This is a genomic window from Palleniella intestinalis (genome assembly GCF_013166595.1).
In the GTDB taxonomy this organism is placed as follows: Bacteria; Bacteroidota; Bacteroidia; order Bacteroidales; family Bacteroidaceae; genus Prevotella; species Prevotella intestinalis.
Genome location: NZ_JABKKG010000001.1, coordinates 230,686 through 346,028 on the forward strand (window position 1 = coordinate 230,686; position 115,343 = coordinate 346,028).

General features: G+C 45.0%; 94 protein-coding genes and 1 pseudogene (2 of these 95 only partly in view). 55 read left to right on the forward strand and 40 right to left on the reverse strand.

Translation table 11 applies throughout. From position 1 onward, the window contains the following. From HPS57_RS01015 to HPS57_RS01050, 8 genes are all read right to left on the reverse strand, one after another. On the reverse strand, positions 1-928 hold the beginning of the coding sequence (locus HPS57_RS01015; protein ID WP_172179323.1) for a BatD family protein. 1,631 nt of this gene lie to the left of the window's left edge; the window shows 928 of its 2,559 coding nt (coding positions 1-928); the start codon lies at positions 926-928; the stop codon falls past the left edge of the window. A 4-nt stretch (positions 929-932) separates the two neighbouring features. Then, positions 933-2,639, reverse strand: a complete 1,707-nt coding sequence (locus HPS57_RS01020) for a VWA domain-containing protein (protein ID WP_216653356.1) — start codon at positions 2,637-2,639, stop codon at positions 933-935. Next, entirely contained in the window at positions 2,639-3,637 is a 999-nt protein-coding gene (locus HPS57_RS01025) for a vWA domain-containing protein (RefSeq protein ID WP_172179325.1), read from the reverse strand. Before HPS57_RS01025 ends, HPS57_RS01020 begins: the two co-directional genes overlap by 1 nt. 4 nt (positions 3,638-3,641) lie before the next feature. After that, positions 3,642-4,736 (reverse strand): BatD family protein, encoded by a 1,095-nt coding sequence (locus HPS57_RS01030; RefSeq protein WP_253946419.1) that lies wholly within the window; start codon positions 4,734-4,736, stop codon positions 3,642-3,644. Positions 4,737-4,765: 29 nt separating this feature from the next. Further along, the gene (locus HPS57_RS01035) at positions 4,766-5,635 is read right to left on the reverse strand and encodes a DUF58 domain-containing protein (RefSeq protein WP_172179327.1); all 870 of its coding nucleotides are present in this window, start codon (positions 5,633-5,635) and stop codon (positions 4,766-4,768) included. Then, positions 5,635-6,618, reverse strand: a complete 984-nt coding sequence (locus HPS57_RS01040) for an AAA family ATPase (protein ID WP_135938694.1) — start codon at positions 6,616-6,618, stop codon at positions 5,635-5,637. Before HPS57_RS01040 ends, HPS57_RS01035 begins: the two co-directional genes overlap by 1 nt. A gap of 81 nt (positions 6,619-6,699) precedes the next feature. Further along, on the reverse strand, positions 6,700-8,148 hold the full coding sequence (locus tag HPS57_RS01045) for a trypsin-like peptidase domain-containing protein (protein ID WP_172179329.1): 1,449 nt from the start codon (positions 8,146-8,148) through the stop codon (positions 6,700-6,702). A 589-nt stretch (positions 8,149-8,737) separates the two neighbouring features. After that, positions 8,738-9,421 carry a 4Fe-4S binding protein gene (locus HPS57_RS01050; RefSeq protein WP_172179331.1) on the reverse strand — a complete coding sequence of 228 codons (684 nt, stop codon included), beginning with the start codon at positions 9,419-9,421 and terminating at the stop codon, positions 8,738-8,740. A 125-nt stretch (positions 9,422-9,546) separates the two neighbouring features. On the opposite strand from HPS57_RS01050, the gene HPS57_RS01055 reads away from it, so the two are divergent. The 3 genes from HPS57_RS01055 to HPS57_RS01065 are packed head-to-tail and all read left to right on the forward strand — an operon-like array spanning position 9,547 to position 11,677. Continuing rightward, on the forward strand, positions 9,547-10,473 hold the full coding sequence (locus tag HPS57_RS01055; RefSeq protein ID WP_172179333.1) for a LysR substrate-binding domain-containing protein: 927 nt from the start codon (positions 9,547-9,549) through the stop codon (positions 10,471-10,473). A 5-nt stretch (positions 10,474-10,478) separates the two neighbouring features. Continuing rightward, a complete protein-coding gene (locus tag HPS57_RS01060) occupies positions 10,479-11,090 on the forward strand; it encodes an HAD family hydrolase (RefSeq protein WP_172179335.1) in 612 nt (203 codons plus the stop codon). 56 nt (positions 11,091-11,146) lie between these two features. Then, positions 11,147-11,677, forward strand: coding sequence for a GNAT family N-acetyltransferase (locus HPS57_RS01065; RefSeq protein WP_253946420.1), 531 nt, complete (start codon positions 11,147-11,149; stop codon positions 11,675-11,677). 17 nt (positions 11,678-11,694) lie between these two features. Here the strand turns inward: HPS57_RS01065 and HPS57_RS01070 are convergent, their stop codons facing one another. Together HPS57_RS01070 and rlmH are read right to left on the reverse strand one after the other, a co-directional pair. Beyond that, positions 11,695-12,234 carry a PH domain-containing protein gene (locus tag HPS57_RS01070; protein WP_172179337.1) on the reverse strand — a complete coding sequence of 180 codons (540 nt, stop codon included), beginning with the start codon at positions 12,232-12,234 and terminating at the stop codon, positions 11,695-11,697. A gap of 18 nt (positions 12,235-12,252) precedes the next feature. After that, positions 12,253-12,723: a 23S rRNA (pseudouridine(1915)-N(3))-methyltransferase RlmH gene (gene rlmH / locus HPS57_RS01075; protein WP_172179339.1), complete on the reverse strand. Its 471-nt coding sequence runs from the start codon at positions 12,721-12,723 to the stop codon at positions 12,253-12,255. Between the two features lie 211 nt (positions 12,724-12,934). On the opposite strand from rlmH, the gene HPS57_RS01080 reads away from it, so the two are divergent. The 3 genes from HPS57_RS01080 to HPS57_RS01090 are packed head-to-tail and all read left to right on the forward strand — an operon-like array spanning position 12,935 to position 16,006. Continuing rightward, entirely contained in the window at positions 12,935-14,677 is a 1,743-nt protein-coding gene (locus tag HPS57_RS01080) for a phospho-sugar mutase (RefSeq protein ID WP_172179341.1), read from the forward strand. A gap of 9 nt (positions 14,678-14,686) precedes the next feature. Then, complete coding sequence (locus tag HPS57_RS01085; RefSeq protein ID WP_172179343.1) at positions 14,687-15,235, forward strand: hypothetical protein; 549 nt, start codon at positions 14,687-14,689, stop codon at positions 15,233-15,235. Between the two features lie 27 nt (positions 15,236-15,262). Then, positions 15,263-16,006 (forward strand): amidohydrolase, encoded by a 744-nt coding sequence (locus HPS57_RS01090; RefSeq protein ID WP_172179345.1) that lies wholly within the window; start codon positions 15,263-15,265, stop codon positions 16,004-16,006. A 14-nt stretch (positions 16,007-16,020) separates the two neighbouring features. Here the strand turns inward: HPS57_RS01090 and HPS57_RS01095 are convergent, their stop codons facing one another. From HPS57_RS01095 to HPS57_RS01105, 3 genes are read right to left on the reverse strand one after another with little or no spacing between them, the layout of a single operon-like run. After that, entirely contained in the window at positions 16,021-16,845 is an 825-nt protein-coding gene (locus HPS57_RS01095) for an RNA methyltransferase (protein WP_172179347.1), read from the reverse strand. Positions 16,846-16,854: 9 nt separating this feature from the next. Beyond that, on the reverse strand, positions 16,855-19,020 hold the full coding sequence (locus tag HPS57_RS01100; protein WP_172179349.1) for an ATP-dependent Clp protease ATP-binding subunit: 2,166 nt from the start codon (positions 19,018-19,020) through the stop codon (positions 16,855-16,857). Between the two features lie 15 nt (positions 19,021-19,035). Further along, a complete protein-coding gene (locus tag HPS57_RS01105) occupies positions 19,036-23,160 on the reverse strand; it encodes a translocation/assembly module TamB domain-containing protein (protein ID WP_172179351.1) in 4,125 nt (1,374 codons plus the stop codon). Between the two features lie 399 nt (positions 23,161-23,559). On the opposite strand from HPS57_RS01105, the gene HPS57_RS01110 reads away from it, so the two are divergent. The 17 genes from HPS57_RS01110 (at position 23,560) to HPS57_RS01190 (ending at position 38,380) form a co-directional block, all read left to right on the forward strand. Further along, entirely contained in the window at positions 23,560-24,906 is a 1,347-nt protein-coding gene (locus HPS57_RS01110) for a Na(+)-translocating NADH-quinone reductase subunit A (protein ID WP_172179353.1), read from the forward strand. Then, a complete protein-coding gene (locus HPS57_RS01115; protein WP_172179355.1) occupies positions 24,906-26,072 on the forward strand; it encodes an NADH:ubiquinone reductase (Na(+)-transporting) subunit B in 1,167 nt (388 codons plus the stop codon). Before HPS57_RS01110 ends, HPS57_RS01115 begins: the two co-directional genes overlap by 1 nt. A gap of 13 nt (positions 26,073-26,085) precedes the next feature. After that, complete coding sequence (locus HPS57_RS01120) at positions 26,086-26,733, forward strand: FMN-binding protein (RefSeq protein WP_172179357.1); 648 nt, start codon at positions 26,086-26,088, stop codon at positions 26,731-26,733. A gap of 15 nt (positions 26,734-26,748) precedes the next feature. Next, positions 26,749-27,375, forward strand: coding sequence for an NADH:ubiquinone reductase (Na(+)-transporting) subunit D (locus tag HPS57_RS01125; protein ID WP_172179359.1), 627 nt, complete (start codon positions 26,749-26,751; stop codon positions 27,373-27,375). A 2-nt stretch (positions 27,376-27,377) separates the two neighbouring features. After that, the gene (gene nqrE / locus HPS57_RS01130) at positions 27,378-28,001 is read left to right on the forward strand and encodes an NADH:ubiquinone reductase (Na(+)-transporting) subunit E (protein ID WP_172179361.1); all 624 of its coding nucleotides are present in this window, start codon (positions 27,378-27,380) and stop codon (positions 27,999-28,001) included. A 20-nt stretch (positions 28,002-28,021) separates the two neighbouring features. Continuing rightward, a complete protein-coding gene (gene nqrF / locus HPS57_RS01135; protein WP_172179363.1) occupies positions 28,022-29,293 on the forward strand; it encodes an NADH:ubiquinone reductase (Na(+)-transporting) subunit F in 1,272 nt (423 codons plus the stop codon). A 172-nt stretch (positions 29,294-29,465) separates the two neighbouring features. Continuing rightward, a complete protein-coding gene (locus HPS57_RS01140; RefSeq protein ID WP_172179365.1) occupies positions 29,466-29,708 on the forward strand; it encodes a hypothetical protein in 243 nt (80 codons plus the stop codon). Positions 29,709-29,710: 2 nt separating this feature from the next. Further along, positions 29,711-29,905 carry a hypothetical protein gene (locus HPS57_RS01145; RefSeq protein WP_172179367.1) on the forward strand — a complete coding sequence of 65 codons (195 nt, stop codon included), beginning with the start codon at positions 29,711-29,713 and terminating at the stop codon, positions 29,903-29,905. Between the two features lie 45 nt (positions 29,906-29,950). Further along, positions 29,951-32,140 carry an outer membrane beta-barrel family protein gene (locus HPS57_RS01150; protein WP_172179369.1) on the forward strand — a complete coding sequence of 730 codons (2,190 nt, stop codon included), beginning with the start codon at positions 29,951-29,953 and terminating at the stop codon, positions 32,138-32,140. A gap of 12 nt (positions 32,141-32,152) precedes the next feature. After that, a complete protein-coding gene (locus HPS57_RS01155; RefSeq protein WP_172179371.1) occupies positions 32,153-33,157 on the forward strand; it encodes a sensor histidine kinase in 1,005 nt (334 codons plus the stop codon). Beyond that, complete coding sequence (locus HPS57_RS01160; protein ID WP_172179373.1) at positions 33,154-33,864, forward strand: LytR/AlgR family response regulator transcription factor; 711 nt, start codon at positions 33,154-33,156, stop codon at positions 33,862-33,864. Before HPS57_RS01155 ends, HPS57_RS01160 begins: the two co-directional genes overlap by 4 nt. A gap of 129 nt (positions 33,865-33,993) precedes the next feature. Further along, positions 33,994-34,551 carry an NUDIX hydrolase gene (locus HPS57_RS01165; protein WP_172179375.1) on the forward strand — a complete coding sequence of 186 codons (558 nt, stop codon included), beginning with the start codon at positions 33,994-33,996 and terminating at the stop codon, positions 34,549-34,551. A gap of 27 nt (positions 34,552-34,578) precedes the next feature. Beyond that, positions 34,579-35,478, forward strand: coding sequence for a cation diffusion facilitator family transporter (locus HPS57_RS01170; RefSeq protein ID WP_172179377.1), 900 nt, complete (start codon positions 34,579-34,581; stop codon positions 35,476-35,478). 10 nt (positions 35,479-35,488) lie between these two features. Further along, entirely contained in the window at positions 35,489-36,109 is a 621-nt protein-coding gene (locus tag HPS57_RS01175) for a flavodoxin family protein (RefSeq protein WP_172179379.1), read from the forward strand. A gap of 148 nt (positions 36,110-36,257) precedes the next feature. After that, positions 36,258-36,983 (forward strand): DNA-3-methyladenine glycosylase family protein, encoded by a 726-nt coding sequence (locus HPS57_RS01180; protein WP_172179381.1) that lies wholly within the window; start codon positions 36,258-36,260, stop codon positions 36,981-36,983. Between the two features lie 16 nt (positions 36,984-36,999). Further along, a complete protein-coding gene (locus HPS57_RS01185) occupies positions 37,000-37,515 on the forward strand; it encodes a methylated-DNA--[protein]-cysteine S-methyltransferase (protein ID WP_253946421.1) in 516 nt (171 codons plus the stop codon). A 13-nt stretch (positions 37,516-37,528) separates the two neighbouring features. Further along, positions 37,529-38,380 (forward strand): methylated-DNA--[protein]-cysteine S-methyltransferase, encoded by an 852-nt coding sequence (locus tag HPS57_RS01190; protein WP_172179383.1) that lies wholly within the window; start codon positions 37,529-37,531, stop codon positions 38,378-38,380. Between the two features lie 404 nt (positions 38,381-38,784). On the opposite strand, the gene rplT is transcribed toward HPS57_RS01190, so the two are convergent. From rplT to HPS57_RS01230, 8 genes are all read right to left on the reverse strand, one after another. Then, complete coding sequence (gene rplT / locus HPS57_RS01195; protein WP_135940910.1) at positions 38,785-39,129, reverse strand: 50S ribosomal protein L20; 345 nt, start codon at positions 39,127-39,129, stop codon at positions 38,785-38,787. A 34-nt stretch (positions 39,130-39,163) separates the two neighbouring features. Then, positions 39,164-39,361 (reverse strand): 50S ribosomal protein L35, encoded by a 198-nt coding sequence (rpmI, locus tag HPS57_RS01200; RefSeq protein ID WP_172179385.1) that lies wholly within the window; start codon positions 39,359-39,361, stop codon positions 39,164-39,166. Between the two features lie 87 nt (positions 39,362-39,448). Next, positions 39,449-40,135, reverse strand: coding sequence for a translation initiation factor IF-3 (infC, locus tag HPS57_RS01205; RefSeq protein ID WP_172179387.1), 687 nt, complete (start codon positions 40,133-40,135; stop codon positions 39,449-39,451). Positions 40,136-40,273: 138 nt separating this feature from the next. Beyond that, positions 40,274-42,244 carry a threonine--tRNA ligase gene (gene thrS / locus HPS57_RS01210; RefSeq protein WP_172179389.1) on the reverse strand — a complete coding sequence of 657 codons (1,971 nt, stop codon included), beginning with the start codon at positions 42,242-42,244 and terminating at the stop codon, positions 40,274-40,276. A 126-nt stretch (positions 42,245-42,370) separates the two neighbouring features. Then, the gene (locus tag HPS57_RS01215) at positions 42,371-43,900 is read right to left on the reverse strand and encodes a tetratricopeptide repeat protein (protein ID WP_172179845.1); all 1,530 of its coding nucleotides are present in this window, start codon (positions 43,898-43,900) and stop codon (positions 42,371-42,373) included. A 76-nt stretch (positions 43,901-43,976) separates the two neighbouring features. Continuing rightward, the gene (gene def, locus HPS57_RS01220; protein ID WP_172179391.1) at positions 43,977-44,540 is read right to left on the reverse strand and encodes a peptide deformylase; all 564 of its coding nucleotides are present in this window, start codon (positions 44,538-44,540) and stop codon (positions 43,977-43,979) included. Positions 44,541-44,556: 16 nt separating this feature from the next. Continuing rightward, on the reverse strand, positions 44,557-44,973 hold the full coding sequence (gene ruvX / locus HPS57_RS01225) for a Holliday junction resolvase RuvX (protein ID WP_172179393.1): 417 nt from the start codon (positions 44,971-44,973) through the stop codon (positions 44,557-44,559). Positions 44,974-45,006: 33 nt separating this feature from the next. Then, positions 45,007-45,480 carry an SPOR domain-containing protein gene (locus HPS57_RS01230; protein ID WP_172179395.1) on the reverse strand — a complete coding sequence of 158 codons (474 nt, stop codon included), beginning with the start codon at positions 45,478-45,480 and terminating at the stop codon, positions 45,007-45,009. 225 nt (positions 45,481-45,705) lie between these two features. Here HPS57_RS01230 and HPS57_RS01235 point away from each other — a divergent pair, with 225 nt between their 5' ends. The 7 genes from HPS57_RS01235 (at position 45,706) to HPS57_RS01265 (ending at position 51,142) form a co-directional block, all read left to right on the forward strand. Beyond that, the gene (locus tag HPS57_RS01235) at positions 45,706-45,915 is read left to right on the forward strand and encodes a YtxH domain-containing protein (RefSeq protein WP_135940903.1); all 210 of its coding nucleotides are present in this window, start codon (positions 45,706-45,708) and stop codon (positions 45,913-45,915) included. Positions 45,916-45,917: 2 nt separating this feature from the next. Beyond that, positions 45,918-46,265 carry a phage holin family protein gene (locus HPS57_RS01240; RefSeq protein ID WP_172179397.1) on the forward strand — a complete coding sequence of 116 codons (348 nt, stop codon included), beginning with the start codon at positions 45,918-45,920 and terminating at the stop codon, positions 46,263-46,265. Positions 46,266-46,274: 9 nt separating this feature from the next. Further along, complete coding sequence (locus HPS57_RS01245) at positions 46,275-46,502, forward strand: hypothetical protein (RefSeq protein ID WP_172179399.1); 228 nt, start codon at positions 46,275-46,277, stop codon at positions 46,500-46,502. Positions 46,503-47,314: 812 nt separating this feature from the next. After that, entirely contained in the window at positions 47,315-47,581 is a 267-nt protein-coding gene (locus HPS57_RS01250) for a helix-turn-helix domain-containing protein (protein WP_253946423.1), read from the forward strand. 718 nt (positions 47,582-48,299) lie between these two features. Next, positions 48,300-48,476, forward strand: coding sequence for a hypothetical protein (locus HPS57_RS01255; protein ID WP_172179401.1), 177 nt, complete (start codon positions 48,300-48,302; stop codon positions 48,474-48,476). A gap of 238 nt (positions 48,477-48,714) precedes the next feature. Then, positions 48,715-49,062 carry a hypothetical protein gene (locus tag HPS57_RS01260; protein ID WP_172179403.1) on the forward strand — a complete coding sequence of 116 codons (348 nt, stop codon included), beginning with the start codon at positions 48,715-48,717 and terminating at the stop codon, positions 49,060-49,062. Beyond that, positions 49,046-51,142 carry a leucine-rich repeat domain-containing protein gene (locus tag HPS57_RS01265; protein ID WP_172179405.1) on the forward strand — a complete coding sequence of 699 codons (2,097 nt, stop codon included), beginning with the start codon at positions 49,046-49,048 and terminating at the stop codon, positions 51,140-51,142. Before HPS57_RS01260 ends, HPS57_RS01265 begins: the two co-directional genes overlap by 17 nt. 171 nt (positions 51,143-51,313) lie before the next feature. On the opposite strand, the gene HPS57_RS01270 is transcribed toward HPS57_RS01265, so the two are convergent. The 7 genes from HPS57_RS01270 to HPS57_RS01300 form a co-directional block, all read right to left on the reverse strand. After that, positions 51,314-52,426, reverse strand: coding sequence for a DUF6057 family protein (locus HPS57_RS01270; RefSeq protein ID WP_172179407.1), 1,113 nt, complete (start codon positions 52,424-52,426; stop codon positions 51,314-51,316). Positions 52,427-52,488: 62 nt separating this feature from the next. Continuing rightward, positions 52,489-54,561, reverse strand: coding sequence for an alpha amylase C-terminal domain-containing protein (locus HPS57_RS01275; RefSeq protein WP_172179409.1), 2,073 nt, complete (start codon positions 54,559-54,561; stop codon positions 52,489-52,491). A 42-nt stretch (positions 54,562-54,603) separates the two neighbouring features. Then, a complete protein-coding gene (locus tag HPS57_RS01280) occupies positions 54,604-55,047 on the reverse strand; it encodes a NanQ anomerase/TabA/YiaL family protein (protein ID WP_135940487.1) in 444 nt (147 codons plus the stop codon). Positions 55,048-55,102: 55 nt separating this feature from the next. Further along, a complete protein-coding gene (locus HPS57_RS01285; protein WP_369811416.1) occupies positions 55,103-56,173 on the reverse strand; it encodes an MORN repeat-containing protein in 1,071 nt (356 codons plus the stop codon). Between the two features lie 131 nt (positions 56,174-56,304). Then, entirely contained in the window at positions 56,305-56,805 is a 501-nt protein-coding gene (locus HPS57_RS01290; protein WP_172179411.1) for a C-GCAxxG-C-C family protein, read from the reverse strand. Positions 56,806-56,885: 80 nt separating this feature from the next. Next, entirely contained in the window at positions 56,886-57,650 is a 765-nt protein-coding gene (gene kdsB / locus HPS57_RS01295) for a 3-deoxy-manno-octulosonate cytidylyltransferase (RefSeq protein WP_172179413.1), read from the reverse strand. A gap of 97 nt (positions 57,651-57,747) precedes the next feature. After that, a complete protein-coding gene (locus HPS57_RS01300; RefSeq protein WP_216653357.1) occupies positions 57,748-59,094 on the reverse strand; it encodes a nucleotide sugar dehydrogenase in 1,347 nt (448 codons plus the stop codon). A 188-nt stretch (positions 59,095-59,282) separates the two neighbouring features. On the opposite strand from HPS57_RS01300, the gene HPS57_RS01305 reads away from it, so the two are divergent. Further along, positions 59,283-60,416 (forward strand): SGNH/GDSL hydrolase family protein, encoded by a 1,134-nt coding sequence (locus HPS57_RS01305; RefSeq protein ID WP_172179415.1) that lies wholly within the window; start codon positions 59,283-59,285, stop codon positions 60,414-60,416. A 286-nt stretch (positions 60,417-60,702) separates the two neighbouring features. On the opposite strand, the gene HPS57_RS01310 is transcribed toward HPS57_RS01305, so the two are convergent. Continuing rightward, positions 60,703-60,846 (reverse strand): LbetaH domain-containing protein, encoded by a 144-nt coding sequence (locus tag HPS57_RS01310; protein ID WP_172179417.1) that lies wholly within the window; start codon positions 60,844-60,846, stop codon positions 60,703-60,705. Between the two features lie 228 nt (positions 60,847-61,074). On the opposite strand from HPS57_RS01310, the gene HPS57_RS01315 reads away from it, so the two are divergent. The 5 genes from HPS57_RS01315 to queF all read left to right on the forward strand — a co-directional run bounded on the left by HPS57_RS01315 (position 61,075) and on the right by queF (position 63,826). Further along, positions 61,075-61,470, forward strand: a complete 396-nt coding sequence (locus HPS57_RS01315; RefSeq protein WP_172179419.1) for a SprT-like domain-containing protein — start codon at positions 61,075-61,077, stop codon at positions 61,468-61,470. Between the two features lie 8 nt (positions 61,471-61,478). Next, positions 61,479-62,162 (forward strand): phosphoribosylglycinamide formyltransferase, encoded by a 684-nt coding sequence (purN, locus tag HPS57_RS01320; protein ID WP_172179421.1) that lies wholly within the window; start codon positions 61,479-61,481, stop codon positions 62,160-62,162. Between the two features lie 69 nt (positions 62,163-62,231). Beyond that, complete coding sequence (locus HPS57_RS01325) at positions 62,232-62,966, forward strand: YczE/YyaS/YitT family protein (protein WP_172179423.1); 735 nt, start codon at positions 62,232-62,234, stop codon at positions 62,964-62,966. 32 nt (positions 62,967-62,998) lie between these two features. Further along, complete coding sequence (locus tag HPS57_RS01330) at positions 62,999-63,328, forward strand: cupin domain-containing protein (protein ID WP_172179425.1); 330 nt, start codon at positions 62,999-63,001, stop codon at positions 63,326-63,328. A gap of 24 nt (positions 63,329-63,352) precedes the next feature. Continuing rightward, the gene (gene queF, locus HPS57_RS01335) at positions 63,353-63,826 is read left to right on the forward strand and encodes a preQ(1) synthase (protein WP_172179427.1); all 474 of its coding nucleotides are present in this window, start codon (positions 63,353-63,355) and stop codon (positions 63,824-63,826) included. A gap of 78 nt (positions 63,827-63,904) precedes the next feature. Here the strand turns inward: queF and HPS57_RS01340 are convergent, their stop codons facing one another. From HPS57_RS01340 to proS, 3 genes are read right to left on the reverse strand one after another with little or no spacing between them, the layout of a single operon-like run. Continuing rightward, the gene (locus tag HPS57_RS01340) at positions 63,905-65,140 is read right to left on the reverse strand and encodes a M64 family metallopeptidase (protein WP_172179853.1); all 1,236 of its coding nucleotides are present in this window, start codon (positions 65,138-65,140) and stop codon (positions 63,905-63,907) included. After that, positions 65,140-65,475 carry a 2-amino-4-hydroxy-6-hydroxymethyldihydropteridine diphosphokinase gene (locus HPS57_RS01345; protein ID WP_172179429.1) on the reverse strand — a complete coding sequence of 112 codons (336 nt, stop codon included), beginning with the start codon at positions 65,473-65,475 and terminating at the stop codon, positions 65,140-65,142. Before HPS57_RS01345 ends, HPS57_RS01340 begins: the two co-directional genes overlap by 1 nt. Before the next feature lie 30 nt (positions 65,476-65,505). Then, positions 65,506-66,987 (reverse strand): proline--tRNA ligase, encoded by a 1,482-nt coding sequence (gene proS / locus HPS57_RS01350; protein ID WP_172179431.1) that lies wholly within the window; start codon positions 66,985-66,987, stop codon positions 65,506-65,508. Positions 66,988-67,800: 813 nt separating this feature from the next. On the opposite strand from proS, the gene HPS57_RS01355 reads away from it, so the two are divergent. From HPS57_RS01355 to rpiB, 8 genes are all read left to right on the forward strand, one after another. Next, on the forward strand, positions 67,801-68,976 hold the full coding sequence (locus HPS57_RS01355) for an aldose epimerase family protein (RefSeq protein ID WP_172179433.1): 1,176 nt from the start codon (positions 67,801-67,803) through the stop codon (positions 68,974-68,976). 48 nt (positions 68,977-69,024) lie between these two features. After that, positions 69,025-71,007, forward strand: coding sequence for a sodium:solute symporter family transporter (locus tag HPS57_RS01360; RefSeq protein WP_172179435.1), 1,983 nt, complete (start codon positions 69,025-69,027; stop codon positions 71,005-71,007). Positions 71,008-71,097: 90 nt separating this feature from the next. Further along, positions 71,098-71,763: an NUDIX hydrolase gene (locus tag HPS57_RS01365; protein ID WP_172179437.1), complete on the forward strand. Its 666-nt coding sequence runs from the start codon at positions 71,098-71,100 to the stop codon at positions 71,761-71,763. A gap of 33 nt (positions 71,764-71,796) precedes the next feature. Beyond that, entirely contained in the window at positions 71,797-72,495 is a 699-nt protein-coding gene (locus HPS57_RS01370; RefSeq protein ID WP_172179439.1) for an L-ribulose-5-phosphate 4-epimerase, read from the forward strand. Positions 72,496-72,627: 132 nt separating this feature from the next. Next, positions 72,628-74,175: an L-arabinose isomerase gene (gene araA / locus HPS57_RS01375; RefSeq protein WP_172179441.1), complete on the forward strand. Its 1,548-nt coding sequence runs from the start codon at positions 72,628-72,630 to the stop codon at positions 74,173-74,175. Between the two features lie 32 nt (positions 74,176-74,207). Beyond that, a complete protein-coding gene (locus tag HPS57_RS01380; RefSeq protein ID WP_172179443.1) occupies positions 74,208-75,797 on the forward strand; it encodes a xylulokinase in 1,590 nt (529 codons plus the stop codon). Between the two features lie 26 nt (positions 75,798-75,823). After that, positions 75,824-77,848: a transketolase family protein gene (locus HPS57_RS01385; protein WP_172179445.1), complete on the forward strand. Its 2,025-nt coding sequence runs from the start codon at positions 75,824-75,826 to the stop codon at positions 77,846-77,848. 76 nt (positions 77,849-77,924) lie between these two features. Next, a complete protein-coding gene (rpiB, locus tag HPS57_RS01390) occupies positions 77,925-78,386 on the forward strand; it encodes a ribose 5-phosphate isomerase B (protein ID WP_172179447.1) in 462 nt (153 codons plus the stop codon). A gap of 338 nt (positions 78,387-78,724) precedes the next feature. On the opposite strand, the gene HPS57_RS01395 is transcribed toward rpiB, so the two are convergent. The 3 genes from HPS57_RS01395 to HPS57_RS01405 form a co-directional block, all read right to left on the reverse strand. Next, a complete protein-coding gene (locus HPS57_RS01395) occupies positions 78,725-79,738 on the reverse strand; it encodes a sensor histidine kinase (protein WP_172179449.1) in 1,014 nt (337 codons plus the stop codon). Between the two features lie 3 nt (positions 79,739-79,741). Next, the gene (locus tag HPS57_RS14495; protein WP_369811420.1) at positions 79,742-81,394 is read right to left on the reverse strand and encodes a DUF6268 family outer membrane beta-barrel protein; all 1,653 of its coding nucleotides are present in this window, start codon (positions 81,392-81,394) and stop codon (positions 79,742-79,744) included. A 159-nt stretch (positions 81,395-81,553) separates the two neighbouring features. Further along, positions 81,554-82,366, reverse strand: coding sequence for an ATPase (locus HPS57_RS01405; RefSeq protein ID WP_172179451.1), 813 nt, complete (start codon positions 82,364-82,366; stop codon positions 81,554-81,556). Between the two features lie 180 nt (positions 82,367-82,546). On the opposite strand from HPS57_RS01405, the gene HPS57_RS01410 reads away from it, so the two are divergent. The 6 genes from HPS57_RS01410 (at position 82,547) to HPS57_RS01435 (ending at position 91,383) form a co-directional block, all read left to right on the forward strand. Next, a complete protein-coding gene (locus tag HPS57_RS01410; protein ID WP_172179453.1) occupies positions 82,547-84,913 on the forward strand; it encodes a mechanosensitive ion channel family protein in 2,367 nt (788 codons plus the stop codon). After that, on the forward strand, positions 84,910-86,169 hold the full coding sequence (locus HPS57_RS01415) for a phospholipase D-like domain-containing protein (protein WP_172179455.1): 1,260 nt from the start codon (positions 84,910-84,912) through the stop codon (positions 86,167-86,169). The genes HPS57_RS01410 and HPS57_RS01415 overlap by 4 nt, the downstream gene beginning before the upstream one ends. A gap of 14 nt (positions 86,170-86,183) precedes the next feature. Further along, positions 86,184-86,594: a tRNA (adenosine(37)-N6)-threonylcarbamoyltransferase complex ATPase subunit type 1 TsaE gene (gene tsaE, locus HPS57_RS01420; RefSeq protein WP_135940464.1), complete on the forward strand. Its 411-nt coding sequence runs from the start codon at positions 86,184-86,186 to the stop codon at positions 86,592-86,594. Between the two features lie 71 nt (positions 86,595-86,665). Next, entirely contained in the window at positions 86,666-87,421 is a 756-nt protein-coding gene (locus HPS57_RS01425) for a biotin--[acetyl-CoA-carboxylase] ligase (protein ID WP_172179457.1), read from the forward strand. A gap of 160 nt (positions 87,422-87,581) precedes the next feature. Further along, positions 87,582-88,292, forward strand: a complete 711-nt coding sequence (gene pyrH, locus HPS57_RS01430; protein WP_172179459.1) for a UMP kinase — start codon at positions 87,582-87,584, stop codon at positions 88,290-88,292. A 547-nt stretch (positions 88,293-88,839) separates the two neighbouring features. Then, positions 88,840-91,383 carry a M6 family metalloprotease domain-containing protein gene (locus HPS57_RS01435; RefSeq protein WP_172179461.1) on the forward strand — a complete coding sequence of 848 codons (2,544 nt, stop codon included), beginning with the start codon at positions 88,840-88,842 and terminating at the stop codon, positions 91,381-91,383. A gap of 543 nt (positions 91,384-91,926) precedes the next feature. Here HPS57_RS01435 and HPS57_RS01440 read toward each other — a convergent pair. After that, positions 91,927-93,264: a BACON domain-containing protein gene (locus HPS57_RS01440; RefSeq protein WP_172179463.1), complete on the reverse strand. Its 1,338-nt coding sequence runs from the start codon at positions 93,262-93,264 to the stop codon at positions 91,927-91,929. Between the two features lie 113 nt (positions 93,265-93,377). After that, entirely contained in the window at positions 93,378-96,647 is a 3,270-nt protein-coding gene (locus HPS57_RS01445) for a TonB-dependent receptor (RefSeq protein WP_172179465.1), read from the reverse strand. A 367-nt stretch (positions 96,648-97,014) separates the two neighbouring features. On the opposite strand from HPS57_RS01445, the gene ettA reads away from it, so the two are divergent. Continuing rightward, complete coding sequence (ettA, locus tag HPS57_RS01450) at positions 97,015-98,712, forward strand: energy-dependent translational throttle protein EttA (protein WP_172179467.1); 1,698 nt, start codon at positions 97,015-97,017, stop codon at positions 98,710-98,712. A gap of 153 nt (positions 98,713-98,865) precedes the next feature. Beyond that, positions 98,866-100,218: a glucose-6-phosphate isomerase gene (locus HPS57_RS01455; RefSeq protein ID WP_172179469.1), complete on the forward strand. Its 1,353-nt coding sequence runs from the start codon at positions 98,866-98,868 to the stop codon at positions 100,216-100,218. Positions 100,219-100,755: 537 nt separating this feature from the next. On the opposite strand, the pseudogene HPS57_RS01460 reads toward HPS57_RS01455, so the two are convergent. The 3 genes and pseudogenes from HPS57_RS01460 to HPS57_RS01470 form a co-directional block, all read right to left on the reverse strand. Then, positions 100,756-102,828: pseudogene (locus HPS57_RS01460) on the reverse strand (ATP-dependent Clp protease ATP-binding subunit); the annotation flags it as partial. Between the two features lie 222 nt (positions 102,829-103,050). Continuing rightward, positions 103,051-103,731, reverse strand: a complete 681-nt coding sequence (locus HPS57_RS01465) for a polysaccharide deacetylase family protein (RefSeq protein WP_172179471.1) — start codon at positions 103,729-103,731, stop codon at positions 103,051-103,053. Between the two features lie 3 nt (positions 103,732-103,734). Next, on the reverse strand, positions 103,735-107,061 hold the full coding sequence (locus HPS57_RS01470; protein WP_172179473.1) for a glycosyltransferase family 117 protein: 3,327 nt from the start codon (positions 107,059-107,061) through the stop codon (positions 103,735-103,737). An 868-nt stretch (positions 107,062-107,929) separates the two neighbouring features. Between HPS57_RS01470 and HPS57_RS01475 the strand changes: the two genes are divergently transcribed. The 3 genes from HPS57_RS01475 to HPS57_RS01485 all read left to right on the forward strand — a co-directional run. After that, complete coding sequence (locus tag HPS57_RS01475; RefSeq protein ID WP_172179475.1) at positions 107,930-109,129, forward strand: hypothetical protein; 1,200 nt, start codon at positions 107,930-107,932, stop codon at positions 109,127-109,129. 4 nt (positions 109,130-109,133) lie between these two features. Continuing rightward, positions 109,134-109,352, forward strand: coding sequence for a hypothetical protein (locus HPS57_RS01480; protein ID WP_172179477.1), 219 nt, complete (start codon positions 109,134-109,136; stop codon positions 109,350-109,352). Positions 109,353-110,023: 671 nt separating this feature from the next. Beyond that, positions 110,024-115,343: the 5' portion of an RHS repeat domain-containing protein gene (locus tag HPS57_RS01485; RefSeq protein WP_172179479.1), read on the forward strand. Its footprint extends 89 nt past the window's final position; the window shows 5,320 of its 5,409 coding nt (coding positions 1-5,320); the start codon lies at positions 110,024-110,026; its stop codon lies off the right edge, out of view.

Here is a 115,343-nt window from a genome sequence, read left to right on the forward strand (position 1 = left end):
TCAATGAACTGGAAATGGAGAATGTTCCGACTCCTCCTGAGAATCCTGCAGGACGAGTCGGCAAAGGTAATACATTGACATTGACAGAAGGAGCCACAATATTCCTTTTTACCTCTATGTATCCGGAGCCACCATTGAAAAAAGCTTCAAACGGATCCACATTTGTATTCTCCTGTACGACAATGCCCTTGAACGTTATTGACGGAATTTCTAACTTTCCTGTCATCTGAGGATACATCACATACTGACTCCATGTGACACACCTATAAGGGCGTCCATCTACATTCTCAATATGGAAAGATTTCTGCTGTGGCAGAGCTATTTCCTGAGTATGGAATCCTGTCAAATCAGGCATTTTGCCTTCAAGTTGTGTCAGTTCTACTTGTGTATAGACCTTATATGTCAATAATATCGGTTCCTGCTCATGGACCGTCTTTTTGTTGGCAGTCACCTTTATAAACAAGTCATTTCCAGATATTCTCGAACCTGCCTGACGAATCTGTGCACCATGTTGTTGCTGCATCCTTCCACCATTATTCGTTGCTTGGGCTTGTCCACTGACCTTTATCTTCACAGCCTTTGACACAACATCCTTTCCTGACACCTTCGCATGCGCTGCACCAATCGTATATGTACCCGCCTTTTCAGCTGACAATATGTAAGTATAGGTTATGGAAGAAGAACTGCTTGTATGACCGTTAACCATTTGGAAACTTGACTGCGTACTTGTAGAAGGCCCCATCAGTACATCTATTCCATCAGGAACATTGCCACCACGGAACCCTTTCACATCCTTCGTCTGTATGGTATACATCAATTTGAACTGTTCACCGACAGCAACATGTTGTGGCACAGTCACATTTATAGTCTGCGCAGCTGCATGAGCTATGCAGATTATCAGTATAAAAAAAGAGTATAGTCGTTTCATAAAATTACCAGTTCTTTTGATGACGGGAGCGACGTGGCTGCGTCTGTTCTTTCTTCAACCGTTGCTGGGTAGCCTGCTCCTGCTGCATCGCAGCATTCAAGAGTTGTTCAGCATTCTCCTTACTCATTTTGTCTTGTGGAGTCTGCTGCTGATTGTCTTTTTCTTTATTTTTGTCCTTATCTTTACTCTTGTCTTTATTCTCGCTATTATCCTTGTTCTTATCTTTGTTGTTTTTTTCTTTATTTTTATCTTTATTCTTTTTGTTCTTGTCGTTATCCTTCTTTTGCTTCATGCACAATGCCAGATTATAACGTGTCTCATTGTCTTTCGGATTCATGCGCAATGATTCCTTATATGCCTCTATAGCCTCAGACCATTGCTTATGTTGCTGGAAGATAACACCAATATTATGATAGACCTGTGCACGGCGCAACTTGTTAGGCTGCAGTTCTCCTGCTCTTTGGAAACATTTGATTGCCATGGAATCCTTCTGTTGTGCCATCAATACACATCCAAGGTTATACTGAGCCTCAGGATTGTTTGGCTTTACGGCAACCGCTTTTCTGAATGTTGCCTCTGCTTTTTCATACTGCTGAGAATGGAATTGGCGGTTTCCTTGACGAATCAACATGCGGTCATTCTGCGCCATAGAGGCGGCCGGGGCAAGTACCAACATAGCAACCATGACAAGATGCTTCTTTTTGAACAGATTCATGGCTTTTTGATATGATGGTTTCGCTTCAAATACAAGGACTTCAAGCACCAAAAGCAATATGGCGATTAATCCAACAACCTGAAACTGCTCCTCATACTCACTATATATTACAGAACTGACCTCACTCTTCTGCATCTTTGCCAATTCAGAGTTCAATCTTTCCTGCGCTTCATTAGTGTTGTCTACATGGATGTATGTACCACTTCCTGCTGACGCTATGTCGCGACACATCTGTTCATTCAAACGTGTCATGACTACATTGCCTGAATTATCTGTCATATATCCACCTTCACCATTTGGGATTGGTGCACCGCTACCGGAACCAACGCCAAGAATAAATACTTTTATTCCAGCCTTCTTTGCTGCTTTTGCAGCCTCCATGGCTCTGCCTTCATGGTCTTCACCGTCAGTGATAACGATTATTGCCCTTCCTATATTCCGCTGTTTCGTGAAACTGTTTTGTGCCAATTCAATAGCCTTTGCAATGTCTGTACCTTGTTCCTCTATGAGTGAAGGTGTTATGCTCTGAAGAAACATCTTTGCAGAGACATAATCTGCTGTTATCGGCAACTGAGTAAATGCATCACCGGCAAAGACGACAAGACCGATTTTGTCATTTACAAAATGTTCCACCATATTCTCAACAAGCATCTTAGATTTGTCAAGCCTTGACGGTTGAACATCCTCACAAAGCATAGAGTTGGATATATCCATACATATTATTGCTTCTATGCCATTGCGCTTCTCATTGCTAACCTTTGTACCTATCTGTGGGCGGGCAATCATGACTATCATAAGAGCCAAAGCCACCATAAGCAGGCAGAACTTTATCATAGGACGATGTCGTGATACATCAGGCATCTGTCGCAATGTCAACTCCTTGCCGCCCCAGCGTCGTAATGCTTTGCTGCGCAGCCAAAGCATCCAGAACCTCAATGCAAAAAGCACCGGGATAACAAATAATAATATAAGATATGTAGAATCTTCGAATCTCATTATGGAATCCTTCTGAAATATGTTAATCGTAAAAGAACCTCAAGCAGCAATGAAAGTATAGCCGCAATGACAAAAGGCTGAAAAGCCTCATACCGCTTAGAGAATTTCTTTACACTGAGCTTTGAACGTTCAAGTTTGTCTATATCTTGATAGATTTGATTCAGTTCCTTGTTGTTTGTCGCACGATAAAAATTGCCGTCCGTTTTCTTCGCTATATCCTCAAGAGTCTTTGTGTCAATCTCAACGGGTAAGTTGACATACTGCACACTACCTGCAACAATCGTAGGATAAGGCGCAACTTTATTTGTTCCGACACCAATGGTATAGACACGTATACCCAGGCTCTTGGCTATCTCTGCTGCTGTCATCGGTGAAATCTCGCCACGGTTATTGGAACCGTCTGTAAGAAGTATGACAACACGTGACTTTGCCTTGGAATCCTTAAGCCTCGTCACTGCATTTGCCAGTCCCATACCGACAGCTGTACCATCCTCTATCAGTCCACGTGCCGCAATGTCTGTCTGCACATTCTTCAGCAGATTAAGCAGGGCCGCGTGGTCTGTCGTCATAGGACATTGCGTGAAAGCCTCACTGGCAAATATTGTCAATCCGATGTTGTCGTTCTGCCTGTCTGAGATGAATGCCGATGCAACATTCTTTGCTGCTTCTATACGGTTAGGCTTCAGATCCTCAGCAAGCATTGATGTCGACACATCCATTGCAAGCATGATGTCTATACCTTCCACTGTCTTTTCGTCCCACGCATTATGTGTTTGTGGTCTGCATAACGCACATACAATCAGCACAAGCGTAAGGCATCTCAATGCCATTGGGAGCCATGACAGACGCTGGCGCAATGTCTTGGGAGCATCTTTCAATACCCATGTATCACTGAGTGTCATTGTTGCTTCTGTATGCTTGCGGAAACGCACATACCATATCAGGTACGGTATCAGCAACAGCAGCAGGAGCATATATTCTTTATTCGCAAATTCCATGTGTCTATTCTATAAGTAATACTACCTGCCAAAGGATATAGGCAAGCAATGCAATGACAACAACCACAGAGAGATATACAGTATATTTCAATACTGTGAAAGAAATATTCTTGCGCTTTTCATCCTCTGTCAATGCTGTTTCTTCACGTTGCTCCGTAACCACCTCTTCAGTCTTTGTAGAGTTTATGAAATCTATTGCAGAGACAAGGTTGCGGTCATTCTCATTTATAAGGGTTGAGTATTTGGCAAACTTTACAAGGTCGGCTGTCTCAAACAGCTCACGCAGCTCGGCAACCTTCATCGGGTCTTCCTTTGACAAGCGCGTTATTATTTCCGCTGTCGTCATCTCCATGGCAGAGAAGCCGAATCTTTCTTCAAGATATTTACGCAGAGTGTCAGTGAGGCGGGTATAATATTCTTTCTGATTGTCAGATGCCACCATGCGTTCCTGCTTCAGTTCGTCGATGGCCGTGATTGCCTTGACATGTGCCGGCACACGCTTCACTATCCTGAAAGAGATATGTATCGGTTTGTTGCTTTTCTTCAACAGATAGGAAAGCATTCCCAACACTGCCATAAAGGACGCTATTCCATAAAGGATAATCAGCGGAATCCATTCATCTAAAAGGAACGGGTTGGTCTGTACATCCTTTGGAGGAAAGAACTGCTCCATTTTTGTTGTGTCGACAGGCACATCCAGCACTTTCAATGCAAGTTTGTTGCCGACATACTTCTTGCCGTCAACAATGACACTCAGTGGAGCTATATAATGCAATTTCGGCTCAAACGATGTTATTGTGTATTCATAAGTGGTACGTGCCCATCCGTCATCAAGCATTACAGAATCCACCATTGCCTGCTCCAAGACTTCTATGCCCGGCATAAGTTGCCGTGAATTGGTAAAGTCCGGAATCATCAGAATGGATTTGTCCTTTGCCGTTACAGTAAGATACAAGTGACACTGGTCACCGAGAAGAATCTCCATACTGTCAATCCTTTCCTCTACCTGTACTTTCTGAGCATGGACACCCCCTGCGATACCTACGCCAAACAGCATAGGCATGAGAATCATTAGTATTTTGTACAGTCTGTCTGTCATAGTTTTCTTAAATATCGCCTGACATTCGTCTAACTGCGTCTCTTGAACAACATCATCAGACTTCTCACATAATCATCAGCAGTAGAGACAGATACATAGTCTACTCCGGAGTGTGAGAATGTCTCTTTTATCTTTGCCTGTCTCTCCAGCCACTTTGCCTTATATGCCGTACGGACAGCTTTGGAAGATGTGTCAAGATATTGCTCGTATCCGGTCTCAGCATCCCTTACTCTCATTAATCCTACATCAGGCAACTCATTGTCACGATGGTCATAGACCTGTATCGCCACAACATCATGCTTTCTGTTGCAGACTTGCAGTTCCTTTTTGAAAGACTTCTGCTGATAGAAGTCCGACAACAGGAATGCTGTGCAGCGGCGTTTCTGCATGCGTGTAAGAGTCTCTATAGCCCCGGCAATATCCGTACGGTTGCTCTCCGGTTTGAAATCAAGCAATGTGCGTATAATATAAAGAATGTGTTTCTTGCCCTTCTTAGGTGGAATATACTTCTCAACATGGTCGGAAAAGAACACAACACCAATCTTATCATTGTTTTGGATGGCAGAGAACGCCAATGTAGCGGCTATCTCGGTAACCATTTCGCTCTTTGACTGATGCTGTGAACCAAAAGAAAGGGAACCTGAAACATCAATCATAAGCATCACCGTAAGTTCACGTTCCTCTTCAAAAACTTTGACATAAGGACGGTGGAAACGGGCCGTCACATTCCAGTCTATATCACGGATATCATCGCCAAACTGATACTCCCTCACCTCAGAGAATGCCATACCACGTCCCTTGAAAGCACTATGGTACTGACCCGCAAAGATATTGCTGCTCAATCCTCGGGTCTTGATTTCTATTTTTCGAACTCGTGAGAGTATCTCGTTGGTATTCATTATGGAACTTGTATCTTATTGATAATCTGTGACACAATCTCTTCCGCTGTCACGTTGGTTGCCTCTGCCTCATAAGAGAGTCCTATACGGTGGCGCAGGACATCATAAGCCACGGCACGTACATCCTCAGGCACCACATATCCGCGACGCTTGATAAAGGCATACGCACGTGCTGCCTTGGCAAGAGAGATCGAAGCACGTGGCGAACCGCCAAACGAAATGAGTGATTTCAATTCGTCAAGACCATATTGTGCCGGGAAACGTGTAGCAAAAACAATATCAGCAATGTACTGTTCTATCTTCTCATCGATATATACCTCACGGACAATCTCACGCGCACGCTCTATCTCCTGTGTCGTTGTGACCGGAGAAACCTCCGGAAGTTTACCCGCGAGATTCTCACGGATGATGAGTTTCTCTTCCTCAAACTGAGGATAGTCAATGACAACCTTCAGCATGAAACGGTCCATCTGGGCTTCAGGCAACGGATAAGTGCCTTCCTGCTCTATCGGGTTCTGAGTTGCCATAACAAGGAACGGCGACGGCAGGCGGAACGATGTGTCGCCGATTGTCACCTGATGCTCCTGCATAGCCTCAAGGAGTGCCGATTGTACCTTTGCCGGTGCACGGTTGATTTCGTCAGCAAGCACGAAGTTTGCGAATACCGGTCCCTGTTTCACTTGGAATTTCTCTTCCTTCTGTGAGTAGATCATCGTACCTATGACATCTGCAGGAAGGAGGTCGGGAGTGAACTGGATACGGCTGAAATCTGCCTGCACAAGTTTCGCCAAAGTATTGATTGCAAGTGTTTTCGCCAAGCCCGGAACACCTTCAAGCAGTATATGACCGTCGGAAAGGAGCGAAATCAGCAGGCAATCGACAAGATGCTTCTGCCCGATAATCACCTTGTCCATGCCATTCACTATGTTCTGGACAAATCCGGACTCCTGTTCTATTCTTATGTTTAATTCTCTGATATCCATTTTGTTTTACGTTTTTATTATAGTGAAAGTGTGCATCCCCCACCTTTGGAGGAATGCACATCCTTTATGCTCTTATTCATATCAGTCCTCCAAAGGTACTGCAAAATACCCCTTCTTTCCTGTCGGATAGATACCTTGTATGTACAGTACAGGAGATTTGGATTTTCCTGACTCCTTGACAATTCGGTTAAGATCCTCGATTGTCTTAACACTCTCATCGTTAACCTTCTGTATGATGAAGCCCATAGGCACACCAGCTTCCTTGAACTTGCCGGAGTTCACCTTTCCTACTTTCAAGCCGTAAGTGATGTCGAGTTCCTTCTTCTCATTCTCGTTGACAGAGCGGAAGTTTGCACCGAGGATATCAAGGTCTTTGTCCTTAACAACCTTTGTGTTGCCCTGCTCATTCTTCAATGTGAGGGTTGCAGTCTTCTTTGCTTTCTTGCGTACGTAGGTCACAACGACTTTGTCTCCCGGACGCTTCTTTGCAAGATACTCCTGCAGTTCCGCCATCTTTGTTATCTTATGACCATCGATAGAGGTAAGGACATCACCCTCCTGTATGCCGGCATCGGCACTTGCGCCGTCCTCCTGTACTTTGGCAATGTAGATACCCTCGTTTGTGCCAAGGTCAACTTCCTTGCCTTCCTCTTTCTGCATGTCAATGTAGCTGCGCACATCCTGTCCGCTTACTCCAATCAGGCCACGCTGCACATTACCGTACTGCTTCAGGTCGGCAACAACCTTATTCATGATAGTTGTCGGTATGGCAAAGCCATAACCGATATTTGTACCTGTAGGAGATGTCAGCATGGCATTGATACCGATAAGTTCTCCCCTTGCATTGACAAGTGCGCCACCGGAGTTACCCTGATTGATTGCAGCATCTGTCTGTATGAATGCCTCCACACCATTTGCACCAAGGCTACGTGCCTTTGCAGAGACGATGCCGGCTGTAACTGTCGCACGGAGATTAAGAGGATGACCGATGGCAAGAACCCACTCTCCTATCTTTATGTCATCGGAAGAAATCACAGTTATCGCAGGGAGATTGGAAGCATTTATTTTTATCAGTGCCAAATCCGTAGCCTTGTCAGTACCGATTATACGTGCTGAGAACTCGCGGTTGTCGGAAAGTGTGACTGTAAGTTCGTCGGCTCCGTCAACCACATGGTTGTTGGTGACAATGTAGCCGTCCTTGCTGATAATCACTCCTGAGCCCGCTCCCTCACGTTTAGGAGTCTGCACCTTGCGTTTCTGCCCTTGCTGTCTGCCACCGAAAAATCCAAATGGGTCAAACATATCTCCAAAAGGGTCACTTTGAACCTCTACCTCACGGACTTTGGAATTCTGAAGGTACTTGATGTGCACCACGCAAGGCAATGCCTTTTCGGCAGCTACTGTCAAATCAACAGCCTGCCCTGCAACAGGGATAGTTGGGAGTACCGGTGCACTTGGAGTATTTGCATTCACGCTGACAGACATTGTCGCAGCGATGAGACATGCACTTAAAACAAATTTCTTATTCATCTTATGTATATGGTTTTATGTCTTTCTAACCAAGGAACACAGTTTAGTGGACAAGTGTTCGTGTATAATTTTACCGATGCATTATTGTTTATCTCTATTAACATTTTATCATTCGGCTAATGCAAAGGTAAGGCAGAAGACGGTAAACTCCAAACATCCACTAACATATTTGTCCGATTTTAACAATTAACCATGCCCCTTAAATACTCCTTTACAACTATGACCATTAAATTTGGACAAAATTAATATAAAATGTTCACAAAGATATGCAAGAACCAGAAAAGAACCGACACAAAAGCTTCCCCATTGATTGTAAAAATAGGATTTATCGGAATAAAAAGCCAAGAATCACGACTGACATAATGAAAGATAACCTTTTACAATGTGAAAGGTAACACTTGACAGTGCAAAGTCTTACCTTTCGCAAAGTCAAGTGTCACCTTTTGCCACACACGTAGCGTTTTAACATTTACCGCATTATCAGTTTTCAGAAACCATTGGTTTTACTGTCGTTCTGTCACCATTCACACCATTTTGTTCGCATTTTGACACAAGCAGGGTTCTGACACAATTCCTGAAACAAGAAACGTCACTCAGCCTCCAAGTTCATGATTTTTATAGGGCAAGCCTGCACACATTTACCACACTTGATGCAGTCAGGGTGCAGATAGCCTTGTTCCTGCCCGCGACTGTCATACGGAGTGAGCTGCATAGGGCACACACGCGCACAGCTCTTACATTTCATTTGGCATGAACTGCTCACATGTATGCTTTTGTAACCAGAAGGGAGCTTATCCCCCTTAGGTGCCACCCATGAAGAAAGTGTTCCCATAGGACAGAATGAACACCATGTGCGTGGCGCATATATGAAAGAAAGCACAATGCCAACAATTGTCGTAACAAAAATGATGTTCCAAAACACTCTGCCCATCGCCGACCAGTTGCCCCAAGCAAAATACATCTGCACACCAAACATTGTGAAGATTACAAACAGCATGAACACTCGCCACCCTTTTGAACGAAGGAATGCCGGTATAGGTTTATGGGGAGAGTACTTCGAAAGCACGCGGTCATAGAAATTCCCACGCGGACAAGCATTGCCACACCACCATCGTCCACGGCGTAAGCTGAACGCAATCGGAGCTATCATGCAGACAAGTGCCAGCAGACCAATGATTGGATAGAACGCACCAATGATAAGATAAACTATAAGAATCCAATAGAGCGAAATCCCCTTTGTCGGGAAATGACGATGAAACTGTTTTGCAGCCATATTACTTTTCAATTGATAAATATTATATTTTTGGGTTTGTTGATGCAAAATTACAATAATAACCATAGACAAACGAATGTTTTTTATTATTTTTGCATTGAAAAAATCTATCATAAGCATTGTTTATGACACTTCAGCAATTAAAATACATCATTGCAATCGACAAATACAAGAACTTTGCAAATGCTGCCAAGGCACTTGATGTCACGCAACCGACAATCAGCGGAATGCTCATCAAACTGGAGGAAGAACTCGATGTGCGTATCTTTGAGCGTACAAACAAGACGGTCAGCACTACTGCAATCGGAAGGACAATCATCCGCCAGGCAGAGAAAGTGCTGATGGAAACGGAACGTATAAACGAGCTTGTCCATGAGGAAAAAGGCAAAATCAGTGGAAAACTCTTGCTGGCTATCGGTCCGACGATAGCCCCATACATCTTGCCAAAATTCATCAGACACTATCGGGAAAACTATCCACAGGTGAACATCGGCATATCGGAGATGAAAGCCGAAGACATGCTGAAGGCTTTGGAGCAAGGAAAGATAGAGGCCGGCATTGCCATAAGCGGCAATGCACGGAGTGGAATAATGGAAATACCGCTTTATACGGAACGGTTCTTTGTATATCTTGCAGAAAGCTGCTGGCGCAAATTGCCTGTCTTCAAACCGGAGAACCTGGAACATGAGAGCATGTGGATAATGAAAGAAGCCCAATGCCTGCGGAACAGTGCCTTCAGTTTCTGCAAAGCCCGCACAAAAGGACACCATATTTACGAAGCAGGAAGCATCGAGACACTGACACGCATTGTTGATGAGAACGGAGGTTTCACCATCATACCGGAAATGCATCTCCCCTTTCTTTCCGAGAAACAACGAAAGAACGTACGCCCCATTGACGGTGACCACTTGTCACAACGTTGCATCTCACTTTATATAAAAGAAGATTTTATCCGCCAGGGAATCCTGAACACCATTACGCAGACTCTCATCCGGTTTATGCCCAAAGGCATGCTGGAGGAGCGGATAATAAAATATGGAATAAAACTATAAACATTATGATAAAGAATCTTATATTCGATTTTGGCAAAGTTCTTGTAGACTACGACTTTGAGATGTTTTTCCACAAATACATTCACGATGAGGAAAGATACCAAGAATTCCTGCCCATACTCTGCAATGAAGAGGTTCAGGAACTGCTTGACAGAGAGGAAAAGCCTTTCGATGAGATTATGGAGGACATAATCCAAGACAACAGAAAGTTTGAGAATGAAATACGTATCTTCTGTAACAAGTATCCGGAATTGGTCACAAATGAAGTAGAAGGAATGAAAAACTTGTTGCTACATTTGAAGGACGAAGGGTTCAAACTGTACGGTCTGAGCAACTGGTGCAGCAAAGTATATCATACTATGAATCAGTTTGATATATTCCGACTGCTGGACGGTTACGTTATCTCCTCCGAAGAACATATTGTCAAACCGGAACCTGAAATCTATCGGCAACTGTTCGACAAATTCAATCTAAAGCCGGAAGAGTGTGTCTTTACCGATGACCTGGAAATGAACATCATAGGGGCAAGGCAACTTGGTATGGCCGGTATTGTGTTCCATGATTCCGCACAATACGAAACACAACTCCGTAAGATTTTGAAAGATACAAACCCATAATTCAACCTATTTGAGAACGACATGACACAGATTGAATGGGAAATAAACTGAAAAAAATGAATATCAAAAATATCCTCCACAACAGTTGCACAAAAGACACTGTTTCAATACGCAAGGCATGTCCTAATGATATCCCACGGCTCATGGAGATATTCTCCATTGCGCGCAAATTCATGAAAGACACAGGAAATCCCTGCCAATGGCCAGAGGATTATCCCGGCAAGGACTTGCTTCTTGCCGACATCTGTCATGGCGACAGTTATGTATGCACATCAGGAGAAGAGATTGTGGCAACATTTGTGTTGCGTGATGGAAAGGATCCAACATACAATATTATATATAATGGTGCATGGACTAACGACAACCCCTACGCGACAATCCATAGGATTGCAAGTAGCGGAAAAACAAAAGGCATTTTCCTTCATGTCATGCAATACGCAGTCCGACATCACGACACTATCAGGATAGACACTCACCGTGACAACAAACCTATGCAGCATGTCATCAATAAGGCAGGATTCCGATACTGTGGAATCATCCATTGCTGGAATGGTGATGAACGGTTGGCATATCAATATGACAAATGATAATGCAAATTGATAAGTTAGTACGCTGTTGTTCCTTCTGCAACCAAATCCTGCTTTCCGGCATTCACCTCTTTCATATATGTAGTTATGAGATTACGTACTTTGAGAGGGTTCTGCACAAAACTGACCTTATGGTTTGTTCCGCCACTGCCTACAAGCTCTATCGAACCGGTATTTACAATACGTTCCATGAACGACTGCTCAAAGTTCACAGTCTCTATCTTGAACAAAGGAATCTCTGTCAGTCTTATGTTAAAGATTCCGTCTTTCTGTATAAAGCGTGAGTCGGTAATGGCAAACTCTGTCTTCACTCTTAGGAAATAACCGAAGAAGACAGAAGCTAATCCTGATACGCACGCAATAATCCCCACTCCTACAAGAAGATTGACAGTTGCAGGCTCAAGGACATTCCCTGCGGCATAAGCAAGGCAGAACAGTCCCACAGCAACCAACAGTATACTCCATAGTGTATAGCGGAAATTAAAATACCAATGCAAGCGCCCTTTGTACATGATGCGCTCACCTTGTTCGAGTGTCTTTTCAATGAACTTTGCCATATTTATTATTGCTTTGATTTATTCGTGGTGATAAGGCTCTCCTTTTATTATTGTGCATGCTCTGTACAGCTGTTCACAGAATATAAGGCGGACCATTTGGTGGGAGAAAGTCATTTTTGAAAGAGAAATCTTGGCATCTGCCCTGTCATATACGGAACGGGCAAAGCCATAAGGTCCTCCTATGACAAAGACCAACCGGCGTGCAGTGTGCTGTTGGCGTTCAAGCCATGAAGCAAACTCTACAGAGCGAAACATTGTCCCTTGCTCGTCCAAGAGAACTACAACGTCTGAAGATTGTACGGCTCTGAGAATCATTTCCGCCTCCTTCTCCTTCTGTTGTTCCTCACTGAGTGATTTGGTGTTCTTCAACTCAGGAATGGTAGTAATCACAAAAGGCATATAGTGCCCTATGCGCTCGGCATAATCCCCGATGCCTGCAATGAAATTCTTATTGACGGTCTTTCCCACCTGAATAAGTTCTGCTTTCATATATCTTTTTATCTGTAAATTCGTGAACCAATCCGCATAAACAGCATTGCCTATAACAAATCGCCGATACGGTTTATCTGCTGCAAAATTAATAAATAATTGGGGAATCTCAGAACTTTTCCCATGAAAATTTGCTCATTCCAAAAGAAATAATTAATTTTGTAGCAATATAAAAGTAATATTTCATTAATTAATATAAAACCTAAAAACTATGGCAAACAACACAGAACTTGTAGCCCAGTGCCGTCAGAGAGCACAAGAATGGCTGTCACCATCATTTGACGAGCAAACACGCGCTGAGGTTCAGGCACTGCTTGACGCAGAAGACCCGACAGCGCTCATCGATGCATTCTACCAGTCTTTGGAATTCGGAACAGGTGGACTTCGTGGCATCATGGGGGTAGGAACCAACCGCATGAACAAGTACATCGTCGGTATGGCGACACAGGGATTTGCAAATTATGTACTGAAGGCTTTCCCGGGACGTACTGACCTTGCGGCTGTTGTAGGACATGACTGTCGTAACAACGGACGTGAATATGCTGAGACTGTCGCTGCAATATTCTCTGCTAACGGCATAAAGGTTTATCTCTTTGAAAGCCTGCGCCCTACTCCTGAAATTTCTTTCGCTATCCGTCAGCTTGGCGCACAGTGCGGTGTAAATGTAACAGCTTCCCACAATCCGAAAGAATACAACGGATACAAGGCTTACTGGGAAGACGGTGCACAGGTTCTCTCACCACATGACACAGGTATCATCGAAGAGGTGAACAAAGTAAAGATTGAGGATGTCAAGTTTGAAGCTAATCCAGACCTCATCAAAATCATCGGTGGCGAGATGGATTTCGACTATATGACAGCCGTCAAGGAAGGTATGGTCGACCAGGATGTTATCCTTCGTAACAAAGACCTCAACATCGTCTATTCAGCAATGCATGGTACAGGACGCGTACTTGTTCCGCTATGTCTGCGCTCTTGGGGATTCCAGAACATCAATGTCGTGCCGGAGCAGATGGTTATCGACGGCAATTTCCCTACTGTCGTATCACCAAACCCTGAGAATGCCGAGGCTATGACTCTTGGCATGAAGCTCGGTACAAAGCTCAATGCCGACCTCGTTGTTGCAACAGACCCTGATGCTGACCGTCTCGCAATAGTATGCCGCAACGGACAGGGCGAATGGCAGATTCTCAACGGCAACCAAACAGCGTGCATGTTCTACTGGTACACTATCAAGAACAAGAAGGCTCTCGGACAGCTTAAGGATTCAGACTTCATGGTCAAGACTATTGTGACATCTGAGCTTATCGCCAAGATTGCAAAGAAGAATGGCGTGGAGTGCTTCGATGAGTACACTGGTTTCAAGTGGATTGCATACCGCATACGCGAACTCGAAGGAAAGCGCAAGTACATTGGTGGCGGTGAGGAATCATTCGGTTATCTGCCTTACGACAAAGTGCGTGACAAGGACGCTCCTGCATCAATCTGCCTCATCTGTGAGATTGCAGCTTGGGCAAAGGATCAGGGCAAGACTCTCTTCGACTTGCTTCTTGACATCTACAAGGAATATGGTTTCCAGAAAGAGACTACAATCAATGTAGTTAAGCCTGGAAAATCTGGTGCTGACGAAATCAAACAGATGATGGAGAATTTCCGTCAGACTCCTCCAACAGAGATTGCAGGTTCAAAGGTTATTCTTACAAAGGACTACAAGACATTGAAGATGAACGACAATGGTGTGGAGAAGGATTTCGAAATGCCAGCGACATCCAATGTTCTTCAGTGGTTCACAGAAGATGGTCTGAAAGTTTCCGTACGCCCTTCAGGCACAGAGCCAAAGATTAAGTTCTACTGTGAGGTTCCTGTTCCGGGTGAATTTGACGGCGACTACAATGCTGCAACAGCAAAGGCTGACGCTCGTGTTGAGGAAATAAAGAAAGCTCTCGGCCTTTAACCCTGCGGAATGGAAAACAAAGAATATTTAGATAAATTTGAAGAGGGTATACACAAGGCTGTATACCTTCTTCTTTTAAGAGGAAATCTCATTGATGAACGCATGCCGGACATGCCGGACATCGACAGCCAATGGGAAAGTATCGCCACAGAATATCTGCCTGATGGCATACGTGAATTTCAGAATTATCCTTTGGTCTCTCTTGGCTGGATGATGTATGTAGGCATGGCTGTCGCACATCTTTGGGACAAGGATTGGGTAAAAGCTCTCGGCGCAGGTAATCTGTACACTTACATGCGCTCACTACGAGGTTATGACCTCATGGATGAGGCTATACGTGAAAAAGTTCTCAATCTGAAAGGAGAAAAATACAACGCTGTAGAAAAGATTGTCGGCAACTGCTCGCAAACAGCATTGGACATCCTAAGGAAAGAAAACATTGAGCCGGGAACACCGATGGCTTTCCATGCATACCTTCGCACACTGAAGGAAATGTATCGTCTTGGTGCTGCCACAGAACTGTTCCGCCTGGGCTACAGAATGAGATTAATGTCATAGGATTAACGTTCAAAAACCCATAACAAGATGAAAGTTACACTGATACAAATGGACATAAAATGGGCTGATTCTGCTGCCAATCAAAAAGCAGCAGAACAAGCCATACTTAATGCTCCAAAATCCGATATATACATACTTCCGGAAATGTGGAGTACTGGTTTTGCAACACACCCTGAAAACATAGCCGAGTCTGATGGCAAGTCTTTAGCATGGATGAATAAAATGTCAAAAGAACTTGATGCTGCCGTCTGCGGAAGCATTGCTGTATACGAAAACGGGCATTTCTATAATAGGTTCTACTTCGTTACACCAGACAATGAGCCACGACATTACGACAAACACCATCTGTTCACATACGGGAATGAACACCATTCCTATACATCTGGCGACAAACGTGTTATTGTCACATGGAGAGGTGTCCGCTTCCTGCTACAAATATGCTATGACCTACGCTTTCCTTGTTTCTCAAGGAATAAGAATGACTATGATGCTATTATATACGTTGCTTCATGGCCTGAAAGCCGAATACATGTATGGAATACTCTCCTTTGTGCTCGCGCCATTGAAAACCAATGCTATGTGATAGGCGTGAATCGCATTGGCAATGATCCAACATGCAAATACAACGGCTGTTCTAAAGCTTATGATGCCTACGGACGCATCATGGTTTCCTGTGATGATAACTGTGCTACAACAATGACTTTTGACATAGATATGGAGAAACTGAATTCTTTCAGAAAGAAATTTCCTGTACTTCATGACAGAGATTAAATACATCTTGTTCCTTATCTCCTTAGAGCAAAACAAGTTATAGCGGTTGCTATAGCAACATTGAGCGAGTCGGCAGTCTCCCTACCCTTTGGATAATTCGGTATTAATAGTTTATGGCTCACTCTTGCAGCTATGTCAGGAGAAATGCCATTACCTTCATTGCCCATAATGACCAGACCGTGGTTTTCCAACGGTTGTGTCGTTATATCTTTTCCATCAAGCAATGTTCCATAAACAGGAAAACGTTTGCCGGAGGACGAGAGCGAAGAGTTGTAGGACTCTATCTCATCAAGCAAATCATGAAGATTGCAATAACTGATTTTCACCCGTGCTATGCTTCCCATTGTAGCCTGAACCACTTTCGGATTCCAAGCATCGACAGTATCGGACGAACAGTATATGCGCTCTATGCCAAACCAGTCTGCTATACGGATTATAGTTCCCAGATTGCCAGGATCTTGTACAGAATCAAGCGCAATGGCAAGGCTGTTGCTCCCCTCCAACTGCAAAGCCGGCAGCAATGCACCGCCATTGCATAGGCAGTCACCATAATTTGAAAGATTCCTGTTGAAGACAGCCAATACCTGCTGAGGATGTTGCAGGAAAGAGACTTTTGCCAGCTCCTCCTGACACACCGGAATAATTTCGATGCCCTTATTCTCAAGCACATCTCCTTGTTCCCCAAGCCATTGGTCTGTGGCAACAATGATTTTCGGGGATGCGACTTTCATCAAATCCCCTACAACCTTTGGACCTTCTGCCACAAAAAGCCCCTCTTCCTTTCTGGCTTTCTTATGCTCTAAAGCGCGTATGAATTTTATTTTTGCTTTGCTAATCATCAAATGAAACTATTTGGAGGATAAGTTACTTACACTGAAAACCAATTTTTCCGAGTTTTTCGGCTTACCGACTTTTATGACATCCCCTTGTTGCAGAGTGCCGTCAAGCAAGAGGTTACACAGTTCATCTTCAACATACTGCTGCACAGCACGTTTCAATGGACGTGCACCATACTGCACATCGTAGCCTTTCTCTGCCACAAACTCCTTTGCCTTATCCGACATTTTGAGTTTGTATCCCAATTCCGCGACACGTGCATAAAGGCTTTTCATCTCTATGTCGATAATCTGCTTTATAGAGTCAAGGGACAATTGCTCAAACATAACTATCTCGTCAAGACGGTTAAGGAATTCCGGAGCAAACTGTTTTTTCAATGCCTTCTCAATGATTGAGCGTGCATAGTCGCTATTGATATTCCCGTCAGATACTACAGCACCGAATCCTATTCCACGTGAGAATTCCTTCAGCTGACGCGTGCCGGCATTTGAGGTCATGATAACTATGGTATTGCGGAAATCAATCAACCGTCCGTTGCCATCAGTCAGTCTGCCTTCATCAAGCACCTGAAGAAGAAGATTGAAAATATTCTGGTGAGCTTTCTCAATCTCGTCAAGAAGGACAACGGAATACGGATGTCGCCATACACGTTCTGTCAACTGACCGCCTTCGTCATATCCGACATATCCGGGAGGAGCTCCAACAAGCCGAGAGGTGTTGAATGACTCATTGAATTCCGACATATCAACACGTATAAGAGAATCTGCGGATCCAAACACTTCTCTCGCCAACTGTTGGGCAAGGTATGTCTTACCTACTCCTGTAGGTCCAAGGAATAGGAATGCACCTATCGGACGATTGTGGGAACGCAATCCGAGACTATTACGGCGAATAGCACGCACACAGGTTTCCACTGCCTTATCCTGACCGATGACACTGCCTTTAAGAATATCTCCTAATCTACGTAACCGAACATTGTCTCCTTCACTTATCTGAGACACAGGAACACCGGATATCAACGATACGACCTCACAGACATCTTTCTCCGTCACAGTTACATAATTCGTGGCATCATCATCACCGTAAGTCTGTAACAGAAGAAGCCGGCGCTCTAACTCTTCCTGTCTGTCGCGCAAGGCTGCGGCAAGTTCAAAGTTCTGCTGCACAACAGCAGACTTCTTCTTCTGACGCACCTCTGCAAGTTCATTCTCAAGGTTTCTCTGCTTTGGCGATATGACAGCTGTACGGAGATGTACACGTGAACCGACCTCGTCAAGAGCATCAATAGCTTTGTCCGGAAACACGCGGTCAGTAATGTAGCGTTGTGTCTGCACAACACAAGCACGTACCACTTCCTGTGGATATATCACATGGTGATACTGTTGATAACGTGCTTTGATATTCTCCAATATTTCAATTGTTTCTTCCTCTGAAGTGGGATTGACAATAATCTTCTGAAAACGACGCTCTAAAGCACCATCTTTCTCTATGGATTTTCTGTATTCATCAAGCGTCGTAGCGCCAATGCACTGCACCGTACCTCTTGCAAGAGCCGGCTTCAGAATATTTGCCGCATCCATTGTTCCTGAAGCCGAACCGGCTCCCATCAATGTATGTATTTCATCAATGAAAACAATAACATCAGGACTCTGTTCCAATTCGGAAATAATTCCCTTCATACGTTTCTCAAAATCACCACGGTACTGTGTCCCGGCAACCACACTTGTAAGGTCAAGGGAAAGTATCCTTTTACCACGCAGCACCGGAGAGGATGTCCCGTCTGCTATCTGCTGTGCAAGTCCCTCAACAATAGCACTCTTACCAACACCAGGGTCACCAATCAGGACAGGATTGTTCTTTTTTCTTCTACCCAAGATTTCAACAAGACGATATACTTCCTTGTCCCTACCGACAACAGGGTCAAGTTTATGCTCTGCTGCCGATTTGGTCAGGTCATGACTGTACTTATCAAGAAATGGTGTCTTGGTATTACCGGGACGTCCTATCATCAAAGATTCATCTGCACGTTCACGACGTGCAGCATTTGCAAAAGAATTATGAAGTGCACGTGATGCTTGTTGGAACATCTCACGCATCTCTCTTGCCATTTCCTCTGCAGGGTCTTTTCCGTCATCATTACGGTCATCATCTATAGGGTCAAACTCTTGTTCTATCATATTCTCTAATTCTATTTATTTCAAAATACTTTTTTTCTTCTTTCGCAAAAATCCGGGAATGAAAGAGTTGAAATCATGTTTGAACTCTATTCCAAGACCTTGAGTATTGAGGCTTGATTTTGTGAAATACCTATCGGTTGTCTGATTATATACACGCACAGACAGATTACCATTTGGGAAGAGCAGATAACGGACATCAAAATCACCAATGAATGATGTTGTAGCATTCTTGTTGTCACGATATCCGAACTGACCATTAATCTGCAGACGGTTATTAAACATCCTACCTGAGATAAGCCCCTCATACTCGGCATTATTCATGCCTTCATCTCCTGGAGATATGTTTGCACCGAAATTCCAATCACTGTTTTTCAGCACCATGTCTGAGATAATATTGTTTATCTGCTGTGAAACCGTACCGGACAGGAAAGACTGCATAGCCAATGAACCTTGAGACATGGATGCAGGGTCAGACGATGCATTTGTATTGTCAGAGTAGAACCTGCCTATCGAGAGAAGGTAGATAACCTGCTGATTACGTTCCTGTTCAGAATCAATAATTGATGTTATCATTTGTTGTATGTCAGCACTTGCCTGTGGAAGATTCATATCAAAATCCACCATTGGATGCTCTGCTGTGCCTGTAATGTTCATAAGACAGTTGACGCGGACAGAGTTATTCTTAAACGAATTTCCAATATTCAAATCTGACAAGGGCACGGAAGGAACTATGTATTGTGCTTTCAGATTGACCAATGCCTGGAATGGTTCTCCTCCAAAAGAGATAGAACCACCTGGAAGAAAAGTAAAATTCTTTGACAGCACTTTTTGTATTGTCATCTTGTATTCTCCATCCTCAACATTATAGTTTCCAAAAATCTGCAATCCACCCTTATTGAAATATGTTGCACGCAAATCCCCTGAACCTTTAAGTTTGATGTAATCGCCTGTGCGCTGGTCCATAAGCAGTTGAATTGTGGTTGCCGGCGTGATATGAACCAAGAAATTCATGCGGATGTTTGTAGACAATTGATGCTTCTGCTCTATATTAGCAGACAATGTGCTATCCTGTTGCATGGTATTGCCTTTTTCTTCCTTGGATTTCCAAGTTATGAATGACTGGTTCTGCAACGCATCAGGTGACGAGACATTATATGTGAATTCCGATGTCTCTTCCGGATAAGCATCAATGTCAAACACTATCTCTCCGGCCCGTCCTGTTATCTTACAGTTACCGGTTCCTACAACACGCCCACAGAATGTTGAGCCATCCAGTGTTGGAAAATCATAGCATAACAAATGCTCTGCCTTAACATCCAAATCGAATGTCATCTTTCCCAAATTCCTATGATGTAAACCACCGGATATTGTTCCCCGATTTCCATACTTGTCATAGAAAACACAATTTGCGAACCTAATGTCGTTAGGAACGAAACGAACAGTATCATTTTTGAGTGTGTATTCTGTATTCAAAGGTGTTATTACAGTAGAACCATTGACAACGGCATCCCCTGTCAGATTGATTTTATTTAGCGGACCATACAAACGTATGTCTCCTGTCCCATAAACCTTCACATCCTTCATAAACGATTCACAGAATGACTGCAAGAACTCAAAGCGTGTGTTCTCAGCCTTCATCCCAAGGTCTATATAGTTGTTCTTTATGGATATGTATCCATCGATGTCAAGTCTTCCGTCAACCTCAGGAGTAACATTGTCATCATTGCAAACAGCATCGATATTTATCTGTCCAAGTTCGTTGTCCCAATTGGCATGACAAGTCAAGACACCCATCCTGCCATATTGGAAACGGAAATCTTGGACATCTATATCGGAATATGCCACAGGAGTAGAGAACAATGATTTGGCAACAGCCTTGCCTGTCACCAATCCATCAAACTCAACACTATGGAAATCAAGCAGATTCATTATATACGCCACATCGACATCCTGCATATCCACAACCAGAGAATCCTCCATGGAACGTGTCGCCGCACCGTCTATCTTGATACTTTGCTGCCCATGCTCCAGCACAAAATTGTCAACACTCAAATTATAGGCAGTGTACACAATATCAGAGCTACGGAGATACCAAAGAGAATCACCCATCATTATCTCAGACGGCAACACACTGACATTCACAACTGGCTTTCCGTCAGAACCTCTGAAAAACCAGCTGTTAGTGTTTAAGCTGCCAGACATTCTGCGTTCACGTCCATTGTCAAAATCTATCGCTGTCTGCAACCTGTTGTCGGAAGCTTTGCCTTGCAATGACACGGAGAATTTTGCGCCATCGGATCCCACACGTGATGTTCCTCCATTTATATATAATGTATCATAAACAGAATAGATATGCAACTTCGTGTCGGCAAGCATTCTGCCGGAGAACCCTAACTGTGGAGCACTAATACTTATGTCTGCACTTTGCATAGGCTCATTGACATGTCCAACAACAGCCAATGGTTCTTGTGACTCCAAATTCACTCCAAGAATCTCTCCCAAACGTCCCATGTCTGTAACATTGGCATCCAATTCTATCCTGTTACCTGTCTCCTTATACATAGGCATACCGGGAAGAGTGGGAAGGCGTTGTGCCACAAGATTGGTGAAAGTCTGCTGAATGGTGAACGGGTCAAACTCTCCTTCAGCCATGCCATTTGCGAAATCTGACTCAAACCTGATTGAGGCATGTCCATACCCAATTTTATCAGCTGCAGCCTGTACAGTGAATGACAAAGGTGTATGGGAAATTGTGTCAGCCTTCAATATACCTAACGCATAAGGATTGAGATGTGCAATATCTGCTGTTATTCCTATATTGCGAAGTTCTCTTGCCTGTCCCTTGAGCAAGCTTGAAAAGTTAGATGCCACAAGTGTTATATTGCCATTAGCATTCATGTCAGCGATACCAAGGAACAACTCTGCCATGTCATCTTGAACCTTAGAGTCCAGCTTTATGTTGCGATACTCATAACCGTTTGCTACAATGTACGGAATGTCCACTTTGGCATCTATTGTACGCAATGCCGTCTTTCCGGTTTTAGAATCTTTTGTAATGGCAGCATCTGCATATATTTTTGCTTTCACATCTCCCAACACTTTCGTATTCAGGAGATAACCAAGACGCAAATCTTTTATAGTACTTATATCCGCAGTGACGAGTTTGTCTGCATAAGAAAGCTTATGTCGCAAAGTCCCGACACCGGTGGAAAGGTCACCCGTCAGAATATATTTGCCATAACGCCCCTCGGCTGCCGCTGTATAGTCTATTGTTCCTAACCTGCTAACAACAGGGCTACGAACTCCAAACGCAGAGAGAATGTCTGTAATGAATCCACTGTTTGTATGAAGATTAGAATGGAGATTGAACGTCAATGCCTCCGGTTTTGAGAAAGCCTTAAAGACAGATGTCTTCGAAGTAATGCCCCCATAAAGATTCAGCATGAAATCTTTATTCCAAGATTTCAAGTCTAATTTCCGAATATTCAGAGAATTATCATTACCTTCAATATTAATGTCAAACGCTATTTTGCTGTCTATCTTAGATAGTGCTTGTTCAAAGCAGGCAATATCTCTCAGCCCTACATGAGAGTTTTTGCTTACTACATTGAATGCATTCAGTTTGTTGTCTTTGTAATTGGCTGTAGCATCAAGTGTTATATCACTTTCGGCTGTACGCAAATTGAAATCATTGAGAGAACAATGCTGTTTGTTTGCATCCGCCGAAAAAGACATGTTCTTTAACGAAAACTTTGAATACAATTCGTCAAAAGACAGTTTTTTCAATTTGACAGATATACTATCATCTGTCAATGTGTAAAGCATGATATGTCCTGAGATTTTGTCAAGAGCGACATGATTCGCATCGAATCCCTTCTTGTAAACCATATCCTTACGGTCATAATTCATGGAAGAATTACGGATGACAAGTGAGGCTATATGCAAATCCAAAGGGGTATGCTTTGTAGTATCTTTGGATGCCAATGAATCAATGACAAACTGACAGTTCAGCGGAAAATTTCCGTTTTGGCGATACAAATTCAAGCGCATACCGAATATCTGTGCCGATGATATGCTGATTTTGCCTTTCAGCAATGGCAAAACATCTATTTTTGCAGAAATACGATGACATGCCAGCATTTCTTTTTTATTCCGGTCCTCAATCAACACATTATCAATAATAACACGGTTCAGAAAACACAGGTTCAGATTTTCCACCTTTACCTGAGTGCCCAGTTTCTCGGACAGGGCTTTTGAGAATTCCGACGCAGAAAAACGTTGCACTGTCGGAATATGTAACAGCACAACAATTACAGCATAGATTCCTACCACGGTCCATACTGTATAAGCAAATATGTGTCTTAGATGCTTGATATATTTTAATTTTTGTTGCAAATTTACAAGAAATTTGTCTTATACAGAAATAATCAATATGTTTTTTCTACGGTTTTACCGATTTTTTTGTTAATTTTGCAAAGGTCTTATGGATAATAGATGAACAATCATTATATCTCTAATAATATTTTAAAATCGAACTAAATGGTTAACGTTATCAAGTTACGCAAAGGCCTCGACATCAAACTCCGAGGAACCGCAGAACTGAAGGATGTTGCTGTTCAGAGAGGGAATGATTTCGCTCTTTGTCCTGATGATTATCAGGGAGTAACACCCAAAGTTGTGGTAAAGGAGGGAGACAAGGTCTTGGCGGGCGATGCGCTTTTCGTGAACAAGCTGTACCAGGAAGTGAAATTCGCTTCCCCTGTCAGCGGAACAGTCACAGCCATAGTACGTGGCGAGCGTCGCAAAGTACTATCTATCAAGGTTAACGCTGATGCTGAGACCCAATACAGGGAGTTCGGCAAAAAGGATGTCAAATCCCTCAGTGGCAGCCAAGTGAAAGAAGCATTGCTTGAGGCAGGTCTTTTTGGTTACATCAATCAGTTGCCTTATGCAGTAAGTACAAATCCGCAGACTGAGCCAAAAGCTATTTTTGTGTCCGCATTCCGTGACATGCCACTCTCTGCAAATTTCCTATATGAACTTGCTGGTAACGAAAACGCATTCCAAGCCGGCATCACTGCATTGTCAAAAATACAGACGACCTTCGTCGGCATCAACCCTCACCAGACAGACAAACTCGGCAATCTTTGTGATTGTGAGCTCACTGTGTTTGACGGAAAATGTCCGGCCGGCAATGTAGGAGTCCAGATAAACAATATCAGCCCTATCAATAAAGGTGAAGTCGTTTGGACAGTGTCACCGACAACCGTGATATTCATTGGCAGGCTGTTCCTTACAGGCAAGGTTGACCTCCGCCATAAAGTTGCACTTGCAGGTGAAGAAATTGCAAATCCGGCATATTCAGAAGTGTTGGTCGGACAAAGAATAGGAACTCTTACAGAAGGAAGAATCAAAGGAAGCAATGTCCGTATCATCAATGGCAATCCGCTTACAGGTAAAAAGGCGTGTCCAAAATGCTACATGGGACCTCATATAAGCGAAGTCACTGTCATTCCGGAAGGAGACAATGCCGACGAGATGCTTGGCTGGATTCTTCCACGCCCTAACCAGTTCTCTTTCAGCCGTACATACTTCTCATGGCTTATGCCCAAGAACAAGGAATACAAATGTGACGCAAGAATCAAGGGTGGTGAACGCCACATGATTATGTCAGGAGAATATGACAAAGTGCTCCCAATGGATATTTATGGCGAGTATCTGATTAAGGCAATAATCACCGGTGACATTGACCGTCAGGAAGCCCTCGGCATTTATGAGGTATCTCCGGAAGACTTTGCCGTCGCCGAGTTTGTCGATTCTTCAAAACTTGAATTACAGAAGATTGTCCGCGAAGGACTTGACATTCTGAGAAAGGAGAACACATAATGAATCCATTAAAGAAATATCTTGACTCTGTCAAACCTCATTTCGAACAGGGCGGAAAGTTTCAAGCTTTCGGCAGTGTGTTTGAAGGTTTCGAGTCTTTTTTGTTTGTACCTAACACAACATCAAACAGCGGAACACACATCCACGATGCTGTAGACTCAAAGCGCATTATCAGTTTTGTAATAATCGCCCTTATTCCTGCCCTTCTTTTCGGCATGTACAACATCGGCTACCAGAATGCGCTGTATGCCAACGGAGGAACACTGCCTGCAGATGCATGCCATTTCAGCATGTTCCTATACGGCTTCCTGCAAATGCTCCCTAAGATTCTTGTAAGCTACATTGTAGGACTTGCCATTGAGTTTGCATGGGCACAATGGAAGCACGAGGAAATACAAGAGGGCTATCTTGCAACAGGTATCCTTATCCCTATGGTGATTCCTGTAAACTGCCCACTGTGGTGCCTTGCTATTGCATGCGCTTTCTCTGTGATATTCTGCAAAGAAATCTTCGGAGGAACAGGCATGAACTTCGTCAATCCGGCTCTTGCCGCACGTGCATTCCTCTTCTTCTCCTACCCTACCGTGATGTCCGGTGACAACTGCTGGGTGGCTAAAGACCAAGTCTTCGGTTTGGGTTACCAAGTTGCCGATGCGACAACAGCAGCGACACCACTCGGACTTGTCGTACAAGACCCGGGCTACTCCGTTGATACAATGAATGCTGTCATCGGACTTATCCCTGGTTCTATGGGAGAGACATCAGTCATTGCCATAGCCCTTGGCGCTCTGTTCCTGCTCTTCACAGGCGTAGCCTCTTGGAGAATAATCCTCTCCGTCTTTGTTGGAGGAGGACTGACAGCATGTATGTTCAACAGTCTGGGAATGTCAACAATGACATGGTATGACCAACTTGTGCTTGGAGGCTTTGCTTTCGGTGCAGTGTTCATGGCGACAGACCCTGTGACAGCAGCACGTACAGAATGCGGCAAATGGGTATATGGTCTTCTCATAGGCTTTGTAGCTGTGGTTGTACGCGTCATGAACCCGGGTTACCCTGAAGGAATGATGCTCGCAATCCTGCTCATGAATGTGTGCGCTCCTCTCATCGACTGGTGCGTTGTTCAGCGCAACATTTCTCGCCGTGCTAACCGTCTAAAGAAATAGGAGAACAATCATTATGGCAAAGAAACTTAATACTAACAGCAACTCGTACATTATAATATATAGTATTGTACTTGTAGTGATTGTTGCTTTCTGCCTTGCTTTCGTGTATTCTTCATTGAAAGAGCAGCAAGACAAGAACGTGGCACTCGATGTCAAGAAGCAGGTACTTGCCACACTTGACATCCGCGAGTTTGCCGACGACGCTGACGCAGAAAGGCAATACAAGGACATCGTCATCATGACAGACACCGTAGACGCAGAGACAAAGTCAATCATCTACACCTGCAAACTCAATGGTGAGTACAAATACATCCTCTCTGTAAAAGGTATGGGACTTTGGGGACCTATCTGGGGCTATGTAGCACTCAATGCAGACAAGCAGACTGTTTATGGCGCATATTTCAATCATGAATCCGAAACAGCCGGTCTTGGTGCGGAAATCAAAGACTCAAAGAAATGGCAGGACCAGTTCAAAGGAAAGAAAGCCATTATCGACGGAGAAGTCAAGCTGGGGGTGAAGAAGCCTACAGACATAAAGCCTGACGAAAAGGACTTCACAGTCGACGGAGTGACAGGCGCAACCCTCACCTGCAACGGTGTCGACCTCATGTTCAAAGAGGGACTCAAGAAATACAGCGATTTCTTAAATCTTAAAAATTAAAAGGAGAACCAAGACATGTCTAAATTATTTTCAAAAGAGAACCAGGATGTCTTCATGGCTCCGCTCAACGGCAACAACCCTGTCCTCGTACAGGTGTTGGGCATCTGCTCGGCTCTCGCCGTGACATCACAGCTGAAGCCGGCTATCGTCATGGGACTTGCCGTGACCGTCATCACAGCATTCTCAAACGTAATCATCTCTCTCATCCGAAAGACCATACCTTCACGCATCCGCATCATCGTACAGCTGGTTGTCGTGGCTGCTTTGGTGACAATCGTCAATCAGGTACTTAAAGCGTTTGTATATGATGTCAGTGTGGAGCTGTCTGTATACGTGGGACTTATCATCACCAACTGCATACTCATGGGACGACTTGAGGCATTCGCTTCTATAAACACACCATGGCCGTCATTCCTTGACGGCATAGGCAACGGACTTGGCTATGCCTACATCCTTGTCGCTGTCGGTGCTGTCCGCGAATTCTTCGGCAGAGGTTCGCTCCTCGGCTTCCAGATCATTCCGGAAAGCGCCTATGATTTCGGCTATATCAACAACGGAATGATGACAATGCCGGCAATGGCACTCATCCTCTGCGGTGTGGTCATCTGGGTTCATCGTGCATATTTCTATAAGGAGGCATAACCATGGAACATATAATTTCACTTTTCTTCCGCAGCATCTTTGTTGACAACATGATTTTCGCGTTCTTCCTCGGCATGTGCTCTTACCTTGCCGTGTCAAAGAGCGTGAAGACATCCTTCGGACTCGGCTGCGCTGTAACCTTCGTGCTTCTCATCACAGTGCCTGTCGACTACTTGTTGCAGACAAAGGTGCTTGCTGCCGACGGCATACTCGGCGTAGACCTTTCCTATCTTTCCCTCATCCTGTTCATCGCCGTCATTGCAGGTATCGTGCAACTCGTGGAGATGGTTGTGGAGCGTTTCTCCCCGTCACTCTACGCCGCTCTCGGCATCTTCCTTCCGCTGATAGCCGTCAACTGTGCAATCATGGGCGCGTCGCTCTTCATGCAGCAGCGCATCAACCTCGACCCGTCCAACTCGCAATACATCGGCGGCATAGCTGACGCGATAGCATTCGCCATAGGCTCAGGCATCGGCTGGACACTCGCAATATGCCTTCTCGGCGCAATCCGCGAGAAACTTGCCTACTCTGATGTACCAAAGCCTTTGCGCGGACTTGGCATAACATTCATAGCTGTGGGTCTGATGGCAATGGCATTCATGTGTTTCTCTGGTCTTAAAATCTAAAAACAGGAAAGGAATAAACAATGGACATTAATTTTATTTTAGCGAGCATTAGTGTATTCCTGGTGGTCATCATCATGTTGGTCATCATCCTGCTCGTTGCAAAAAACTACTTGTCACCGAGTGGCAATGTCAAGATAACAATAAACGACAAAGTACTTGATGTGCCACAGGGAGAGTCTGTAATGGCAACCCTTAATGACAACGGCATCTACCTCCCTTCCGCTTGTGGCGGCAAAGCGTCCTGCGGACAGTGCAAAGTGCAGATCCTTGAAGGCGGAGGCGAAATCCTCGACTCCGAGAAGTCACACTTCACACGCAAGGAAATCAAGGAGGGATGGCGACTCGGCTGCCAATGCAAGGTAAAGAGCGACATGAAGCTCCACGTCGACGAATCCGTCATGGGCGTGAAAGAATGGGAATGCACCGTGATCGGCAACCGCAACGTCGCAACATTCATCAAGGAATACAAAGTGGCACTGCCACCGGGAGAGCACATGGACTTCGAACCGGGCTCCTACGCGCAGATACGCATCCCGGCATTCGAAATGGACTATGACAAGGACATCGACAAGAGTCTCATAGGCGACACCTACCTGCCGGCATGGGAGAAATTCGGACTCTTCAACCTCAAGTGCAGCAATCCCGCACCTACAATCCGCGCCTACTCCATGGCAAACTATCCGGATGAGGGCGACATCATCACCCTCAACGTGCGCATCGCCACCCCTCCGTTCAAGCCGAAAGAGCAGGGACCGGGCTTCATGGACGTCAATCCGGGCATAGCATCCTCATACATCTTCTCACTCAAGCCGGGCGACAAGGTCATCATGTCAGGACCTTACGGCGAGTTCCGCCCACAGTACGGCACAGGACGCGAGATGATATGGGTGGGCGGTGGCGCCGGTATGGCTCCGCTCCGCGCGCAAATCATGCACATGCTCAAGACACTCAACACACGCGACCGCGAGATGCACTACTTCTACGGAGCGCGCGCCCTGGAGGAAATACCGTTCCTCGACGACTTCCTGCAGCTGGAAAAGGACTACGACAACTTCCACTTCCACCTCGCACTCGACCGTCCTGACCCTAAGGCGGACGCGGCAGGCATAAAGTACACTCCGGGATTCGTGGCACCTGTCATGGGCGACACCTATCTCAAGCAGCACGAAAACCCTGAGGACTGCGAGTACTACCTCTGCGGCCCGCCTATGATGGCAAAGACTGTCCTCGATCTTCTCCACTCCCTCGGCGTGGAAGACGAGATGATTCGATTCGACAACTTCGGAGGATAAAACCTCGCTCTATAAGCAAAAAACTCAATCCCGAAAGCAGCAAAACGTTGGCTTTCGGGATTTTTTGCAGGCAATCCGTCCGATTGTGCGTTGCAAGGACTGAAAATAATTTCATTTTTATTTTGTAAATCTCCCACTTCTTTGTACCTTTGCGAACATAAATAATTTTGTTATGGCTACAAACAATATGACATTACAGGAAGAACAGCTCGATTTGATAAAAAGCATACTGAATCTGACCGATATAGACATCGTGCGCAAGATGAAATCTTATCTTGTCAAAGTCAACACAACAGATACAGATGCACTTTACAGTCCTGAGAACATGAAAGTTCTTGAAGAAGCCCTTGACGAACTGAATGCAGGCAAGGGACACCGCTATGCCATCAATGATTTGCGGGCAAAATATCTTTGACCATGTATTATGCTACCTTATCCGGCAGAGCCGAAGATGACCTCGATTTCTTCAAGAGGTCAGGAGCAAAGAAGACTCTCGTCAAGATATTTGACCTGATTGATGAGATTGCAGACTATCAAACCAATCCCGAAAGCCGGTGCCGCCTGCTTTCGGGATTGATTTTGTCACAGAAAGCAGGCGTCACATCACTTTAACTTTGGAATGTCGCCGTAAGGCTGTAATTTTGCGTCAAAAAGAATATGAAAAGACTCAAAAGAACAATGCTCTTACTGCCGGCTGCCGCATATGCAAGTTGCATGCTTGCAGGAACTTCGGCAGACTCCACCGCCTGCCAACCGAAGGACACTCTGCTGTCAGCAAGGATTAAAGAAGTCACGGTCACCGGCAAAAGGCGCGGAATGATTGTGAGGGAGGACAGGATTTCCTATCTGCCTTCCGCCATGGTCACGGGAAGCCAATCCAATGTGTATGAGTTCATCAGAAGCATACCGGGCATTACCGTCAGCTCCGGCGGCGGCATAACGTTTAACGGAGTGATGTCGGTTGCGGTGCACATCGACGGCAGGAAATCCATATTGAGCGGTGAAGCACTCCTGTCCTATCTGCGGTCTGTCCCGGCTTCTGACTTTGAGAAGATTGACGTGATGAACCATGGAGGCGCGCAATCCGAGGGCACTGAGCCGTCAATGATTATCAACCTTAGGAAAAAGCGGAACAAGAGTGACGGCTATTCGGTCGGCGCGAATGTGGACGGGCAAATCGGGAAAGCCCGTCAGGCGTATGAATCCGTGCATGCCGAGTATGTGCGGAAGGCGCACAGCATTGCCGTCAACCTCTCCAATCTTGTAGCGCACAACCCTTCCGAACTGTTCACAGACCGCCCGTATCTTGATTATTCCGAGAGACTTACGCAGGAATATGAAAGGAAAAGAAAGGATGTCATGCATTATGTTGCCGCTTCATATGACTACAAGCCTAAGGCAAATTTGGCTATGGGAGCATCGATGAACTATAATTATTTCAGCCGAACCGAACCGGCTGTGATGACCACTTCAATACCGTTCCAACAGGAATCGGTGGTAACCTCCAACACTGCACGCTTTGTCACTAACAATCTGTTCGGTGGAGCTTATCTGAAACAGGAACTTTCTGCCCCGGAGAGCCACCTTTTGCTTGCGTGCGATTTCTTCCGCCACACGAACTCCAAGAGGCAGTTCATGGAGGACAATGCAGGAAATACCGTCGACGGCGACATGTATGCCGGGACTTATGGCATCGTGATGACATTCGACTACAAGCGCAGACTGTCACCGCATTGGGCTGTTTCTTCCGGTGTGCGTGTGTCAAAGGTGGGCATGGATAGCGAGGACGGATATTCGGAGAGCACAGAAAGCCGGCCTGATGCTGACGGAAAGACCGGCTCTCTTGGGTCGTCATTCGGCTACGATGAGAATGTCAACGCTGCTTACATCGAAGGCAAGGCAACATTCGGCAGACTGAAACTGAACATGGGAATGCGTGCAGAGCAGAGCAACCTCAGTTCAAAGTTTTCCGGCAATGAAAGTGCAGAGCATCGCGACTATTCGCGCCACTCGTTCCGCCTGTTCCCTTCATTGTCGGCTATGTTCTCAGCGGAAAGTGTCGGTTCGTGGATGTTGTCATACAGCAACAAGGTGGCGCGCCCACGCTTCAATGACCTTGACCCGTTCATTCACATCTTTGACGACATCACGCATGTCGGCGGAAACATCAATCTGCAGGAATCCGTTTCCCACGCGTTAGGCATCACATGGTCGGACGGCAAATGCTTGCGTGTGAATGTATCAGGAGAAACCGTGCAAGGAGAGATTGTGAAATGCTACCGTGAGCTTACCGACAGGATTGCTTATGTCACTCCGGAGAACATGCCGCGGCATCTTCGCTTGGTGGCTTCTGTATCAGGATACAATGTAAAGATTAGTCCGTGGTGGCTTCTGTCGGCAACCGCCGGCATGGTCTATTCCTATTACCGCTTCCCTGACGACATGAATCTGGAACCGAATGTGCTGTTCACCCCGTTGGCGGAGATGAAGAATGCTTTCACTCTACCATGGCAGATTTCTGCGGAGTTGAATGTCTCTTTCAAGGGACGCCTGGCTTATGGGCAGGCCCGGACATCATCTTATTGGAACACATCGCTGTATCTGAAGAAATCTTTTTACAAAGGCCGATTGTCAGTGTCCGTGTATGCGAAGGATTTGTTTGACTCCAACCATTTCAATTCAATCATATCACTCGCAGGAAGGCAGGCGATACTGTATGAAAAAGAATTTGAAAGCATGCGGAAAGTAGGCGTCTCACTCTCCTTCCATCTCAGTGGCGGTGTGCGGACTTCCAAAAAAGATGGCAGGAAATCTTGGATTAATGAAATGGAACGTGTAACTTTGTAGTCAAAAACATATATGGCAGCCATGAACTTCATCCCTATAATCTACGCATTCATACTGTTTTTGCTCATCCGCCTGGTCAACGACATCCCCAACGGTGAGAATTATCTTGCCCACTCATGGCAGTTTATTGCCATAGAGTTGTGTGGCGTCCTTGCAAGCTGTTTCCTGAATTGCTTCCTGGCAAAGAAATGGAGCATAGTCTGTGTAAAGCGTAGTATGAATGCGACCATGGAATTTGCTCCGGTCATTTTCCTGCCGATAGCCCAGGCTCTTATGGTCATGAGCCTGTCGCATGATGTACGGTTGCAGACGGAAATACCATCGCTGATAATCCCTGTCGTCATTTCCGCAATGATGTCATTATGGATATATCTGTCATTGAAATATCAGTATATGAACGAATTGTACGCCAAAGCGAAGATTGATGAACAGATTGCCCGCAACATAACAACGGAAGTTGAATTGCGGCTGTTGCGCTCGCAGGTCAATCCGCACTTTCTCTTCAATATGCTGAACACGCTATACTTCACGATAGAGGAAAGCAACGAGCAGGCTCGTGACCTTGTGGAGCATTTGTCAAACATTCTTCGGGCTTCGCTTTACGAGAACGATAGTGAAGTGTCTGTCGGCAGGGAGATAGAGACATTGGAGAGTTTCATCAAGCTTTATGTGTTAAGGTTTGGAGATTTGGTCAATGTTTCCGTTGACATGGACAGGCGGTTCGGGTATGACAAGATACATCCTTTCCTTCTCCTGCCTCTTGTCGAGAATGCTTTCAAGCACATTGGCGGCAATATCCCGAAAGTGGAGATTAATCTTAGGCGTGAACCTTCCGTTATAGAGTTCTGCATCGAAAACACAATCTCAGAACCTGCCGTGGAAACCGTTGGCGCATCCGGACTCGGACTGGCAAACCTGAAGCGAAGGCTTGAACTGCTATATCCCGGTTCTTATGAGTTTTATACAAACACAACAAACGAAAGTTACAAAGCTTACCTGAAAATATTCCTGAAATGACAAACAAGACTGTTACCTGTGTGATTGTTGATGACGAGTACACGGCACGTTACGGAGTAAGAAGTTATATCCATCGTATTGATTTCCTGTGCTGCAAAGGAGAATTCCATGATGTCGCATCACTTGCCGGATACTTGTCCGCCAACGATGCGCCTGACATAATCTTCATGGACATCCAAATGCCGGGCATGACAGGGTTGGACTTTATCGCTTCGCAGACAATAAGGTCGGCTGTCATAATCATCACAGCTCACGAAAAGTATGCATTAAAAGGATTTGAACTGAATGTCTGTGATTATCTGCTGAAGCCTGTGCCGTTTGCGCGGTTTTGCCAAGCCATCGACAAGGCAGTGCAATACATTGAATATCAGAAAGGACAGAATCTTGACAATTACATGTTTGTACGTGCTGACAGGATGCTGCATCGGTTGGATGTGAAAGACATTGCCTACATCGAATCCATGGGAAATTATGTCAGGATAACCTCTTCCCAAGAACGCATTGTCGCACGAATGACTTTCAAGGAGTTGAAATCTTCGTTGCCCACCAACGGCTTCATGCAAGTGCATAAGTCTTACATTGTCAATCTTTCGCATGTGAAATCCGTAGGCAACGGCACTGTTGTTCTGGACATGCAAATAGAAATTCCTTTATCCAAAACGTTCAGGCAGAACATTATTGACTTCTTTACGAACAGAAATGCCTAAAATAAATGCAAAAAAAGGAAAAGTAGACAATCATCTACTAAAATAAATTAACATCCTGTTACAAATAAATGTGGTCTTTGATTTTTTTCCTACCTTTGTATCAGATAACAAATAATCATCATTTTATATATGGAACAGGCTGAAAAAGAGAACAGGAAATGGGAAGTGCTGAAAAGCGAGTATCTGATACGCAGACCATGGCTTACGGCACGTCGTGACCATGTCCGGCTGCCTAATGGCAATGAAATTCCAGAATATTATGTGCTGGAATATCCGAATTGGGTGAACATCATTGCCATTACCAAGGAAGGGCAGTTTGTGATGATTCGTCAGTACAGGCACGGCATCGGAGAGACAAGTTTCGAACTATGTGCCGGTGTATGTGACGACGGAGAAGAGCCTCTCACCGCAGCCAAGCGTGAACTGTACGAGGAGACAGGCTACGGCAATGGAAAATGGGAGCTGTGGATGACGGTCTCCCCTAACCCAAGTTCGATGACAAACTTGAGTTACAGCTACATAGCCACGGATGTTGAAAAGATTTCAACACAACATCTTGAGCCAACCGAAGACATCTCCGTACATCTCATGAGCAAGGAAGAAGTCAAGGACTTATTGATAAGTGGCAGCATCAGGCAGTCGCTTATGGCAGCACCTCTGTGGAAATTCTTCGCTCTTTCAAAATAAGTCTGCCCCCAAAAAAACGAAACAAGAATGACTCGCGACCAACGCATATACAGAGTGACACTCATGGGAAGTGTCGTGAACTTCATACTGCTGATTATCAAGTTCGCAGCAGGGATTCTCGGACACTCCGCTGCCATGATTGCCGATGCAATACACTCTCTCAGTGATTTCCTTACCGATATTGTTGTCATTATCTTCGTCCGCATAAGCAGCAAACCGGCAGACGAGAATCATGACTACGGGCATGGCAAGTATGAGACCATTGCAACATCCGTCATTGGCATGGTGCTCCTTATTGTTGCCATAACAATCGGCTGGAACGGCATTGAGAAAATTGTAATGTTCGCCCAAGGAGATGAAATTCAGTCTCCTGAGCTCATTGCATTGGTGGCTGCAATAGCAAGTATTTCACTGAAAGAATGGATTTTCCGAATGACCAGAAAGGTTGCCATAGAGATCGATTCACAAGCCTTGGAGGCTAACGCATGGCATCATCGAAGCGACGCCTTGTCTTCGATAGGAACAGCAATAGGAATCGGAGGGGCAGTGCTTTTAGGGAACGGATGGGCTATACTTGACCCTATTGCTGCTGTCATTGTCAGCATACTGATTATAGGTACAGCCCTCAGACTCTTACGGCAGGCGTCAGGTGAACTATTGGAGGAGAGCCTGCCAAAAGAGACAGTGGACAGAATCATGTCAATAGTCTATCAAGATACGCTTGTAAGTGACATTCATAACCTGCATACACGCCGCATTGGCAGTCGTATTGCGATAGAGATGCATCTGCGTCTTCCCGGAAGCATAACAATAGAGGAAGCACACATACATGCGTCTGCTATAGAAAGAAAGCTACGTGAGGAATTCGGACAATCCACACATATCATGCTACACATAGAGCCTGTAAAGAAAAACAGAACAATTTAATATCTACAATATGAAAGTACTACTTATCAATGGAAGTCCTAAGAAAGAGGGCAACACATATTTTGCCTTACACGAAGTGGAAAAAACGCTTAATGCAGAGGGGATAGAAACGGAAATAATACATATCGGGCATAAAAACGTGCGTGGATGCATCAGTTGCTATAAGTGTGGGGAACTGAAAAAATGTGTATTTGACGATTGTGTCAATGAGGTTGCTGAGAAGTTCCGTGATGCAGACGGGCTTGTCATTGGCTCTCCGGTCTATTATGCTTCCCCTGCCGGCACTCTGATTTCATTCCTTGACAGGCTGTTCCTGTCTGCAAAGTTTGATAAGACGATGAAGGTCGGAGCAACTGTCACTGTGGCACGCCGTGGAGGAATGTCATCGACATTCGATGTACTGAACAAATATTTCACAATCTGCGGAATGCCAGTCGCAAGTTCACAGTATTGGAACATGGTCTACGGACGCACACCCGGTGAAGCATTGCAGGATGCTGAAGGACTCCAGACCATGCGCCGACTTGGAAAGAATATGGCTTTCCTCGTCAAAAGTATTGGGCTTGGGAAAGAAAAATTCGGCATTCCAACACTTGACGAAGCGCCACAACAGACAAACTTCATAAAGTAGCTATCAGGCATGGGCATTGGCGGAAATTCTCTGATAACACCTTGTTTTGGACTGTATTAGGCATAAATAGCAATTTTCGGGTTGCCAAATAAAAAATGTTGTTGTACCTTTGCACCGTAATACAAATGAATATCTATTTTTGCAAGGTATGCACAACACAATAACCGAAGAACATAAAAGAAGCACAGAGCAATTTTTTCTATACGGAGAAAAGGAAATTGCCTATCTTAAAAACAAGGACAAACGGCTCGGAGAAGTAATAGACAAAGTGGGCATGGTGAAAAGGCAGGTAATTCCCGACCTCTTCACTGCCCTTGTCCATTCCATTGTGGGACAACAGATTTCGACCAAAGCGCATAATACAATTTGGCTTAAAATGGTTGATGCGTTTGGCGAAATTACCCCGGAGAAGGTTCTCAGTATTTCACCCGAAGAACTACAATCGTTCGGTATCACATTCAAAAAGGTGGACTATATAAGGACTACAGCACATAAAATCGTATCTGGCGAATTTGACATCAAAGCGCTTTGTGAAATGGACGACAGCGAAGTTTGCGCAAAGCTATCAGAATTGGACGGCATTGGCGTATGGACAGCGGAAATGCTGATGCTCCATTCTATGCAACGCCCTGATATTCTGAGTTTCGGAGACTTAGCTGTGCAACGTGGTTTGAGGATGTTGTATCACCACCGCAAGATTACCCGTTCCATGTTTGAGAAGTACCGCCGTCGCTATTCTCCTTATGGCAGCGTTGCCTGCATCTATCTTTGGGCTGTGTCGGCCGGTGCAGTGGAAGGGCTGAAAGACTATTTACCTAAACAGAAAAGCAATGGACGGAAAGGGAAAGGGAAAGGAAAGATACAGGTCTTGTAAAATATGTATGAAAGTTATGAAAGAGAAGAATATCATTAAGATAAAGCGTTACGACTCGCCACGTGGAGTGTTGATGCTCGGCTCGTTTAGCGACAAGCTCTGCCTTTGTGACTGGCAGGTCGAAAAGCATCGTGACCATGTGGACAGGCGTCTGAAACGAATTCTGAAAGCAGAGTTTGAGGAAGGGACATCAGAGGTTATCAATATGGCAGAAAAGCAACTTGACGAGTTCTTTGCCGGAGAACGCAAGACGTTTGATGTGCCATTGATGTTTGTTGGTACGGATTTTCAGAAAACTGTATGGAATTTCTTGCTGACAATACCTTTCGGGAAAACGATTTCATACGGAGAAATGGCAAAAGAAATCGGTTTGCCAAAAGCTGTCCGTGCGGTTGCCAATGCAAATGGTGCTAACTCTATTTCGATTCTTGCTCCATGCCACCGTATCATCGGCAGCGACCGTTCACTGACAGGTTACGGAGGTGGTTTGAAAGCCAAACAGTTGTTGTTGGAGCTAGAAGGTGTTCTGTAAAAGCATCATTGAAATGAAAGGAATACAGGACGAAGTTAACTATGCCCGTATTGCCGAAGCCATCAGGTTCATAAGGGATAATCGTAAAGAACAGCCAGGATTGAAAACCATAGCCGAGGCCGTGAATATGAGTCCGTTTCATTTCCAGCGGATTTTTAAGGAGTGGGCAGGAATTACTCCTAAACAGTTTCTGCAATATCTTAACATAGAATATGCCAAACGCATATTGCAACAGACACACGCATCACTTTTCGACACAGCTTTGGAAGTGGGATTATCCGGTACAGGACGGCTACACGATTTGTTTATCACCATCGAGGGGATGACACCCGGAGAATACAAAAACGGCGGTGAGAATCTTTTAATCAATTACAGCTTTGACACAACTCCTTTCGGAGATATATTGATAGCCTCTACTCCAAAAGGTATATGCAGTATGGAATTTGCCGATGACCATATTCAAGCGTTCAGCTCACTGCAAAGAAAATTTCCACATGCCAGGTTCAATCAGATACTTGACAGCGTTCAGCAGAATGCCTTGTTCATTTTCACACAAGACTGGAGTAAACTCAGTGAAATAAAACTACATTTGAAAGGAACTGAGTTTCAGATGAAAGTATGGGAAGCATTATTAAAAATTCCTATGGGTGGAATGACCACATACGGCGACATTGCTGCAAGTATCGAAAATCCACGAGCCTGCCGTGCAGTAGGTACAGCTATTGGTGAAAATCCTGTCGCGTTCCTTATACCATGTCATCGTGTAATCCGCGCAACAGGAGAAATCGGCAACTATCATTGGGGAGAAATCCGCAAAACAGCCATTATTGGCTGGGAAGCAGCAAAACAAGAATCTGTCAGATGACCTCAACCAAATAATATCCGCTGCCACCATAACACCCATCGCCCTCGATTTGTCTGAAATCGTATATATCCTACAAAAACAATGATAGTTCGTTTGGATTTTCCCCAAACGAACTATCGGTCGTTTTGCCACCTAAATAGAAGATAAGGTGGCTGAAACTTACATCGCTTGTCTCACGACAAACGCTCTTAGTTACCTTAAATATCTAATACCATGAAAAACACATTGCAAAATTATATAATATTTTTACAAAAGCAAATAGTATTATTATATTTTACTTATAATAAATATTAATTAACAGGTATCTCTCATCTAAACATGTAATAATCATATACAAAAAAGCCATAATACTCATTTTAATAAGTATTATGACTTATGTTGGTAAATGTAGTTTTCTGACTAAATTACTTTACCTTGGCAACAATTGCCTTGAATGCCTCCGGGTGGTTAACAGCGAGGTCAGCGAGGACCTTACGGTTAATCTCAATACCAGCCTTGTGAAGAGCACCCATCAACTGAGAGTAGCTGAGTCCCTCAAGACGAGCTGCAGCATTGATACGCTGAATCCACAATGCGCGGAATGTGCGTTTTTTGTTCTTACGGTCACGATACGCGTAAGTGAGACCTTTCTCCCAAGTATTCTTGGCAACAGTCCAAACATTTTTACGTGCTCCGAAATAGCCACGGGTGAGCTTAAGGATTCTCTTGCGCTTTGCGCGAGATGCAACGTGATTTACTGATCTTGGCATAGTTTTCTTACTTTTAAAAAGTTAGACAATAAGATTAACGTAGACGCAGCAAGTCACGAACCTGCTTTGTGTTTGAAGAATCAACGATTTCAGAACCGAGAAGGTTTCTCTTCTGCTTCTTTGTCTTCTTTGTCAGAATGTGGCTGTGAAAAGCGTGACGACGCTTAATCTTACCTGATCCGGTGAAAGAAAAACGCTTCTTTGCAGCGGAATTAGTCTTTACTTTTGGCATTTTTTTGTTGTTTAATTAATTATTAATATATTGTGGCAACGCATATACCAGGCGTTACGCACGTATTTTCTATGCTATTATGGGATATTAATCCTCAAATTTAAGATTGGCAAGAGCCTCTGCACCTTTGGCATTTGCTGCAAGTCCGCCGTTTGCAGGAGTCTCTGCTTCAGCCGGCTGTGCAGTTTTTTTTGCTTCAGCCTCACGGCGTTCACGGTCAAGCTTCTGCTGTGATTTCTTTGCCACACCGGACTTCTTTGGTGCTATGAAGAGGAACATCTTCTTGCCCTCAAGCTTTGGCATTTGCTCAACCTTTCCGTATTCTTCCAAGTCATTGGCAAAGCGCAGAAGAAGCACTTCTCCCTGCTCCTTGAAAAGAATGGAACGTCCACGGAAGAAGACATACGCACGAACCTTGTTTCCTTCTTCAAGGAACTCTTTTGCATGCTTGAGTTTGAAATTATAGTCATGCTCGTCCGTCTGAGGTCCGAAACGAATCTCCTTGACTTCCACCTTCACCTGCTTCTGCTTCATTTCCTTTGCCTTTTTCTTCTGCTGGTAAAGGAACTTGGAGTAATCAATGATGCGACAAACCGGTGGTTCGGCATTTGGCGAAATCATGACAAGATCCTCCTCACGGCTTCTCGCCATTTGGAGAGCCTCACGTGTGGAGATGACCATAGCTCCGTCATCACCTACAATACGTACCTCCTTGCAACGAATCTGCTCATTGATACGGTATTGGTTTTGCTCTTTCTTTTTGTCTATCTTCATTAAACGTTGTATGGTTTGGCTGTTACCATTAAATATTGATTTTGCAAAAAATCGGATGCAAAGATACTAATTTTCATTAATATACATAGTATCAAAGTATCTTTGCATCACGACTTTTAACATTATTTACAACAAAACTCAGTTTTCAGGCTTCAAATCGGTAGCTTTCAGCATTTCTGCGACTTCACCAAGTACACGTTCTGCAAATGCCTCTTTTGGCATAACGGCCTGGTCGCCACCACCCTGTTGACGCATTGCAACAGTTCCATCTGCAGCTTCTTTCTCACCGACAATAACCATATAAGGCACGCGCTTCAATTCGTTATCACGTATCTTGCGACCGATTTTCTCATTGCGGTTATCCACTGTGGCACGCACACCGACAGTGTCGAAATACTCTGCAACCTCCAAAGCATAGTTGTTGTACTTCTCAGAGATAGGAAGGATAGCAACTTGCTCAGGTGCAAGCCAAAGTGGGAAATGCCCTGCAGTATGCTCTATGAGTACAGCTGTGAAGCGTTCCAAAGAACCGAATGGGGCACGGTGAATCATCACCGGACGACGCTTGGAGTTGTCCTCTGCTGTATATTCCAGATTGAAACGCTCAGGAAGGTTGTAGTCAACCTGGATTGTACCAAGCTGCCAGCGACGACCGATAGCGTCTTTAACCATACAGTCAAGCTTTGGTCCATAGAATGCAGCCTCTCCTAACTCGCAACGCGCTTTAATGCCCTTTTCCCTGCAAGCATCAATGATAGCCTGCTCTGCAGACTCCCATACTTCATCAGAACCGATGTATTTCTCCTTGTCTTCCGGATCACGCAAAGATATCTGGAACTCTACCTGCTCTTCTCCGAAACCAAAGATTGTGAATACAGTTTGGATAATGGACAGTACACGAAGGAACTCATCCTTGACTTGGTCCTGACGGCAGAAAATATGTGCGTCATCCTGAGTGAATGAGCGTACACGAGTAAAGCCGTGAAGCTCACCGGATTTCTCGTAACGATAAACAGTTCCGAACTCAGCACAACGGAATGGCAAATCCTTGTATGAACGTGGCTTCCATGCAAACACCTCACAGTGATGCGGACAGTTCATAGGTTTCAGCATATACTCCTCATCCTCTTCCGGAGTATGTATTGGCTGGAAAGAGTCCTTGCCATAATGCGCATAATGACCGGAAGTCACATACAGATTCTTGGAACCGATATGAGGAGTTATAACTTCTTGGTAGCCGAAGTTCTTCTGTATCTTGCGGAGCATATCCTGAAGACGGATGCGGAGGTCTGTGCCTTTCGGCAACCATATAGGAAGACCCTTGCCCACTCTCTCAGAGAACATGAAGAGTTCCATCTCCTTGCCTATCTTGCGGTGGTCACGCTTCTTTGCTTCTTCAAGCATAAGAAGGTACTCATCAAGCATCTTTTTCTTTGGGAATGATATGCCATAGAGACGCTGCATCTGGTCCTTGGTGGCATCGCCACGCCAAAATGCTCCGGCAATAGCAGTCAGCTTTATCGCTTTGATGTCTCCAGTGGAAACAAGATGAGGTCCTTTACACAAGTCTGTAAAGTTGCCCTGAGTATATGTTGTAATAGAGCCATCAGCAAGATCCTGCTCTATATGCTCACACTTGTACGTCTGACCGGCAGCACCGAACTGTGCAAGGCAATCGGCTTTTGAGATTTCCTGACGAGCAACAGTCTCATTCTTGCGTGCAAGCTCAATCATCTTGTCCTCTATCTTCTTGAAATCCCCCTCTTTTATCATCTCGCCATCAGGCAGAAGGACATCATAGAAGAAACCGTTTTCAACAGCAGGGCCGAAACCGAACTGGATTCCGGGATATAACTCCTGAAGAGCCTCGGCAAGAAGATGGGCACTTGTATGCCAGAATGTGTGCTTTCCCTGCTCATCATCAAACTTGTACAAAGCGATACGAGCATCAGTCTCTATCGGTCTGTTAAGCTCTACGGTCTCCCCATTTACGCCGCAGGATACAACGCTGCGTGCGAGAGCCGGAGAAATGCTCTCTGCAATTTGAAAACCGGTAACGCCTGCCTCGTATTCTCGCACGCTACCGTCTGGGAATGTTATTTTTATCATTGATTAATTTGTTTTTACAGGCAAGTCGTACGGATGACATGCCACATTATTATTCAATATGCAAAATTAATATATTTTTCTCTAAATCAAAGAAAAGAACAGACTTTTTTGTCCGCAAATTCCTTTTTAACGTTGATTTTTCTCTTTATTCAGTTTTTTCATAACGCTGTAAGCACTATACAGGCCCAACTCACCGGCCTTGCTCAAATCATTCATGCCCTCTTTCCGCTTATCGGAGAAGACATAGCACAGTCCACGGTTAAAATACGCTTCCTGCATTCGCGAATCTTTCTCTATCGCCTGTGTGAAAGCCTCTATCGCACCTTTATAGTCTCCGACTTTTGCCATGCGAGTGCCTTGAACATAGTGGTCTGTAGCCTCTGTCGGCTCCAAACTTGAAGAGAAATCTTCCGGAAGAAGCTCTATCTTAACACTCTTGTTCTGAATCTTACCACGATATTCGCTCTGATACTCATGCTCTTTCTGATTATCGTCCTCGACAACAAGCGAACTGTACTTGCTAAGGTCAATATCACTCTTTTTGCGCATTTCCTTCAGCTTGGACTTGCTCCAACGTTTCTGTATTCCCAAATGCTTGTCCATCTGGGCTTTCAAAATCCTGAACTCATCCTTTTCCGCCTTTCCTGTCATGCCAAGCCTGCGGTAACAATTAGCACGGCGCGACAATCCTGTCCAGAAATTAGGGAACTCATCTATAACCTTGGAATAATCCCTGATCGCTCCCTGCAAATCTCCTGTTGCATCAAGCAATATGGCACGATTGAACAAAGCCATTATATTGCCCGGCTCCATTTGCAACACATAGTCAAAGTCCTCTATGGCTCTGTTGTCATCACCGACCTGCTGACGCAGAAGCCCGCGGTTATAATGCGCGAGGAAATTGTTCGGGTCTATGTCAAGAGCTATGTCATAGTCGGACATTGCGCCACGCAGATTGTTTATATTACAGCGTGCAAGGGCTCTGTTTATATAACCGGCAACAAATTTCGGACGAATGTGCAACGCCTTTGACAAATATTCGTCTGCATCCTTCCACTCCTTCCTGTTCAAAGAAATGCTTGCACGTGTCATCCATGTATCAGCATTGTATGGGTCAATCGCAATACTTTTGTCAAGCCAATCGGTAGCTGACGCAGTATCTTTCTGCTGGATAAACAATTCTGCCTTAATGTTATAAGCACTTGAGAATGTGTTCCATTTGCCAATAATCGTATCGAGTTCAAGATGCGCCTTGTCGTATTCCTTGTTCTCCATACGGCAGACAGCACGATTGTACCAATAGCTCTTATTGGTAGGATTACGTCTTACCGCATCAGTATAGTCAGCAATCGCTCCCGAATAGTCTTTTTGCCGAATACGCGTTATGCCTCGAAGGTCATAAAGCTCCGACACATAAGGATTCAGCCGCAGCGCCTCTGTGGCATCCAGCTCCGCACCGCTGTAATCGTCAAGATAGAACTTCGCTACAGAACGCATATACCATGGCTCATACAGATGCGGCTTGGCATTTATGATTTGTGAAAAATACTGTATGGACAAAGCATAGTCCTCATAATGCAATGCAATTTTTCCGGTCGTCATGAGACGATCGGTATTGAATTGTGCCTTTCCTACCAAGGAAAAGCACAAAAGCATTGCAAATGTCAGTATTCTGTTCAAACTGCTATACAACCGGAATCCGTTTCCTTTTCACTCAAACAACTACAGCCTGTCACACTCTTGGCGCCTTTGTCTTGTATCCGCAACGGAAACGCCCCTGCAGAAGAGCTTTCAGCTTTGACTTTATAAGCTGCTTGCGCAATGGAGAAATACGGTCAATGAACATGTGTCCTTCCAAATGGTCGAATTCATGCTGCATCACACGCGCAAGATAACCTTCCACCCATTCGTCATGATGATTGAAGTCCTCATCCACATACTCTACATGGATGCGTGTCGGACGAGTGACATTCTCGTGGATAGCAGGCAAAGACAGGCATCCCTCCTGTAGAGTCTCCTTCTTTGCATCCTCATCAGCCTCTATAATGTGGGCATTGATGTAGACTTTCTTGAAATCCTTGTATTCAGGGAATTCATCAGCCAATGGATCAAGGTCTATGACAACCACCCTGACCGACTTGCCAACCTGAGGTGCTGCAAGCCCTATTCCTTCACTCACAGCAAGTGTCTCCCACATATTCTGAATGAACTGCTTCAAATCCGGATAGTCAGGGGTAATGTCTTCAGCAACCTTTCTCAATACAGGCTGCCCATAAGTATATATAGGTAATATCATAATTGTTCCTCTATTATTATTTGAAACGACGCGATTCCATGTAATCCTGAAGAATTATCGTTGCAGAAATCTCGTCCACAAGTTCTTTGTTTTGCCTGGCTTTCTTATGCAACCCGGCGTCAATCATAGTGCGGTGGGCTATCACAGATGTGAAACGCTCATCATAGAGCACAATCTCTTTGTCAGGAAAACTTTTCTTGAGAAGCCCGACAAACGAGCGGACGCGCTGAAGGTTCTCGCTTGGCTTGCCATTCGGCTGCCATGGCTCACCGACAACAATCGTCGCCACCTCCTCCTTTGCGCAATAGTCCTTCAGGAACCGCATCAAATCAGATGTAGCGACAGTCACCAACCCGTTTGCTATTATCTGCAATGGGTCAGTGACTGCCAAACCTGTACGTTTCTTTCCGTAGTCAACAGAAAGTATTCGCATATAAATTCTCTAAACGTGCAACTTTCATTTACATTATTTGCTGTACAGCAACCAAGCGTCAGGATACTGTGAGCGGAGGTTGTTGCGACTCTGCACAGCCTCTGCCTTGCTGTCAGATGTCGTAGCCACAACGCGGTACATGTTGTTAGAAGGGTTGAAGACAATCTGAGAACCAGGGATACGGCTCTGAAGATTCTCAGCATTAGCCTTAAGTCCGAAAGAGCCGACAACCACGCCGAAGCCCTTTATTCCTGCTCCGCTGACAAGCTGCACCTTCTCTGAACGCACAGCAACATTGTCATTGTTGTCCATTGTACGGTTGTCAGTAACCGGACGCTCCACAACCGGAGCCACCACTTCCTCTGTTGTCTGCTCTATGACGGTTGTATTCTCCTGAGCCTGAGCCTTCTCATACGCCTTGCGGTATGCAGACTCTTTGCTTGAACCACAGCTTGCCAACACTAAACCTGCGCAGATAACCGCGCACATAGTAATACTTTTCTTCATGATATATAAAATAATGATTGTTTCTGACTGATTTTATCTGGGTACAAAATTAATAATAAATCGCGACATATCCAACAAAAACTGTATAAAAATAATAAATTCAACAAATTATCCTGCGTTTTAGCATAATTTTAGACGGAATATTTGGACGGGTATAAAATCTTTCTTACTTTTGCGACACGAATTCACAATCGTAATTATCATCAACTTAAAAACTAAAGAATTATGAAGACATTAGGTTACATTGGCGCATTCCTCGGTGGCGCTATCGCTGGTGCAGCAATCGGTTTGCTCGCAGCTCCGGAGTCAGGAAAAGACACACGTAAGAAAATCTCATCAACAATCAAGGATTTCTGTGACAAGCACAACCTTGAGCTTTCCAAGAAGGAAATGGCTGAACTCGCAGAGGACCTCGTTGATATCAATGCAGAGTAATAATGTTCAGTAACGACAAGAACATAGAAAAACTGGCTCTTATCATAGAGTCAATCAAAGACTACATTGGGTTGCAGAAGGAATTTCTGCAACTCAGTGCTGTTGAGAAAATAGTACGCCTGCTGACATTCGTCCTGCTGGCTATCATATTATCATTTTTCATCCTGCTTTTCATCATATTCCTTTCATTCGCTGCCGCATACGCATTAAGTGACATAATGCCTACATACGCAGCTTTCCTTACTGTTGCAGGATTCTATCTTCTGCTGTTCATGCTTATATCTGCCAAACGCAAAGCATGGATACAGAAACCTCTAATCAAACTTTTTGCAGAAATACTCACAAACTGATCCCATTCCATGTACAACGACATCGACGACATAATAGCCAAGAAAGCTGAACTGCAAAAAGCCATCAATCGGAAAGAAAAAGAAATCTCCATCCTTTGGGAAGATGTCTTTCATCCGAAAGAGGACAAAACTTTCAGCACTCCATCCCAGCGCCTCCTCAAATATGCCAACACCGGATTGGGGCTCATGGACGGCGCACTCCTTGGCTGGAAACTTTACAGGAAATTGAGAAAATAAGTTAGTCCACAAAATTAGCATTCTAAATAGCTCGTGCTCCATATCCGTTTCGCCATTGCACTGTTTTTCAATGTATCTGCGAAGCGGATTCTTTGTTCTCTTAATGTCTCTTCTTTTGGCAGAATACACTGCCATCTTCTTTGTCCGCATAAGACCTCAACACGAAAGCGAAGCCAATCCTTTTCTTTCTTTTCTTAAAGCAATCACCATTCCCAAAGAAAACAATAAGCTTCGGAAAACAGACACTACAGCGAAGCAAATCCTTTTCTTTCTTTGTTTTCTTAGAGCAACCATCATGCCCAAAGAAAACAATGAGCTCCTCCGAAAAACAAACACTAAAGCGAAGCAAATTCTTTCCTTTCTTTATTTTCTTAGAGCGATTCCCTCTTAGATAAATACTCGAGAAAACAACAATTATTTGCCCTGAAATTTGGCGGTTTCCAAACAAATGCTTAATTTTGCAAAACCTATCCAGATGTCCTGTTCCGAGAACCTTCAGCAATGAAGCGTCGAAGCTGTAAGAGGATGAGGGTGGGTGCATATTTATTAAAGAGCGTAACTTAACGCTTGTTACTTGACGATTCGGAATGTCGCAACCTCCAATCACAGTCAGGAACAAGGCAGCGGGGACGCCCTATGGGTGTGTTATACACTTTACGGTCTGTCATGGAGCGCACAGAAGCACTCTTTCGATGGACTGTGTATCAACATATCGGTGTGGGCTTCGGCGTTGCTCGTTCAACTGTGATGGGCAATGCGACAGCCTCGAATCGTGGGACGAGCGGCAAGGACTCCCACACTTTTTTGTATCTATGCCGGCACAATTTCCCCATTTCTTTATTCTCCGCCCGTTGGGAGCAGGACGGCTCATTGCGAACACCATGCATGTCGGAAAACTGATAGAACAGGAACTGAAACGCCAGCAACGCTCACAGGCGTGGCTGGCACGCGCACTTAACTGCTCCCCTGCCAATGTCTGCAAAATAATCAGCCGCCAATATATCGACACCGACACACTGGCCCGCATCTGTAAAGCCCTCAACCACAATTTCTTTGATGACCTTGCAAAAAGCCTGTAACGCTGCCCCATACATAACGGACTTATCTTTCTAAGAGCCAACAGGAATCTTCTTTATCCGTATGAGACCTTTTTTTTGCATCCGAATACAGGAAATGGCACACAGAAAACAGCGAATTCCCATACGAAAAAACTGCATGAGTTTTCTAATTGCCTATTTATCATAATAGTAAAAATAAGGATTTTTTAAGCGAAAAATCACACTTCACATTGGAAAAGACAGCCTCCAACAGTGCCAAAGGTAACCTTTTACAATACAAACAGTATCACTTTAGATAGCAAAAAGCTATGATTTGCGCACTAAAAAGTAACGAAACGAGCCATTTTTTGCACATACAAACAAGCGAAAGAAATATAACTCACTGGTTATCAAAAATAATAGATATTCACCAAAATCCCGCGATTTTCAGAGAATTTTCCTTTCAAAAAATCTACAGCCAATTCTCAGAGGGCAAAAATGCCGTGAGTTTTCTAATTACCCTCTCGGTCTCCGAAAAATCAAGTAACAATATTGCTCGAAGAATCCAAAGAAAAGAAAGAATTCACTTCACCATTACACTTATCATCAAGTGTACATCCAAAGAAAAATTCTTTCTTTTCTGTGAATTCTTTGAGCAACAACAAAACCATTAACTAATTGGCAACGTTTCGTTAACCAATCGGAAATGCCAAAACGACATTTTACGATTATTTCTTTGTAACTTTGCAGCAAAAAAAACATGAAAACAGTAAGATTAATAATTGATCCGCAACGCCTTACCCAAAGTGCATTGCAAGCACTTGACGAACTTGAAAAGAAAGGATTCATCCAAAACGGAGTCATTGCCTACGAAGAAGAAAACGAGGAAGAGGTGTTTGAACTGCTAAACAAAATAGAGCGGCACAAACTGGGATAAAGCGTTCTTGGTAAGCTGTGTGACCAATATACCAAATAGTATAATAGCACAGCTTACTATCTCAAATCTGAAAAACATTGTCTCTGTGTACAGGAATGCGTCGAAACAACTATATAACGGTTATCTAATTATTATAGAGACAGACTGCATGGAATCACTTGACACAAAATACTATAACAAGTTCCTACTGTTGCTGAATTCTTTCTACGAGAACAAAGTGAATGAAAAATGTTTTGATATGCCAATCGAAACCATACAAAATTTAGGGATCACTTTTATCCACAAAAGAAAAGCATATGAAATCAACAGATTAGATTATAAAGACATCATTCCTAACACTATCTATTTTTACGCAAAGAACTCACAGGACAAGGTTATTCACGAATTAATGCTCAAACTGAGACATTGCGCATCACACAAAAACGGTATCCGCCTGTTTGTGAATGACAATGGTGTGGAATGTCTCTATTTCGAGACGAGTTCATCACAAATTTATAATCTAAAAGGGGTTCTTGAAAATAAAAACGCAATAAAAAACTTAAGAAAAGTAACAAACAAAATCAAAACTTATGAAGACAATCATTAAATTATTCATTATTGCAACTCTTACATTCATCAGTTTGCAAGTGTCAGCTTTCGAGGCTGGTGGAATTAATTACAACATCACATCGGAAACAAATAAAACTATCACAGTCTGTTCTAACAAATATTACACTGGAAATGCCATAATTCCAAAAACCGTGGAATATAACGGAGTGACATATTCGGTAACATCGATTGGGTACGAAGCTTTCTATGGCTGCACCGGACTTACATCAGTAACCATACCGAATTCGGTAACATCGATTTTGGACGGAGCTTTCCATGGTTGCACTGGACTTAAATCAGTGACTATACCGAATTCGGTAACATATATTTCGAATCAGTGTTTCTATGGCTGCACCGGACTTACATCAGTAACCATACCGAATTCGGTAACATCGATTTTGGACGGAGCTTTCCATGGTTGCACTGGACTTAAATCAGTGACTATACCGAATTCGGTAACATATATTTCGAATCAGTGTTTCTATAACTGCACTGGACTTACATCGGTGACAATACCGAATTCGGTAACATATATTTCGAGTCAGTGTTTCTATAACTGCAATCTTACATCAGTGACTATACCGAATTCAGTAACATCGATTGGGTACGAGGCTTTCTATGGTTGTACTGGGCTTGAATCGGTGACAATACCGAATTCGATAAAATCGATTGGCTCCGGTGCATTCTATAACAATAACCTTTCTAAAATAATCTTACTTCCAAACACACCCCCTAACGGCCTTTCTGGTGCATTTCGCAAATTAACCAACCAAATAGTTTATGTTACAAATGATAATTACAATAAATATGATTTAGGTACTATCAAAAAATATGATTTCTTGAATTCAATGTTCGAAGCTGATGGGATTATTTATGTCCCTATTTCTCCATCAGAACGGACTTGTGCAGCAATAGACTGCACATATTCCTCAGGTGACAAAAATATTGTAATCGGAAACACTGTGAAATATAAGGGTGTAGACATGTCTATTATTGAAATCAATAGTCATGTACTTAGCAATAATAAGCATATTGAGTCTATAAGCGTCTCCACAAATGCAGGAATACCTGATTATTTCGCAGCAGGATGCACCAATCTTAAAAATGTTGCATTGAGCAACACCTGTTCTATTGGAAAATATGCATTTTATTTCTGTCTGTCATTAAGCAGTGTTAATATTCCAAGCAAAATAACATCTATAGAAGATGGAACCTTTAAACAATGTTATTCTCTTACCGAGATTCAACTGCCAGAGGGGCTAAAAACAATCGAGACAGACGCTTTAGCAGATACAAGACTGCAAACCATCACAATACCAAAAACGGTGGGTGAAATAGCAAATGGAGCTTTTGCAAATTGCCATTTTCTTAATAAGTTCATAATATCGGATGGGGACACAGAACTAAAAATCGGTAATATATTTCGCGACAATAGAACGCCAGCTTCCAGTTCTCCACTGGAAGAAGTACATATTGGGCGCAACCTTGTATATGGCACAACAGAAAAAGAAGGATATTCCCCATTCTACCGCACAAACATTAGGAAAGTGATATTCACAGATACACCGACAGAAGTACCTACCAATCTGTTTTATGACTGCATAAACCTTAAAGAGGTGTCTCTTGGCAATGAGGTGAAGAAGATTGCTGATTATGCTTTCAGTGGATGCTCATCATTGACGGCATTCCATTTCGGTGAAAATATAGAATTGATTGGCAAGGAGGCTTTCTCCGACTGTACATCAATGACAAAGCTCTATGCAGAGCCCACAACTCCTCCTATCTGTGATACGCAGGCATTGGACGGCATCAACAAATGGGAATGCACGCTATATGTCAAGGGGGCTGCAAAAGCAAACTATCAGGCAGCAGACCAATGGAAGGAGTTCTTCTTCATGGAGGATTATGACTTCACGACAGCGATAGACAAAGTGCCGGTGTATGTGCCTCAGAATGACACATACAAGGTGTATAACCTGCAAGGCTCTCTCGTCAAGGTGACAAGCGACAAGGCGGAGCTTAACTCTCTTCCTGCCGGTCTCTACATCATCAATGGCAAGAAGGTCATGGTAAAGTAAACATATAGAGGTAATTAATCACGAATGGCAGCCGGACACTTAACAAGTCCGACTGCCATTCCTTTATTTATAAACAAGAATAAAATTTCCTACTGAGATATTTTTTATAGAATATCCTCTACTCTAACGTAATTTGCAGCAAATAGCTGGCATTGGCACTACCACCACACATCATTTGCTTTTCAGCTTGCTCTGCATCGTATAGTAATAATTCCAGTATGTTGTCTGATAGTTCCGGCGCAGATTGTCACGACGCAAGTTCTCTGTCTTGCTGGAACGCATCATCTGCTGCAAATCATTGTAATCAGCCTCAACTATGCTATCATTGTATACAGAGACAGGGTTGGAGCGCTGATGCCTGTACAGCACAAGGGCTTCACGGTAATGGATAGGCAGGGAATCGCAGATGCCGGGTTTTGAGATGTCAATGCTATCAGTCAAAAGGCATGCAAAAGAATCTAAGTCCTTATCGCAGAGGAAGGCGCAAAGATGATAATCAAAACCTTTGTATCGGGACAACATCTTCTTTCTGACTATCAGTGGAGTTATGCCTTCCAAACGGCACAATGATGCAGTAGAACCTATGACAGGTTGCGTAAAGAGTTTTTCCGCCAGTTCTCCTCGTTTGTCCAATGCTATATAGCGCAGAAGTGTCAGTGTGGGATTTGTTTCAGGATAGCTATACCCCTCCCTGTTCTGCCCCTCTTTGGCAAGATTTTCATAATCTTGTGCAACGAGCTGTTTTTCTGCTACAACTTGCCGATGCAGGAGTCTGTCGTTATTAGAGTTTCTGATGACAAAAAACATCATGAGCGCCATAACGCACAGATTCAGCGTGAGTTCCTTTGACAAGAGGAACGGCTCTTTTGGCAATTTGGCCGGAGGGGACATTTTCCGGACAGCAAACATCACCGCAAAATAGATTAAAAGAGAACCGGCTATTATCCATATTGAATTCCCGGCAACAAGCCCTCCATTGCCATCATTTTCTCCACAAGCCAGAAAAGCAAGCAATGCCATTGACGGGAAGAAGGTCAATGCGTGGCATCCGCTTGTGAGTCTGCAGATGTTGTTTATAAAAAATTGTACTATCATCCCTACCACTGCTATAATCACAGCACTGATGAAGGGATGGTATACAGTAACTCCACCAGACAGAATATGCTGCTCGTAAGTCAGTGTGGGAGTCTGGTAAAAATATATGTAAGAGAAAGAGAAGAGTATAAAAACGATAGCACACACAGCCTTTATCGCTGTGGTGCTATCTTTTCTATTTTTAGCCATTTGATATTTCTAAAAGCAACATTGTCATTCTTCATCACGCAGCCAAAGCTGCACAATATGAATTAATTCTTTTTCAGTACCATAGCAGAACGAGCAGGGATGTACAACTTCAGCCATTCCTTATGCTCCTCCACATACATTTGGTCATAGGTTGTGAGGTGGGTAACAGTATCGTCGCAACTGCCAAAGCCGCCGAAATCAGGGTTATCTGTATTCAGCACGACAGAGTATGCGCCTGTCGGCACGAGGAATCCATAGTCTGTAAAAGACTTTGTAGGATTGAAATTGAACACAAAAATCAGTTCCCCACGAGAGAAGGCTATCACTTGGTCACCGTCATTGTGCCATATTTCCTGCACAGGAGTCTTGTTGAAGGACTTCTCCAGCTTCAGTACTTCCAGCATTTTGGCATCAAAGTCTCCAAGCCAATGATAGCACAGCTCTTTGTTGTCAACCAAGTTCCACTGACGGCGCGCATATTTGTAGCTCCACCCATTGCCTTCTCTTGGGAAATCAATCCACTCAGGATGTCCCCATTCATTGCCCATGAAGTTCAGATAGCCGCCGTTGATTGTCGATGCAGTAACAAGGCGAATCATTTTGTGCAAGGCAATGCCACGTGTAGCGACATCATTCTCATCCCCTTTCTTGAAATGCCAGTACATATCACTGTCAATCAGGCGGAAAATGATTGTTTTGTCACCGACAAGGGCTTGATCATGAGACTCAGCATAAGAGATTGTTTTCTCATCGGAACGACGATCTGTCATCTTCCAGAAGATGTCAAACACGCCCCAATCTTCATCACGCTTTTCCTTGATCATCTTAATCCAATAATCAGGGATGCCCATGGCGAGACGATAGTCGAAACCGAGTCCTCCTTCATCAAACTTCGCTGCCAATCCCGGCATACCGGACATTTCCTCGGCAATGGTAATGGCATTCTTGTTCACCTCATGGATGAGTTTGTTTGCCAAAGCCAGATAGCAGATAGCATTATCGTCCTGTCCGCCATTGAAATAATCGCCATAGCCGCCGAAATCCACACCAAGACCATGATTATAGTAAAGCATGGAAGTCACACCGTCAAAGCGGAAACCGTCAAAATGGAATTCGTCAAGCCAGTACTTGCAGTTTGAGAGCAGGAAGTGCATCACTTCTCCTTTACCATAGTCAAAGCACAAAGAGTCCCACTGGTTGTGCTCACGGCGATCACCGGGATAGAAATACTGATTAGGATCACCACAGAAATTGCCAAGACCTTCAACCTCATTCTTCACCGCATGAGAATGAACAAGGTCCATTATGACGGCAATGCCCTTCTGATGTGCAGTGTCTATGAGGTCCTTCAATTCTTCCGGAGTTCCGAAACGACTTGAAGATGCAAAGAAATTTGAGACATGGTAGCCGAATGAGCCATAGTAAGGATGCTCCTGAATTGCCATAATCTGGATGCAGTTGTACCCCCCTTTTATCACACGTGGCAGAACCTTCTCCTTGAATTCGGCATAAGTGCCAACCTTCTCCTCAGCCTGTCCCATGCCGATGTGGCATTCGTAGATAAACAGAGGGTCTTTCTTGGCTTTGAAACTCTTCTTTTTCCACTTGTACTCTTCAGCAGGAGCCCAAACCTGAGCGGAGAAGATTTTCGTTTCCTCATCCTGTACAACACGACGAACCCAAGCCGGAATACGCTCGCCTTCACCACCTTCCCACTTGACTTTCAGTTTGTACAAGTCACCATGCTTCATTGCGGTTGCAGGAAGTTTCAGCTCCCAATTGCCGGTGCCTTTGATTCTCTTGCAGGCATATTTCTTCTGCTCTTTCCAGCCGTTAAAATCACCTATCAGATAAATCTCGGTGGCATTAGGAGCCCATTCACGGAACACCCAGCCACCTTTAGCATCACGATGAAGCCCGAAATACAAGTATCCGCTTGCAAAATCGGAAAGTGTCTTCTTTCCGCCATTTGTAAGCTCATTTATCATCCATTCTGCATGATCATGACGTCCACGGATTGCAGCTTCGTAAGGCTCAAGCCATGGGTCATTCTTTACCAAACCGATATGTTGCGGTTTCTTGGGGGATTTAGGGGTGACAGCTTTCTTTGTGGCTGTCTTCTTTGCGCAAGTCATAGTGTTTTCATTTGTTTGTTAAGGTCTATGGCAGGAACACAATCAGCACTTCACTTTGAAGACTGCCTTGTGGATTGTCCCTGTGCCTATACAAGGCTGGTGTCCGTCCTGTGGCCAGAAAATAGCCATCATTCCTGGATGGCATGTGCAGAATCCTTCTGCCATTACACCGGGATATTTTGTTGCATCTTTCTCTGCATTATACTCACACTCTGGGAGGAGTTCTGTTGGAGTATACCCGTAAATCTCGTCATTATTCAACGGAATCTGGATGTCAAGCATATTCTTGTGTGTCTCCATTACAGCCTCTTCCTTTGTCTTGCCTGCAGTGTCCATGATATTTACGAAGCAATTCTTTCCGTCGATTTCATGTTTTCCGTTTTCCAGCTTATTGAGGTCTGTGTTTTTGATAAACTCAATAATCTGCGGGAAATAAGGGTTCAGCGATGCATAATGCTGAAGATTTTCAATTTTGTCTATTACCATGATGATTCGGGTTTTATAAATGTTAGTTGTTATATCGGATTTTTACATCCTACAATCAATATTTTCCTTTTTTCGTGACACGTCCGTTACGGTCCTTCATCACATAGGGTCCGTCACGCTCCCCGTCACGATAACTTCCTTCAAAGCGATTACCGTCCTTGTCTTCTTCGATAGCCTTGCCATGAGGATAGCCGTCTTTATATGTTCCTTTGAACTTGCTGCCATCGGCAAAATGTATAATCATCTCGCCATTCATCTTACCATTCTTGAAATAACCGTCAAATGTGTCACCGGTCTTTTTCCTCAAAGTCCCTTTTCCATCATATTTGTCGGCTTTCCACTGCCCTGTATAAGAGTCGCCATTACGCCAGACAAGAGTGCCATGCCCGTCCTTCTCGCCTGCCTTGAAATGCCCTGTGTACACATCGCCATTGGCATAACGGAAGATACCTTCTCCATCACGCTCTCCTTGGACATAATTTCCTTCGTACACATCTTTATTGGCGTAACGGTAAATGCCTTTGCCATGCTGGATGTCATTCTGCCACATTCCGTTATAAACATCTCCGTCTGCATAACGGTAAACACCTTTTCCGGAACGTTGGTTATTGAGCCACTGTCCGTCATAAACAGAGCCGTCCCCCCAATCGTACTTGCCTTTACCGTTCTTCATATCATTCAGCCATTCGCCATCATAATATGCACCGGAAGCAAAAGTGTAACGGCCTTTTCCTGAGCGCTTGTCCTGAAGCCAGTTACCGTCATAGATGTCACCATTGTAATAGTACATCACGCCATGTCCCTGCTGGTAGTCACGGAACCAAAGACCGTCATATTTATTATTGTTGGAAAAATAGAACACTCCTTTGCCATGTTGCTGGTCCTGAAACCATTGTCCCTCGTATTTCTCGCCATCTGAGAACGAGTAGACACCATATCCATGACGCTTTCCTTTTGCATAGCCGCCCTCATACATGTCACCATTCTTGTATGTGGCTACACCTTTGCCTGTTGCTTTGCCGGAGACCATCTCACCTTTATAGAGTCCACCGTCCTTCAAAGTGTAGGAGCCAAGAGTTATTTTTTGGGCAAGAGCCGTTCCGCAAAAAAGAAATGCACTTGTCACAAATGACAAAAGTATTTTATATATTCTATTAGTCACAATTATAATTCATTAGTTTGACAATTCTTTACCTTTACAAAGATACCTAATTTTTACTTAAAGGCATGCATAAAGGCACATTATTTCAAGTTTTTTCACTTTTCCGCACGTTCTTCCAAGAAACGCATATAAACCCTTATCGCAGTTTCCACCATTCTCACACATGGACGCTTTTTATAATATTCGTCAGTCCTTGCCTCTGGAGTGGCACTGATTACAATGTCAGGGATTGTCCCGTCGGCACGCTTTTTATTCAATCCAAGCAGTTCCTTGCAACAAATGCTTCCAGTCTGTGCCTTAAAGTCCGCTGCGAGTTTCTGGACAGCTTCATAATTCTTTTTCTTCACCTCCTGATTTGCCTCCACACCGGCAATCTCAAGTCCGGCAAGCATAAACATGCCAAGAGCAGAGCCACAGGTTTCGCGCATACGACCTATACCTCCTCCATAGCTTGCTGACATACGTGTCATGAGCGTCAATGGCACATCGTACCATTCGGCAAATGCCATTGCAACACTCTGGGAGCAGTTATAGCCTTGTTTGAAATAACCGACTCCACGCTCGACCATTTTTTCTGTTTCTTCTTGCCAATTCATAAGTACATTTCACTTAACATTGTCATCGTACATCTTCATTATCCTTGAAACACACTCCCATAACTCACGACAAACATGTATCACAGGTACATTTTTGCAAGGAATTTCTCGGCATTAGCCAAATCGTCCGGAGTGTCGATACCGATGGTTTCAACATCAGTCAGGCCCACCTTTATCCTATAACCGTTCTCCAGCCAACGGAGCTGCTCTAGACTTTCAGCCATTTCCAAAGGCGATTGTGGCAAGCGTGTCACTTCGCCAAGCACTGCTCTTCTGTAAGCATACAGCCCTATATGCTTCAGATAAGGGAAAGAATCCGCCCATTCTTTCCTTTCCTTTCCTCTGCAGAAAGGTATCACAGAGCGTGAGAAATACAAGGCATAACCTTGCCGGGACACTGCAATCTTCGGAGAATTAGGATTCTCAACAGCTGTCATGTCGTTGCCAAAAGGTTTGCCAAGTGTGGCTATTTGTGTATCAATGTCTTCAAAGCATTGCATTACCGCCTCTATCTGCGAAGGCTGTATGAAAGGTTCATCACCTTGGACATTTATAACAACATCCGACGGGGAAAGCGACAGACATGATTCAAGTGTCTCCACAGCCTCTTCTATTCTGTCCGTACCACTCTTATGATCAGACCTTGTCATCACGACCTCACCGCCAAACTGCATGACAGCCTGCCGTATACGCTCATCATCTGTGGCTACGAAAACATCGTCTATGACTTTCTTTGTCTGCGTGTAAACACGCTCTATGACAGTTTTCCCTCCAAGCATTGCCAAAGGCTTGCCGGGGAATCTTGTTGACGCGTATCGTGCCGGGATTACCGAAATGAATTTCATAAGTTTGTTTTCAACGACCGTCACATAAATGAACAGTCATCCTCTTTGATAATGCTACTATATTTTTCTGCCGCTTTTATGAAACGGCAAAGTGCAATCAATCACGTAAGAAAATATCACGAGTATAGACCTTCCCACGTACATCATCAAGAACAGAATCATAGCGGTTTGCTATAATCACTTGTGACATAGCCTTGAACTTGTCAAGGTCATTCACTACCCTGCTGCCGAAGAACAGCGAACCGTCCTCCAAGGTCTGTTCGTAAATGATTACCTGCGCACCTTTTGCCTTTATGCGCTTCATTATCCCCTGAATGGCACTTTGACGGAAATTGTCAGAATTGCTCTTCATTGTAAGTCGATAGACACCTATCGTCGGAGCTTCCTGAAAGGCTGCATCGTTAGAGTCAAACTGATTGTTGTGGGAATAGCCGTACCATCCAGCCTTCTGCAGCACAGCATCCGCGATGTAATCCTTACGGGTGCGGTTGCTCTCCACTATGGCTGTCATCATCTGCTGAGGCACATCCTGATAGTTTGCAAGCAACTGTTTCGTATCCTTTGGCAGGCAATAGCCACCATAACCGAACGAAGGATTGTTGTAATGCGTACCTATGCGAGGGTCAAGACCTACCCCGTCAATAATCGCCTGTGTATCCAAACCTTTCACTTCAGCATAAGTGTCAAGTTCATTAAAATAGGAGACGCGCAACGCAAGATATGTGTTTGCAAACAATTTTACAGCCTCCGCTTCTTTCAGGCCCATGAACAGTGTCGCAATATCCTTCTTTTCCGCACCTTCCTGCAAAAGTCTTGCAAAAGTCTCCGCATAAGTCTTTGCATGGTTGCTACCGACAGACACAATGGCATCGTTCTCCTCACCTGACTCTTTTATCATCTTCGGATAACCTACAATGATTCGTGAAGGGTACAAATTATCGTATAACGCCTTCGATTCACGCAGGAACTCCGGAGAGAAAAGCAACTTGAGTTTATAGTCTACAGGGCGGTTCTCCGCCTTAAACCTCTTTGCATATTTAACATAAAGCGAGCGTGTATAGCCAACTGGTATTGTTGACTTTATCACCATTACCGCTTCGGGATTAACCTCCAACACAAGGTCTATGACCTCTTCAACATGTGAAGTGTCGAAATAGTTCTTCACTGGGTCATAATTGGTAGGCGCAGCAATGACCACAAAGTCAGCGTCAGCATAAGCACTCTTGCCGTCAAGCGTCGCTTTGAGACGCAGACTCTTCTCTGCAAGATATTTTTCTATATACTCATCCTTTATAGGACTTGTCTTCTGGTTAATAAGGTCAACCTTCTCCTTTATCACATCAACAGCCACAACATCGTGGTGCTGAGCAAGAAGAGTGGCTATACTCAGACCGACGTATCCGGTACCGGCTACCGCTATCTTTATGTCTTTGAAATCACGCATAATCTTACATTTATAGATGCGGCATGGAGAATCAACTCTGAAAATCATGCTATTGGACAAATCTCCTATCAAGCGGATTTCGCATCAAGCCGCAATGTATTTTGTGCAAAGATAAAAAAAATATTTGATATTTGTCTCTTATTTCAGAAATTATTAATAGTTTTGTAAAAAATATTTTTAATAATACCATGCCACAACCTTCAAATAACTTCACAAAATGGGTTGCCTGCTGGGGCAATGCCACATCCATCACTGACAGAAAAGAGTGTGTCTATGCAAAGGACATCACCTTACGGTACCCTATACGGATTGTCTTCTCAGGCAGCAAACTGAGATTCCGATTTTCAAACCTTACAGGAACAGAGCCAATCACAATATCAGCGGCAAAAATCAACCATACAGTAATCACATTTCGCACAGAAGAAAGCGTCATCATTGAACCGGGGAAGGAAATCACAAGTGATGAGATTCCGTTTCAGGTGACAGCAGGAGACACTGTGGATGTAAGCATTTATCTCGCCGAATGCACACAGATGAATGCCGGCACACTTATTACCGGACCACTTTCGAAGGGAAAATATGCATACGGGAATTTCATCAATGAGGAACAATTCCCGGTGGATTTGTCACGGAACACCAACTGGTTCTATTTTCTGAACACCATAGACATCCTGACCGAAGAGAAGAACCATGCCTTGGTTTGCTATGGTGACTCAATCACGGCACAAAGCTGGCCCGACTATCTTGCCATGCGCGCTTGGGACAAAGGCTTCAGGAATGTCGCCGTCATAAGGCGCGCCGTAAGCGGAACACGCATCTTGCGCCAATATGACTGCATCACTTACCAGGCTTACGGACTGAAAGGAGAGACACGATTCCCTATCGAACTCAATGTCGCCGGTGCCCGGGATGTCATCATTCAGCACGGCATCAACGACATCATCCATCCTGTCGGCTCCGATGTCAACATTTTCCGCCCTTGGAGCGACATGCCTACTGTCAACGAACTGAAGCAAGGAATGGAGAATCTCTATATCCGCCACGCCCGAGAACTTGGCTTGAAGGTGTGGAGCGGCACATTGCTCCCGATATTCGGATGGCGCACATACAACACCGAACGTGAAGCCATGCGGTGTGAATTCAATGATTGGCTGCGCACATCGCCATTGTTTGACGGTTGCATAGATTTCGACAAGGCTGTCCGCAATCCCGAAAAGACGGAAGCATTCAACACCGGTTATGACTCCGGTGACCATCTGCATCCGAACGAAAAGGCATACAGCACTATGGCTGACGCTGTTATGGAAGAGTTGTTAATGTAACGTTTCAACACCATAGGACATCCTTCCTTCTTCTCTTCCGACATGACTATATAACATGGCTTCATAGGATAAAAAAACAAACTGCCAACAAGCGAAATACAAAGTGTGACACTTTGCATGACAAAAGGTTATCTTTTGCAGTGTAAAGTGTTACCTTTTACTGTACAAAGTGTCACCTTTTACTATACAAAGGATTACTCTCTGAAATTCAGCACTTTACCACACAATAGAATCTTATTGGAAGTAAAGCAAAAACATTATCAGAAAGAGTCCGTACTGTTATTGTTCACTCAGCCTTCCGGTATGGCCGGCATGGATTTCCGTATGCCACAGCACCGGAAGGTGTGTCTCGTGCAACAACACTTCCGGCACCGTTAACGGCTCCGCTGCCTATTATCCCTCCCGGCAACTCCACTACGTGGGCACACATCCTGACATTATTGCCAACGGCAACTGGACTGCATGTTTCAAGACCGGCATACTATATTTTGTTTTGTCACTATATCACAAAGATATAAATTCCAAGGGATTTTTCAAAAGAAAACACTGAATTATAAGAAATAATTTTATTATTTGAGGATTATTTTGTATTTTTGCATCACGATTCCAACACACTCTTTATGATTTTCCACAATAGGGTTCAGGATAAAAGCAAAGAATGGTAGCAACAATTCCATATATAGAAGGCAAGTTTAATGAATACAACGGACTGATATTCAACGGAGAACTGCCTGCGATTCCAATCAAACTGAGCAAGGCGAAAACGTCACTCGGGCAGCTTGCTTTCAAGCGCAGAAGGACATGGTACGGCAGAACCGTATATTCGGATTTCCGACTCCGTGTAAGCACTCATTTCGATTTGCCGGAAAATGAGCTTGAGGACATTATCATTCATGAGATGATACATTATTATATATTTGTCAACCGACTGAAGGACAAGAGTGCTCACGGGCCGCTGTTCAGGCAGATGATGAAGGACATAAACACAAGATATGGCAGAAACATATCCATCTCGCGCAAGCAAAAGGAACTCATAACGGCAACAAAACAATAACATTCAGAATGGCAAGGAAGATAGCTGTTTTCGCAAGTGGCAACGGCACGAACTGTGAAAACATAATACAACATTTCAGAAACAGTGGTGATGCAGAGGTTACGCTTGTGGTGAGCAGCAACAAAGACGCATTTGTCCTGCAACGTGCAGAAAAGCATGGCATACCGTCTGCAGTAATAACAAGGCAGCAGTTTGAGCAGGAGCAGGCTCTTGTCCTGCAGACTGTGACGGAATGTGAATATATCGTGCTTGCCGGTTTTCTGCTGCGAATCCCTGATTATCTCATCGAACGCTTTCCGGACAGAATCATAAACATCCACCCTTCCCTGCTGCCGAAGTTCGGAGGAAAGGGGATGTGGGGGCATCATGTGCACAAAGCGGTGAAAGAAGCCAAAGAGACTGAGACGGGAATCACCATACACTATGTCTGCTCGGAATTTGACAAAGGCGGACATATCGCGCAATTCCGTGTCGCAATAGACGAGAATGACAGTGCAGAAGACATCGAAAGGAAAGTCCATGAACTTGAAAAAGAGCACTTCCCGAGAGTCCTTGGCAAACTGTTCGCTGAGGCCGGCATGACGGAATACGAGCGGTACTGCAAGGAGCAGGCACTGATACAGGACGAAGAGTTTGACGAAGAGCGGTGCTTCCCCGAAATGCCGGAGGGGCAGTTCGTCAGAGGACACTGAGCAAAAGAACTCTTGACGCAGTCAATGGCTCTTCATAAGCAAAATTTCATATATAAACACAATAAGCCCATGAATATCAAAGACAAACTAATTTCTTTTGTTTGGCAACACTTTCTGTTACTTGTATCACTGTACATCATGACACTTGGAGTCGCAATATGCGTGCGCTCAGGTGTCGGTTCAAGTGTGATAAGTGTGCTGCCTTATGTGTTTGAGAGTGCAGGAAAAGCATTTCCGGACATTCCTTCGCTAACCATCGGCCAGTACACATACATCATGAACGGCATACTTGTCGCAGCACAGCTAATTGTTCTCCGCCGCAAATTCGAGCCAGTCCAACTCTTCCAGCTTGCCATTGGAACCGTTTTCGGTTTCCTCATCGACATCAACATGGCACAGACTTCATGGCTTGCCCCTGTTGCTATATGGCAGAAAGCCGCGGCACAGCTTGCAGGATGCACCATCCTTGGTTTTGGCATTGCATTCGAAGTCAGATGCGGAAGTGTGACAATGCCGGGCGAAGGATTCCCTGTAGCTTTGAGCAAAGTGACGGGAATGCCTTTCCCAAAGATGAAAATCATTGTTGACACAACGCTTGTCATCCTCGGAATAGTGGCAAGCTTTGCGTTTTTCGGCAAATGGATGTGGCATATCATTGGTTTCGGAACACTGTTCGCCATGTTCTATGTGGGCATGATAGTGCGAGTAACAGGACAGCATATCGGATGGTTTGACCGCATACTTACTTACAAACCGGGATTCAGGCGTTACATATACGGACTTGCACGACACATTTACAGATAGGACATTCCAACACAACTTAACATATCAGTATCATGATAATCGACTTTAACACAATGGAAGCCACCACTTTCCCGAATTTCAAAGGCGGAGAAAAGGAACTCTATGCAAAAATGTTCTGGGACGGCACAAACAGGATAATGAAAGGTGTGCTTTGCCCCGGCGCAAGCATAGGAGAGCATCTGCACGATACGAACTCAGAAATCCTCTTTGTCCTGAAGGGCGAAGGCACTATCATTGACGACGGTGTACGCTCACAAATCAAAGAAGGGCAATGCGCATATTGCCCCAAAGGCCACTCGCACAGCCTTCTAAACACCGGGGATGAGGACTTGGTCTTCTTCGCAGCCGTCCCAAACCAATAAGAATTCTTACAAAAACCAAGAAACATGAATGACAGCAGAGAACAAGAAGGACTGAAACTACTGGGACGAAAAACGGAATACAAGAGTGACTACGCCCCGGAAGTATTGGAAACATTCCAAAACAAACATCCGGAAAACGACTATTGGGTGCAGTTCAACTGCCCTGAATTCACATCACTGTGCCCTATCACCGGACAGCCGGATTTTGCCGAAATAAAGATCATGTACATACCGGACAGGAAGATGGTGGAGAGCAAAAGCCTGAAACTTTACCTGTTCAGTTTCCGCAATCATGGCGATTTCCATGAGGACTGCATTAACAAAATCATGAAGGATCTTGTCTGCCTGATGAAGCCTAAGTATATCGAGGTCATCGGAATCTTCACTCCGCGTGGCGGAATAAGCATCTATCCATTCGCAAACTATGGACAGTCGGGCACGAAATACGAGAAACTTGCCGAGCAGCGGCTCATGAACCATGGCCTTGTACAAGGATAACAAACGAGACAGCAGACAAAGAATTGTGATGAAAACATACAATCTTTGTCTGCTGTTTTGCTATTATGAAAAACGGATTCATTCCGTATAGAACTTTATAAGTTCGGTAATTGCCTGACGACATGCGGGGCAGAACTCAGGATTCTCATTCGTCCGCATACGGCAGTCACGGCAAGCGCGATAGACTCCTTTCAGAGAATAGCCAGCACCCTCGAACTTTCCGACACCGGAAACCTTGCCGATAAGATTCTCCCACTTTCCCTTGAAATCTACATTTGTAGTTATGTTCTTCTCCCATGGCTCTACATCAAGAGGATACATCAGAATACTTTCTTCCTCATAAGCATACTCATCAGCCAATCCGGCAAAGCTATGGCCGAACTCATGCACAACAACAGGACGGAATTTCGGATGGTGTGCCATTGCCAAATTATACGAGTTCAAAATTCCACCTCCACCATACTTATCTGTATTCACAAGGACAATGATGTGCTCGTAAGGTATTCCGGCAAGCCAGTTGTGCAGGTCTTTCAGATGCAATGTTGTAAGGTATCTGTCGCTGTAGAATGTATCGAAGTTTGAATGCAGTGCGGTGTTGAGCCACAATCCCTGCCCCGGTTCGCTCGTTCCACTATCTACGGAAGGCGATTTGACAGCGACAATGCCAAACTTCTCATGATAGGACTTGAACGGCTCATGCGCAAACAATGCCTCGACTGCAACCCTGGCATCACGGACAAACACCGGCATTTCTGATTCTTTATACCCTTCTGCAACAAACGCTATACGGATACACTTTTCCGAGTCAGACGGCTGTTGCAGAATCTCGTACGGAGTGGTTCCCGATTGAGCCAGACGGCGTATGAGAATGTCATTCGGGACAACAGTATGCGTCATTGTTGACATTACGTTACGTCGGTTATCCATCAGGTTTACAGTGACATCGACAGTATCCTTCGGCATCGGTACGAGGAATACATTCTCAAAGGAACGGTTCTTCTCCTTTGCCTCGTCATAACTGAGCCACTCCTGAAACAAAGTGGAGAATGAGTTGCGGTAAATCACAGTGCCATCCTTATGGGCACGGACGATTATTTGTCCATTGCCTTCCACCGGCACTTCTGGAAGATTATTCCGCTTTCCGTACCAACCGTCGAACACAGACAGTTCGTCTACAGCAATCATCTGAACATTGACATTGCCTGAGAATATATAGTCTATACGCAATGTCTTGTCTGTAAAATAATCATCAAACGTCTGCGCTCCTGCCCAATAATGGAACATAAAGCATAAGATTGCAAAAAAGTATCTCATCATTCCAACTCCTTTAATAATATAATGTTATATTCACGCGCCATGTCTTCCGGTTTGTGGCAATGACCATTGTGCTCCAATATGTCAACATCTATCGGTATGGTTTCCCTGTCATCTGTCCTGCCGAGTTTCTTTTCCAGATTCTTGGTCAAGGCTTTCAGTTCATCATAGGACAGAGAAGACTCTCCCACCCCGACAGCATTGTAGTAGCCGTCACCGGTATATTGCGTCGTAGAAAAACGAATAGCAGAGAAGAATGCCTTCAGCTCCTTCTCTGCTATCTCTATATTCTCAATTTGGTTCTTGTTTGAACCTAATGATACAATGACTTTCATAATAATGTCTCCTTAACGGAAACGGTCTGTTTAGTATGAACGTGCGATGATGACACGGTGCTTTGCCGGCTTGCCTGAAACCATGTCTACACCCGGAGTTTGCTCGTAAGCGAAAGGCACGCAACGGATTGTTGCCTGTGTGTCCTCCTTGATTTTCGCCTCTGTCTCTTCTGTGCCGTCCCAATGGCAAAGGAAGAAGCCGCCGTCCTTCACACGCTCCTTGAACTCTTCGTAATTGTCACACTCATAGACATGCGCATCACGGTACTTGCGTGCTTTCTCAAAGATGTTCTGCTGAACATCGACAAGAAGTTTCTCAACATACTCCGCAATACCATCAAACGATACGGTCTCTTTTTCAAGAGTGTCACGGCGCATCACTTCGATAGTACCGTTCTCGATGTCGCGCGCACCCATTGCAAGACGGACAGGCACACCCTTCAGTTCGTAGTCGGCGAACTTGAATCCCGGACGCTTGTTGTCAGAATCATCGTACTTGACAGAAATTCCCTTCTTGCGAAGCTCTGCAATTACAGGCATTATCTTCTCTGTAACAGCCTCACGCTGTTCAGGCTTGTTGGCGATAGGTATGACAACAACCTGTATAGGTGCAAGTTTCGGAGGAAGGACAAGACCGTTGTCATCGGAGTGTGTCATGATGAGCGCGCCGATAAGGCGTGTTGACACACCCCATGAAGTAGCCCATACATATTCAGGCTTATTCTCCTTGTTAAGGAATGTCACATCGAACGACTTCGCAAAGTTCTGGCCAAGGAAATGTGATGTACCGCTCTGCAAAGCCTTACCGTCCTGCATCATTGCCTCAATAGTGTAAGTGTCCAGTGCACCGGCAAAACGCTCAGTCTCGGACTTGACACCCTGCAAGACAGGGACTGCCATGAAATTCTCAGCAAAGTCAGCATAGACTTTCAGCATCTTCTGTGCCTCTGCCTCTGCCTCCTCACGAGTGGCATGGGCAGTGTGGCCTTCCTGCCAAAGGAACTCCGAAGTGCGCAGGAATGGGCGTGTACGCATCTCCCAACGCATCACATTGCACCACTGGTTGCACATCAAAGGAAGGTCACGGTAAGAGTGAATCCAGTTCTTATATGTGTTCCAGATTATTGTCTCTGATGTAGGACGTACAATGAGTTCCTCTTCAAGGCGTGCTTCCGGGTCAACAACCACAGAGTTGCCATCCTCTGAAGATTTCAGGCGATAGTGTGTCACTACGGCACATTCCTTGGCAAAGCCTTTCACATGCTCCGCCTCGCGAGAGAGGAAAGATTTCGGGATAAGGAGTGGGAAATAGGCATTCTGTACACCAGTCTCCTTGAACATACGGTCAAGTTCCGCCTGCATTTTCTCCCAAATGGCATAGCCATAAGGCTTGATAACCATACATCCACGCACTGCACTCTGCTCTGCCAAGTCAGCTTTCACAATGAGGTCATTGTACCACTGGCTATAATTTTCCGCTCTTTTTGTGAGCTCTTTCAATTCTTTTGCCATGTTTTTGTTTCTTTAATTCACATTTGGATGCAAAATTACAAAAAAAACTTGAATAATGTGTCATTATAAAAAAAATAATATCCTCCGTACGGAAAATATATAAGATTTTGTTTCCGGAACAACTCATACAGAAGATTTTTCGTACTGACAAGTCACGTACAATCTTTCAAAATCCACTTTTTATGATTGGAAAACAATGCGCATGAACATGCGAAATTCCATCATGAGTTTTCTGATATCCTATTTATCATAACTGGAAACAGTAGTCACAATTCATTGTTTTTTAGTACTTGGAATAACCGTTTTCATCTGTTATGCAGTCGTTTTTGGCCAAAAAACAAGCCAAAACACCAGTTTTTTCCATGCTATCCGTTACACTTTGGATGTCAAAAGGTTAGCTTTCACACTGCAAAAGGTTAGCTTTCACAAAAACCACTGTCACACAAAAACGTGCCTATTCCCGTAACTCACACAATAACAACATATTAAAGCCATGGTTGAAAATTTCTGTTTTTTTCTGCCAACGAAACTTTTTTTTATTTTTATGCGATATATTTGAGTGTTTTTGGGCATGAGTTTTCTAAATTATAACAGAGGAATCCTGAATACACAAGCTATAGAAGCGAACCAACGAGACAATACGAAAATAAAAAGGCATCATAACACGCAAATCGGCAACCTACAAGGCGTCTTTTTTGTAACAAATAACTTTTTTTTCATACATACAAGCAAAAAACATCATTTTTTGTCTTGATTTATAATAATTTTTAGTAACTTTGAACCCAAAATAGTTAAACTAACATATATTCAAAAATGAATTATCTAAAAACAATCCTAATTTCAACAGTTGCGGCTGCGGCCATAACTGCCTGCACATCAAACGATAATGCACAGTTAACTGTATCAGGGCTGAACCCTGCCGCATTCGATTCAATCATCGGTAACAAACCTGTCAAGCTATACACTCTGAAGAACAACAACGGCATGGAGGCGTGCATCACCAACTATGGAGGACGTGTCGTATCTCTCGTAGTCCCTGACAAGGATGGCAAACCTACCGATGTGGTGCTTGGATTCGACAACCTCAAGCAATATACCGACACGCTGAATTCACCAAGTGACTACGGCTCTTCCGTAGGACGCTATGCCAACCGCATCAACCAAGGCAAGATCACCATCAGCGGAACAGAGTACCAACTAAAGCAGAACGACGGGAAACATTGCCTTCACGGTGGTGGCACAACAGGTTGGATGAACAAAGTCTATGACGCAGAGCAAATCGGTGACTCCATACTGAAACTGACAATAGTCGCTGAAGACGGAGAAAACGGATTCCCCGGCACAGTAACTGCCACCACAACATACAAAGTCACATCGGACAATACGCTTGACATCGTATGGGAGGCAACAACAGACAAGGAGACAATCATCAACCAGACCAACCATAACTACTACAACCTCAACGGCGATTTGTCACAGGTTGGAACAGACATGGTGCTTTATGTCAACGCTGACAATTTCACCCCGTCTGACGACACATTCATGACCACCGGCGAGATTGTTCCGGTAGAGGGAACCCCTATGGATTTCCGCACTCCACATGCTGTAGGCGATTCCATAAACTCTGAATATGCACAGGTGAAGAATGCCGGAGGATATGACCACAACTACTGTCTCAACACTTACAAAGACGGCAAAGGTGACGACACTGTAGTCTGCGCTTCACTCTACTCTCCAAAGACAGGAATATTCATGGAGATGTTCACAAACGAACCGGGAGTGCAGGTTTACAGTGCCAATTTCCAAGGTGTCGGCAAGGAAGCCTCAATCGTACGCAAGCACGGTCTGAAATATCCTCAGCATGTCAGCGTATGCCTTGAAAGCCAGAAATACCCGGACTCTCCTAACAAGAAGGACTGGGTGCAGCCAACCCTGAAGCCGGGAGAGAAATATTACAGCCATGCTGCTTATAAGTTCTCCATTAAATAAAGAAATAATAATAACAACTAACAATCAAATAGTAAAAACTAAAAACCAATGAGCGTAATTGAAGCATTACAGAACAACGGCTTTGCAACTATCGACTATGTCGTATTTGCCGCCTACATTGTCTTACTCGTAGGTCTCGGCATATTCCTCAGCCGTGGCAAGAAAGGAGAAGAAAAATCATCAACAGACTATTTCCTTGCAGGCAACACACTGACATGGTGGGCTGTCGGTGCATCGCTTATCGCAGCAAACATCTCCGCTGAGCAGTTTATCGGAATGTCAGGCTCAGCATTTGCATCAGGCATCGCACAAGCAGCCTATGAGCTTATGGCGGCTGCAACCCTTCTTGTAGTCGGCAAATTCCTTCTGCCACTGATGATTGAGAAGAAGATTTTCACCATTCCACAGTTCCTGCGTGAGCGCTACAACTGGGGAGTGGGACTCGCATTCTCGCTGTTGTGGCTCTTCCTCTATGTGTTTGTCAACCTCACTTCCGTAGCTTGGCTTGGAGCACTTGCCATACAGCAGATTCTCGGTTTGCCGACAGACATGATTGTGCAGTTCGGAGGAATGGAGATTGACCAGGTCCGTATGGTCATCATCCTTGTGCTCTTCGTCATTGCCGGACTGTATTCTATTTACGGCGGACTTGCTTCTGTGGCATGGACCGACGTGATGCAGGTGACATTCCTCGTTGGTGGCGGTCTCATCACAGCATACGCAGCACTCTCTGTAATCGGTGCCGAGGTGTGGGGCTGTGGAGCTCTTGAGGCTCTTGGCAACATCTACAGCTGGTGCATTGACCAAGCCGGCGACAAGCATTTCAATCTTGTAGTCACAAGAAATGAGGAGCTTTATCCTGTAATCAATGGTGTTGTGGAGAATGGAGTTACAGTACAGAAGGAAGACCCATACTTTACAAACCCGGGCATCGTGCTCATCTTCGGCGCTCTCTGGCTCACCAACCTTGGTTATTGGGGCTTCAACCAGTACATCATACAGAAAGGTCTTGCAGCGAAATCTCTTGCCGAAGCTAAGAAAGGTATGATTTTTGCAGCATTCCTCAAGATTCTCATTCCGTTTATCGTATGTATCCCAGGTGTTTGTGCATTCTACATCATGAATGGCGACGGCGAAGCTCTTGAGGCTCTTCGCCAGACTCTTGCCGGTGGCATTGAGCGTTCTGACGACGCATATCCTTTCCTCATCCGCAACTTCACCCCTACTTTCGTCAAAGGTCTTTCTTTCGCAGCTCTTGCTGCTGCTGTCATATCCTCACTTGCATCAATGTTCAACTCAACTTCAACATTGTTCACAATGGATATCTACAAGCAGTTCATCAACAAGAATGCCAGTGAGAAGCAGCTTGTCAACGTCGGCCGTCTGACATCTGTCAGCGCACTCCTCATTGCTCTTGTTGCCGTTTACCCGCTTATGGGAGGTATCGACCAGGCATTCCAGTTCATCCAGGAATACTCTGCATTCGTATATCCGGGTGTTGTAGTAATCTTCGGACTCGGCCTTCTTTGGAAGCGTGCATCAGGTGCAGCGGCTGTTGCGGCGGCATTCGGCACATTCTTCTTCTCTATCCTGTTCAAGTTCACATTGCCTGATGTACCGTTCCTCATCCGCTCCGGCTATGTATTCATAGTACTTACCATCATGTTCGTCACAATATCTCTTTACAGCAACAAGGCTGTCAAAGCAGACGAACTCAGCGAGAAGACAATAAAGACACAGCTCTTCTGGAGCAAGGCTCTCTATGCTGTTTCTGTCCTTTCAATAGTAGTGTTGGTCATGTCATTCTTCAACGAGACACTTACTATTCACGGTGTGCAGGGAGCGATGATATTCTTCGCTGCCATAACAGCAACTATCGGATTCTACCTCCGTTCAAATGCTCTTGACAAAGTGCAAGACCCGAAACTTGTTGCTATAGACCTTGATATATTCAAGACAGACAAAGCATTTAACATCGGTGCTGCAGGAGTTATCATAATACTTACCATACTGTACATAGTGCTCTGGTAAACATGTATTTACAAAAGTGTAGCTTGCGGTCAGAAAACCAAGAGCTACACTTTTCAATATAATTCATTTCGCAAAAACATAAACAGATAAATGGGCGATCACTACAAAGAATACTCTCTGGCATACATCTCTGTAGACTGTATTGTATTCGGTTTCGACAACGGGAAGCTGAAGATGCTTTTAGGTCGCAGGCAGATTAATCCGGGACGAGGCGAATGGGCCCTCTATGGCGGTTTTGTCTCTGCAACAGAAAATCTTGAACATGCTGCGGAAAGAGTTCTGACAAGTCTCACCGGACTAAAGAATATATTCATGCGCCAAGTTGGTGCCTACGGAGCTGTCAACCGTGACCCGGAATCACGAGTGATATCAGTTGCATACTGTGCACTCATTAATGTAAAAGATTATGATGAGGAGCTACGGAAACAATATGGTCTTGAATGGGTAAGCCTTGAGGAGATTCCTCCACTGTTCTCTGACCATAGTAACATGGTGGAAGACGCGCTTATCATGCTGCGAAGACGTATTTCCAATGAACCTATATGCTTTTCACTGCTTCCTGAGCTTTTCACTCTCACACAGCTGCAGAATGTGTTTGAAGCAATAGTAGGCAAAGAGATAGACAAGCGCAATTTCCGCAAGCGTGCAAAACAAAGCAATGTGATTGAAGAAACAAATGTCATAGACAAACTGACCTCGAAACGTGGAGCTGTCATGTATCGTTACAATGGCAACGAGACTGACTTCAGACTCTAAACAGAATATCAACCTTAACAAACAGAAAGAACTATGTTGGAAGAACTCAAAGAAAAAGTATTCCAGGCTAACCTTGATCTCGTTAGACAGAATCTCGTGATTTTCACCTGGGGAAATGTCAGTGGAATAGACCGTGAGAAAGGACTCATGGTCATAAAGCCATCAGGCGTTTCGTATGACGATATGAAAGCGGAAGATATGGTCGTTGTAGAACTTGCGACAGGAAAAGTTGTAGAAGGGACGATGAATCCTTCTTCCGACACACCAACACACATTGAACTTTACAAAGCGTTCCCGAACATTTCCGGCGTCGTACACACACATTCCACATACGCGACAGCATTTGCTCAGGCAGGTCTCAGCATCCCTAACATCGGAACTACACACGCAGACTATTTCTACAAAGACATCCCATGTACACGCGACATGGTAGAAAGCGAGATGGCAGAGTATGAGAAGGAAACAGGAACTGTGATTATCGATGCTTTCAAGGATATCAATCCGGATCACACTCCGGGAGTACTTGTAAAGTGCCACGGTCCTTTCTCTTGGGGAACATCCCCGGCAAATGCAGTGTACAATGCGAAGGTAATGGAGCAGTGCGCAAAAATGGCATTTGTGTCATTGACGCTCAACCCTGACACAACGATGAACCCACTGCTGATTGAGAAACATTATCTGCGCAAACATGGCCCTAATGCATACTATGGCCAACCGGGACAGAAGCATTAATGCATTGTCCAAACAAGGAAACAGAAAATACAGAAACACTATATAAATAACACTATGCTCTGACAACCCTCCTCTTTGGGAAACCGATACTCAACATATCATTCAGAGCATATCCCAAAAAAACTAACCAATATGAAACCATTTGAAAATTTGGAGCTTTGGTGGATTACCGGAGCACAGCTTCTTTACGGAGGCGAAACAGTCAAGGTTGTAGACGGACACTCACAGGAAATGGTGGACGGTCTTAACGCTACCGGTATAATCCCAATCAAAGTAGTATATAAAGGCACTGCAAATTCAGACAAGGAAGTTGCTGCCATCATGAAAGCAGCAAACAATGAAGAGAAATGTGTCGGTGTGATCACATGGATGCACACATTCTCTCCTGCAAAAATGTGGATTCACGGTCTGCAAGCACTGAACAAGCCTTTGCTCCACCTGCATACACAGTACAATCAGGAGATTCCATGGGACACAATGGACATGGACTTCATGAACCTCAACCAGTCTGCACACGGCGACCGTGAGTTCGGCCATATCTGCTCACGCCTCCGCAAGCCACGCAAAGTTGTTGTAGGCTATTGGAAAGAAAAGAAGACTCAGGAGCACATCGCTGTCTGGGCACGTGTTGCAGCAGCAGTAGCCGATGCAAAGGACATGCTCATCATCCGCTTCGGTGATCAGATGAACAACGTTGCCGTAACAGACGGTGACAAGGTTGCCGCAGAGCAGGTTCTCGGCTACCACGTAGACTACTGCTGTGTATCAGAACTGATGGACTACTGGAAGAAGGTTGACCCTAAAGATGTTGACGCTCTTGTGGAGGAATACAAGAAACTTTACAAGATTGTTCCTTGTGAAGCCGGTGAGGAAATCGGTAACAAGAAAATCTGGAATGCCGCACGCGCAGAGCTCGCTCTCCGTGCCATCCTTAAGGCTAAGGGAGCGAAAGGGTTCACAACAAACTTTGACGACCTCGGCTCTTGGGACGATCCTGATTCTGAAGGCTTTGTCGGCTTTGACCAAATTCCGGGACTCGCTTCACAGCGTCTCATGGCAGAAGGATACGGTTTCGGCGCTGAGGGTGACTGGAAGTCAGCGGCTCTCTATCGCACACTGTGGTATATGACACAGGGAATGCCTACCGGATGTTCCTTCCTCGAGGACTACACACTGAACTTCGACGGTGAGAATTCTTCCCTCCTCCAGAGCCACATGCTTGAGGTATGCCCACTCATCGCTGTCGATGACGAGCCGGTTCGCCTTGAGGTCCACCACCTTGGCATCGGTGTCCGCAAGCAACAGACAGCACGCCTTGTGTTCAACTCAAAGGTTGGTGACGGCGTGACAGCGACAGTCGTGGACATGGGCAACAGATTCCGCCTTATCGTGAACGACGTACACTGCATACAGCCAAAGCCACTGCCTAAACTCCCGGTGGCAAACGCTCTCTGGGTTCCGCAGCCAAACTTCGAGATTGGAGCAGGCTCATGGATTCTTGCAGGCGGCACACACCACTCTTGCTTCTCTTACGACATCACACCGGAGTACTGGGAAGACTACGCAGAAATGCTTAACATCGAGTACCTGCACATCGACAAGAATTCCACATTTGAGTCTGTAAAGCGCGACCTCCGTATCAACGAAATATATTACATGCTTAACAAAGCATTGATGTAATACAGGGCAAAGCGCTGAAACACAATACCATTATGACTGTAAAAGAAACTATCACCACAGGTAAAGCCATTCTCGGAATCGAGTTTGGCTCTACCCGTATAAAGGCTGTTCTCATTGACGAGAACAACAAGCCTATCGCACAAGGCTGCCATGAATGGGAGAACTCTCTCGTTGACGGACTGTGGACCTACTCCATTGAGGAAATATGGTATGGCTTGCAGGACTGCTATGCAAACCTTGTGAAGGATGTCAAAGCACAGTACGATTGTGTCATTGAGAGCCTTTCCGCCATAGGAATCTCTGCAATGATGCACGGCTACATGGCATTTGACGAGAACGACAAAATCCTTGTTCCTTTCCGTACCTGGCGCAATACAAACACAGGAAAAGCGGCAGCGGAACTTTCCGAACTGTTCGTGTACAACATCCCATTGCGCTGGAGCATCTCCCACCTCTACGAATGCATCCTTGAGGACAACGAGCATGTCAAGAACATCAAATACCTTACCACACTTGCCGGCTACATCCATTGGCAGCTGACAGGCAAGAAAGTCCTCGGTGTGGGCGATGCGTCAGGCATGCTTCCTATTGACCCGGAGACAAAGGACTACAATAAGGAAATGGTTGAGAAGTTTGACAAGCTTATCCGTCCAAAAGAATACTCTTGGAAACTGCTTGACATACTGCCGGAAGTCCTTTGCGCAGGTGAAAATGCAGGAGTGCTTACCGATGAGGGAGCAAAGAGACTTGATGTCTCCGGAAACCTGAAGGGTGGCATCCCTTTCTGCCCGCCGGAAGGTGACGCAGGAACAGGAATGGTTGCGACAAATGCCGTAAAGCAGCGCACTGGCAACGTGTCCGCCGGAACGTCATCTTTCTCTATGATCGTCCTTGAAAAGGACCTCAGCAAACCATCAGAGATGATTGACATGGTAACCACTCCTGACGGTTCACTCGTAGCCATGGTCCACTGTAACAACTGCACATCGGACATTAACGCTTGGGTGAAACTGTTCAAGGAATACCAAGAGTTGCTCGGCGTTCCTGTAGACATGAATGAAGTCTACGGCAAACTCTACAACAATGCCATGACCGGTGACGCTGACTGCGGTGGCGTACTGGCCTACAACTACATCTCCGGCGAACCTGTGACAGGACTTGCAGAAGGACGCCCGATGGTTGTCCGCTCCGCCAACGACAAATTCAATCTTGCAAACCTGTTCCGCTCACATCTCTATGCCACTGTCGCAGTACTGAAACTCGGCAATGACATTCTTTTCAACGAAGAGAAAGTAAAGGTTGACCGCATAACAGGCCACGGCGGACTCTTCAAGACAAAAGGCGTGGGACAGCGTGTACTCGCAGCCGCCCTCAACTCCCCTATTTCCGTAATGGAAACCGCCGGAGAAGGCGGAGCATGGGGCATTGCACTTCTTGCAAGCTACCTTGTCAACAAAGAGTCAAAGTCCCTTGCCGACTATCTTGAATATGTTGTGTTTGACGGAAACACAGGCACAGCAATATCACCAACACCTGAAGATGTGGAGGGCTTCAACAAATACATGGAACAGTACAAGGCTGGTCTTGCCATAGAGCAGTCAGCTGTTGAACATAAGAAATAACCAAACATAAAAGCAACAATTTAACCATGAACGACAACAAGACAATGCAACTTGCTGCAGACAACATCCGTATCCTTGCAGCATCAATGGTAGAGAAGGCTAAATCCGGCCACCCGGGCGGTGCCATGGGCGGAGCAGACTTCATCAATGTCCTTTACTCAGAATATCTTAACCACGACCCACAGAACCCGGAATGGGTAGGCCGTGACCGCTTCTTCCTTGATCCGGGCCACATGGCTCCTATGCTCTATGCCCAGCTTGCACTGACAGGCAAGTACACACTCGACGAGCTTGCACAGCTTCGCCAGTGGGGCTCACCTACCACAGGACACCCGGAGTTCGAGATTGCACGTGGCGTGGAGAACACCTCAGGCCCTCTCGGACAAGGCCACGTGTTCGCTGTCGGCGCAGCCATCGCAGCCAAGTTCCTTGCAGAGCACACCGGAAACCCTACATTCAAAAAAGAGACCATCTATGCCTACATCTCTGACGGCGGCATACAGGAGGAAATCTCACAGGGCGGCGCACGCGTGGCAGCCGTGCTTGGTCTGGACAACCTCATCATGTTCTATGACTCCAACGACATCCAGCTCTCAACAGAGACAAAGGAAGTGATGTGCGAGGACACAGCAGCCAAGTACAAGGCATTCGGCTGGGAAGTCATCGAAATCAACGGTAACGATGTTGACCAAATCCGCAAAGCCATTGAGGAAGCAAAGAAAGTGCAGGGCAAGCCGACCCTCATCATCGGCAAGTGCATCATGGGCAAGGGCGCACTCAAAGCTGATGGCACATCCTACGAGTCCGACTGCAAGACTCACGGCGCTCCTCTCGGCGGTGACGCATACATCAACACTGTCAAGAACCTTGGCGGCGACCCTGAGAATCCATTCGTAATCTTCCCTGAGGTACAGGCGATGTACAATGCACGTGCGGAAGAACTGAAAGCTATCGTTGCAGAGCGTTATGCAGAAGAGAAGGCATGGGCAGAGGCAAATCCGGAGAAGGCACAGCAGCAGGCAGACTGGTTTGCAAACAAAGCTCCACAGATTGACTGGACAAAGGTCAGCCAGAAGGCTAACGATGCAACACGCTCTGCATCTGCGGCTTGTCTTTCTGCACTCGCCGAGCAGGTGCCAAACATGATCTGCGCTTCCGCCGACCTCTCCAACTCCGACAAGACTGACGGCTTCCTGAAGAAGACACACGCCCTGACAAAGGACGACTTCTCCGGAGCATTCTTCCAGGCAGGCGTGGCAGAGCTCACCATGGCATGCTGCTGCATCGGCATGGCACTCCATGGCGGCGTTATCCCTGCATGCGGCACATTCTTCGTATTCTCCGACTACATGAAGCCGGCAGTGCGCATGGCTGCACTCATGCAGCTCCCTGTCAAGTTCATCTGGACACACGATGCATTCCGCGTCGGTGAGGACGGCCCTACCCACGAGCCTGTAGAGCAGGAGGCACAGATTCGTCTCATGGAGAAACTCAAGAACCATGCAGGCAAGAACTCTGTCCTCGTACTCCGCCCTGCCGAGGCAAAGGAGACAACAGTCGCTTGGGCCATGGCAATGGAGAACACTGACACTCCGACAGCCCTCATCTTCTCCCGCCAGAACATCACCGACCTCCCTGAAGGCAATGACTACGAGCAGGCACGCAAGGGCGCCTACATCGTGGCTGGCTCTGACGAGAACCCTGACGTCATCATGGTGGCTTCCGGCTCCGAAGTGTCCACACTCGTCAGTGGTGCAGAACTTCTCCGCAAGGACGGCGTAAAGTGCCGCATCGTAAGCGTACCATCAGAAGGCGTGTTCCGCAACCAGCCAACCGAGTACCAGCAGACAGTCGTGCCTGCAGGCGCTAAGGTGTTCGGCATGACAGCAGGACTGCCTGTAAACCTCCAGGCATTCCTCATCGGAGCAGACCCCAAGTCCACAATCTGGGGACTCAACAGCTTCGGCTTCTCAGCTCCTTACAAAGTGCTTGACGAGAAACTCGGCTACACAGCAGAGAATGTCTACAACCAAGTAAAGGCTATTCTCTAAACCCACACACTAAGAATCCGGTGCTCTGAGGCGAAAAGCCTCAGAGCCTATCTCTAAATCCTAAAATTTAAAAACTATGGAAATCAAGAAAGTAGGACTCGCAAGCGATCACGCTGGCTACCCATTGAAGAAATTCGTTGAGCAATACCTCGAAGAGAAAGGCTACCCTGTGCAGGACTACGGCTGCTGGAGCGACACAAGCGTTGACTACCCTGACTATGCACACGCCCTGGCAGAAGGCATCGAGGACGGCATCTGCAATGTCGGCATCGGCATCTGCGGCTCCGGCGAAGGCATGGCCATCGCCCTCAACAAGCATCAGGCAGTGCGTGCAGGACTCGCATGGTGCCCGGAAGTGGCAGGACTCTGCCGACAGCACAACGACGCCAATGTCATCGTGCTCCCGGGACGCTTCCTCAACAACAATGAGGCAGAGAAAATCCTTGACACGTTCTTCAAGACAAATTTCGAAGCAGGACGCCACCAGCGCCGTGTAGAGAAAATCTCAGGAAAATTCAAACTCGTGTTTGACAAGTAAGACCAAGAGCACTCCCCCCCTCCGCCATGTCAATCACAGCGGAGGACAGCGGGAAAAGAGCCATTCATAAAAAACAAAAGTCCGTAATCCCAACAAGGCATTACGGACTTTGTTTTTTATTATAAGCACAATGCGATTACTCTGACAAAAGGTGACACTTCACTGTACAAAAGATCACACATGACTTTGCAAAAAATGATACTTCATAGCTTAAAGTGTCACCAAACATTTCCCAATAAAATCTTTGTTGCTTTTTGAATGAAGCTGTATTGGTTTCTTATATAGCACAAAAAGGTGTAATATCTGCCAAACAACAAGCGATATAATACTGATTATGTTCATTCTCTGGCAACAGGCAGATAAGGAAGTTTCACAATAAATTCCGTTTCAGTCTCCGTTATCACAACCTCAGCACCATTATTCCGAAACTGCTCACGCAGGTTCTCTATCCCCATTCCTGTGCCATTCGCGCAAGAAAGTCGGTTAATACGGTTACGTACAACCACATAATCTTGTTTTGCTTCTACCACTATCTCCAACGGGTTAGTGCTATTGCACACGTTATGCTTGATTGCGTTTTCAACCGACATCTGGACTGCTGCCGGAATAATCATTCTGTCCCCATGCTCACCGTAATCACCAATGGCGATCTTAAGGTTGTCCTCAAACCTAATCTGCTGTAGGAAAACATACTCGCTTGCAAACTTCAGTTCGTCAGCAACTGTAACAACATGTTTGGTGCGTGTTGACAGCAAATATCTGTACACATTGGAGAGCCTTTTGGCAAACAAGTTTGTCTTGTCAGGACTTTCATAAGCCAATGAGGCTATCACATTCAGGCAATTGAAAAGAAAATGAGGGTTTATCTGGTTTTTCAATGCCTCATACTGATACTTCGCTTTCTCCTTCTCTATCTCCAGAAGCCGCTTGCTGTCATAGGAATGCCGCACTCCAAACTGATACAGCTCAACGCACAACAGAATCACCCCGCCGACCAGCAGACTTGGCATCACCAGCCGGAGGAAATCAAGATTCTCATTCAGTGAAAACAACGCATTGACCAATATGCTCAGTCCGGCAATCACAATGCCTGTGGCAAGAAAGTCCACACAAATCTTCCATGCCGGAGACAATTTGAAGAACCGCGATGTGAGGTTCATAACGCAAATATCAAGATAGACAATGACAATGCATGACGGCAAGTTCAATATGAACGATGTGGCAAACTTTGAAGTTGGAAAGCCCTCTGGACCTGCTGATACTGTGAAAAATGTAAGCAAGCACAGCAAAAGCACCGCCATAGACGCACTCACCAGTATGAATGCCCGCCTGATTCTTTTATTTATCTTCATCAATCAAATGTCTCCGTTCAACCATTTCGTCACTTGCAATGCCCGTTCCCTGCTTACGAGAATCGGGTTCGGGCTGTCAGGCTTGGTGATGACTTTCAGCCGTCCACCAAACATTTTCGCAACCCTTGCCACGGCTTCTATGTTGCAGATATAAGCTCTGGACACTCGGCAGAATACTGCCTTGTCCAGCATATCGGCAAGAGTCTCTATGCTCATGTCAATGATGTACCGCTTCCCTGCAAACGTATTGGAATAGGTGTACCCCTCCTCACTATTGAAAAAGGCTATATCCTTTGCTGCAAGCGACAGCATATCATCACCCACTCTTACAAGAAAGCGGTCTTTTACTGTCCTGCAAACCGTCTCCCTCTTTTCAGACATTCCGGCAAAGATGCGCTCAAATTTCAATATTGCAGCTTCCAACTCTTGTGCATCGATTGGTTTAAGAAGATAATCTATGCCATTGACTTTGAAGGCATTCAATGCATATTCATCATACGCCGTAGTGAATATAACCGGGCCTTCATAGCCTGTCTTGTCAAATATTTCAAAACTGACACCGTCTGTCAGTCGAATATCAGCAAACACCAAATCGGCTTTATGCTCATCCCCGTCCAATAAAGAAACAGCGGATTCGACACTTTCACACCATCCGGCACATTCATAGTCAGGGCGAATCCTTGTGACCATCCTCTTCAGTTCGGTCATGGCAAGGCGTTCATCTTCAATTATCAGATATTTCATAACATAATAATGATAAAGCGGTTTAAATTCGTATTTTATCCCAGCAGAAAACTGTGGTGTCGTCTTAAGGCGATATTTGTTTGTATCGCCGCCACTGAACAGGTTATCTATTTTACGCTCTTGTATGGAAGAATTGCGCAGCAATACGCCTCCGGCTCCTCCAAGAAGCGAGAATCCTTTTCCCAAATCCATGTCAACGGCCAGCAGAGAGCGAATCATAAACATCGAATAAAGCATGTCTTTGCCGTCATGCTTTATGACAGCCGACATTCCGTCAAACTCTATCGGTGTTACGTCCATAGTCAACCTTTCATTTGCTTTTATCTTGACATTCGCCTTCACACCGTTAGAAACATTAAGCAGCAGCTCCACCCGTCCCTTTAACTGCCAATTAAGATATCCCATAGGCATCACCATTGGAGCCCCGTAGGAATTTGTGAGACCTGCACCGAGGCCCACACTGAAATTGTCGGTAAGATTATATGCAAAGATAGCGCCACCATTGGCAAGGACACTTTTGAATGAGACATTGTTTGTTGGAGCATATATGCCGGCACCCAATGAAGCTATCAGCATCCAATTCTCACTGAGATGCCGAATGTGTGACAAAGAGACATTTGAGTTTATTATCCTTGACGGATTCAATTCGCATGCCAAACCAGAATTGCCAAGCCATCCATGCGTTACAGTCATTGTAGCATTCCAAACACGAGGCTTGCCATAGTCGTCAAGTTTTACAAACAATGGAATATTGACACGAGCCTTGACACGCTGAAAATCGCCCTTGCCACAGATTTCATTATCACTGTTACGAAAAGAACTGTTCATGAAATAGTCCCACCGAATCGTTACTTGACCAAACGCTGCAACAATCACAAATGTGCTGCAAACTAATAAAATACATCTTTTCATTTTCTCAGACCCTTTTATAAGTTGTCTGCAAAATTAAGATGTTTTTCGCTTATCTCAAAGCAATATCCTGTGAACCGAACAGTTGAACCTATGAACTACAAGATTGATTGGTTGAATCGAATGCACTGCACAAGCATGTCATTCCGCCATACGAGCGCCTCACAGAGGGCTTTTTCTCACAGTTCCTATCTTGACACCGTAACTTTCCGCTGCGCTGCGTAGCTGCGCCTCATAGTGGAAAGCGATGCTGCCGACAAACGACACAGGCAGGTCGGGACGATTGTATGGCAGGATGTTCTTTGCGAAGAAAGATGAGAGGTTTTCTTTCACAATGTCCTCCACGATGCTGTTATCAAGGTGCTTGTTAATGAATGGAGACAGCGACGCAAGCCACCTGTTGGGAATGGGGGTGCGGTAAACTCTTTCGATAATGCCCGGCATGTCTATGCCGTATTCTTGTTCAAACTCCGCCCGCAGTGCCGCCAACAATGGATTCTTATACAGAGCATTCAGGAACAGCCTGCCAAGCACGGCGCCCGAGCCTTCATCACCAAGGACATAGCCGAGGGCCGGTGTTTGCGCGAGCACCTCCCGCCCACTCCACAGGCAAGAGTTTGCCCCCGTGCCCAGGATGCATGCGATCCCCTCATTCTCGCCACAAACAGCCTTTGCCGCTCCAATGATGTCGCTGCCGACAACTATGTTCATATTGTCACCAAAGATTCTCCTCAAGCACCCCTCCATCTTTGGTGCAGAGGAAGGCAGGCAGCCACTTCCATAAAACTCAATTGCACCGACATGCAACATTTCAGGATGCTCACGGACAAGATCCACAAGCACCTTCTCTATATCATGTTCCGCGACATGGACAGGATTCAATCCTTTTGTCGTATATCTGCCAATGCGAACATCTCCGTCACGCAGCACCCAATCGACTTTCGTGCTGCCACCGTCAGCCAACAAAATCATCATTTTAATGTTTTTTACCATTTTTATTTCTGCAAAAATAATAAAAATACCCATAAGCCTCCAATAGTTTACAAATATTTTTTGTAACTTTGCAGAATATTAAGTCCTTTTACTATATTAAATTCAATTGATCATATCATAACAACACAGAAAGCCGACAAGCTGCAAAAGCAAACACAAGACATGAAAATACGTTCATTCTTACTTATATTGATGCTGACGGTCATTGTCATCCCGTCGGAAGCTGTACTGAAGGAGAAAGACCTCACACAGACACTATCCATCCTGCGCAACGAACTGGAAAAGGCACACAATGACCTTGGAAAAGATCAGAAGCGACTCACCGAGGCCAGCGACAACATACGCAAACAGATTGTCGAGACAATGAGCCGCGCTAACCAGAATGCCCTGATGCTCTACTCGCAGAAGCAGGATTTCGTGTTCGACCTCACCTATGCCTGCCATGAAGCGACAGACCAATACAACAAATTCCATAACGATGCATTGCCATTCCGCCAATGGGTGAACAAGTCAAACGTGGAAGTGGCACGCTACGACTCACTGATACAAAGCCTTTCAACCATGCCTGTGATAATGCTTGACGAAAGGGCGAGGATAGACCGCAATGTCTGCCTGGCACTCGCTGTCAACATACGGCGCATGGTGCAGGAGAACTCACAGACGCTGCAAGAGTACATGAGGTACTACCAGATGTCCGAGACGCATCTGAAAAACCTCAATGACTATGCACAGAAACGTTACAGCGACATTCAGAACAGCATCTTCCGCAACGGAGACGAGAACTATCTCGCCATAATAAGCAATCTGCGCAGCCACCTTTCAAACACAAGGCTGACAGTAGAGGACAAATACACGACAGACAAGAAGGCGAGGTCGCAATGGGATGCAGGAGTGATAGGATTCCTCTTTGGCGCAATCCTCGTTTACGGAATAATCGCTGTCATATTGAACCAGATCATTATGCGGCTCATTGTCACACGCCTCATGCACCGCGGACTGTTCAACGAGAGCATAAAGACAAAGTTCTTCGCCAAGCGCGCCTGCATCATCATGACAACGACTGTTGTCACATTTGCCGTCATCCTGAACCTGATAAGTGCGGTAATGGAGCAGAATTTCATCCTTATGGCAAGCAACCTGCTCACGCAGTTCGCATGGCTCATGAGCGTGATACTCATCTCTATCCTTATAAGGGTGGAGAGTGAGCGGACAATGAAGACATTCTTCATCTATCTGCCACTGCTCTTTATGGGATTCATCATCATTGCTTTCCGCATAGTGCTGATTCCTAATGACATCGTCAACCTGTTCCTGCCACCGCTGCTCCTTGCATGCATGATATGGCAGGGCTACACAATAAAGAAATACCGCAGCCTCGTCCAGAAAAAAGACAGCTACTACGCTCTCATTTCTCAAACTGTCTTTGTCTTGTCTGTGATCTGCTCATGGATAGGCTACACACTGATGTCTGTGCAGATTCTCATCTGGTGGATCATGCAGCTCACATGCATCCTGTCAATCACTTGCCTGAAGGACTGGTATTCAAGGCTTGCGGCACGAAAGGAAATTAGCTCCATGCCTATCACAAAGACATGGTTCTACTACTTCTTTACAAAGGTCATCACTCCGACAGCGGCTGTCGGTTCGTTCCTGCTGAGCATCTATTGGGCGGCAGAGGTGTTCAACCTCACTGACATGACACGGAAGGTGTTCCTCGAGAAATTCATCAACTCCGAGAATTTCGTCGTGTCGCTGAACAGCATCTCCATCGTGATCATACTGTGGTTTGTGTTCAGCTACCTCAACTTCATGATGAAATCTTTGGTGCGCTACCACTACGACAAGATTGACCGTCAGAATGCTGAAAGCCGCTCCGTGATGTTCGTCAATGTCATTCAGGTACTCATACTCGGAGCATGGTTCCTCATCTCTCTCTCCATCTTCCATGTGTCAAACGAGTGGATTGTCGTCATTTCGGGAGGATTCTCAACAGGTATCGGTTTCGCATCCAAGGATATTATTGAAAATATCTATTACGGCATCTCACTCATGGCGGGCCGCATACGCATCGGCGACATCATTGTCTGCGACGGCATACGCGGCAAAGTGAAGAGCATCTCCTACACCTCGACAATGATTGAGGCTGTCGACGGCTCCGTGATAGCGTTCACAAACTCACAGCTGTTCACCAAGAACTGCAAGAACCTGACCCAGAACCATGGATTCGAGGTCTCTGTCGTGGAAGCCGGCATCGCCTACGGGACAAGCGTCGACCTTGCCCGCAAGCTCATTGTCGAAGCGGTCTCAGCACTGCCGTGCGTGGACAAAACAAACGGGCATAAGGTCAGCGTGCTTCTGAAAGAACTCTCGGACAGCTGCGTGACACTGAAGATTGTCAGCTGGGTCCATGCGCAGACAGCTGCTGCTGACAGCTGTACCATCCTTGAATGCGTCTACAACACTCTTAACAAAAACAACATCGAAATTCCGTTCCCACAACGCGATATACATATTATCCCAGCAGAATGAGACATTTTGTTACAATAATTGTCCTGTCCCTCTTCGCACAGACAACCTTTGCCGATGAAATTCCTGTCACATCTGACAGCATAGTTGTCAACGAGCTGCGTAAGGACGGGGTAACGTTCACAAACGACAACGATGTGAAACTGCTTATGACAGGACAGGAAAAGTTTGACGACATGTTCGAGGCAATCCGCAATGCCCGCCGGTCCGTACATCTCGAATACTTCAATTTCCGCAACGACTCCATAGCGATGCTCCTCTTTGACATTCTGGCAGAAAAGGCAAAAGAAGGTGTCGAGATACGTGCGCTGTACGATGCGTTCGGCAATTCCTCAAACAACCGGCCGCTAAAGTCCAAGCATATCACCGCCCTGCGTAAGCGTGGAATACAGATTTACGAGTTTGACCCGATAAAGTTCCCATGGCTGAACCACATCTTCGGCAGAGACCATCGCAAGATTGTCGTCATTGATGGAGAGATTGCTTATACCGGAGGCATGAATGTCGCCGACTATTACATAAAGGGAACGCCTGTCGTAGGAGCATGGCGAGACATGCACTGCCGGCTGACAGGCTCGGAAGTGAACACACTGCAGGAGATATTCCTGCGTGCGTGGCATAAAGTCACCGGCGAGATTATCGTTGACAAGAAATACTTCAACGCCACAAAACGGGAATACTCGGACGGCGGAATCGCTCTCAAAGGCGACATGATGTGCGGAATAGTGAACCGTGAGCCGCACCTCTCACCAAAGGCTGTAAGACAATTCTATCTGCACGCTTTTGACGCAGCGCAAGACACAATACGGCTCATAAACCCATACTTCACCCTGATTCCGAAGATTAAGAAAGCCATCGTCCGCGCAGTGAAGAGAGGCGTAGTAGTACAGATTATGGTTGCCGAGCCAAGCGACATCCCGCTGACTCCGGACTGTGTCTTCTACAATGTCAACAAACTGCAGAAGAAAGGCTGCCAGGTGTGGGTCTATCAGCCGGGATTCCATCACACAAAGGTCATCATGGTCGACGGAAAGTTCTGCACCGTAGGCTCTACAAACCTTGACGCACGCAGCCTGAAATGCGACTATGAGGAGAATGTCGCCATCATCGACAAGAGTGTGACAAAACAATTGTCCGACATGTTCGACAACGACAAGAAAGACTCTTTCCAACTCACGGAAGGAGTATACAAGAAATGGAGAACCCCATGGCAAAGGTTCCGCGGATGGTTCGCACATCTGCTGAGTCCTTTCCTGTAAAAAAAAACAAACGTATGAAACTGACAATAAAGAACATCGAATCGATTCACGAGACAGCACGTGAATTCATCAACAGCATCGGAGACCACCGCGTCCTTGCCTTCTATGGAAAAATGGGAGCAGGAAAGACAACCTTCACAAAAGCTGTCTGCGAGGAACTTGGCGTGACAGATGTCATCACCTCACCGACATTCGCCATCGTGAATGAGTATACAGCCGGGAACGGTGAGCCTGTCTATCATTTCGATTTCTACAGAATAAAGAAACTCGAAGAGGTTTACGACATGGGCTATGAGGATTATTTCTACAGCGGAAACCTCTGCCTCATGGAATGGCCCGAACTCATCGAAGACCTTCTTCCCGAAGATGCGCTGCGGATTGCCATAGAGGAGAATCCTGACGGCACACGCACCGTAACATTCTGACAAGACAGTGGCAAGCCTCCGCATAAATACGGAATAACCTAATATTGAAAACCCCTTAAAACTAACAAACTATGTTGCGCTCTTCTGTAAAATACATCCACCTCCAAGAGACGGATTCAACAAACAACTACCTTCGCAAGTATTCCAATGAAAAAGGCAAAGAAATGACAGTCGTCAAGGCCGAGTACCAAACTGCGGGCAAAGGCCAAGGCACGAATGCATGGGAAAGTGAAGCAGGCAAGAACCTTCTGTTCAGCGTACTCTCCCACCCTAAGCATGTTCCTGCCAACAGACAGTTCATCCTCTCCATGGCAATCGCCCTCGCGGTGAAAGACTCTCTCCACCACCTCATCGGAGATGTACAGGTGAAATGGCCCAACGACATCTATTGGCACGGACACAAAATGGGTGGCATACTCATTGAGTGCACCCTCTCAGGAGGAATGGTGAAGGACTGCATCATGGGCGTCGGCATAAATGTCAATCAGGAAGAATTCGTCACCGTCGAGAAACATCCGCTGTCACTCATACACATCATACACCGCAAGACAAACCGTGAAGTGCTGCTCCACGACATCATCCATAACCTTCATGACTATCTGTTCCGCATCGAACACAAGCAGTACGACTTCATCCTTGCTGAATACGAACAGTCATTGTACCGTGGACGAGGATACCACAAATACCGTGATGCAAACGGAACGTTCATGGCACGCTTCATCTCCATTGACCCAACAGGACATATCAACCTCAGAGATGACGACGGCATGCTGAGGAACTATGCCTGTAAGGAAGTAGAGTTCTTGGACGAGGAAGAACAGTACTGATTCCCAATCATTTGCACAAGCAAAACAAAGTGTTGCCTTTGACACTGCAAAAGGTAACACTTTACCATGCAAAACATTACCATTCACAAGCCAAACGGTAACCTTTTGCAAAACATGGCAGAACACATCAAAATATCAACACTAAAAAGTTATACTCATAATGGCAAGATTCAAACGCATTCTACTCAAGCTCTCAGGCGAAAGCCTTGCCGGAGAACAGAAACAAGGTATCAACATTGAACGTCTCAACGACTATGCACGCCAAATAAAGGAAATAGCCGGAATGGGAGTACAGATAGGCATTGTTATCGGCGGCGGCAACATCTTCCGCGGACTTTCAGGCGCAGGAAAAGGATTCGACCGCGTAAAGGGTGACCAGATGGGCATGTGCGCAACAGTCATCAACTCACTCGCACTTTCCAGCGCACTCGGCGCTATCGGCCAGAAGAACCGTGTCCTGACAGCTATCCGCATGGAACCTATCGGCGAATTCTATTCAAAGTGGAAGGCTATTGAAGCCATGGAGAACGGCGAAGTAGTCATCATGTCCGGAGGAACAGGCTCACCTTATTTCACAACAGATACCGGTTCTTCACTTCGTGGCATAGAGATAGAAGCGGACGTCATGCTCAAAGGCACACGTGTTGACGGCATCTACACCGCTGACCCGGAGAAAGACCCGACTGCGACAAAGTTCCATGACATCACATACTCTGACGTAATAGCAAAAGGGCTGAAAGTGATGGACATCACCGCAACGGCAATGTGCATGCAGAACGACCTTCCTATCTATGTCTTCAACATGGATATCCTCGGCAATCTGAAGAAAGTGATTGACGGAGAGGAAATCGGCACACTCGTGCATAACTGATGAATCTTGTCCTGCTGTCCGGCAAACATGTACAACACATTATCATTCTTCTGGTTCAGTCATGACAAAATCACTCATCTGGTTCAGTTGTGACAAAATCATTCATCTGATTCAGTTGTGACAAAATCATTCATCTGATTCAGTTGTGACAAAATCATTCATCTGGTTCAGTTGTGACAAAATCACTCATCTGGTTCGGTTGTGGCAAGTCCCTATCCTCACATACAGCAAATGTAAAATGTAGCAGAGCCACAATCCTCACATACAGCAACAGGATTTCGCTGCAAGGTGTGGCGGAGCCACAGCCCTTATGGTAACCGCCGGCTTCAGCCGTGCGGATTAGAGCTAATCTCCATTAGTTGTGTGGCAGCGCCACACTCCTTTATTGTGGGCGGAAGGAATTGAAACAGAAAAGAGTGTGGCGCTGCCACATCTTATGAGAAACATTTCCTATGAAAATTTAACTTGGGGAGTTTTACCGGACAACAATATAAATCTTACAAACACGACAACACATTTCCGGCATATTCTGCCGGAAAAAATGATTATGAGACATCATTACATAAGAACCGCCGTTACAGCCATTACCCTACTCTTGGCTGTAACGGCTTTTGCCATTCCTGCAAAACGCGTATGGCGCACAATGCCACTTACTGACGGAACAACAATAAGTGCCTTGCTCGTCGGCGACGAAAACGGCCATTGGTATGTTGACGAAAACGGAAAAACTCTTGCCAAAAACAGCGAGGGCAAACTGTACTACCTCACTGCAGAGCAGAGTGAAACCTTGAAAAACACACGGCAAAACCGTGCACACAAGAACAACAACCGAAGGATTGCACGCCGTGAAGCTGCTATGGCAAAAGCTTCCAATGGCAAAAAGAAAGCATTCGGAGTGCCGACAGAACTTATTGGTTCAAAGAAAGGTCTTGTGATACTCGTGAACTTCTCTGATAAAACGATGTTGCCAAAGCACACTCTGTCTGTGTTTGAAGAACGGTTCAACAAAGAAGGCTACAATGCTCCGGGATATATCGGCTCTGTCCATGATTATTTCTACGACCAGTCCTATGGCAAGTTCGACCTGACCTTCGATGTAATCGGACCTCTCACGGCAAGCAAAAGCCATAGCTATTACGGTGGAAATGACAGCTATGGCGATGACAGCCATCCATGCGAGCTTGTCATCGAAGCTCTTAAACTTGCCGACAAGGCAGTGAATTTCTCCGACTATGACTGGGACGGCGACGGCGAAGTGGATCAGGTTTTCGTTATTTATGCCGGAACAGGTGAGGCGGCAAGCGATGTTGAAGACGACATCTGGCCACACGAATGGGCATTGTCAGAAGGGGCAAGCTATGGCGACGGCACTGGCGCGCAGACTCTTGACGGTGTGAAGATTGACACTTATGCTGTCTCTTGCGAGCTTGGAAGCACCACAACTATCGACGGTATCGGCACAGCATGCCACGAATTCTCTCATTGCCTCGGCTATGCAGACCTTTACGACACGGACTATTCCGGAGGTCAGGGAATGATGAGCTGGGATTTGATGGACTCAGGTTCTTACAACGGACCAAACCAACACGGCGAAGTGCCTGCCGCATTCACATCATTCGAACGCTGGTGGGCAGGATGGCTTGATTTCATAGAACTGGATTCTCCGACATACATCACCGGTATGCCGGCACTGAACGATGAGCCTGTCGCATATAAAATAACAAACGACGCACACCTCGATGAACATTATCTTCTTGAAAACCGTCAGGCAAAGCGCTGGGACAGCTATACAGCAGGAAACGGAAACGGCACAGGTCACGGAATGCTTATCCTCCACGTTGACTACGACAAGGGCACATGGCAGCAGAATGCTCCCAACGACATGGCATCAAGGCAGCGCATGACATACTTCGCAGCCGACAACAGCTATGGCACATTGGTAAATATTGGCAACGGCATGAAAGCATACAGCGCAACCTATGCACAGCTGGCGGGCGACCCGTTCCCGGGAACAGGAGGACATACCGCATTCACAGACGAGACAAAGCCTGCTGCCACACTGTACAATCCGAATACCGACGGTTCAAAGTATATGCACAAACCAATTACCGACATCACAGAATCAAGCGATGGTCTCATATCATTCACATTCATGGGCGGCATGCCTTCACCAACATTGAATGATGCGACAAACATCACAGCCGGCAGTTTCACCGCATCATGGTCAGAAGTGAAAGACGCTGACAGTTACACACTTAAGGTATTCCCTTACACAAAACCTGCCATTGAAGAAGCAGAATTGCTCAGCAGAACATTCAACTATGATGTGACATCCGACAGCAACAAAGACATTTCAGGCAGCATCGGTGATGACTGGAGCGGCTCAAAATTGTATGAATCGCCCTACGGCATAAAGATTGGAAGCAGCAAAAGCGGAGTGCATAACATAATAACTCCTGCCGTCTCACCACAGTCCGGCAATATAACCATCTATACAGAGACGAAACAATATGGTAATGACAATAAGAATATGACAGTCATGCTTGCCGACCCACAAACAAAGGGCGTACTGACAAAAGCCGACGGAACAATGTACGCAAAGAGCTTCACCACAGATGCTATACAGACACCAACAGCCGTAACTTTTGAATACGATAAGGACTGCCGTATAATCCTCGAACCAACAAAACGTGTTTACCTCAAGAAAATAGCTGTCTATGACGGTAATTTCACACTTGAGGACATACAAAGTGTGACTTCTGCAAAGACATTGCCGTTGCTTGCTACCATAACAGAAAACGACGGTACTATCATCATCGAAGAAATCACAGGCAACCATTACACACTTACCGGACTGACATCTCCACAGTATCGGTTCATGGTAAAAGCTGTATTCGGTGACAAAGAATCAGCATGGAGCTCGCCAAAAACCGTTGAACTGCCTGGCACAGGTATAGAATCCGCCGAAGCAGAAGACGGCATTGCAACAAACAGTATATACAGCATTTCAGGTCAACGCCTTGGAACAGACAAATCATTCCTGAAGCCGGGAATATATATTGTGGGAAAGAAGAAAATAATCATCAACTGACACATCTCTCCTTTATACCATTTTTCATTAAGTGTGCGCCAAGAAATACCAATGCAGTGTTTTTTAGGCGCACACTTATTTTTCTAATCATTTAGCGGGCAGTAATAATCTTTTGAGTTCAACGAATTGTCAACCATCTGAGGAAATAAAAAATACTCTTAAAAGCACCGTGAAACGGTGCTTTTTATAGCATTTTACTTTTTACCAGATAAAGCAAATTCGTCTAACTCACGTTAATTAATGCCCAGTAAATGTTATAAAGAAACCAAAACTCCTCAGCGACAGCCACAAATCAGTCACAAAAAAACATGTTTACCAAATGAAAATTTCCTTATTGATTTTAACTCAAAACCTTATTGATTTCATAACAATATCAACAATGTTTTGAGATCAAACTATATTTATAACAAAATCTATTATTTTTTTTACTGGACACCACGAATTATATAGCATTGGTTGTCATAGCTTTTTACACAACCGTAATAAAATAGGGCTGCGTCATTATGACACAGCCCCACTTTTATTGAGAATTAAGATTAATTACTATTTTTTGCCGTTGTGGCTATAAATATACGCAGCACCCTTACCCTGGGTCTCAGCAGTACCTTGATAAACTGTAAGAGGGCCATAGATAACCACATTGTCGCCAACTGCTATCTGAGGGTCTGTCTCAGAGTTCCATTTATTGCCACCAAGATAGTTAACCTGGTAAGCCTCAAATTCTACTGACTTGTCACCCTTATATGAACCATCATCAGAAATCCAGAATGAACCGTTGCCGTAAGCAGGGTCGAAGCCGCCCTTAACGAGTTCACAGACGACACCCTTGATATACACCTTGCTGGTCACACCATTTTTTGCAGCCTCAATAGCCTGAAGGACAGTCAAAGGATTCTCAAGCGTACCCATAGTACCCTCCTGAGAGATATTCAGTTTCACTTCAACGGCGAACTCTCCAAGATTTGCCTTTACAACTACGCTGGCAGAACGTGGGCAACCATCAAGAGCGTCACAACCGAAATTGAAGCCGTCTGCTCCTGTTCCGTAATAGTGAAGCCACGCTGCATCATATTCAACAGATACATTATCAGCATTAATCATTGCAGGTACAACAAACTTACCGCCATCTTTGCTAACGGAAATATCTGTTTTCTCCATCTTTATTACCTCAGGAGCAGGATCCTTGGCAGGAACAAGATATGGACGAAGGCTTCCGTCAGAGAAACCAGAATAGGCACCTATGCTTGTATAACTTACAGAGTAAGACATAATATGTGAAGTGTTTGACTCAATATTGTAAGCCTGTGGACCAATCTGGCTGACTTTCCAAATATACTCACCACCAGTTGTAGCACGGTAGAAGTTATTGTAGTTACCAGACTGGTAAAGATAACCGCCTTCTGAATCAGAAAGGTGGAATCCGCCATCAGTCTTCTTGAATGTGTAAACATTGGCTGCTGTGCTTGACAAAGTTCCATCCTCTGCAACAAAAGCATCATCACAATAGATATAAGCATATGAACTCGCACTGCCAATCTCTGTTGCACAAGGCTTTGCCACTACCCACTTGTCACCTGTATTGAACATAATCCAATACTTGCCTTCCTTAAAGTCCGGATAACTTACCCCCTGCTGCTGCACATTGACAATCTGGCGGTTATCATTGCAATTAATGAAGAAAGAGCCTTCATTTGACAATTCTGTTGCAACTGTTGTGACAGTGATCGTGTTCTCTCCAGCAGTGCCACTCATAGGAACAACATCAAAGCCTTTTGGCACATCACTAATTGTCCAATCGCCAGAAGTTGTCAGAATGAATGACTGTGAGCCACCCTCCTGGGGGAAGGTTATATAGCTGCTGCTCACATGGATATCATCCAAATATGTTGGTGCAAAATCCTCGCTACAGCTAACTAATCCAAATGTTAAAACAGCGATGAGTGCTGCAAATATATTTTTGATTTTCATTTTCTATGTTCTTGATTAAACAGTGATTAGTTGAAGAAATACTTGACACCAATAGACATGTACCAGCACTGACCAAGGTCATGGTTAGGTGTGAAAGTCTTGGTATTGCCGTTGATTGCCTTAGGAGTAGAGAATGTTGCAATGCCATCGGCATCAGCACCCTCATACTTCAAAATACGTGCCTCTGTGCCAATCTCCGGGTTAAGGAACTTTACTACACCCCACTTGTTATTGAAAAGGTTAAGCACGTTCTTGATGTCAAAACCGAGCTGCAGCTTGTGGTTGATTTTACCTGTCTTCACCTTGAAGTCATGCTTATAAGCGATGTCAACACGGTGAACCCATGGAGAATAAACACTGTAAGCCTCAGCATACTCACCCTGATGGTTCTTCAGATAGCTGTCGCTATGTACATAGTCCATGAAGCGGTCAGCGTCATCCTGTGAAACGAAACGGAATTCACCATTCTTCACCTGCTCATCAGTTGGAATATAGATTACATCATATGCATAACCATCATTATTCATATCGTTAGTAGTCATGAAAGAGTAGTTGTAACCACCGCGATATGTCTCGTAGATAAGGCTTAGAGAGTTACCACTCTTATCGTTGAATGTACCACTGAGGATGAAACGGTCAGGAGTTGTGTTCATTGCATTATGCAGACGAATATTGTTTGGACCTTCCACAGTAGGCAAATATGTGAATGCAGATTCTGCATTAGAGCCAGGCATACCTGTGAGTTCCTTCTTCACAGAATGAGTGTAAGAAGCCATGAGGCTGATGTTCTCTGTTGGGCGAGCGTTTACAGTGATGCTACCCATCCAGCCATAGCCCTTGCTTGTATTGTCAAGCATGAAAGCAGTTGTACCTATATGATAATTAGAAGGATATATAGGACGATTGTCCACTCCATTGAAACGAGCAAAACCTCCAACACTTGGCACAGACCAGTCTGAAATACAAACATCGTTAACAGTTTTATTTACAATAAACTCACCTGTAACGGTCAATGGGAAGCTGACAGGGAGAGAATAATCAACAGCAATAGATGTTTTCCATACCTGTGGCATCTTGAAATTATCTACTACACCTGCAATAGCAGAAGGAACAGCACCATCTTCAGGCTTGATTGTCTCTGGATAGCCAAGACCGACAAGCTTCTGACGCAAAGACTCTGCGTAAGACAAGCCATCTTGCTTAACAAGTCCACCATTGAATACACTCATATCAAAACCTTTCGCTGCAGCATTTTTTGCATTAATCTGTGCCTGATACTGTACCATACCACCATTAGTTGGCATGTTTGTAAAGAATACGAGAGGAAGACGACCGGAGAAGAGTCCTGTACCACCGCGTACTACGAGAGACTTGTCACCAAGAACATCATAAGAGAAGCCAACGCGTGGGGAAACAGTAAAACCATTCTTAGGCCATTTGCCAGTGTCAATATGACGACCGTTATAGTCTATATCGTAAATAGCCTTATTTGTCATCAAATCACTATTGTCAAACATCATGTTGTCAAAACGGATGCCACCAGTAAGACTTAGTTTATCTGTTGCCTGCCATACGTCCTGAAGATAAAGCCCCAACTTATTGAATGTCACACGAGCTGCTGGCTTTGACTCGCCACCATAACCGTAAGTAAGACATACTATTTCAGGAGTAGCACCGGTAAGAAAATCATCAAGAGTGCGATAACGATAGTATCCTGTACCATTACGCATGTAAGAGTTGTCAGCCATCTGATGCTCATAAGAGAGTCCTGCTGTGAATTTGTGGGCACCTGTGTAATAGGTCACATCATCACGAACATTATAAACCTTATTATGTACACCATTATTATATGTAAAGAGCTCATAGCCAAGAGCCATATAGTTCTGATCTGCACCGTCCAGAATGTCTATAAAGGGGAAATCAGAAGAGTTTGTGCCACGAACATCATCAAGTTGAGAATATGTTGCAAGTAACTGATTTGAGAGTTTCTCGCTGAAACGGCTGTTCAAATCCAATGACCAAGAATTAACCTTGTTCTCCATTGAGTACATAGAATTAGCAAAAGCCATTGAGTACTGTGACATACGAGCACCAGAAGCACGTGTACCACCATCCATAGAAGTCTTATTTGGAGCAATCCAATTCTCGTTGAGAGTATGGTTGTAACGCAGAGCAAGGTGATGATTGTTTGTGATATTCCAATCAAGACGTGCAAGAATCTTACGGTTGTTCTTGTCAGCAGGGAAATTTGTCCATGAGCCTGTATCGTAGCCATACCTATTCATCACATGCTCGGAGACCTTCTGCATGTCAGCCAAAGTTGTGCGTGAGATATAATTGTTAGGGTCAGCAACACCATTCTCTGATGCACGCCAGCGGTTGGCAACAGTAGGAATCTTAACCTCTTCATAGTTAGCGAAGAAGAAGAGTTTGTCCTTGAGGATTGGGCCACCAAGAGTGAAACCGTAAGTGGTCTCACTGCTCTTCTCACGAGCACCGGCAATCTGCTCACCATAGATGGCATCACCCATCATGTTCTCGTTCTTGTGGTACACATAAGCTGTACCCTTGAAGGTGTTTGTACCGGACTTTGTGATAGCATTCACACCACCACCGATGAAGTTTGTCTGACGGACATCGTATGGAGAGATAACCACCTGAGCCTCCTCGATAGCGTCAAGAGAGATAGGGTTACCGCCACCGGGCAGACCGTCGGAAAGTCCGAAATTGTTGTTGAAGTCAGCTCCATCCACAGTGAAGTTGGCTGTACGGCCGTCACTACCGGCAAATGTCATGCCGTTACCTCCATAAGGAGAAAGGCGTGTGAGTTCGGTAATGCTGCGGTTAACAGTAGGCATGCTTGTAATCTGAGCACTTGTGATATTGGTCGCAGCACCGGTTTTCATGGTGTGAAACTTTGTCTGCTTACCTGTCACAACAACCTCTTCAAGCATGTCTGCATTTTCCTTCATTTTGGCATTCAAACGATATGTCTCACCAAGCTGGAGAGTAACACCTGTGAATGTCTGGGTTGTAGAACCGAGATAAGAAATCGTCACCTTGTATGGTCCACCGACACGCATACCTTGTACAGAATACTGTCCATTCATGTTGGTAACAGTATTGTACTGTGTGCCGGAAGGTTCATGAACGATTCTGACAGTAGCACCAATGACCGGTTCGTCCTGAGAGTCGGTTATCATACCCCCCATTGAAGAAGTGGTTACTTGCGCATTGACGCCTGATACAAGTGTCAGCATCAATACAGCCATAATAAAACTTAGTTTCTTGAACATAATTTATTAGAAAAATGTTTAATGATAAAATCGAATGCAAAATTACACATTTAATTTTAAATATAAGTTACAAAATCAAAAAAAATGACTTATATATATGCGATAAGTGCTTTTAACGCATAAATAATGCAAATATTAATAAGTTTTTTACACATTTTTAAACAGCTGTGCATATTTCCTCCTGAGAACTTATCTCCCAAATCATCTAAAAAGAAGCCAAGGTGCATACATAGCTTGCTCCGCATATAATAAATAAGGTATACTAATGAATATCAGTCACACGTTTTTCACAAAATTAACAATAGGCTCTTCTTTTTCTCTGAAAAAATCATTAACTTTGTAGGCAAAACATATAAAAACGAACATAATGGCAACAGTAGACGACAAAAAAGTTATCTTCTCAATGGTGGGTGTGAACAAGATCATCCAGCAAAACCAGAAACAAGTCCTTAAGAACATATATCTCTCCTTCTTCTATGGAGCGAAAATCGGCATTGTTGGTCTTAACGGTGCCGGAAAATCTACGCTTATGAAGATTATCGCCGGTATAGAGCAACCTACTTCCGGAGATGTTGTATGGAGTCCGGGATATACTGTGGGCTATCTGCCTCAGGATCCGCCGCTCAACGAGGAAAAGACAGTCAAGGAGAATGTGCAGGAGGGTGTGCAGTATGTTTATGATGCACTTAAGGAATATGATGACATCAATGTGAAGTTCGGATTGGAGGAATATTATTCCGACCCGGACAAGATGGACAAACTCATGGCACGTCAGGCTGAAGTGCAGGACATCATTGACAGCACGGACGCATGGAACATGGACTCACGCATAGAAAGAGCAATGGATGCATTGCGCTGTCCTCCGGGCGATTGGGCTGTTGACAAACTTTCCGGTGGCGAGCGTCGCCGTGTCGCTCTCTGCAAATTGCTTCTCCAGAAGCCGGATGTACTTCTTCTCGATGAACCTACCAACCACCTTGATGCAGAATCCATCGACTGGCTGGAGCAGCACCTGCAGCAGTATGAGGGCACTGTAATCGCCGTGACACACGACCGATATTTCCTTGATGATGTTTCTGAATGGATTCTCGAACTTGACCGTGGCGAGGGTATTCCATGGAAAGGCAACTACTCTTCATGGCTTGACCAGAAGACTTCGCGCATGGCTCAGGAGGAAAAGAGTGCTTCTAAGCGCAGAAAAGCCCTCGAACGTGAGTTGGAGTGGATTCGCATGGCTCCGAAAGCACGTCAGGCAAAGGGCAAGGCGCGCCTTAACAGCTATGACGCGATGCTTAACCAAGAGCAGAAGGAACGTGAGGAGAAACTTGAAATCTTCATCCCTAACGGACCACGTCTTGGTAATAAGGTTATCAATGCCGAACATGTTGCAAAGGCATTCGGCGAGAAGACTCTGTTCACAGACCTCAACTTCATGCTTCCTCCTAACGGCATCGTTGGTGTCATTGGACCAAACGGTGCTGGAAAGACAACACTTTTCCGTCTTATCATGGGACTTGACAATGCCGATGCAGGAACATTCGAGGTTGGCGATACTGTAAAACTCGCTTATGTTGACCAGCAACATAAGGATATCGACCCGAACAAGACTGTGTACGATGTTGTATCAGGTGGCACGGAATCTTTCCGCATGGGAGGAAAAGACATCAATGCACGTGCTTATCTCAGCCGTTTCAATTTCTCCGGCAATGACCAAGGAAAGCTCTGCGGTGTGCTGTCCGGAGGTGAGAGAAACCGTCTGCAACTCGCGCTCGCTCTGAAGCAGGAGGGAAATGTACTGTTGCTTGATGAGCCGACCAACGATATTGATGTAAATACCCTACGTGCATTAGAGGAAGGTCTGGAGTCTTTCGCAGGATGTGCTGTGGTCATCTCCCACGACCGCTGGTTCCTTGATCGTATCTGCACACATATTCTCGCATTTGAAGGCAACGGCAATGTATTCTTCTTTGAGGGAAGCTATTCGGACTACGAAATCAACAAGGCGCAGCGTCTTGGCACAGACGAAGTAAAACGCCCACGCTATCGCAAACTTATGGAAGGCTAAACAACAAATATGCCGTGCTTTGATGACGACAGCCATCAAGGCACGGCATTGTATTACCTTTCATAAAAAGCGTTATGGAAATATCATTGGAAGCAACAACATTTGACAATGATTTCAACAATATAAAACCCATAATTTATAATAACCATTAACATGAAAAGCATTTCATTAGACATTACAAAAGCGCAGCAGTTCCTGCCTGCAGGCGCAATCATGGCACTCAAAGAACAGACAGTTGCCGCTCGTAAAGGACTTGAAGACGGCACAGTGCCGGGAAACGATTTCCTTGGATGGCTGCACCTCCCGTCATCAATCACACCGGAGTTCCTCGCTGAAGTAAAAGCGGTGGCAGAGGACTTGCGCTCAAAAGCAGAGGTTATTGTCATCGCAGGTATCGGAGGCTCTTACCTTGGTGCAAAGTGCGTCATTGAAGGTCTCTCAAACTCTTTCCAGTGGCTTGTGAAAGACGCACAGACTCCTGCGATTGTTTTCGCCGGCAACAATATCGGTGAGGATTATCTCTACGAGTTGACACAGTACTTGCAGGGCAAGACATTCGCAATCATCAACATATCCAAATCAGGTACAACGACAGAGACAGCGCTGACATTCCGCCTGCTTAAAACACAATTGGAGCAGCAGGTAGGCAAGGAAAAGGCAAAAGACCTCATCGTTGCCGTAACTGATGCAAAGAAAGGTGCTGCACGCACTTGCGCAGACAAGGAAGGCTACCGCTCATTCATCATTCCTGACAATGTTGGCGGACGCTTCTCTGTACTCACCCCGGTAGGTCTTCTCCCTATCGCATGTGCAGGCATCGACATCGACCGGCTTGTTGCCGGAGCACAGGCAATGGAGCAGCAGTGCGCTGTTGACGTTCCTTTCGAGGAGAACCCTGCAGCAATCTATGCAGCTACACGTAACGCACTGTACCAGAACGGCAAGAAGATAGAGATTCTTATCAACTATCAGCCAAAGCTCCACTTCTATGCAGAATGGTGGAAGCAGCTGTTCGGAGAGTCTGAGGGCAAGGACCTGAAGGGCATATTCCCGGCTTCCTGTGATTTCACAACCGATCTCCACTCAATGGGACAGTGGATACAGGACGGCGAGCGCACAATCTTCGAGACATGCATCTCTGTAGAGAATCCTGACAACACTCTGTTGTTCCCACATGACGAAGAGAACCTTGACGGTCTGAACTTCCTTGCAGGAAAGCGCATTGACGAGGTAAACAAAAATGCAGAACTCGGCACACGCCTTGCACACGTTGACGGCGGTGTTCCTAATATCCTCATCTCAATCGAGAAACTTGACGCTTACAACTATGGACAGCTCATCTATTTCTTCGAGATTGCCTGTGGCATTTCAGGCCAGCTTCTTGGTGTGAACGCATTCAACCAGCCAGGTGTAGAGGCTTATAAGAAGAACATGTTTGCTCTTCTCGAGAAGCCTGGATATGAGGAAGAGACAAAGGCTATCCGCACAAAACTTGCTGCGGAATAACCGGCAGAACTCAAAGGATTAGCATTTATAGCTCTAAGAAATCAAAGAAAAGAAAGAATTTTATTGGTTTCCGCTAAATATATACAACACATTATCAGTTTCAGTTGTGACAAGCCCCTATCCTCGCATACAGCAACAGGATTTAGCTGTAAAGTGTGGCGGAGCCACAGCCCTTACGGTAACCGCCGGCTTCAGCCGTGCGGCTATAAACAGAAAAGCTCGCATTGTGTGGTGGAACCACACTCCTTTATTGTGGGTGTAAGGAATTGAAACAGAAAAGAGTGTGGCGCTGCCACACAACTAATGGAGATTAGCTATAATCCGCACGGCTAAAGCCGGCGGTTACCATAAAGATTGTGGCTCCGCCACATCTTATGCGAAACATTTCCTATGAAAATGTGATTTCACAACAACTTGTGGAGTTTTACCGGATGACAATAAAAGAATCTATATTCTGAACACTCATAGTGTTTGGGATAAACAAAAAAGTCGGCAAAGACAAGGACAAGTCCCCTACTCTGCCGACTTTTATTTTACCTATTTGTTTGTGAATACCAACCCATTATCAGATGAATCCACACTGATAGGATATGCAGTGGTAACCGCTCCGCTCAACAGCTGGCGTGACAATTCATTAAGCAACAAATGCTGTATGGCACGTTTCACAGGACGAGCACCGAAGTCCGGGTCATATCCTTCATGTGCAAGAATGTCCATTGCCGCATCACTGACCCTCAGTGTAAACCCTTGCTCAGCAAGCATCTTGACAACATTATTGACCTGAATGCGTACAACTTCCTTGATTTCTTTCTCGGAAAGTTTATGGAAATCAATAATCTCATCAATACGGTTGAGGAACTCCGGACGCATTATCCGGTGGAGCATCTCACGCTTAGCATTAGATGTCATGATGATAATCGTGTTCTTAAAGTTCACCGTGCGGCCCTTATTGTCTGTCAGTCTGCCATCGTCAAGCACCTGCAGAAGAATGTTGAACACATCAGGATGAGCTTTCTCTATCTCATCAAAAAGGACAACACTGTAAGGCTTTCTACGCACAGCCTCTGTGAGCTGACCACCTTCATCATATCCCACGTATCCCGGAGGCGCACCGATAAGTCTTGAAACACTGTATTTCTCCTGATACTCAGACATGTCGATACGTGTCATCATCGTCTCATCATTGAAGAGATAATCAGCAAGAGCCTTTGCAAGCTCAGTCTTGCCCACACCTGTCGTACCAAGGAATATGAAGCTGGCAATCGGACGCTTAGGGTCTTGCAGACCGGCACGTGAACGGCGGACAGCATCAGAAACTGCTGTGATAGCCTCGTCCTGACCGATTACACGCTTATGAAGCTCATCTTCCAAATGCAAGAGTTTGTCTTTCTCACTTTGCATCATCTTGCTTACAGGAATGCCTGTCCAACGAGCCACAACCTCGGCAATGTCATCAGCGGTAACTTCCTCACGTACAAGCGGAGAGCTATCCATAGAATCTACGCCACGTTTGTTTATCAACTCATCTTTAGCTTTCTTGAGTTCGGCCTCAAGACCTTGAATCTGTCCGTAACGTATCTCTGCCACACGCCCGTAATTGCCTTCACGCTCGGCACGGTCAGCCTCAAATTTCAAGTGCTCGATGAGCTCTTTCTTCTGCTGTATGTTGTTTATCAGCAGACGCTCACCCTCCCAACGATCACGGAAATCCTTCTCCTGTTTGCGAAGAAAATCAATATCCTTGTCCAATTGTATGAGTTTCTCTTTGTTGTCCTCACGCTTTATCGCCTCACGCTCAATCTCCAATTGTGCAAGCCGGCGAGTTATCTCATCAAGCTCCTCAGGGACAGAATCACGCTCCATCCTCAGTTTTGCGGCTGCCTCATCCATAAGGTCGATAGCCTTGTCCGGAAGGAATCGCTCAGAGATATAACGCTCGGAAAGCTGTACGGCAGCAATACAAGCATCATCCTGTATACGCACCTTATGGTGGTTCTCATAGCGTTCTTTCAATCCACGAAGGATAGAGATTGCACTCAGCTCGTCCGGCTCGTCAACCATAACAGTCTGGAATCTTCGCTCAAGAGCCTTGTCCTTCTCGAAATATTTCTGATATTCATTAAGAGTTGTTGCACCTACAGCCCTCAGTTCGCCACGGGCAAGCGCCGGCTTCAATATGTTAGCGGCATCCATTGCACCGTCACCGGCGCCAGCACCGACAAGAGTATGTATCTCATCTATGAAGAGAATAATCTCGCCATTGGACTGTACGACTTCATTGACAACACCTTTCAGTCGCTCCTCAAATTCACCCTTATACTTCGCTCCTGCGATAAGCGCACCCATATCAAGAGTGTACAACTGCTTGCGCTTGAGGTTCTCCGGCACATCGCCTCTTACAATTCGCTGTGCCAAACCTTCCACAATAGCTGTCTTACCGGTACCCGGCTCACCAATAAGTATCGGATTGTTCTTTGTACGACGTGAGAGAATCTGAAGCACACGGCGGATTTCCTCGTCACGTCCGATTACAGGGTCGAGTTTTCCAAGTTTTGCATCCTCCACAAGGTTCTTTGCATACTTTGGAAGATGCTGCAAGGAATTGTTTCCTCCATTACCTGCATTGTTCATGTTGTAGTTGTTCATCATTAACTCCTTTCTTTATTATATATGTATTAATGTTCCTTTCTCCGGTCCTGCCTTGCCAATAAAGCATAGCTGCCAATAGAATAGTGTTTCTAAAACAAAGAACCTCAAAGGTCGTGCCTATGAGGTTCTTATGTCATTTTGGCATTCAGAAAATGCCAAAATGTCAATGTTACATATATCTTTTTAATCGAAAGTCCTGAACTCGTAGCCCTGTGATTTCAGCCATCGTAATGATGCAGGAAGGGCGAAATACAATTTGTCAATGGACTTCAGCGAGTCATGAAACGTTATTATACTGCCATTACGAGTATAATTCTTCACATTACGCACGACATCATAGGGAGAAAGGAGCTTGGAATAATCACGAGTGACAAGATCCCACATGACAATACGCAACTTGTTCTTATAGCGCCAGTAGAGCGTATGGCGCATCCATCCATGAGGAGGACGAAAGAGATTGTTATAGACCATGCGAGGGTTTATCCTTGAATGGTCTGCGGCATTATCGCCATCATGCAACGGACTCTGTTCTGCCATTATCCTAAAGCACTTTTCGACATTCTCGTCAAAAGACTTTATCGAATGGCGTGCCGAGCCGATATGGTTATACGTATGGTTTCCAACCTGATGCCCGTCTTCAATAATCTGACGATACAGATCCGGATACTTTCTCACATTGTCCCCGACAACAAAGAATGTCGCCTTGATTCCGAACTCACGCAGCGTTTTCAGAATATATGGAGTGGACTCGGGTATCGGACCATCATCGAAGGTCAGATACACCGAGTGCTCATTTTCATCCATTCGCCACAATGCCTTGGGATAAAGCCATCGCAGCCATTTTGACGGTTGTTCTATAAACATCCCTTACACCCCATCCGGCATTATTCCGCCTCTGCCCTGATATGTGTTGACAGTTGAAGAAAGCTGCTGCACCATCTTGTCTGCACGTGCAGAGTCCATCACTTCTGCCAAGTCTATCAGTGACTGCATGACATATATCTGATACAGGCAGTCACGCTGTGCCATAGAGAAACGGTTCGCGTCAAGAGAAAGATACCAACGCATATACTGTGTACAGTTCTTCCACATACTGTTGACTATCTGCATGGCCTCTTTCTTCATTCCCAGTTGCGCATAGCAACGGATAAATTCAAGACCTCCTGAGAGATAGGTTGTCGGAACATTGTACTCCGGCATGACTTTGTTCATATATGCCAGCACTTTCTTTGCCTTCTCTGTCTTGCCTTCTGCGATAAGGTTTGTCGCAAGATTAGCAAACAGGCGCTTGTGAGTGTAGCACATGCGCATAACCGTCTCGTCAAGATAGAGTCCCTTCTTGTCCAGTCCGCCAAACTTGAAGCGGTTCATCACATTGTTGTAGACACGCTCTGTATCGAAATTCTTCGCGCCTTCAACATTTGTTGTGAAAGGAGTGATGCGGTTGACAAGACCCTCCTGCACGAAATTGTCGCCGAGGTTCATGTAATTCTCCTGCCCGACAGTAGTAGCAACGTACAATGGGCGAGTCCAGTTAGCATTGGCAAGCATCTCCAGAAGCATCAGGTCGCCCTTGTACAAAGCGCGCTTTCCTGCAAGTGAAATAACCATCCTGTCAGGAATGGAGTCCGCAGCCATCATCATTCCGGACTTCTTGACAGCCTCCTTGTCGACAGTAAGATAGAGCGTATCGGTAGGAATGATATGCGTTCCGTCAGCATCCTTGCCCTCACGCACCCAATATTTCAAGATATTCTTAACCTCAAACGGCTCTTCACCCCACGCTGCCTTTGCCTCTTCAGGATTCTCTGCATAGAGTTGTCTTATCTGTGACTCATATTCCGGCTCTATGGTTATGTACTCATTTGTTCCTGAACAATAGTCTACACGTGGCCATGTGATAGGCAGTGAAGGAGAATCGTATGCAGGGCGCACCATTTGGTCTATGTACCAATCGGTCTGCAGATAAGAGAGATTGCAGACACGCGCATTGGTGCCGACACCTTCCACATCCTGATTGTACCAAAGAGGGAATGTGTCATTATCACCATTGGTGAATATAATCGGATAACCGCTGTCCTGCATTGAGTTGAGATAGTTCTGTCCGAAATCACGGCAAGTGTATCTGCCTGAACGGTCATGGTCATCCCATGTCTGGCTTGCCATCTGTATTGGCACAAAGAGGCATGCCAATCCAATAACAGAGGATATAACGACATTGCTCTTCTTGAACTTCTTCTCGATAATGTCAAGTATCGCAGCGACACCCATGCCACACCATATCGCGTAAGCATAGAATGAGCCCGCATAAGCATAGTCACGCTCACGAGGCTGGCTCGGTGTCTGGTTGAGATAAAGCACAATGGCAAGTCCTGTCATGAAGAAGAGGAAGAAGACCACCCAGAACTGCTGGATGCCCTTGTCGCCACGGAATGCCTGCCAGAAAAGACCTAACAGTCCCAAAAGCAGTGGAAGACAGTAGAAGACATTATGTCCCTTGTTTTCCTTAAGTTCGTCAGGGAGAAGCGACTGGTCGCCAAGCATCCAGTTGTCAATGAACGGAATACCTGTTATCCAGTTGCCATGCTCCAATTCACCATTGCCCTGCAAATCATTCTGACGGCCTGCAAAGTTCCACATGAAATATCTCCAATACATGAAGTTGCACTGGTAGGACAGGAAGAACCTTATGTTCTCCGCCATTGTCGGCATCTTTACTGTTATTGGCTCGCCACAACGGTCAAAAGGAACCTCTGTGCCCTGCACGCCACCCATCCAGTCCTCATACTGCTGTGCGTGTGCAGAACTGTGCATACGTGGGAAGAGCATATTCTGTGCATAGACATACTTGTCCTTCGTGCGTACTGTGAAATATCTGTCCGGCTCATCCTCACTGTGCTTCTCCACTTTCTGTATGATCGGAGCTCCGGTCTTCATTACAGGCTTGCACATGTTGCCCTCTACTTCCAAAGCAACCTGTGATGTATATGCCTCGCCATAAGCCAATGGCCTGTCGCCATACTGGTCACGGCTCAGGTAATTTCCCAAAGTGAAAATGTCCTCCGGAGAGTTCTGGTCCATAGGAGGATTGGCTGCAGAGCGTATGACAATGACGGCGTAAGTGCTGTAACCAATCATAAGCATCAGCATGCAGAGAAGCGTCGTGTTCTTAAACCTTGAAGTCACAAACGCCTTTCCTTCGCGCTTGTACTGCATGACGCCCCACAGCACGGCAAGAACGACAACTCCTATTCCAAAGGCTGACCATCCATAGCCATAGAACGGGATGCCAAGCATGCCGACAGAGGCAAGGAAAGACATGTCTTCGCGACGCTTATTCTTACCTGTATAGCTTTCGTAAATAGCCCAAAGAACAATGGATACAAGGAGGATAAGGTAGATTATCACACCCGTATTGAACGGACATGAAAGGGTGTTGACAAAGAACAGCTCAAACCATCCGCCGACTGTAATGATTCCAGGCACAACGCCATAAAGCACAGCAGCGACAATGACGAAGGAGACGGCAAGCGCAACAAGCGACCCCTTCAGGCTTGCAGCCGGATTCTTCTTGTAATAATAGACAAGGACAATCGCCGGAATACAGAGCAGGTTCAGCAAATGGACACCTATCGACAGACCTGTCATGTAGGCTATAAGCACAAGCCAACGGTCGCTGTGAGGCTGGTCTGCATTGTCCTCCCACTTGAGGATAAGCCAGAACACAACTGCTGTAAAGGCAGATGAATAGGCATAGACCTCGCCCTCTACAGCCGAGAACCAGAATGTGTCAGAGAAAGTGTAAATCAATGCGCCCACAAGTCCCGATGCCTCTATGGCAATCAGCTTTGCCGTGTCTATCACCTCATCCTTGCCAATGATAAGTTTGCGCGTAAGATGCGTTATCGACCAGAACAAGAAGAGGATACATGTGGCAGAAAGCAAAGCCGACATCGTGTTCACCATCCTTGCCACCTGTGACGGGTCACTGGCAAACTGTGAGAAGATATTGGCTGTAAGCATGAAGAACGGCGCTCCCGGCGGGTGACCGACTTCAAGTTTGTAACCTGTGGTAATAAACTCCGGACAGTCCCAAAAAGACGCTGTCGGTTCGATAGTAGAGCAATAGACGAAAGCGGCGACAAGGAACGTAAGCCACCCCATGACATTGTCTACAAGTCTAAACTTCTTCATTCTTTTGTTTTTATTTCAATGTTTTTTGCTCTTAACGCACAGTTGTCGGCGCGCCAAATAGAATATTAAATAATGTGCAAATGTTATGCAAACCGAATGCAGTTGAGCTTGCTCAAAACTGCTGAGATGCAGCTAACATTATGCAAATGTTATGCAAACCGAACGCAATAGAGCTTGCTCAAAACTGCTGAGGTGCAGTTAACATTATGCAAAGATATAAAAAATTACCGATAGAGTGTATCGCTTTTATAACAAAATACAATTTCGTAAGATAATTTAAGTTAGTCTGCAAAATTAATCCCACAAAACACCGCCAATTCAAGACAAGAAAAAATGACATGAGTTTTCTAATGCTCTATTTATCATAATAATGAAAAGCAACAAGAAAACAGCTGTTTTTGCAGTTCAAGACCGCCATTTATGGTTGCTTTTATAGCAAAAAGGAGGTGAAAATGCCACTTTTTGCACTGCATTTCGTTACCTTCTGCACTATAAAAGGTTACCATTCGCATTGCAAACAGTAACCTTTTGCAAAAGCAACCGTTAGCACAGTTATCATAATCCCACATAACCACCAGAGTTACAGATAATTACTTAAAATGCGAAAATTTCGCGATTTTCCGAACTTTTGAAATACTTTTTGTTTCTATGTGATTTATTTGGCGGTTTACAGGCATGAGTTTTCTAAAAATCAACAGTATCGCAGGCAGCAAAGTACTCTGTATCTGTTCTCACTATTCCATTACAATGTAACGCACAAAAAAACAGCATTAAGTGTATAAAAAGTACAAAATTTATTTGGTGTTATATAAATTTATGTTTAACTTTGCGTCATATCTTTTCAAGAAAATTCACTAACTATATATCTATGCTAACTACCATGCTGCCAAAAGAGCCAATGGACATCCGTCCACTGTTGCTGTTTCTTTCCATTATCCTCTCCTTTGCCCATAGCTTGGCACAGGACAACATCACCTTTGAGTGCAATGCTCCACGTGACGGAGACCGTCTCCGAAAGCTGCAAATTGATGTCATCAGCCACGGTGACCGTGGCAAGGATGCTGTATGGGAAGTCATACAAGCGGATGAGGGCAAGGACTATACGCAGGAGTTTTTCGCAAAAGGTGACAGCATTGTCTGCCAAGAGCACAACACAAACTATTATTACATGATATGCGGCGACAGCCTTTTCCTCACAGGTTTCCAGAACCGCACGACGAAAATGGACTATGTCAAGCCAGCCCTTTATCGCACAAAAGCAATGGCTTACAGTGACAGCATAAGCTCGGAGTTTATGGCGCGAGGCAAGTACTGTGACAAGCTGCATATCGGTATGTGGGGAAAGAACTACGTTGTGGCAGATGCCACAGGCATCATAATCAACGGTGAGGACACGTTAAGAAACATACTCCGTCTGCACCGGCGTATGGAGTTCAGGCGCATCTCTGACACGAAACATCTGCCAGACACCATGTTCACCGATGCTTATCTGAGACAGTGCATCGACTCACTACCTTATGACAATGTCTGTGAGGACCGTTATCTGTGGTATAAGCTGGGGTACAGATACCCCGTTATGGAGACTGTAGTCACTTCCCACGTACAGAATGATTCCATACATAGCGGGATTGCCACATCATTCCTTTATCTTCCGGAAGAGCAGCGCTCGGACTTGAACACAGACTTAGCCAACGAAAAAGTGCGAAAGCAACTGAGACTCAGGGATGAAGCGGCATCAGGCAGAAAACCACGTGACAGTTTCCGTGATATGGCGCATGACAGTTCTCATGGCGAAGCCTATGACGATTTCCCTGTAATATTAAATGCAGCACTAACCAATGACAACAGAAGACTCAACCTGACTTACAAGCAAACAGTTCCTGGAAAATTACAACTGATTGTCTGTGACACGACCGGTCGCCCTATTGGCTCGGCATCATATATCCGCGACATCGGCTGTCATACAGAATCCATCACCATTACAAGTGTTCCTGTTGACCACATTGTAGTTATAAGCCTTGAGATAAATGGACAACAATCGTCAAACAAAATAACCTTAAAACAATAACACTATGAGAATCAGACTAATTGCACTTGTCATACTGGCAACATACCCATTTCTTATGGCAATCGCAGAAGAGAACATTTGTGATTCCATAAGACAGGACAGCATCATCATGCGTAAAGCGCAGACAGCTTCCGCAACTGAAAACACAGAAGCGCAAACTCCTCAAAAACACCTCCGTCTCCTACTGTACAAGCCTTATGCCGTTATGGAGAAACACCGGTAAGCTACGCCACAGGCATTCCGAACATAGCGATACCATTATACACCATCAAATGCGGTTCGCTGGAACTTCCAATAACCTTAACTTACCATGCAGGAGGAATAAAGGTTGACGATACAGCCTCATGGGTAGGTTTGGGATGGAGTCTGAACGCAGGTGGAGTTATTGGCATTACAACTGTAGGCCATCATGATGTTTATGTGGTGAGAAATGACACATTGCCTTCACACAACGACATTGATGATGAACATTTCGATGGGATAGATACACAAATTCTTTATACAGCCTATGAAACGTGTTGTAAGGATTATCAGCCTGATATCGTCTCATATAACTTTTTAGGCCATAACGGACAAATAATTTATGACGGGAATTCGCGCAAATGGTATAATTTTTCAGGTGACAAAAGTGTCAAATTCACATCAAGTCAGTATGATGTTGTTTTCTCTGCCGTGGATAACAAGGGGAACAGATTCACGTTAGATGCAGAGGAGGGTACTTATGCAGGCGGGCTGAATTATATGCCATCGGCTTACCATCTGTCAAAGTTTGTCAGTTTTGATTCCATGGACTCTATCCAACTAAGTTATACACGCTCTGTGGAGCACGATAGAATCAAAGCTATGTCCAATTTGGTTTATGGCGCAAATGGAAATAAAGTGTGGGAAAAAAGAATGATTCTTAACGGAACGAATAAAATTGGTGGAGGTGAAGGTTTTCAGTTCTTGTCTGACAAATATTATACCCATATAACCCAAAAGCTCTCTAAAATAAAAGCAAGCAATGGAACTACCATCGAATTTGTCCATATAGAAGACCGTGAGGATATTCTAACGCTTGGCTCATCGGAAGAACCACCGGTAAGATTATCACAGATAAACATATATAATGCCCAGGGTAATCGTATAAAGCGCTGGGATTTCATTTACGATTATTTCATAGCCCATACGAAATCATCCTACTGTTCTGCCCATGACAAGCGGCTCAAACTGGTGAGTCTGAAGGAGTACGGCTCAACAGATGCAGAGCCCAGAGTTTATAAATTCAATTACTATGGCGATGATGAAGGTGAGCCTACAATGCCCCACCGCAATGCTTTCTCCGGCAAGGATGCCTGGGGATACTGTAATGGTATGCCTACACATAATGAGGCAAACGACTCCATGATGTCCTACCCTAACTTTAAGGATGTGGAGTTCTGCCTTTTTCGGAAGTTGGGTGACACTGTGAAATATAGTGAAAATCTAACAGTAAGTTACAATAAAGGGCGTAATGTTGATGCTAATCCTTCATACATCCATGCATATTCATTAAAGCAAATCACTTTTCCTTCAGGAGGGTATGAGCAATTCATCTATGAACCTAACCACTATTCTACAGTTGACAGATTCAAGAACCAACAAGGAAATCCCGAATCAATTAGCTGTTATGGTGGTGGATTACGCATAAAGCTGATAATCTCGAATTATGGAGAAACAGAATCTACAAGGTCATTCGAATATTCAGAAGGCGACGTGCCAAGACACCCTCATTTCTTAAAACGCAGATTCTACGAGGAACGTAGCCAGAAAGATGACCCTTTACGACGTCAGAATTCTATTGACACTTATCTGCAATTATGCCCAAACGCTGTAAATACATCTTATGTCGCGCAAGGCAATAATGTAATGTATCCACAAGTGCGGGAAATATTTGATGATGGGTATGTTGAATACAACCACACTATGCTTGAAGACACTAATTACTCAGACTTGTATAGCGAGAACGATGACGATATGTATAGTGGGTTCGCTCATTTCATAGGTTCCAACGCGACTGACTGTGCATATCAAGTGGTTAATGGATGTGTTTACAATACATGGTCTAACACCAACATTCAAAATATTGACAACAACTCTGATTACATGGGATATAATGGTGCTTTCTTCAGACGCGGACAGTTGGAAAGTAAAAAATACTATGACAAGAATGGCAGAATCCTCAAAGAAGAAGAAGACTACTCCTATACAACAAAAGAAATGAAACAAGTCTCCGGCATGGAAGTCAGGAGGGAAACGGGATTAGATAAGTTTGACACCTATGGAGCTCTCGCAGGAAGGCAACATGCATTCTACTATTATTCAATATATTGGCTCGCTGTAGGGAATTCCTTGCTTACAAACAAAGACATCACAACGCATTTCTATGAAAATGGAGAACATACATCAAACACAATCAGACACAGATATACATACACTTCCGACAATCTGTTGAGTTCTGAAACAATAACCGACAATGTCGGAAAGACAGTAATGACAAAAATCATCTATCCTTCCGACATCAATGCGGCACCATATACGGAGATGAAAAAAAGCTACATGCTTGACTACCCTGTTGAGCAGACTGTCTGCCGTGAAGGCAATGTTGCACAATCAGTCCTTACTGAATATGCTAAATTCGGCAGCTCTTATTATCCAAAGTCGTCATACACCTACAAACCGGTAACAATTAATTCTAATTTCACACAATACAACGGCATACGTGCATCTCATTATACCATACCAAACTGGATTATAGATGCATACGACCATGGACGAATCACAAGAATGCAGACAAAAGACTATCTGAAGCATAGTTTTGCATGGGGATATAATCATGAATATCCTACATTAGAGATTATTGACGATTGTTATCATTCAACAAACGATCCTGACACATGGGCAGACGCACAAGTGCACAACCTCGAATATACCCCACAAATAGGCGTTACATCAGAGATTGCTCCTAATGGCTTGAAACTCCATTATGGCTATGACGCAATGGGGAGATTGGCGAACAAGAGATTCTCCACTTTTGGCACAGCACAGGAGTTTGCCACAGAGCGTTACCACTACAATGAAAGTGGTAGCGGCAACTATATCATGTCAGAAACATTGCTTGACGAAGCCGGAAACTACAAAAAGACGGAGATGGCTTATTATGATGGTTTGAACAGACCTATTGAAACTATCACCAACGGTCTTAACGTAGCAGGCAATTACACTGCGGCATATACGGAATATGATGACCGTGGACGAGCAAGAAAGACATGGCTGCCTGTTGTTTGTGGCATGACACATGATTTTGTGCCTTCTTCCTCTCTTGAATCTTTGACACAGTCTACATATTCTGATAGCCATGCCTACTCACTAAAGGCTTACGACATTTTAGACCGTCCTGTAAAAGAACTGATCCCCGGTGAGGCATGGCATTCCGGAAACAAAGGTTTATCGTACGAATATCTGACGAATGCACCTAATTCTGTAAAGAGATATGATGCCCCATGTGATAAGATTTCACTTGTTAAGGATGGGTATTATCCTCCAAATACCTTGTCATCGGTAAAAACAACAGATGCTGACGGACACACTTTGGAGGTGTTCTCTGACTTTGAAGGACGCAAAATCCTCGAACGGCGTAATGGGGACAATGACACTTACTTTGTATACAATGTCCTTGGACAATTGCGCTATGTCCTTACCCCTCAATACCAAGCCGAGGAAAAGAAAGCTCTTTACGCCTATGAATACAGATATGATGACCGCGGGAATGTTGTCAAGAAAATCTTGCCTGGCTGCGAACCAACAAAATATCTGTACGACAGTCATGACCGGCTTATTGCCATGCATGACGGCAGAATGAACGAATCATCATATCCCAGGCATGAATTCTATGTCTATGACAAATTCGGACGGCTTGCAGTACAGGGACGATGCTCAGGAGTGGCACATCCGGGTGACAACCTCGCAATTTTGGATGTCACTGCAGCACATGACAAAACAAAAGACCTCGGAGGATACACCATAGAACATCCTTACAACTACAATAGCCCGAAGGCGGAACTTGTCAACTATTATGACAGCTATGATTTCGTAGATTACTGTGGGGCTTTGAAAAATCTCCCAACCGACAGCCTCAAACAGAAACTCATACAGTCTCCAATCTTGGAGACTTTGGGCATAGATTATGGCAAAGGGCGAAAGACTGGGCAGTTCATGGTAGACTCAGATGGTCATTATACGCTGACAACCTTTTTCTATGACATCAGAGGCAATGTGATAGCTTCACGCAGCGTTTCGTCCGATAAAACCTATACATCAATACGCAACGACTATACATTTACAAATACTGTAAAGCGCGCATCACAAACTGTGATAAAAGATTTTGGGACCGCCTTTGCACATGAGTATATGACAGAGTTGGTCAACACCTATGACGAGCAGAGCGGGAAACTTCTCTATGCAGACCTGACCGTTACTGACGGCAACAGTTCAAAGACACAGCGTATCTCATCCTATGAATATGATAACCTTGGACGCATCAGCACAATGGAGCAAGGCGCAGGTGCGCACAACACATCCTACTCCTATGACCTGCATGGATGGACAACCTCCATAACAGGTGATGCCTTCACGGAGAATCTCGGCTATGCCACAGGAGCGAATCCTTGTTACAACGGCAGCATCAGTTCCATGGAGTGGAAAAATGCAAATGACCAACTTACCCGAAAGTACGATTTCACGTATGATGGGTTGAACCGATTGGCAAACGCTGTCTATGACGATACTAACGGCAATAAGAACCATTATGACGAGTTCGTCACCTATAACCGGAATGGCTCGCCACTCATGATTAAGCGCAATGGTAAAAACGATAGCGGACTGTACAAGACAATTGACAACCTTTCATTGCAGTATACAGGCAACAGACTAAAGAAAGTCACTGACAAAGGGGAATCATGCACAGCCAATGGAGCCACAGATTTCAATGATGGAGCTGATGAACTGACGGAATATACCTACGATGCCTGTGGCTCACTGACAAGTGATGCAAACAAAGGGATTGCAAAGATAAGCTACAATTATTGGGGAACTCCCAAACTGATACAGTTCACCAACGGCAGCCAGACAGAATATATCTACGATGCCAACGGCACAAAGCTGCGTAGAATCCACAGAACAGCTGTGGACAACATCGTTGTACCTATAAATACAACAGTGAAACTCTCAGAAAATCAGACACTAACAAGTGACACAACAGAGTATATTGGCGACTTGATATTTGAGAATGGCATATTGGATAAGATTCTGTTCTCAGGCGGTTATATATCATGTAACAACAATATTACATTCCATTATTACGCTAAAGACCATTTGGGAAACAACCGTGCGGTAGTGAGCGAAAACGGAGCTATAGAGCAGACTACCAACTACTATCCTTTCGGAAACAGCTTTGCTGACGCTACCACAAATCCTTCCCTACAGCCATACAAGTACAACGGCAAGGAGCTTGACCGCATGCATGGACTTGACTGGTACGACTATGGTGCGCGCAACTATGACCCGGTGCTGTACCAATGGACGAGCGTTGACCCATTGTGTGAGAAATACTACAATGTCAGTCCGTATACTTATTGCCTGAATAATCCGGTAAGCAATATTGACACGGATGGGAGAAAGGTGAAACCTTCCGGAAATGAAGAACTCATAATGATTAGGAATACATTGCCAAAACATGACAGGAGATTTGTTGTTTTGGATAATAATGGCTATATTGATGCAAAAGTCTTAAACAATCATACAAGTAGCAGTCATAACTACAATTCATTATCAATATTAGCGAATTCGAATTATGACATTAATGTAAATTTGGATGATAAATATACATATAGGGACAATGAAGGGCAGATTCTGCACAATACAATGGGATATGGAGAAGCAGACCCTTACTTTGTTGATAGTGACTTTAAATATATAAATGGTTTAACAACCGGAGAGACTGGGCTGTTTGGCATTTCCCTTTTGCCTGGCAAAGGACATAGCGGGGTGAATTCCATTGACGACTCAAAAATATTCATTGTCGTTAACAAAAATCTCTCAGATGTAGGAAGAGCTGAGTCTTTCAGTCACGAAGGATATGGGCATGCAAAAATATATGTGGAAACTGAAGACCGTGAAAAGTCGCGGCATATAACAA

What these genes read in the sequence shown, in the direction of transcription:
- HPS57_RS01060 (WP_172179335.1), top strand. Translation starts at nt 10,479, where the DNA reads ATGATAAAGAATCTTATATTCGATTTTGGCAAAGTTCTTGTAGACTAC.
- HPS57_RS01260 (WP_172179403.1), top strand. Translation starts at nt 48,715, where the DNA reads ATGCCAATCGAAACCATACAAAATTTAGGGATCACTTTTATCCACAAA.
- HPS57_RS01300 (WP_216653357.1), bottom strand. Translation starts at nt 59,094, where the DNA reads ATGCGTGATTTCAAAGACATAAAGATAGCGGTAGCCGGTACCGGATAC.
- HPS57_RS01290 (WP_172179411.1), bottom strand. Translation starts at nt 56,805, where the DNA reads ATGAATTGGCAAGAAGAAACAGAAAAAATGGTCGAGCGTGGAGTCGGT.
- HPS57_RS01275 (WP_172179409.1), bottom strand. Translation starts at nt 54,561, where the DNA reads ATGACTTGCGCAAAGAAGACAGCCACAAAGAAAGCTGTCACCCCTAAA.
- HPS57_RS01065 (WP_253946420.1), top strand. Translation starts at nt 11,147, where the DNA reads ATGAATATCAAAAATATCCTCCACAACAGTTGCACAAAAGACACTGTT.
- HPS57_RS01180 (WP_172179381.1), top strand. Translation starts at nt 36,258, where the DNA reads ATGCACAACACAATAACCGAAGAACATAAAAGAAGCACAGAGCAATTT.
- HPS57_RS01175 (WP_172179379.1), top strand. Translation starts at nt 35,489, where the DNA reads ATGAAAGTACTACTTATCAATGGAAGTCCTAAGAAAGAGGGCAACACA.
- HPS57_RS01110 (WP_172179353.1), top strand. Translation starts at nt 23,560, where the DNA reads ATGGTTAACGTTATCAAGTTACGCAAAGGCCTCGACATCAAACTCCGA.
- HPS57_RS01415 (WP_172179455.1), top strand. Translation starts at nt 84,910, where the DNA reads ATGAGACATTTTGTTACAATAATTGTCCTGTCCCTCTTCGCACAGACA.
- pyrH (WP_172179459.1), top strand. Translation starts at nt 87,582, where the DNA reads ATGGCAAGATTCAAACGCATTCTACTCAAGCTCTCAGGCGAAAGCCTT.
- HPS57_RS01305 (WP_172179415.1), top strand. Translation starts at nt 59,283, where the DNA reads ATGCCACAACCTTCAAATAACTTCACAAAATGGGTTGCCTGCTGGGGC.
- ettA (WP_172179467.1), top strand. Translation starts at nt 97,015, where the DNA reads ATGGCAACAGTAGACGACAAAAAAGTTATCTTCTCAATGGTGGGTGTG.
- HPS57_RS01465 (WP_172179471.1), bottom strand. Translation starts at nt 103,731, where the DNA reads ATGTTTATAGAACAACCGTCAAAATGGCTGCGATGGCTTTATCCCAAG.
- HPS57_RS01035 (WP_172179327.1), bottom strand. Translation starts at nt 5,635, where the DNA reads ATGAATACCAACGAGATACTCTCACGAGTTCGAAAAATAGAAATCAAG.
- HPS57_RS01045 (WP_172179329.1), bottom strand. Translation starts at nt 8,148, where the DNA reads ATGAATAAGAAATTTGTTTTAAGTGCATGTCTCATCGCTGCGACAATG.
- HPS57_RS01315 (WP_172179419.1), top strand. Translation starts at nt 61,075, where the DNA reads ATGGTAGCAACAATTCCATATATAGAAGGCAAGTTTAATGAATACAAC.
- HPS57_RS01280 (WP_135940487.1), bottom strand. Translation starts at nt 55,047, where the DNA reads ATGGTAATAGACAAAATTGAAAATCTTCAGCATTATGCATCGCTGAAC.
- HPS57_RS01410 (WP_172179453.1), top strand. Translation starts at nt 82,547, where the DNA reads ATGAAAATACGTTCATTCTTACTTATATTGATGCTGACGGTCATTGTC.
- HPS57_RS01090 (WP_172179345.1), top strand. Translation starts at nt 15,263, where the DNA reads ATGAAAGTTACACTGATACAAATGGACATAAAATGGGCTGATTCTGCT.
- tsaE (WP_135940464.1), top strand. Translation starts at nt 86,184, where the DNA reads ATGAAACTGACAATAAAGAACATCGAATCGATTCACGAGACAGCACGT.
- purN (WP_172179421.1), top strand. Translation starts at nt 61,479, where the DNA reads ATGGCAAGGAAGATAGCTGTTTTCGCAAGTGGCAACGGCACGAACTGT.
- HPS57_RS01120 (WP_172179357.1), top strand. Translation starts at nt 26,086, where the DNA reads ATGGCAAAGAAACTTAATACTAACAGCAACTCGTACATTATAATATAT.
- HPS57_RS01380 (WP_172179443.1), top strand. Translation starts at nt 74,208, where the DNA reads ATGACTGTAAAAGAAACTATCACCACAGGTAAAGCCATTCTCGGAATC.
- HPS57_RS01140 (WP_172179365.1), top strand. Translation starts at nt 29,466, where the DNA reads ATGGCTACAAACAATATGACATTACAGGAAGAACAGCTCGATTTGATA.
- HPS57_RS01150 (WP_172179369.1), top strand. Translation starts at nt 29,951, where the DNA reads ATGAAAAGACTCAAAAGAACAATGCTCTTACTGCCGGCTGCCGCATAT.
- HPS57_RS01020 (WP_216653356.1), bottom strand. Translation starts at nt 2,639, where the DNA reads ATGAGATTCGAAGATTCTACATATCTTATATTATTATTTGTTATCCCG.
- HPS57_RS01145 (WP_172179367.1), top strand. Translation starts at nt 29,711, where the DNA reads ATGTATTATGCTACCTTATCCGGCAGAGCCGAAGATGACCTCGATTTC.
- HPS57_RS01080 (WP_172179341.1), top strand. Translation starts at nt 12,935, where the DNA reads ATGGCAAACAACACAGAACTTGTAGCCCAGTGCCGTCAGAGAGCACAA.
- nqrE (WP_172179361.1), top strand. Translation starts at nt 27,378, where the DNA reads ATGGAACATATAATTTCACTTTTCTTCCGCAGCATCTTTGTTGACAAC.
- HPS57_RS01230 (WP_172179395.1), bottom strand. Translation starts at nt 45,480, where the DNA reads ATGAAGAAAAGTATTACTATGTGCGCGGTTATCTGCGCAGGTTTAGTG.
- HPS57_RS01245 (WP_172179399.1), top strand. Translation starts at nt 46,275, where the DNA reads ATGTACAACGACATCGACGACATAATAGCCAAGAAAGCTGAACTGCAA.
- HPS57_RS01170 (WP_172179377.1), top strand. Translation starts at nt 34,579, where the DNA reads ATGACTCGCGACCAACGCATATACAGAGTGACACTCATGGGAAGTGTC.
- HPS57_RS01345 (WP_172179429.1), bottom strand. Translation starts at nt 65,475, where the DNA reads ATGAAAGTCATTGTATCATTAGGTTCAAACAAGAACCAAATTGAGAAT.
- rpmI (WP_172179385.1), bottom strand. Translation starts at nt 39,361, where the DNA reads ATGCCAAAAGTAAAGACTAATTCCGCTGCAAAGAAGCGTTTTTCTTTC.
- HPS57_RS01055 (WP_172179333.1), top strand. Translation starts at nt 9,547, where the DNA reads ATGACACTTCAGCAATTAAAATACATCATTGCAATCGACAAATACAAG.
- HPS57_RS01330 (WP_172179425.1), top strand. Translation starts at nt 62,999, where the DNA reads ATGATAATCGACTTTAACACAATGGAAGCCACCACTTTCCCGAATTTC.
- ruvX (WP_172179393.1), bottom strand. Translation starts at nt 44,973, where the DNA reads ATGCGAATACTTTCTGTTGACTACGGAAAGAAACGTACAGGTTTGGCA.
- HPS57_RS01070 (WP_172179337.1), bottom strand. Translation starts at nt 12,234, where the DNA reads ATGGCAAAGTTCATTGAAAAGACACTCGAACAAGGTGAGCGCATCATG.
- HPS57_RS01025 (WP_172179325.1), bottom strand. Translation starts at nt 3,637, where the DNA reads ATGGAATTTGCGAATAAAGAATATATGCTCCTGCTGCTGTTGCTGATA.
- araA (WP_172179441.1), top strand. Translation starts at nt 72,628, where the DNA reads ATGAAACCATTTGAAAATTTGGAGCTTTGGTGGATTACCGGAGCACAG.
- HPS57_RS01160 (WP_172179373.1), top strand. Translation starts at nt 33,154, where the DNA reads ATGACAAACAAGACTGTTACCTGTGTGATTGTTGATGACGAGTACACG.
- HPS57_RS01445 (WP_172179465.1), bottom strand. Translation starts at nt 96,647, where the DNA reads ATGTTCAAGAAACTAAGTTTTATTATGGCTGTATTGATGCTGACACTT.
- thrS (WP_172179389.1), bottom strand. Translation starts at nt 42,244, where the DNA reads ATGATAAAAATAACATTCCCAGACGGTAGCGTGCGAGAATACGAGGCA.
- HPS57_RS01425 (WP_172179457.1), top strand. Translation starts at nt 86,666, where the DNA reads ATGTTGCGCTCTTCTGTAAAATACATCCACCTCCAAGAGACGGATTCA.
- HPS57_RS01325 (WP_172179423.1), top strand. Translation starts at nt 62,232, where the DNA reads ATGAATATCAAAGACAAACTAATTTCTTTTGTTTGGCAACACTTTCTG.
- HPS57_RS01265 (WP_172179405.1), top strand. Translation starts at nt 49,046, where the DNA reads ATGAAGACAATCATTAAATTATTCATTATTGCAACTCTTACATTCATC.
- HPS57_RS01455 (WP_172179469.1), top strand. Translation starts at nt 98,866, where the DNA reads ATGAAAAGCATTTCATTAGACATTACAAAAGCGCAGCAGTTCCTGCCT.
- HPS57_RS01155 (WP_172179371.1), top strand. Translation starts at nt 32,153, where the DNA reads ATGGCAGCCATGAACTTCATCCCTATAATCTACGCATTCATACTGTTT.
- HPS57_RS01085 (WP_172179343.1), top strand. Translation starts at nt 14,687, where the DNA reads ATGGAAAACAAAGAATATTTAGATAAATTTGAAGAGGGTATACACAAG.
- HPS57_RS01240 (WP_172179397.1), top strand. Translation starts at nt 45,918, where the DNA reads ATGTTCAGTAACGACAAGAACATAGAAAAACTGGCTCTTATCATAGAG.
- HPS57_RS01435 (WP_172179461.1), top strand. Translation starts at nt 88,840, where the DNA reads ATGAGACATCATTACATAAGAACCGCCGTTACAGCCATTACCCTACTC.
- nqrF (WP_172179363.1), top strand. Translation starts at nt 28,022, where the DNA reads ATGGACATTAATTTTATTTTAGCGAGCATTAGTGTATTCCTGGTGGTC.
- HPS57_RS01100 (WP_172179349.1), bottom strand. Translation starts at nt 19,020, where the DNA reads ATGATAGAACAAGAGTTTGACCCTATAGATGATGACCGTAATGATGAC.
- HPS57_RS01385 (WP_172179445.1), top strand. Translation starts at nt 75,824, where the DNA reads ATGAACGACAACAAGACAATGCAACTTGCTGCAGACAACATCCGTATC.
- HPS57_RS01360 (WP_172179435.1), top strand. Translation starts at nt 69,025, where the DNA reads ATGAGCGTAATTGAAGCATTACAGAACAACGGCTTTGCAACTATCGAC.
- HPS57_RS01040 (WP_135938694.1), bottom strand. Translation starts at nt 6,618, where the DNA reads ATGGATATCAGAGAATTAAACATAAGAATAGAACAGGAGTCCGGATTT.
- infC (WP_172179387.1), bottom strand. Translation starts at nt 40,135, where the DNA reads ATGAAGATAGACAAAAAGAAAGAGCAAAACCAATACCGTATCAATGAG.
- HPS57_RS01125 (WP_172179359.1), top strand. Translation starts at nt 26,749, where the DNA reads ATGTCTAAATTATTTTCAAAAGAGAACCAGGATGTCTTCATGGCTCCG.
- HPS57_RS01235 (WP_135940903.1), top strand. Translation starts at nt 45,706, where the DNA reads ATGAAGACATTAGGTTACATTGGCGCATTCCTCGGTGGCGCTATCGCT.
- HPS57_RS01340 (WP_172179853.1), bottom strand. Translation starts at nt 65,140, where the DNA reads ATGAGATACTTTTTTGCAATCTTATGCTTTATGTTCCATTATTGGGCA.
- HPS57_RS14495 (WP_369811420.1), bottom strand. Translation starts at nt 81,394, where the DNA reads ATGAAAAGATGTATTTTATTAGTTTGCAGCACATTTGTGATTGTTGCA.
- HPS57_RS01480 (WP_172179477.1), top strand. Translation starts at nt 109,134, where the DNA reads ATGAGAATCAGACTAATTGCACTTGTCATACTGGCAACATACCCATTT.
- rlmH (WP_172179339.1), bottom strand. Translation starts at nt 12,723, where the DNA reads ATGAAAGCAGAACTTATTCAGGTGGGAAAGACCGTCAATAAGAATTTC.
- HPS57_RS01095 (WP_172179347.1), bottom strand. Translation starts at nt 16,845, where the DNA reads ATGATTAGCAAAGCAAAAATAAAATTCATACGCGCTTTAGAGCATAAG.
- HPS57_RS01470 (WP_172179473.1), bottom strand. Translation starts at nt 107,061, where the DNA reads ATGAAGAAGTTTAGACTTGTAGACAATGTCATGGGGTGGCTTACGTTC.
- HPS57_RS01395 (WP_172179449.1), bottom strand. Translation starts at nt 79,738, where the DNA reads ATGAAGATAAATAAAAGAATCAGGCGGGCATTCATACTGGTGAGTGCG.
- HPS57_RS01475 (WP_172179475.1), top strand. Translation starts at nt 107,930, where the DNA reads ATGCTAACTACCATGCTGCCAAAAGAGCCAATGGACATCCGTCCACTG.
- HPS57_RS01165 (WP_172179375.1), top strand. Translation starts at nt 33,994, where the DNA reads ATGGAACAGGCTGAAAAAGAGAACAGGAAATGGGAAGTGCTGAAAAGC.
- def (WP_172179391.1), bottom strand. Translation starts at nt 44,540, where the DNA reads ATGATATTACCTATATATACTTATGGGCAGCCTGTATTGAGAAAGGTT.
- HPS57_RS01190 (WP_172179383.1), top strand. Translation starts at nt 37,529, where the DNA reads ATGAAAGGAATACAGGACGAAGTTAACTATGCCCGTATTGCCGAAGCC.
- HPS57_RS01115 (WP_172179355.1), top strand. Translation starts at nt 24,906, where the DNA reads ATGAATCCATTAAAGAAATATCTTGACTCTGTCAAACCTCATTTCGAA.
- HPS57_RS01370 (WP_172179439.1), top strand. Translation starts at nt 71,797, where the DNA reads ATGTTGGAAGAACTCAAAGAAAAAGTATTCCAGGCTAACCTTGATCTC.
- kdsB (WP_172179413.1), bottom strand. Translation starts at nt 57,650, where the DNA reads ATGAAATTCATTTCGGTAATCCCGGCACGATACGCGTCAACAAGATTC.
- proS (WP_172179431.1), bottom strand. Translation starts at nt 66,987, where the DNA reads ATGGCAAAAGAATTGAAAGAGCTCACAAAAAGAGCGGAAAATTATAGC.
- HPS57_RS01185 (WP_253946421.1), top strand. Translation starts at nt 37,000, where the DNA reads ATGAAAGAGAAGAATATCATTAAGATAAAGCGTTACGACTCGCCACGT.
- HPS57_RS01270 (WP_172179407.1), bottom strand. Translation starts at nt 52,426, where the DNA reads ATGGCTAAAAATAGAAAAGATAGCACCACAGCGATAAAGGCTGTGTGT.
- rpiB (WP_172179447.1), top strand. Translation starts at nt 77,925, where the DNA reads ATGGAAATCAAGAAAGTAGGACTCGCAAGCGATCACGCTGGCTACCCA.
- HPS57_RS01365 (WP_172179437.1), top strand. Translation starts at nt 71,098, where the DNA reads ATGGGCGATCACTACAAAGAATACTCTCTGGCATACATCTCTGTAGAC.
- HPS57_RS01255 (WP_172179401.1), top strand. Translation starts at nt 48,300, where the DNA reads ATGAAAACAGTAAGATTAATAATTGATCCGCAACGCCTTACCCAAAGT.
- HPS57_RS01105 (WP_172179351.1), bottom strand. Translation starts at nt 23,160, where the DNA reads ATGCTGGCATGTCATCGTATTTCTGCAAAAATAGATGTTTTGCCATTG.
- HPS57_RS01310 (WP_172179417.1), bottom strand. Translation starts at nt 60,846, where the DNA reads ATGTGTGCCCACGTAGTGGAGTTGCCGGGAGGGATAATAGGCAGCGGA.
- queF (WP_172179427.1), top strand. Translation starts at nt 63,353, where the DNA reads ATGAATGACAGCAGAGAACAAGAAGGACTGAAACTACTGGGACGAAAA.
- HPS57_RS01405 (WP_172179451.1), bottom strand. Translation starts at nt 82,366, where the DNA reads ATGATGATTTTGTTGGCTGACGGTGGCAGCACGAAAGTCGATTGGGTG.
- HPS57_RS01215 (WP_172179845.1), bottom strand. Translation starts at nt 43,900, where the DNA reads ATGCTTTTGTGCTTTTCCTTGGTAGGAAAGGCACAATTCAATACCGAT.
- rplT (WP_135940910.1), bottom strand. Translation starts at nt 39,129, where the DNA reads ATGCCAAGATCAGTAAATCACGTTGCATCTCGCGCAAAGCGCAAGAGA.
- HPS57_RS01050 (WP_172179331.1), bottom strand. Translation starts at nt 9,421, where the DNA reads ATGGCTGCAAAACAGTTTCATCGTCATTTCCCGACAAAGGGGATTTCG.
- HPS57_RS01250 (WP_253946423.1), top strand. Translation starts at nt 47,315, where the DNA reads ATGCCGGCACAATTTCCCCATTTCTTTATTCTCCGCCCGTTGGGAGCA.
- HPS57_RS01355 (WP_172179433.1), top strand. Translation starts at nt 67,801, where the DNA reads ATGAATTATCTAAAAACAATCCTAATTTCAACAGTTGCGGCTGCGGCC.
- HPS57_RS01030 (WP_253946419.1), bottom strand. Translation starts at nt 4,736, where the DNA reads ATGACAGACAGACTGTACAAAATACTAATGATTCTCATGCCTATGCTG.